This is a genomic window from Streptomyces sp. NPDC020845, assembly GCF_044334165.1.
Classification (GTDB): Bacteria; Actinomycetota; Actinomycetes; order Streptomycetales; family Streptomycetaceae; genus Streptomyces.
Window position 1 is genome coordinate 169,569 of record NZ_JBIRSJ010000002.1, and the last position, 115,343, is coordinate 284,911.

The window sequence follows — 115,343 nt, forward strand, 5'->3', positions numbered from 1 at the left end:
AGATGGGACGCGGGACCCCCTCGTGCCGCGCCTTCACGGGGGAGCCGACTCCCCCACACCCCCCTCGTGAATTGCTGCACAAGCGCCCGCATACGATGGGCGACGTGCCCTCTTCGCTGAACCCCCTTGAGCAGATCGCCCGCCGCTGGCAGCCGTCCGCGCGGTTCGTGGAGCGCGCCGCGCTCGCCGCCGTGGTGATGGCTGTGGTCATCGTCGTGACGGGCGGAGCGGTCCGGCTCACCCAGTCCGGGCTCGGCTGCCCGACCTGGCCGACCTGCACGGAGGACAGCCTGACGCCCACCCACGCGATGGGCATCAACGGCGTCATCGAGTTCGGCAACCGCATGCTGACGTATGTGCTGTGCGCGGTCGTCGGCCTGTTGATCATCGCGGCCCGGGCCCGTACGCCGATGCGCCGCTCCCTCACCAAGCTCGGCTGGGCCCAGTTCTGGATTGTCATGGGCAACGCCGTCGTCGGCGGGATCACGGTGCTCACCGGGCTCAACCCGTACATCGTCAGCTCGCACTTCCTGCTGTCCACGGCGCTGCTCACGGTCGCCGTGCTGACCTGGTGGCGGGCGCGCGAGGGCGACGCCGGGCCCCGCGACCTCGTCGCCCGGCCGGTGCGCCAGCTGTCCTGGCTGCTGGTCGGCGCGACCGGCGCGCTGATCGTGATCGGCACCGTGGTCACCGGGGCCGGGCCGCACGCGGGAGACGCCCAGAAGGTGCACCGCATCCCCCTGGACTGGCAGGAGATCACCCAGTTGCACGTGGACTTCGTCTACATCGTGCTGGGCCTCACCGCCGCCCTGTGGTTCACCCTGCGCGCCGTGAAGGCCCCGGCGGCGCCGCGCCGGCGTGTCCTCGAACTCCTCGCCGTGCTGCTCCTCCAGGGCGTGATCGGCTACGTCCAGTACTTCACGCACCTGCCGGAGATCGTCGTCGGCGTCCACATGTTCGGCTCGTGCCTCGTGTGGATCGCGGTGCAGCGAGTCCTGCTCTCCCAGCGCGAGCGGGCCGAACTCCCCGCGCCGGTCGCCGCCCCCGCGCCCGCCGCTCAGCCCGTGGCCGAGGCCGCCGCGTCCAGCCGGTAGACCCGGCGCGCGGTTCCGGCCGCGACGAGCGCGGCGATGCGCCGCGCCTCGGGCCGGGTGCAGAAGCCATCGGCGACCCACTCGGCCGCCAGCCGCGCCATGGCGCGTACGAACAGCCGGGCGCCGGTCACATACAGCTCGGGCAGCGCCCGTGCCCCGGTCGAGAACAGCAGCTTGCCGAACGGCGCCTCGCCAAGGGTCTCCCCCGGCCGGGGCCCCGCGTCCGCGTATACGTGCGCGAAGGCGGCGGCCAGCTGGGCCGCGCGGCGGTGGTGCGGCCGGCAGGGCAGCAGCACCAGGTCGGTCCCGGCGCCCGCGGTGGCGCGCAGAAAGCCCGCGAGCGGCTGTGGGTCGGCGCAGTGCAGCTGTACGGGCAGTCCGGTCGCGACGGCGCTCCACAGCAGATGCTGGAGCAGCGCCGGATCGGCGGGGCGGGCGCGCGGGGTGCGCCCGCCGAGCCAGCGGTCCGCCGCCCGCCGCACCTCTCGGGGGTCCGGCGGGGTCTCGTCGCAGAAGGTGACGCCCACGGCAAAGGCGGTGACGTGCTGGGCCGCGGCGTACAGGGCCTCCGCGGTGTTGCCGATGAACGAGTCGACCGAGCCCGAGGTGTCCGCGACCTCTTCGGCCAGCGGCTCCAGGCGGATGACCTCGTGGACCGGGCCGTCCGCGGCCGCGGCCAGCTCGTCGGCCGAGGTGAGCTCGCCCGGTGCCCCCGACTCCAGCAGGAAGGCGCCGATGCCCGCGCCGCGCAACAGCAGCCGCCCGGCGCGGTAGGCGCCCAGCTCGCGGCGGCGGGCGAGATAGCGGACGGGGGCGCAGTGGGCCTCCAGGCCGAGCAGCGGTGGGCACCAGCGGCGTACGGCCAGACCGGTCCAGCTGTCGAAGAAGGTGGTGCCCGCCGGGGCGGCGGTGCGGGAGCCCGCGGCGGCGGCGAGATGGGCTTCGAAGGAGCCGAGGCCGAGCTCGCCGTGGAGGGCGCCGTGGCTGTGCTGGTCGATCAGCGGCGGCAGCGCTCTCGCCCAGGCGGAGGGTCTGTCCGCCGTCTCCGGAACGGCCGCCGTGTCCGGAACGGACTCACTGGCGGCGTGGGAGGGGGCCGGGTCGGCCGAAGTGCCCGTCGCCTCGTCCATCGCCGCCGCCTCCTCGCCGTCGGGCATCGAAGGGCTTAACGGGCGAAACGGTTATGAGGTGTCGCCGGGCCCGTCCCGAGCCTGGCCCGCCCCGGCCTCGCTCGGCAAGGGCGCCCCTTGGCCGGCGCGAGGATGGGTGGGACAGGGCGCGGCCCAGCCCCTGGAGGGGATCGGGGCGGCAATCCGCGTCCCTTGCCGGGGCAAAGCTCGAGGCTGGGGCAGGGGACGAGGGGCGGGCCCCGGTCGGGGTCCAGGGGTCCCCCTGGTTCGGGAAGGGGCGGGGTGGGGAGCAAAAGCCGCCGCGGCGCGGGCTACGCGTTGCTCGGGCCGCCGAGTTGGATGCCGGCCATGCGGGTCCACTCGTACGGGCCGGTGCGGACCTTCGCGGCGAGTTCGCCGTCGAAGTCGTCGTGCAGGGTGATCCCCGCGGTCTCCGCGGCGCGGCGGGCGGTCTCGTAGGACGGGGCGACCAGGTTGCCCCAGTCGCCGTTGGCGCCGACGAGGGCGACGCGGACGGTGCCGCGGCCGATGTGGGCGAGCTGGCCCTCGGCGCTGCCGCCGTGGGACTGCGCGAAGGCCGTCATCTGATGCGCGAGCCGCTTGGCCCGCTTCTCGGCCTTGGCCGATGCGGACTTGCTCGACGCGGACTTGCCCGATGCGGACTCGTCCGACGGGCCTTCCGGGGCCATCTGCGTGGTGTCTCCCATGAGGCCGATGCTACCGGCTGGTAATCAGCGCAGGAAGGGGTCCACGGCGACGGCGGCGAACAGCAGCGAGGCATAGGTGATGGACCAGTGGAACAGCCGCATCTCCTTGAGCCGAGCCCCCGTGATCCCGGCCTTGGCGCGCGCCTGGAGCCCGTGCGCCTCCTTGAGCCAGAACGCGCCCAGCACCGCGGCCACCGCGGGGTAGAACCAGCCGGTGTAACCGAGCGGCCAGAGCAGCAGCGAGACGATGACCATGACCCAGCTGTAGAGGACGATCTGCCGGGCGACCGCCTTGTTGCCCGCGACCACGGGCATCATCGGCACGCCCACGCGCGCATAGTCCTCCTTCACCTTCATGGACAGGGGCCAGTAGTGCGGCGGCGTCCAGAAGAAGATGACAAGGAACAGAATCAGCGCGGCCCAGGAGACCGAATTGGTGACGGCGGACCAGCCGATGAACACCGGCATACAGCCGGCGATGCCGCCCCACACGATGTTCTGCGCGGTACGCCGTTTGAGCCACATCGTGTAGACGACGACGTAGAAAACCAACGCGCCGAGCGACAAAATCGCGGACAGCGGATTGACCAGGAACCAGAACCAGGCCGTCGACCCGATCGCGAGCGCGAAGGCGAAGACCAGGCACTCGGCCGGCGAGACCATCCCGGTCACCAGTGGACGCTGCGAGGTGCGGTCCATGAGCGCGTCGATGTCGCGGTCGTAATACATATTGAACGCGCCCGCGCCGCCGGCCGACAGATAGCCGCCGACGCAGGTGGCGAGCACCAGCCATAGATCCGGGACGCCCTCGGCGGCCAGGAACATCACCGGCACCGTCGTCATCAGCAGCAGCTCGATGACACGCGGCTTGGTCAGTGCCACGAAAGCCTTGACGCGGGCACCGAGCGGCCGGTGGCTCCGGCTCGTATCGAGCACCCCCGCAGGACGGGAATCGACGGCCGTCACGCACACCCCTGGTAGAAGCAAGAACCAGCAAGCACCGGACATGAAGAGCCGGTAAAGACTTGCGCGTACCACGCCACTCTAGACGTTGCGGATACGCCGCCCGTCGCCGGGGTCGGCTCGTGTTCGCCGAGCTCACGGCCCTCGGGGGAATGCCGCATCTCCGGCATTCGTTCGCGGGATGTCGGGTACTCGCTCGAAAAGATGAGCGTTCTTCCAGGGGTAGGCTCGACAACGCCGGTGTGCGCATCGTCGCCGGGTATGGACATTGTGGAGAGGAGCCCTGACTCAGGGTGAGCACGAAGCCGACTACCACAGACCTCGAGTGGACCGATATGGACCAGCGTGCCGTGGACACGGCGCGTGTCCTGGCCGCGGATGCCGTGCAGAAGGTCGGCAACGGCCACCCCGGCACCGCGATGAGCCTGGCCCCCGCCGCGTATCTGTTCTTCCAGAAGCTGATGCGGCATGACCCCTCCGACGCCGGATGGGTGGGCCGCGACCGGTTCGTGCTCTCCCCCGGCCACACCTCGCTGACCCTCTACGTCCAGCTGTACCTGGGCGGGTTCGGCCTGGAGCTGGAGGACCTGAAGTCGTTCCGCACCTGGGGCTCGCTGACCCCGGGCCACCCGGAGCACGGTCACACGGTCGGTGTCGAGACCACCACCGGCCCACTGGGCCAGGGCATCGCCAACGCGGTCGGCATGGCGATGGCCGCCCGTTACGAGCGCGGTCTGTTCGACCCGGAGGCGCCCGAGGGCACCTCCCCCTTCGACCACACCATCTGGGCGATCGTCTCCGACGGCGACCTGGAGGAGGGCATCTCCGCGGAGGCCTCCTCGCTGGCCGGCCACCAGAAGCTCGGCAATCTGATCGCGCTGTACGACGACAACCACATCTCGATCGAGGGCGACACCGCGACCGCCTTCTCCGAGGATGTGCTGAAGCGCTACGAGGCGTACGGCTGGCACGTCCAGCGCATCGAGCAGGCGGAGAACGGCGACTTCGACATCCACGCGCTGTACGCGGCGCTCAAGGCGGCGCAGGCCGAGACCGAGCGCCCCTCGATCATCGCCGCGCGCACCATCATCGCCTGGCCCGCGCCGAACGCGCAGAACACCGAGGCCGCCCACGGCTCGGCGCTCGGCGCCGACGAGGTCGCCGCGACCAAGCGCGTCATGGGCTTCGACCCCGAGAAGGACTTCGAGGTCGAGGAAGCGGTCATCGCCCACACCCGCTCCCTGGCCGACCGCGGCCGCGAGGCCCGCGCCGCCTGGGACAAGAAGCTCCAGGACTGGCGGAACAACAACCCCGAGCGCGCCGCCGAGTTCGACCGGATCTCCGCCGGTGAGCTGCCCGAGGGCTGGGACAAGGCGATCCCGGTCTTCGAGCCGGGCAAGGACGTGGCCACCCGTAAGGCCTCCGGCCAGGTCCTCAAGGCGCTCGGCGGGGTGCTCCCCGAGCTGTGGGGCGGCTCCGCCGACCTCGCGGGCTCGAACAACACCACCATTGACGCGTCCTCGTCCTTCCTCCCCAAGGACAACCCGCTTCCCGAGGCCGACCCGTACGGCCGCACGGTGCACTTCGGTATCCGCGAGCACGCCATGGGCTCGACCATGAACGGTGTGGCGCTGCACGGCAACACCCGTATCTACGGCGGCACCTTCCTGGTCTTCTCCGACTACATGCGCCCCGCCGTCCGGCTCGCCGCGCTGATGAAGCTCCCCGTCACCTATGTGTGGACGCACGACTCCATCGGCCTGGGCGAGGACGGCCCGACCCACCAGCCGGTCGAGCACCTGTCCGTGCTGCGCGCCATCCCGGGCCTGAACATCGTCCGCCCGGCCGACGCCAACGAGACCGCCATCGCCTGGCGTGAGATCACCCGCCGCCACAGCGACAGGCCGGCCCCGCACGGCATCGCGCTGACCCGGCAGAACGTGCCGACGTACGAGCCCAATGAGGACGCGGCCAAGGGCGGCTACGTCCTGGCGGAGGCCGAAGGGCCCGAAGGGCAGAGCGCTGCCCCGCAGGTGATCCTCATCGGCACCGGGTCCGAGGTGCAGCTCGCCGTCGAGGCGCGCGAGCAGCTGCAGACCGCCGGGATCCCGACCCGCGTGGTCTCGATGCCCTCGGTCGAGTGGTTCGAGGAGCAGGACCAGGCGTACCGGGACAGCGTGCTGCCGCCGTCGGTGAAGGCCCGGGTGGCGGTCGAGGCGGGCATCGGCCTGACCTGGCACCGCTTTGTGGGCGAGGCCGGCCGCATCGTCTCCCTCGAGCACTTCGGCGCCTCCGCCGACTACAAGGTGCTCTACCGGGAGTTCGGCCTGACCGCGGACGCCGTCGCCGCCGCCGCCCGCGAGTCGCTTGAGACCGCCGGGCGCTGACGCCGTATACGACCTTGTAGCGACGAGTAGGAGATGCAACCCGATGACAGACGCACTCAAGCGGCTGGCCGACGCAGGCGTCGCGGTCTGGCTCGACGACCTTTCGCGCAAGCGCATCACATCCGGCAACCTCGCCGAGCTGATCGACGAGAGCCATGTGGTGGGCGTGACCACCAACCCGTCGATCTTCCAGAAGGCGATCGCCGGCGCTGACGGCTACCAGCAGCAGGTGGCCGATCTCGCCACCCGCAAGGTCACCGTCGACGAGGCCGTTCGCATGATCACCACGGCGGACGTCCGGGACGCCGCCGACATCCTGCGCCCGGTCTACGACGCGACCGGCGGCCAGGACGGCCGGGTCTCCATCGAGGTGGACCCGCGCCTGGCGCACAACACGGCGGCCACCATCGCCGAGGCCAAGCAGCTGGCCTGGCTGGTGGACCGGCCCAACACCTTCATCAAGATCCCGGCCACCAGGGCGGGCCTGCCCGCGATCACCGAGGTGATCGGGCTCGGCATCAGCGTCAACGTCACGCTGATCTTCTCGCTGGAGCGCTACCGCGAGGTCATGGACGCCTTCCTGGCCGGTCTGGAGAAGGCCAAGGCCGCGGGGCTCGACCTGCAGAAGATCCACTCCGTGGCGTCCTTCTTCGTGTCCCGCGTGGACACCGAGATCGACAAGCGCCTCGACAAGCTGGGCACCGACGAGGCCAAGGCGCTGCGCGGCAAGGCCGCGCTGGCCAACGCCCGCCTCGCCTACCAGGCGTACGAGGAGGTGTTCGGCTCGCACGACAAGTCGACGCCGCCGTCGGAGCGCTGGGCCGCCCTGGACCGGGCCAACGCCAACAAGCAGCGTCCGCTGTGGGCCTCCACCGGCGTCAAGGACCCGGCCTACAAGGACACCCTCTACGTGGACGACCTGGTCGCCCCGGGCACGGTCAACACCATGCCGGAGGCCACCCTGGAGGCCGTCGCCGACCACGGCCAGATCACCGGTGACACGGTGCACGGTACATACGAGCAGGCCAGGGCCGAGCTTGACGCGCTCGCCGGGGTCGGAATCTCGTACGATGACGTTGTACAGCTCCTCGAGGACGAGGGCGTCGAGAAGTTCGAGACGTCCTGGAACGACCTGCTGAAGTCCACTGAGGCGGAGCTGGGCCGCCTCGCTCCTTCGGAGGCGTGAGAGACCTTGTCACTTTCCACGAGCGGAGCCAATCCGCTGCGTGACCCCCGGGACCGGCGGCTTCCGCGCATCGCGGGGCCGTCCGGCCTGGTCATCTTCGGCGTCACGGGCGACTTGTCCCGCAAGAAGCTGATGCCGGCCGTCTACGACCTGGCCAATCGCGGCCTGCTGCCGCCGGGCTTCTCGCTCGTCGGCTTCGCCCGCCGCGACTGGGAGAACGAGGACTTCGCCCAGGTCGTGCACGAGGCGGTCAAGGAACACGCCAGGACCCCCTTCCGCGAGGAGGTCTGGCAGCAGCTCGCCGAGGGCTTCCGCTTCGTGCCCGGCGAGTTCTCCGACGACGAGGCATTCGAGAAGCTGCGGGAGACGGTCGACGAGCTGGACAAGGCGCGCGGCACGGGGGGCAACTTCGCCTTCTATCTGTCGGTCCCGCCGAAGTTCTTCCCCTCCGTCGTCCAGCAGCTCAAGAAGCACGGCCTGTCCTCCGGGCCCGGTGACTCCTGGCGGCGCGCCGTCATCGAGAAGCCCTTCGGCCACGACCTGACCAGCGCCCAGGAGCTCAACCAGGTCGTCCACGAGGTCTTCCGGCCGAGCGACGTCTTCCGGATCGACCACTACCTGGGCAAGGAGACGGTCCAGAACATCCTGGCGCTGCGCTTCGCCAACACCATGTTCGAGCCGCTGTGGAACCGGTCGTACGTCGACCACGTACAGATCACCATGGCCGAGGACATCGGCATCGGCGGCCGGGCCGGCTACTACGACGGCATCGGCGCCGCGCGCGACGTCATCCAGAACCACCTGCTGCAGCTCCTCGCGCTGACCGCCATGGAGGAGCCCTCCTCCTTCGACGCCACCGCGCTGGTCACCGAGAAGCTCAAGGCGCTCAAGGCCGTCAAGCTGCCGAGGGAGCTGGGCAAGCACACCGTGCGCGGCCAGTACGCCCATGGCTGGCAGGGCGGCGAAGAGGTGCTGGGCTATCTGGAGGAGGAGGGCATCGACCCCGACTCCAAGACCGACACCTATGCCGCGATCAAGCTGGAGATCGACAACCGCCGCTGGGCGGGCGTCCCCTTCTACCTGCGCGCGGGCAAGCGGCTCGGGCGGCGGGTGACCGAGATCGCGGTGGTCTTCCAGCGCGCCCCGCACTCTCCCTTCGACGCCACCGACACCCAGGAGCTCGGGGAGAACGCCCTGGTCATCCGGGTGCAGCCGGACGAGGGCATCACCATCAGGTTCGGCTCCAAGGTGCCCGGCACCTCCATGGAGATCCGGGACGTGACGATGGACTTCGCCTACGGCGAGTCCTTCACCGAGTCCAGCCCCGAGGCCTATGAGCGGCTGCTGCTCGACGTCCTGCTCGGCGACGCCAACCTCTTCCCCCGTCACCAGGAGGTGGAGGAGTCCTGGCGGATCCTCGACCCCGTCGAGGCCTACTGGGACGGGCACGGCAAGCCCGAGCAGTACACGGCGGGCACCTGGGGGCCGAAGGCGGCGGACGAGATGCTCGCACGAGACGGACGGAGCTGGCGTCGGCCATGAACATCGATCTCACCGACACCACGTCCAGCCAGATCAACGCTGCTCTGGTGCAGGCGCGGAGGGCGGCGGGGATACCGGCCGTGGGCATGGTGCTCACCCTTGTCATCGTCACCGACGAGGGAAACCACTACGACGCGCTGAAGGCCGCGAGCGAGGCGTCCAAGGAACATCCCTCGCGCATCCTGGTCGTCATCAAGCGGCCAGGGCGCTCGCCGCGCGACCGCAAGACGGCCCGGCTGGACGCGGAGGTGCGGATCGCCGGCGAGAGCGGCACCGGCGAGACGGTGCTGCTGCGGCTGCACGGCGAGCTCGCGGGCCACGCCCAGTCGGTGGTGCTGCCGCTGCTGCTGCCGGACGCCCCGGTGGTGCTGTGGTGGCCGGACGACGCGCCGGAGCACCCCAGCGAGGACCTGCTGGGCCGGCTGGCCGCCCGCCGGATCACCGACGCCCAGGCCACCGAGGACCCGGTGGCCACGCTCGCGCTGCGGGCCAGGACGTACACCCCGGGCGACACCGACCTGGCCTGGACCCGCGTCACGCCGTGGCGCAGTGTGCTGGCCGCGGCGCTCGACCAGAAGCACTCGGCGATCACCTCCGCGGTGGTCGAGGGTGAGGCGTACAACCCCAGCGGCGAGCTGCTGGCCCTGTGGCTGGCTGAGCGGCTGCGGGTCCCGGTGCAGCGACAGGTCTCGGAGGGCCCGGGGCTGACCGCGGTGCGGCTGGAGACGGCCGACGGCACGATCTGCCTGGACCGGGCGAACGGATCGCTGGCCGAACTGGCGATGCCGGGGCAGCCGGACCGGCATGTCGCACTGCAGCGGCGGGACAAGTCGGAGCTGATCGCGGAGGAGCTGCGGCGTCTGGACCCGGACGAGATGTACGCCTCGGCGGTGAAGTTCGGGGTGAGCAGGCTCGGCAAGGGCATCAGCGGCGCGGCCGAACAGCCCGCGGCGCGGGCCGGTGCCGCGGGCGGCGCTGCTGCGAGCGGGAGTAGCGGTAAGGCCGGTGGCGGGGCCCGTCCGGAGCCTGCGCACAAGGCGGCCGGGGCCCCGGCGCATCCGGCCGGCGGCGCCGGTGACGCGGGGACGGGCGGCACGGTCGGCAAGGCGGCGTCGTGACTGCTGCGCAGGTCGTGGTCCACCGCGACAAGGAACTGATGGCACAGGCCGCGGCGGCCCGGCTGATCACAAAGATCGTGGACGCCCAGTCCGCCCGCGGCTCGGCCTCGGTCGTGCTGACCGGCGGGCGCAATGGCAACGGCCTGCTGGCCGCGCTCGCCGAGGCGCCCGCCCGGGACGCCGTGGACTGGTCGCGGCTCGATCTGTGGTGGGGCGACGAGCGGTTCCTGCCGGAGGGCCACCCGGACCGCAATGTCACCCAGGCGCGGGAGGCACTGCTGGACGCGGTGGGTCTGGACCCGGCCCGGGTACACCCGATGCCGGCCTCCGACGGCCCGTGGGGCAGCGAGGTGGAGGCCGCCGCGGAGGCGTACGCCGAGGAGCTGGACCGGGCCGCGCGGCCGGAGAACCACGGCGCGGTGCCGTCCTTCGACGTGCTGCTGCTGGGCGTCGGCCCGGACACCCATGTGGCCTCGCTCTTCCCGGAGCTGCCCGCCGTACGGGAGGCCGAGCGGACGGTGGTGGCGGTGCGCGGTGCGCCCAAGCCCCCGCCCACCCGGGTCTCTCTGACCCTGCCCGCGATCCGCGCGGCGCAGGAGGTCTGGCTGCTGGCGGCGGGCGAGGACAAGGCCAAGGCGGTGACGATCGCGCTGTCGGGGGCCGGGGAGATCCAGGCCCCGGCCGCGGGCGCGTACGGCCGCCGCCGCACGCTGTGGCTGCTGGACCGGGCCGCCGCGTCGGGGCTGCCGCGCGAGCTGTATCCCCCGGCGTCGCCCTGACGGGGCGCGAGACACAGCCGGACGGGCCGACTGGGCGGAAACCCAGTCGGCCCGTCCGGCGTCTTATGGGGCCTCAGCGACCGCGCAGCGAGCGGTACGTGGCGACCAGCCGCGCCGTGGAGGCGTCGAGCCCCGGCACCTCGGCGCCCTCGGTGAGGGCGGGCTCGACGCGCTTGGCGAGGACCTTGCCGAGCTCGACCCCCCACTGGTCGAACGAGTCGATGTTCCAGACGGCGCCCTGGACGAACACCTTGTGCTCGTAGAGCGCGATCAGCTGGCCGAGCACCGAAGGAGTCAGCTCGGCGGCCAGGATCGTGGTCGTGGGGCGGTTGCCGGGGAAGGTCTTGTGCGGCACCAGCTCCGGCGCCACCCCCTCGGCGGCCACCTCCTCCGCCGTCTTGCCGAACGCCAGCGCCTGGCCCTGGGCGAAGAGGTTGGCCATCAGCAGGTCATGGTGGCCGGCGAGGATCGGGGACAGGTCGGCCACCGGGTTGGCGAAGCCGATCAGATCGGCCGGGATCATCTTGGTGCCCTGGTGGAGCAGCTGGTAGTAGGCGTGCTGACCGTTGGTGCCGGGGGTGCCCCAGACCACCGGGCCGGTCTGCCAGTCGACCGGATTGCCCTCGCGGTCCACCGACTTGCCGTTGGACTCCATGTCCAGCTGCTGCAGATACGCGGTGAACTTCGACAGATAGTGGCTGTACGGCAGCACCGCATGCGCCTGCGCGTCGAAGAACTGCCCGTACCAGATGCCCAGCAGCCCGAGCAGCAACGGCGCGTTCTCCTCGGGCGGGGCGCAGCGGAAGTGCTCGTCGACGAGGTGGAAGCCGGCCAGCATCTCGCGGAAGTGCTCCTGGCCGATGGCGATCATCAGGGACAGGCCGATGGCCGAGTCGAAGGAGTAGCGCCCGCCGACCCAGTCCCAGAACTCGAACATGTTGTCGGTGTTGATACCGAACTCGGCGACTTTCTCCGCGTTGGTCGACAGCGCCACGAAGTGCTTGGCGACCGCCTCCTGGCCCGCCTCGAGCCCCCTCAGCAGCCAGCGGCGGGCGGAGGTGGCGTTGGTGATGGTCTCGATGGTGGTGAAGGTCTTGGAGGCGACGATGAACAGCGTCTCGGCCGGGTCGAGCCCGCGCAGCGCCTCATGCAGATCCGCCCCGTCGACATTGGAGACGAAGCGGAACTCCAACTCGCGGTGGGTGTAGGCGCGCAGCGCCTCGAAGGCCATCGCCGGGCCCAGGTCGGAGCCGCCGATGCCGATGTTGACGATGTTCTTGATGCGCTTGCCGGTGTGGCCGGTCCACTCCCCCGAGTGGATCCGGTCGACGAACGGGCCCATCTTGGTGAGCACCGCGTGCACTTCGGGGATGACGTCCTTGCCGTCGGCCTCGATGACCGCGGAGTGGGGCGCGCGCAGGGCGATATGGAGCACCGACCGGTCCTCGGTGGTGTTGATCTTCTCGCCCCGGAACATGGCGTCCCGCAGCTCGGCCACCCCGGTCGCCTGGGCCAGCTCCCGCAGCAGGCGCAGGGTCTCGTCGGTCACCAGGTGCTTGGAGTAGTCCAGGTGAAGGTCGCCGACCTGAACGGTGAACCGCTCCGCGCGCTCGGGGTCCTGGGCGAACAGCTCGCGCAGCTGCGCATCACCCAGCTCCTGGCGGTGTGCGGCCAGTGCGTTCCACTCCGGCAGCTGGTCGAGCCTGCTGCGGCCATCTGCGTTCATCTCGGAATCAGCCCACTTCTCGTCGGTGCCTGGCCCCCGTGGCCCCCAACCTAGTTGATCGGGGAGCGCATACCGGGGACGAGGGCCACCAGTCCGCCGGCGAAGAGCGCGGCGGCCGCCAGCGCCGGTGTGTTCAGCCCCCATGCGCCGGCTATGACCCCGCCGAGCAGGGCGCCGAGCGGGGCGCCGACGGTCGACAGCGTACGGAAGGCGGCGCTGACCCGGCCCAGCATCTCGGCCGGGCTGCGCTGCTGCATCATCGTCACCTCCGTGACGTTCCAGATGATCCCGGCGAAGCCGAAGACGCCGAAGGCGGCAGCGGCGGCCGGCAGCTCGCGGATGGTGCCCAGGGCGAGGAGGGCGGCTATCTGCGCGATACCGCACACCACGATCGTGGGACCGCGCCCCAGCCGCTCCGCCACCCGCGCGGCCACCAGCCCGCCGGCCACGCTGCCGATCCCGTAGACCGTGATGACGGCCGCATAGCCCGCGTCCCCGGCGCCCAGCCATCCGGTGACATGCAGCACCAGCGTGGCGATGAGGGCGCCGATGCCCACATTGCACAGCATGGTGGACACACACAGCGCCCGCAGCAGCCGGTCCCGCCACAGCACCCCGATGCCCTCGGCCATATCCCGCCGTATCGTGCTCCCCGGCGCCCGGGGCTCCCGCCGCGGCGCCCGCGCCCGCCCGCCCAGCGAGGCGACCAGCGCGGCGGCGGCGAGATAGGTGGCCGCGTCGGCCGCGTACGGCACGGCGGCGCCAAGGCCCAGGGCCACCGGCACCAGCGGCGCGCCCACGAACCGGCCCATGACCTCCTGCCCGGTCATCAGGCGTGCGTTGGCCCGGCTCAGGGCCTCCGGCGCCACCACGGACGGCAGCAGGGCCGTGGCGGCGTTGTCGAAGAGGGTCTGCAGGGTGGTGAGCGCGAAGGCGAGGGCGAGCAGCAGGCCGATCGTGGCATGTCCCAGCCATACGGCGACGGCGAAGGCGGCCATCAGCACGCCCCGCGCCACATCCACCGCCCACATCGCCCGCCGCTGGTCCACCCGGTCGGCGATGGTCCCGCCGAGCAGCCCGAACAGCAGCCACGGCAGAAAGCCGCACGCGGTCACCAGCGAGACCAGCACCGGGGAGTCGGTCAGCGAGACGGCCAGCAGCGGAAGCGCCGCCCCGCGCAGCGCGTCCCCGAACCGGGACACCACCGCGGCCCCCCACAGCCGCCCGAAACCGCCCCGCCACGCGAGCGACACGGCCCGCTCAGCACCTTGCTCACCGGCCTCCACCGTGGCCATGACGCCCCCTCCCGAACCGCACGGCACCCCACATCACGACCGTAGCCCCCACCACTGACAACGGCCCGGCCGCGCACCCCCGTCAGAGGTGCCCGGCCGGGCCGTCGTACTGTGCGTCGTCCCGCCTGCCGCTCAGATCTCGCCGCGGAGCTTGGCGAGAGCCTCGGCGAGGATCGCCTCGCCGTCGGCGTCGCTCCGCCGCTCCCGCACATACGCCAGATGCGTCTTGTACGGCTCGGTGCGCGGCGGGTCCGGCGGGTTGTCCCGGTCCTTGCCGGCCGGGAAGCCACAGCGGGGGCAGTCCCAAGTGTCCGGGATCTGCGCGTCGCTGGCGAAGCTCGGCACGGTCTCGTGCCCGTTCGAGCACCAGAAGGAAATACGCAGGCGAGGCGCCGATTCGCCTCGCTCCGCTTCTCCCATCGGCCCCGCTCCGACCCGACTTCCACGGATCGCGTTGCCACTTGCCACGGTCGTAACTCCCTGCGTGATGGTGCCGCGAAGCATTGGTAGGCAGCTCCGCTGCCGGGCGCCCCAGTCTACGTAAGGCCCAACGCGCGTCCAGTGAGAGGAGTTACACCCTCCCCCGGCCTTCGGCCGGGAGGTACCCCCGAGGACGCAAGCCCATGATAAGCCGCGCTCGCGACGGTGCGTCAGCTATCGGCTCAATCGAGCTTGATCAGCAGGCCGAGCACCACGATGCAGACGAACCACAGCAGGCCGATGACGACGGTGATCCGGTCCAGGTTGCGCTCGGCGACCGAGGAGCCGCCCACGGAGGACTGCATACCGCCACCGAACATGTCGGACAGACCTCCGCCCTTCCCCTTGTGCATGAGCACCAGCATCATCAGCAGAACGCTGAAAATAATGAGGGCGATCGAGAACCCCATGACCACGGCTGGAACCAACTCTCTCGGGCTTGGACGGGACGGTAAAGAACGGTAAGGAGCGGGGGCCGGGCAGTGCCTTCCGCACCACCTCGACCCCCGCCAGGGTACGACGAGTGACCTGCTACGGCCTACTCACCGGTCTGCTCACTGGTCTCGGAACCGGACGATCTTGACGAAGTCGTCCGCGTCCAGGCAGGCACCGCCGACCAGCGCGCCGTCCACGTCGGGCTGCGCCATGATCGCGGCGACGTTCCCGGGCTTCACCGAGCCGCCGTACTGGATCCTGACCTTGTCGGCCAGCTCCTGGCCGTACAGCTCGGCCAGGCGGCCCCGGATGGCCCCGCAGACCTCCTGGGCGTCCTCGGGGGTGGCCACCTCACCGGTGCCGATGGCCCAGACCGGCTCGTACGCGATCACGATCCGCTCGGCCTGCTCGGCCGGGACGTCCTTCAGGCCCCCGTCGAGCTGCGCGAGCGTGTGCGCGACCTGGTTGCCCGCCTTGCGCACCTCCAGGCCCTCGCCGACGCACAGGATGGGGGTGACGTCGTTCTTGAAGGCGGCCTTGACCTTGGCGTTGCACAGCTCGTCGGTCTCGCCGTGGTACTGGCGCCGCTCGGAGTGGCCGACCGCCACATAGGAGCACCGCAGCTTGGCGAGCATCGCGCCGGAGATCTCCCCGGTGTACGCGCCGGAGTCGTGCGCCGAGATGTCCTGGGCGCCGTACTTGAGCTTCAGCTTGTCGTGCTCGACCAGGGTCTGCAGCGTCCGGAGGTCCGTGAACGGCGGCAGGACCGCGACCTCGACGGCCTCGTAGTCCTTGTCGGTGAGCGAAAAAGTGATCTTCTGGACATGGGCGATGGCCTCGAGGTGGTTGAGGTTCATCTTCCAGTTGCCCGCGATCAGCGGGGTGCGGTCACTCACGGTGTTCAGTCCTCCAGTGCGGCAAGGCCGGGGAGCGTCTTGCCCTCGAGGTATTCGAGGCTCGCTCCGCCGCCGGTCGAGATGTGGCCGAAAGCATTCTCGTCGAAGCCCAGGATCCGTACGGCGGCGGCGGAGTCTCCGCCGCCCACCACGGTGAAGGCCGGGCTCTCGACCAGCGCCTGGGCGACGGCCCTGGTGCCCTCGGCGAAGTCGGGGTGCTCGAAGACGCCCATCGGGCCGTTCCAGAAGACGGTGGCGGCGTCGGCCAGCTTCGAGGCGTACAGCTCGCAGGTCTCCGGGCCGATGTCCAGACCCATCTGGTCGGCCGGGATCTGCGCGACGGAGACGGCCTGCGGGTGGGCCGGGGCCTTCGTCTTCAGGTCCGGGAACTCGGGGCCCACCAGGACGTCGACGGGGAGCACGAACTCCACGCCGCGCTCCTTGGCGCGCGCCAGGTACTCCTGGACGGCCTCGATCTGGTCGTCCTGGAGCAGCGAGGTGCCGATCTCGTGGCCCTGGGCCTTGAGGAAGGTGTACGCCATGCCGCCGCCGATCAGGATGCGGTCGGCCCGCTCCAGGAGGTGGTCGATGACGCCGAGCTTGTCGGACACCTTGGCGCCGCCGAGGACCACCGCGTACGGGCGCTTCACGTCCTCGGTGAGCTGCCTGAGGACGTGCAGCTCGGCGGCGATCAGATCGCCCGCGGCGTGCGGCAGCCGCGCCGGGAGGTCGTACACGGAGGCGTGCTTGCGGTGCACCGCGCCGAAGCCGTCGCCCACGTACAGGTCCGCGAGGCCGGCGAGCTGATCGGCGAAGGCGCCGCGCTCGGCGTCGTCCTTGCTGGTCTCACCGGCGTTGAAGCGCAGGTTCTCCAGCAGCACCACATCGCCCTCGCCGAGCCCGGCCACCGCCTCGCGGGCGCTCTCCCCGACCGTGTCGGTCGCGAACGCGACCTGCTTGCCGAGGAGTTCGCCGAGCCGCCGGGCGACCGGGGCGAGCGAGAAGCGGGGCTCGGGCGCGCCCTTGGGCCGGCCCAGGTGGGAGGCGACGATCACCTTGGCGCCCGACTCGGTGAGCTTGGCGATGGTCGGCACGGCGGCGCGGATACGGCCGTCGTCGGTGATCGTCTCGCCGTCGAGCGGAACGTTCAGATCGGCGCGGACGAAGACCCGCTTCCCGGCGACCTGAAGATCGTCAATCGTCTTCACAGAGGACTCCTAGTTCATGGGACAGGGCCCGTACGACAGCGTCGTACCGGGCCCTGTCCTGGCTCATCTCGGCAGCGGTCAGAGCTGGTTGCCGACGAAGACGGTCAGGTCGACGAGGCGGTTGGAGTAGCCCCACTCGTTGTCGTACCAACCGATGACCTTGACCTGCTTGCCCTGGGCCATGGTCAGCGAGGAGTCGAAGGTGCAGGAGGCCGGCCAGTTGACGATGTCCGAGGAGACGATCTCGTCCTCGGTGTACTCGAGGATGCCCTTGAGCTGGCCCTCGGCGGCCTTCTGGAAGGCGGTGTTGACCTCGTCCCTGGTGACCTCGCGGTCCAGCTCGACGACCAGGTCGGTGACCGAGCCGGTGGGCACCGGGACGCGCATGGCGATGCCGTCCAGCTTGCCCTTGAGCTGCGGGAGCACCAGGGCGGTGGCCTTCGCCGCGCCGGTCGAGGTCGGGATGATGTTCTCCGCGGCGGCCCGCGCGCGGCGCAGGTCCTTGTGCGGGAAGTCCAGGATGCGCTGGTCGTTGGTGTACGCGTGCACCGTGGTCATCAGACCCTTGGTGATACCGAAGGCCTCGTCGAGGACCTTGGCCATCGGGGCGACACAGTTGGTGGTGCAGGACGCGTTGGAGATGACGTGGTGGTTGGCGGCGTCGTACTTGTCCTGGTTGACGCCCATGACGATGGTGATGTCCTCGCCCTTGGCGGGCGCGGAGATCAGGACCTTCTTGGCACCGGCGGCCAGGTGCTTCGCGGCGTCGTCGCGCTTGGTGAAGATGCCCGTCGACTCGATGACGATGTCGGCGCCGAGCTCGGCCCAGGGCAGCTTGGCCGGGTCCCGCTCGGCGAACGTCTTGAACGTCTGGTTGCCGACGGTGATGGTGTCGTCGGTGTGGCTGACCGCCTGCTTCAGCCGACCCAGGATGGTGTCGTACTTGAGCAGGTGGACCAGAGTGGCGTTGTCGGTCAGGTCGTTGACACCGACGATCTCGATGTCCGCACCCTGGTCCAGGAGCGCGCGGAAGTAGTTGCGGCCGATGCGGCCGAAGCCGTTGATGCCTACGCGGATCGTCACGAACCGATCTCCTCGTTGGTGTGCCGGTATGGACGCCGGCGAGCCTTATTGGATGTCCCCGACCGCATCCGACCCTACCGCTATCACGGGACGTACGTGACATTGGCGCCGTCGGCCCGCGACCACTGAAAAGTGGTACGGACCGACGGCCTCGGTTTACCCATCAGTCACTTTCTGTCACGAATGGTCAACGTCGCAGCGCACGCAGCGCGGCCCCCACGAGTCGCGTCCGTTCGGCGGCGCCGGGGATGTGTTCCAGGCCGAAGCCGAGGAGCACGGTGTCCCGGGTGGTGACCGCGGCCGAGGTGTGGAACAGCTCCCGCGACCGGGTCCAGTCGGCGGAGTTCGCCGGGCTGCCGGCCGGCGCGCCGGGCACCGCCCAGGGGCCGAGCGCCGTCTCGAAGCCCTCCCGGTCCCGCTCGGCGCCACCGACGACGAGCGCGGTGCTGTCGGCCAGGACGCCGAGCCCGCCCGTACCGGAGTCGGTCACATACGAGATGGAGAGCTCGACCTTTTTGCCCGCGTAGCCGCTCAGGTCCACGGAGACGGGCCGCCAGCCCTCCGAGGAGCCGTTGAAGGCGTTCCACTTGCCCGTGGTCCCGCCCGCCTCACAGGCGTTCGCGCCACGGGTCAGGTAGTGCGCCAGGAACGGGTGCAGGGTCAGATAGCAGTCGTCCGGGGCGGTGGTGGAGGTGGCGCCATTGGTGTCGGGCAGGGTGGTCCAGTCGTCCTGGCCCACGGTGTGCGCCTCGACAATCGCATAGTCGTAACCGGGTTCGGTGTCATAGCTGAGCCGGAACCGCAGACTCGGCTTGTCGGCCGCGGTGTCCCCGGTCAGATCGACGGTGCGGGACAGCCGCATCCAGGAGCGGTCCCGGTGCAGCGCCGCCGCCATCCACTCGCCGTCGTACGGCTGGAACGGGCTGCGCGCGCCCGGGTAGTCGCCCGCGGCCGCGCTGCGGAACTGCGGGAACTGCTCCGGCGGCAGCGCGTCGGAGGTGACGGTGTACCCGCCCGCCGCGTCCAGGGGGTTGTCCGCGGCGTCGGCGAGGGTGGCACCCGTGCCCGCGAGGGCGCCGGCGCCCCGGAAGCTCGGCGGGGACGTCAGCGACAGACGGCGGTCGGCGCCCAGGTAGTACTGGCTGAAGTCATCGGTGTCGGCCGGGCCGACCACGGAGCTGCCGCCCGCCCGCTCTCCGCTGGTGATGAGCTTGCCGCCCTCGTTGAGGAAGTCGCGCACCGCGAGCAGGGTCGCGCCGCCGGGCCGCTGGGCGCCGGTGTACCAGTACACGGTCTTGAAGTGGCTCAACACCCCCAGTGCGTGCGGCGCTCCCTGGGTGGCGACGTCCCATACGGCGGACTTGCGGCCGTTGTCGGCGAGCGCCTTGGTGTACTCGGCGGTGTGCCGGGCCGCGGTGGTGCCGCCCTCGTCGGCGATCACCAGGGTGTCGGCGCGCGGCCGCTCGGCGACGCGGTAGGTGAAGGGTTTGCTCGCGGTCGGCTCGCCCTTGGCGGTGCGGCCGGTGAACCAGACCTCCACCTTGTCGCCGGCGTCCGCGCCCTTGACCGTGGCGCGGTACTGGTCGAAGCGGATGTTGTCCTCGCCGCCGTAGGTCTCGCCGCCCTTCCAGGGCCCCAGCTGGGCGGTGCGGGTGCGGCCGCCGTCGATGCGGTAGTTGAGCTGCTTGCCGCGCACGCTCTTGCGGGCGGTCACCGAGACCTCCTGGCCGGCGCCGCGGGCGTAGGAGGTGGTGAAGGCGTCCGGGGTGAAGTCGGGGGCGTCGATGCCGACCGGGGAGTTGGGCCGGTCGGGGTGTTCGGCGGTCTCGGCGACGGCGAGCGCGAACGGGATGTTCTTGGCGAACTCTTCCTGGATGAGCTTTTTGTCATCCGGGAAGGTGAAGACGGATTCGCAGTCGCCGGGCAGCCAGGCGTCGTCGGGGTCGACGGCGGAGGCCGTCTGACAGGTCGACATCTCGGGGGTGAACATCATCATCCCGTTGACGTTGGCCGCATGGCCGTCGGCCTCGCCGTTGGTGGTGTAGAGCTCGGAGGAGACCTGCGGGTGGTAGCCGGGGATCGCGGACTTCTCCGGGGTGCCGGCGAGGGACTTGTAGAGGATGTCGTCGGGGGTGGGGGTGGAGACCTGCCAGCCGACGCCGTAGAGCAGCAGTTCGGCGGCCGAGTGGTAGTTGATGCCGTACTCGAAGCCGATGCGTTTCTCGAAGGCGTCCAGCGCCTTGGTCTCCGGCTCGGAGCCGGGGCTCGGGCCTCGGTAGACCTCCTCGGCCGGGTCGGGGGACGAACCCTCGTTGTCGTAGCCCCACTTGTAGCGGAAGTTGCGGTTGAGGTCGACGCCGTCGCCCGTGGTGATCTTGCCGTCGCCGTCGTTGTCGCGCAGATTCTTGCGCCACTGCCGGTTCTCGGGGCTCTGGTGGGTGAAGTCGTAGCCGTCCGGGTTGGCGGAGAGGACGAACCACAGCTCCGTACGGTCCACGATCCTGGTGACGCGGTCGTCCTTGCCGTAGTTGTCGAGGTAGTAGTGCATCAGCCGCCGGGTCATCTCCGGGGTGATCCACTCGCGGGCGTGCTGATTCGACATATAGAGCACCGAGGGCTTGGTGCCGTCGGGGGTGCGGTCGGCGCCCTTGCTGAGCTTGAGGGCGAGGATGTCATTGCCTCGTACGGTCTTGCCGATGCTGACGACCTTGGTCAGCCCGGGGTGCGCCTGGCCGGTCTCGACGATCTCCTGCTTGAGGCCGCCCTCGCCGCTGTACGGGCGGAAGACGCCGTCACCCGCGGCCTTGACCCGGTTCACGGCCTTCTGGGAGATCTCCTTGCGGATGAGGCGGACGCCCTGCCCGCGCAGCGCCTCCGCCTGCTTGCCGGTGAGGTAGAGCTCGACCTGCCCGGTCCCCTTCTGCGGCAGCCGCTCGCCCAGTTCATGCCCGTCGGCTCCGGCCTTGAGCAGCAGCGGCACCTGGGCCCGGGTCACCTGGGCGGTCCATACCGACAGCCCCTCGTCGGCGGCTTGAGGCCGCGGCCGGGCCTGTGCCGTGGAGGTCGCCGCCACCCCTCCCAGCAGCAGCGAGGCCACCGCGATGATCGATCTGGCCTTGTGTCTTGTCATGAGCCCCCCTTGTCGCATCGGTCTCGTCCCATCGGTGCGCAGGCGCCTAAGACTTGTCACACCCCATGATCATGTCAATGCCATCGCAAGACCGTCATACGACACGAAAAGGGCAGCGAAAAACCCCCGGCTTCGCGGCGGAAGCCGGGGGCGGGAGAGGTCAGTCGTGCGGTCCTTCCGTACGGTCCTTCCGTACGGAAGGACCGCCTGACCGGTGTGGCTGTGCGGCTGGTGCAACCGGCGTGGCTGGTGCAACCGGTGCGGTCAGCCGACCATGCCCTCAGCCATCTCCTCCGTCAGGCTGGACTCCGTACCGGGGATCCCGAGGTCCTGGGCGCGCTTGTCCGCCATGGCCAGCAGGCGGCGGATACGGCCCGCGACGGCGTCCTTGGTCAGCGGCGGGTCGGCGAGCGCGCCCAACTCCTCCAGGGACGCCTGCTTGTGCTCCATGCGCAGCCGGCCGGCCGCGGCCAGGTGCTCGGGCACCTCCTCGCCCAGGATCTCCAGCGCGCGCTGCACCCGGGCCCCGGCGGCGACGGCGGCCCGGGCCGAGCGGCGCAGATTGGCGTCGTCGAAGTTGGCGAGCCGGTTGGCGGTGGCGCGGACCTCGCGGCGCATCCGGCGCTCCTCCCACGCGAGCACCGACTCATGGGCGCCGAGCCGCGTCAACAGCGCGCCGATGGCATCACCGTCACGGACGACAACGCGGTCAACACTGCGCACCTCCCGCGCCTTGGCGGCGATCTGCAGCCGGCGCGCCGCGCCGACCAGCGCGAGCGCGGCCTCGGGGCCGGGGCAGGTCACCTCGAGCGAGGAGGAGCGGCCGGGCTCGGTGAGCGAGCCATGGGCGAGGAAGGCCCCGCGCCAGGCGGCCTCGGCGTCACAGGTGGCACCCGAGACGACCTGCGGCGGCAGCCCGCGGATCGGCCGGCCGCGGCCGTCGACCAGCCCGGTCTGCCGGGCCAGCTGGTCACCGCCCGCCACCACCCGCACCACATAGCGGCTGCCGCGGCGCAGCCCACCGGGGGCCATCACCACCAGATCCGAGGAATGCCCGAAGATCTCCAGGATGTCTTTGCGCACTCTTCGGGCCGCGATGCCCGTATCCAGCTCCGCCTCGATCACGATGCGCCCGCTGACCAGGTGCAGCCCGCCCGCGAACCGCAGGATCGCCGAGACCTCCGCTTTCCGGCAGCAGGTGCGGGTGACGGGGAGCCGGGAGATTTCGTCCTTCACCGCTGCCGTCATCGCCATGGGCCGATCCTTCCATGCATCCGAAAAATACGGTCGTACGCGGCCGCCAAAAGCTCCGGGTCGTGTTTCGGGGAGCCGTCGGGCCTGGCCACCGGCGCCAGCTCGACCGTGCCGCCCAGCCGCTTCGCGGCGTCGCACAGACTGCCCTGGTCGGGGACGGCGGCCTGGTCGGCCAGCACCACGTCGAAGGCGAGTTTAGGGGCGTGTCGGGCCAAAACCTCCAAATGACGCTGCGGGGAGAAGCCGTCGGTTTCACCGGGCTGGGGGGCCAGGTTCAGTGACAGGACCCTCCGGGCCTTGGTGTCGGTGAGCGCTTCCAGCAGCTCGGGGACCAGCAGATGCGGAATCACGGAGGAGAACCAGGAGCCGGGGCCCAGCACCACCCAGTCGGCGTCCAGGACCGCCTCGACGGCCTCGGGGACCGCCGGCGGATCATTGGGCACCAGATGGACCGACTGCACCTCGCCAGGGGTGAGCGCGACGGTGGCCTGCCCGCGCACCGTGGTGACCTCGTCCGGGCGGCCCGGGTCATGGCCGCGGACGAACGCCTGGAGCTCCAGCGGGACCGCCGACATGGGCAGCACCCGGCCGTGCGCGCCCAGCAGCTTGCCGACCAGGTCCAGGGCCTTGACGTGGTCGCCCAGCTGCTCCCAGAGGGCGACGATCAGGAGATTGCCGACCGCGTGGCCGTGCAGCTCGCCCTCGCTGGCGAAGCGGTGCTGGATGACCCGGGCCCAGGTCTGGCCCCAGTCGTCGTCGCCGCACAGCGCGGCCAGCGCCTTGCGCAGATCGCCGGGCGGCAGCACACCGAGCTCATCGCGCAGCCGCCCGCTGGAGCCCCCGTCGTCGGCGACGGTGACGACGGCGGTCAGATCGCCGGTGATCCGGCGCAGGGCGGCGAGCGAGGCGGACAGCCCCATCCCGCCGCCGAGCGCGACCACCTTGGGCTGCGCTCCTCTGCTGGTACGGGATCCGACCAGCCGCCGCAGCCGTCTGGTCCTGATCGTCACTCGCGCCCCATGTCACGGTGGACGATGACGGTCTCGACTCCCTCGGCGGCGAGCCGGGCGGCCAGCCGCTCGGACATCGCGACGCTGCGGTGCTTGCCGCCCGTACAGCCGACGGCGATGGTCACATAGCGCTTGCCCTCGCGGCGGTAGCCGGCCGCGATCAGCTGCAGCAGCTCGGCGTAGCGGTCCAGGAACTCCTTGGCGCCGGGCTGGTTGAAGACATAGCCGGCGACCTCCTCGTTGAGCCCGGTGAAGGGGCGCAGCTCCGAAACCCAGTGCGGGTTCGGCAGGAAGCGGCAGTCCACCACCAGGTCGGCGTCGACCGGCAGGCCGTACTTGTAGCCGAAGGACATGACCGTGGCGCGCAGCTCCGGCTCCTCCTCGCCGGCGAACTGGGCGTCCATCTTGGCGCGCAGCTCGTGCACATTGAGGCTGGAGGTGTCGATCACCAGATCGGCGTCGCCGCGCAGCTCGCGCAGCAGGTCCCGCTCGGCCGCGATGCCGTCCACGATCCGGCCGTCGCCCTGGAGCGGATGCGGGCGGCGCACCGACTCGAAGCGGCGCACCAGGGCCTCGTCGGACGCCTCCAGGAACAGGACGCGGCGCTTGACGTTCTTGGCGGCCAGGTCCGCCAGGGACTCGCGCAGATTGTCGAAGAAGCGACGGCCGCGGACGTCGACGACCACCGCGATACGGGCCACATTGCCCTGGGAGCGGGCGCCGAGGTCCACCATGGTGGGGATCAGCGCGGGCGGCAGGTTGTCCACCACGAACCAGCCGAGGTCCTCCAGACACTTGGCGGCGGTGCTGCGGCCCGCCCCCGACATGCCGGAGATGATCACCAGCTCGGGGATGGCCGTCGCCTCGGCGGCAGCGTCTCCGGGGGTGCCCGTATTCACCTGCGCTCCGTCTCCATGGTTCTCATGCTCATTCATCTGTCCGTCCCCCGCGTCGCTGATGACGCCACGCTTGTGGCCTCATCCTCAATGATCTCTCCTGTGGCGGTGTTCACCGCCGGGGCGGCCGGGGCCGCCGTGGCGAGGGCGGCCGCGACAGTCTCGGCCGTCTTACGGCCCACCCCCGGCACCTCGCATATCTGCTCGACCGTCGCGGCGCGCAGCCGCTTGAGCGAGCCGAAGTGCTTCAGGAGCGCCTGCCGACGGCTCTCGCCGAGCCCGGGCACGGTGTCCAGCGGGCCGGCCTTCATCGACTTGGCCCGCTTGCCGCGCTGGTAGGTGATGGCGAAGCGGTGCGCCTCGTCGCGCACGCGCTGCAGCAGATACAGCCCCTCGCTGCTGCGGGGCAGCACCACCGGGTCCTCGTCGTCGGGCAGCCAGACCTCCTCCAGCCGCTTGGCGAGGCCGCAGACCGCCACATCGTCGATCCCGAGCTCGTCCAGCGCCCGCTTGGCGGCGGCGACCTGCGGCCGGCCGCCGTCCACGACGACGAGCTGCGGCGGGTAGGCGAATCGCTTCGGCTTACCGCTCTCGTCGATGGGCCCGGCGGGCGCCTCGGGGTGTCCGTCCTGGGCCTCCTCGGGGTGCCCGTTCGGGGCCGCCTCGCCGTCGGGCGCCGGGCCCCACTCGCCGGTGTCCGTCTTCTCCTGCAGATAGCGGCGGAACCGGCGGCCGACGACCTCGTGCATCGCGCGGACGTCGTCCTGGCCCGCGAAGCTCTTGATCTGGAAGCGGCGGTACTCGCTCTTGCGCGCCAGGCCGTCCTCGAAGACCACCATGGATGCCACCACGTCCTCCCCCTGCAGATGCGAGATGTCGAAGCACTCGATGCGCAGCGGGGCCGAGTCCAGCTCCAGGGCCTCCGCGATCTCCTCCAGGGCACGCGAGCGCGTGGTCAGATCGGAGGCGCGCTTGGTCTTGTGCAGCGCCAGCGCCTGCTGCGCGTTGCGCGCGACGGTCGCCATCAGGTCCTTCTTGTCGCCGCGCTGCGGGATGCGCAGATCGACCCGGGAGCCGCGGCGGTCGCTCAGCCACTGGGCGACCGACTCGGCGAGCTCGGGCAGGGCGGGGACCAGGACCTCCTTGGGGACCGCGTCGCCCTTCTCCTCCCCGTACAGCTGCTGCAGCGCATGCTCGACCAGCCCGGCCGTGTCCACGGCCTCCACCTTGTCGGTGACCCAGCCGCGCTGGCCGCGGACCCGGCCGCCGCGCACATGGAAGATCTGGACGGCGGCCTCCAGCTCGTCCTCGGCGATCGCTATCAGGTCGGCGTCGGTGGCGTCGGCGAGCACGACCGCGTTCTTCTCCATGGCGCGCTTGAGCGCCCCGATGTCGTCGCGGAGCCGGGCCGCCTTCTCGTACTCCATCTCCTCGGCGGCCTCCTGCATCTGCTGCTCCAGGCGGCGCAGATAGGCGCCGGTGCGCCCGGCCATGAAGTCGCAGAACTCCTCGGCCAGCCGCCGGTGCTCCTCGGCGGTCACCCGGCCCACACAGGGGGCGGAGCACTTGCCGATATAGCCGAGCAGACAGGGGCGGCCGATCTGGGCCGAGCGCTTGAACACCCCGGCCGAGCAGGTACGCACCGGGAAGACCCGCAGCATCAGATCGACGGTCTCGCGGATGGCCCAGGCGTGGCCGTACGGACCGAAGTAGCGCACGCCCTTCTTCTTGGGGCCGCGCATGACCTGGACCCGGGGGAATTCCTCGTTGAGCGTGACGGCGAGGGACGGATAGCTCTTGTCGTCGCGGTACTTGACGTTGAACCGGGGGTCGAACTCCTTGATCCAGGAGTACTCGAGCTGCAGCGCCTCGACCTCCGTGCTCACCACGGTCCACTCCACGGAGGCGGCGGTGGTGACCATGGTGCGGGTGCGCGGATGGAGATTCGCCAGGTCCTGGAAGTAGGAGGAGAGCCGCGGGCGCAGGCTCTTCGCCTTTCCGACGTAGATCACCCGGCCGTGCTCGTCTCGGAACTTGTAGACCCCCGGCGACTCGGGGATCTGTCCCGGCTTGGGGCGGTAGCTGCTCGGGTCGGCCATGGTCACCACCCTACTGGCGGGGAGTGACAGTCCGGAGCGGTCGGGCCGGGTGCGCCGCACGGGATGTCGCCGCGTGCGCGTAAACGCTTGCGCAAGCGTTTACGCAGCGCCTGGAATGAGGTACGTTCCTGCCTCGACCCGGTCCGGGGCGACTGGCGGACGGTGAGGGGACAGTCACAGATGGCGACGATGGCTGATGTGGCCCGGCGCGCGGGCGTGTCCGTGGCGACGGTGTCGCATGTGCTCAACGAGACCCGTCCCGTGCTCCCGGGCACCCGCCAGGCCGTGCTCGACGCCATCGACGCCCTGGGCTACACCCACAACACGCTCGCCCGCTCCCTGGTCACCGCGCGCACCCGCTCGATCGGCCTGGCGGTCTCGGCGATCAGCAATCCGTACTTCACCGAAATCCTCCAAGGCGTCGAGGCCGGCGCCCTGGAGCACGGCTACGGGCTGCTCATCGCCGATCCGCACGACGACCCCGAGCAGGAGCGCAAGGCCGTCCAGCTCCTCCATGAGCGGCGGGTGGACGGAGTGATCGTCGCCGCCTCCGCCGAACCCCGCGCGATGCTCGACTACCTGACCCGCCACCAGGTCCCCGCCGTCTTCCTCGACCGGCTGGTCACGGACGCCCACGACCAGGTGAGCGCGGAGAACGCCCAGCACGTCGAAGAGCTCGTCCGCCACCTCGCCGACCTCGGCCACACCCGCATCGGCCTGGTCGCGGGCGCGCCGGGGCTGAGCACCACCGCCGAGCGGACGGCCGGCTACCGGGCCGGGCTGCGCCTGCGAGGGCTTCCGTTCGACCCCGAGCTGCTGGCCGGCGGCGACTCCGAGGCGGATGGCGCGCGGGAAGCCACCCACCGGCTGCTGTCGGCCGCCCGGCCGCCCACCGCGATCGTCACCGCCAACAACGCGATGACCATCGGCGCGCTGCGCGCCCTGCGCGAGGCGGGCCTCGGCGTGCCGGACGACATCGCGCTGGTCTGCTTCGACGACTTCTCCTGGGCCGATGTGTTCTCGCCCCGGCTCACCGCGATCTCGCAGCCCAGCCGCCAGATCGGCGCCACCGCGGTCAGACTGCTGCTCGACCGGCTGGCGGACCCCTCCCGGCCGCCGCGAACCGTCCGGCTGCCCTGCGCCTTTGTGCACCGCACCTCGTGCGGCTGCGAGGAAGCCGCAAGTGAAGCGCCCGGCGGGGCCGTCCGCCAGCCGGCGAGCAGCAGCCGGCCCCGGGACCCCCATCCACCCACAACGTGAGGAACCGCCTCGTGATTGTCGTCGCCGGAGAAGCCCTGATCGACCTGGTGCCCGACCGCCCGGCCACGGCCGGCCCCGCGGCTGACCCGGCCCTGCCGGCGCTGCTGCCGCGGCGCGGCGGCGGCCCGTACAACACTGCGGTGGCGCTGGGCCGGCTGGGCTCGCCGACCGCCTTCTGCTCCCGGATCTCGACCGACGGCTTCGGCGGGGCGCTGATGGCGGGGTTGCACGAGGACGGCGTGGACACCGCGCTGGTGCAGCGCGGCGCGGAGCCGACCACGCTCGCGGTGGCCTCGATAGCCCCCGATGGATCGGCGGGCTACGGCTTCTACGTCGAGGGCACCGCGGACCGTCTCTTCGAGCTGCCCGAGGCCCTTCCCGACTCGGTCGCGGCGCTGTCCTTCGGCACCTGCTCGCTGGTGCTGGAGCCGGGCGCGAGCGCGTACGAGGCGCTGCTGCGGCGCGAGGCGGCGCGCGGCGTCTTCACCGCGCTCGACCCCAACATCCGCACCGGTCTGATCCCCGACGCCGACGCCTACCGGGCGCGGTTCCGCGGCTGGCTGCCGCATGTCGGGCTGCTCAAGCTGTCGATGGAGGACGCCGCCTGGCTGGCCGGCGCCCAGGACCCGGCGGCGGCCGCCCGGGAGTGGCTGGCGGCGGGCCCGGCGGCCGTGGTCCTCACGCACGGCCGGGACGGCATCAGCGTCCTCACCCGGGGCGGGGGCGGCTGCGCCGTCCCCGGCGTACAGATCGAGGTCGTGGACACCATCGGGGCGGGCGACACGGTGAACGCCGCGCTGCTGCACCGGCTGGCGGCGCATGAGGCGCTGTCGGTGGACGCGGTGGCGAAGCTGGACGAGGCGGCCTGGCGGGATGTGCTCGGCTTCGCGGCGCGGGCCGCCGCCGTCACCTGCTCCCGGCCGGGCGCCCAGCCGCCCTACGCGGCCGAGCTCTGACCGCTGGGGCCCCCGGGAGCCTCGGGGGCCCACAGAGCGGCCCCGCTAGGCGCTACGAGGCGCTGTGGGGCGCCGTGGAGGCATCGCGAGGCGCGTCCCCGCGCAGTCGCCGTTGCCCGCCCCGGCCGTACCCGCCCGGCCTGTGCGCCGCGGCCGCGCGGCCGGATGGCCCCCCGCGCCCGCAGGCCCCGGCGCCGAGTCTCCGGTCCGCAGTCCCCAGTTGCTGGGGCGCGGCGCAGTCGCCCGCGACCCGGGCCCGGGAGGGCCGGCGACTTGGGGCCCGGAGGTGCGGTCCGGCGCCCGGTTGGCCGCCCCGAGATGGCCGGGCACATGGCGGCGGCGCAGGCCGCTCGCGCGGCGGGTGCGGAGCGCGCCGTGCCCAAGCAGGGGCGCGGCACGCTCCGGCGTATAGCCACGGCGCCTTCGGCACGCGCTACTTCGCCGCCGCGCGCCGTCCGGAGACCGTCGTCTTCGCCCCCGTCTTCTTGGCCGCGGTCGTCTTGGCAGCGGTCTTCTTGGCCGCCGCCTTCTTCGCCGGAGCCTTGGCCGGGGCCTTGGCCGGAGCCTTCGCGGGGGCCTTCTTCGCGCCCTTCCGGCCGACCGGCGCCACCGCGTCGCTCACCAGGTCCCCCAGCATCTCCCTGAGGAACTTGCCGGTGTGGCTGGCCGGGACCGAGGCCACCTCCTCGGGGGTGCCCTCGGCGACGACCAGGCCGCCGCCGCTACCGCCCTCCGGGCCCATGTCCACGACCCAGTCGGCCGTCTTGATCACATCGAGGTTGTGCTCGATGACGATCACCGTATTGCCCTTGTCGACCAGTCCGGACAGCACCTTGATCAGCTTGCTGATGTCCTCGAAGTGCAGCCCGGTCGTGGGCTCGTCCAGGACGTAGACCGTGCGCCCCGTCGACCGCTTCTGCAGCTCGCTCGCGAGCTTGACGCGCTGCGCCTCGCCGCCGGAGAGGGTCGGCGCGGGCTGCCCGAGCCGGACGTAGCCGAGCCCGACCTCGTTGAGCGTGCGCAGATGGCGGGAGATCGTCGGCACCGCCTCGAAGAAGTCGAGCGCCTCCTCGATGGGCATGTCCAGCACCTCGGCGATGGACTTGCCCTTGTAGTGCACCTCCAGCGTCTCCCGGTTGTAGCGGGCGCCGTGGCAGACCTCGCACGGCACATACACATCCGGCAGGAAGTTCATCTCGATCTTGATGGTGCCGTCGCCGGAGCAGTTCTCACAGCGGCCGCCCTTGACGTTGAAGGAGAAGCGCCCGGGCAGATACCCGCGGACCTTGGCCTCCATCGTCTCCGCGAACAGCTTGCGCACATGGTCGAAGACGCCGGTGTACGTCGCCGGGTTGGAGCGCGGGGTGCGGCCGATGGGCGACTGGTCGACGTGCACCACCTTGTCGACGAGGTCGTCGCCGGCGACCCGGGTGTGCCGGCCCGGGACGGCCCGCGCCCCGTTCAGCTCGCGCGCCAGGTGGGTGTACAGGATGTCGTTGACCAGGGTGGACTTTCCCGATCCGGAGACGCCGGTGACGGCGGTGAGCACACCGAGCGGGAAGGACACATCGATGTCCTGGAGGTTGTTCTCCCGGGCGCCGTGGACCGTCAGCTGCCGCTCCGGGTCCATGGGCCGGCGCATCCCCGGCAGCTCGATGGACTTCTTCCCGGCCAGATACTGGCCGGTCATCGACTCCTCGTTGGCCAGCAGCTCGGCGAGCGGCCCACTGTGGACGACCTTGCCGCCGTGCTCGCCCGCGCCCGGGCCGATGTCCACCACCCAGTCCGAGGTCTTGATGGTGTCCTCGTCGTGCTCGACGACGATCAGAGTGTTGCCCAGGTCGCGCAGCCGCACCAGCGTCTCGATCAGCCGGTGGTTGTCGCGCTGGTGCAGCCCGATCGACGGCTCGTCCAGTACGTACAACACGCCGACCAGGCCGGAGCCGATCTGGGTGGCCAGCCGGATGCGCTGTGCCTCGCCGCCGGAGAGCGTGCCCGCCGCGCGGTTGAGCGAGAGATAGTCCAGGCCGACGTCGACCAGGAACCGCAGCCGCTCGTTGACCTCCTTGAGCACCCGCTGGGCGATGGTCTTGTCGCGGGCGCTCAGCTTCATGTCGCGCAGGAACTCGGCGCACTCGCTGATCGACATCGCGGAGACCTCGGCGATGGAGCGGCCCTCCACCGTGACGGCCAGGATGAGCGGCTTGAGCCGGGTGCCCTCACAGGTGGGGCAGGGCACCTCGCGCATATAGCCCTCGAAGCGCTCGCGGCTGGAATCGCTCTCCGCCTCCGTGTACCGCCGCCGGACGAAGGGCACCGCGCCCTCGAAGGACGTGACGTAGGCGCGCTCCCGCCCGTAGCGATTGCGGTAGCGGACCTCGATCTGTGTCTTGTGCCCGTAGAGCAGCGCCTTCTTGGCGCGCTGCGGAAGCCCGGCCCAGGGGATGTCCGTACGGAACCCGAGCGCCTCGGCCAGCCCGCCGTACAGCCGGGCGAAGTAGTCCTTGGTGTGGCCGTGGGACCAGGGGTGGATGGCGCCCTCGTCGAGCGACTTCTCCTCGTCCGGGATGATCAGCTCGGGGTCGACCTCCATACGGGTGCCGATGCCGGTGCACTCCGGGCAGGCGCCGAAGGGCGAGTTGAAGGAGAAGGAGCGCGGCTCCAGCTCCTCGAACGACAGGTCGTCGTACGGGCAGTAGAGGTGCTCGGAGAACATCCGCTCGCGCTGCGGGTCGTCCTCGTCGAGGTCCACGAAGTCGAGGATCACCATGCCGCCGGAGAGCCCGAGCGCGGTCTCGATGGAGTCGGTCAGCCGCCGCTTGGCGCTGTCCTTGACCGTCAGGCGGTCGATGACCACCTCGATGGTGTGCTTCTCCTGCTTCTTCAGCTTCGGCGGGTCGGTCAGCTGGATGGTCGTGCCGTCCACCCGCGCCCGGCTGTAGCCCTTGGTCTGCAGATCGGCGAAGAGGTCGACGAACTCCCCCTTGCGCTCGCGCACCAGCGGCGACAGCACCTGGAAGCGGCTGCCCTCGGGCAGCTCGAGCACCTTGTCGACGATCGCCTGCGGCGACTGGCGGGAGATCGGGCGGCCGCATTCGGGGCAGTGCGGCTTGCCGATCCTGGCGAACAGCAGCCGGAGGTAGTCATAGACCTCCGTGATGGTGCCGACCGTGGAGCGGGGGTTGCGCGAGGTGGACTTCTGGTCGATGGACACCGCCGGGGACAGGCCCTCGATGAAGTCCACGTCGGGCTTGTCCATCTGCCCCAGGAACTGGCGCGCGTACGAGGAGAGGGACTCGACGTAACGGCGCTGGCCCTCCGCGAAGATCGTGTCGAACGCGAGGGAGGACTTGCCCGACCCGGAGAGCCCGGTGAAGACGATGAGGGAGTCGCGAGGTAGGTCGAGCGAGACGTTCTTGAGGTTGTGCTCGCGAGCGCCACGGACGATGAGACGGTCGGCCACGCCGGTCGGCACCTTTCTTGAGAGAGGTGTGGGGTCCGCGGGCCCCGCTTCCGTGGAGGCTCTGCCGGTGCGCAGAACCGGAGCGAGGCGAAGCCCCCCGACCCAGGGTAGGGGGCGCTGCGGCGATGTCTTTAAGGATGCAGCACACGAGCCTATAGCACGCACATTCGATTTGCGGGCCGAGGACGACAGCTTCACCCGAACGTGTGGTGCGGACTACCGTCAGAGCATGACCGATTACGCGCGGGACGCGGCCGCGGTGCGGGGCGCGACCGACCGGCTGATGACTTCGGTGTCCAGGCTGGACGAGACGGCCGTGACCGAACCCTCGCTGCTCCCGGGCTGGACCCGGGGCCATGTACTGGCGCATCTGGCACGCAACGCGGACGCCCTGGTGAATCTCCTCACATGGGCGCGCACCGGGGAGCCGACCCCCATGTACGCGAGCGAGGACGCGCGCGACCGGGAGATCGAGGACGCGGCGGCCCGTCTGCTCCCCATCCACCTCGACGATCTGCGCACCAGCGCGTTCCGCTTCAACGCGGCGGCCGCGGCGCTCCCCGCGCACCGGCGGCCCTTCGAGGTCACCATGCGGCGCGGCGTCGTCGAGCAGGCCGGCCGGCTGCCCTTCCGCAGGCTGGTCGAGGTCGAGCTGCACCATGTGGACCTCGGGATCGGCTACACCCTGGCGGACCTGCCCGCCGCTTTCGTCGAGCAGGAGCTCGACTTCCTGGCCGAGGGCAGGTTCGCGGGCCACCCCGACGTGCCCCCGCTGCGGCTGGTGTCGGCTGACGGCGGCCGGGCCCGGCACACCGGCCGGGCGGGCGCCGAGCCGCCGCTGACCGTCGAGGGCTCCCCCGCCGCCCTGTTGGGGTGGCTGAGCGGGCGCACGGACGGCGCGGATCTGTCCTGTCGGGACGCGCCCCTGCCGTCCCTCCCGCCGCTAGGCTGAGGCCATGACGTACAGCGGAGCGGTGAAGGTCGGCGGGCCGGCGGATGTGCATGAACTGCCCGATCTGATGATCTCGAAGGTCGCGGTCGGTCCGGGAAGCAACAACGCCTATCTGCTGCGCTGCCGCGCCACCGACGAGCAGCTGCTCATCGACGCCGCGGCCGAGCCGCACACCCTGCTCTCGTTCATCGGGAGCAGCGGTATCGCGTCCGTCGTCACCACCCACCGCCACCCCGACCACTGGGGCGCGCTGCGCGAGGTGGTGGAGGCCACCGGCGCCCGCACCTACGCGGGCCGCTACGACGCCGAGGGCATCCCGGTCCCCACCGACGTCCCGGTCGAGGACGGGGACACGCTGCGCGTCGGCCGGGTCGAGCTGACCGCCCGCCGCCTGGTGGGGCACACACCGGGCAGCATCGCGCTGGTCTACGACGACCCGCACGGCCATCCGCATGTGTTCACCGGCGACTGCCTCTTCCCGGGCGGGGTCGGCAACACCTGGAAGGATGCGAAGGCGTTCGCGAGCCTGATCGACGACGTCGAGAGCAAGCTCTTCGATCAGCTGCCGGACGAGACCTGGGTGTACCCCGGCCACGGCGACGACACCACCCTGGGCGCGGAGCGCCCGCACCTGGGCGAGTGGCGCGAGCGCGGCTGGTGAACGAGGCGTGGTGAGCGACGCGCGGCGCATGAGGGAAGCGCGCGGCGCGGCGTGAAAGCGACGCGCGGCGCCGCGTGAGAGCGGCCCGCGCGGCGCCCGGGAGGGCGCGCGCCGCGCCCTCGCGCCGTGCGCCCTCGCAGACACCGCACGCCCCGTAACCGCGGGCGCACGGCGGCGGTTGGCGCTTCATGCACGACGACCGCTCCCCGTCCATGGTCCGGCTCGCCGCCGCGTCCCTGGTCGGCACCGCCATCGAGTTCTACGACTTCTTCGTCTACGGCACCGCGGCCGCGCTCGTCCTCGGCCCGCTCTTCTTCCCCACCGTCTCCCCGCTCGCCGGGACCTTCGCCGCCTTCGGCACCTTCGCCGTCGGCTTTCTCTCCCGGCCCCTGGGCTCGGCGCTCTTCGGCCCTCTCGGCGACCGGTACGGCAGACGGCCGGTCCTGGTGTTCTCGCTGCTGCTCACCGGGGTCGCGACGGTCGCGGTCGGCTTCGTGCCCACGTATGACTCGATCGGCGCCGCGGCCCCCGTACTGCTGCTGACGCTGCGCTTTCTGCAGGGCCTCGGGCTCGGCGGCGAATGGGGCGGCGCGGTGCTGCTGACCGCCGAGCACGCGCCCGAGCGGCGGCGCGGGCTGTGGGCGGGCATTCCGCAGATCGGCCCGTCCGTCGGATTTCTGCTCGCCAACGGCGTCATGCTGGCCCTGTCGGCAACGCTGAGCGAGGCCGATTTCCGGTCCTGGGGCTGGCGGGTGCCGTTCTGGGCGGCGGCCGTGCTGGTGGCGGCCGGGCTGCTGCTGCGCGCCCAGCTCACCGAGTCCCCGCAGTTCCGGGAACTGGCCGAGCGCGACGAACGCGCCGCCACTCCGCTCGCCGAGGTGGTGCGCGGCCACTGGCGGCTGGTGCTGCTCACCGCGGGCGGCCTCGCGGTGGGCTACGCGGTCTTCTACACCGTGACGACCTGGTCGCTGGCGTACGGGACGGAGCGGCTGGGGGTGGACCGCACAGTCATGCTCGGCTGTGTCATGGCGGCGGTGGCGGCCCTGGGCGCGGTGACGCCGCTGGCCGCGCATCTGGGCGACCGCTTCGGGCGGCGGAGCATGTGTCTGGCGGGCTGCGCCGGCACGGTGCTGTGGATGTTCCCGATGGTGGCGCTGCTGGGCACCGGGCGGGCCCCGCTGATGTTCCTCGGCTTCCTGGGCGCGCTGCTGGCCTTTGTCGCGATGTTCGCCGTCACGGCGGCCTATCTGCCCGAGCTGTACGAGCCGCGGGTGCGCTGCACGGGCGCGGCCCTCGGCTACAACCTCGGGGGCGTGCTCGGCGGCGGGCTCACCCCGCTGGTGGCGACCGCCCTGTCGCGCGGCGATGGTCCGCCGTGGGGCGTCGCCGCGTATCTGACCGGCGTCGCGCTGCTCAGCCTGGGCTGCTTCGCACTGCTGCCGGAGACCCGACCGGCGGACGGCACGGACCGCCCCCTCCCACGGCCGATGGAGGCCGGGGAGGCGGCGGTCTAGGGCCCGCTCCGGGGTCAGGGCAGCCCGGGGCGAGTCGGGAGCGGGAGCCGGCGGGTGCGGCCGCCGGCTCCCTGGTCGGGGTGGTGCTTCGAGGCTGCCGCCGTCGCCGTGGTCAGGGCCGGGCGTCGACGCTGTCCCGCTCGTCCGCCGCGGCGTCCTCGGCCCGCTCCCGCTCGGCCTGCTTCTTCGAGGCGTAGAGGCTGGTGACCGTGGTGATGGCGAGCACCGCGCAGATGACCGCGAGCGAGACCGGGATGCTGATCTCGGGGACATGCACCCCGGACTCGTGCAGCGCGTGGAGCACCAGCTTCACGCCGATGAAGCCGAGGATCACCGACAGCCCGTACGACAGGTGGACCAGCTTCTTCAGCAGCCCGCCGATCAGGAAGTACAGCTGGCGCAGGCCCATCAGCGCGAAGGCGTTGGCCGTGAAGACGATGTACGGGTCCTGGGTGAGGCCGAAGATCGCGGGTATCGAGTCGAGCGCGAACAGGACGTCCGTGGTGCCGATCGCCAGCATGACGATGAGCATCGGGGTCATCAGGCGCTTGCCGTTCTCGACGATGAACAGCTTGGTGCCGTGGTACTTGTCGGTGGACGGGAAGCGCTTCTCGACCGCCTTCAGCAGGCGGTTCTCCTCGAACTCCTCTTCCTCCTCACCGGCCCGCGCCTCCTGGATGAGCTTCCAGGCGGTCCAGATGAGGAACGCGCCGAAGAGGTAGAAGACCCAGGAGAAGTTCGAGATGATCGCGGCGCCCGCGCCGATGAAGACCGCCCGCAGCACCAGCGCTATGAGCACACCCACCATCAGCACCCGCTGCTGGTAGATCGTCGGCACCGCGAACTTCGCCATGATCAGCACAAAGACGAAGAGGTTGTCGACGCTCAGCGACTTCTCGGTGATGAACCCGGCGAAGAACTCGCCCGAGGGCTGCCCGCCCGCGAAGACGAGCAGCCCGAGCCCGAACAGTCCGGCGAGGGCGATCCAGACGGCCGTCCAGATGCCCGCTTCCTTGAGCGAGACCTCATGCGGTTTACGGCCGCCGATGAAGAAATCGACGGCGATCAGGGCACACAGACCGGCAATGGTCAGCACCCACAGGGACCAGGAGACGTCCAACGATTCCTCCGGCATTCGTACGGCAAGTTCAGCGTCGTCGCTGCCGGAGGTCTCTTCCGCCCGGGCTCGCACCACGGGCCGACGCCCCGGGTTCGCATCCGGCCCGACCAGGCACCGGACGCGATCCGTACTGACGGGAACGCCGCGACAGGAGTACTCCCCTCCGCACAAAGAAGAGTACAGGAATAACCAAGGAAGAGTAAAGAGATGGGTAAATCCGCTGGTCAGTAGTCCTTTACCTAGTAATGACCGAGCATCAGGAGTCAGCGGCCGTACGACTGCCGGGCCCTGACCACCTGCGTCAGCACCTGCTCCACCACCTGACTGCCGGCCGGCACCAGCGACGGCTCGTACGTCCAGGCGTGGCCCACCCAGGGGTCGGCCAGGTGGTCGTCCGGGACCGGGGTGACCCTCAGCAGCGAGCGCCACAGCGGGTCGAGCACCGGACCGTACGCCTGGGCGTCCTGCCGGTCGGCCACCATCATCAGATGCACGCCCACCGAGGGCCCCTCGTCCGCGAGATAGCGCAGCTGGGTGACGGCCCGGTCGTCGAAACCGTGCGGGAAGTCATTGACGATCAGCAGCTGTTCGGCGATGTCCAGGTCCGGCGGCAGCGCGTCCGTGGCGCCGCTGCGCACCGCCATCTGCACCAGGTCGACCCGGCGCGTCAGCCCGGCGAGCATCGCGCTCACCCCCTGGGCGCCGGAGGCGGGCGGCTCGCGCAGCACGCCGGAGCTCAGCAGCGGGGCCAAGGACCCGGCCGCCGACCCCGCCGGGTCGATCACATGGACCGTGAACTCGCCCGCCGGATAGACCGCCAGCAGCCGCGCGGCATGCGCGACCGCCGTGTCCGCGGCCAGCCGGCGCAGCTCACCGGAGTCCACCATCGCCGCGTCGGACAGTGCGTCCCGCCCGCTGTCGATCCACAGCCCGCGCTCCAGCGGCAGCCGCACCAGCATCGGGATGCGCAGATCACTCCGCTCCGGGAGATACAGCTCCCCCAGGCGCAGGGCCATGGGGATCTCCATGGGCACCTGATAGGCCTGCCAGACCGGGCTGTCCCAGCGCGCGAACGCCGGGGGCAGCGCGGGCTCGACCACCTCGGCCTCGGCGGCGAGTTGGGCCAGATCCCGGTCGAGGGCCGCGCGGGCCTGCTCGACCAGGGCGGTGTGCTTGGTACGGGCCTCCGCGCGGGCCGCGTCGGCGGCCGGGCCGAAGCGGGTGCGCGGGTCGGACAGGACCCCGTCCAGCTCCTTCTCCATACGGGAGTCGGCGAAGTCGACGGCGCTGCGGTACGCCGCGGTCGTCCGCGCCAGGTCCTCGAACATGCCCCAGACCTGGTTGTAGAGCCGCTCGTCCATGGTCCAGCCGGAGGCGTCGCCCGCGACGGGCTGGGCGGGCTGTCCCGGCTGGGCGGGCGGGGCGGCCGGAGGGGGCGTGGGCGGCGCGGACGTACGGCGGCTGGGGTGCTGGTAGTTGACCGATCCACCCGAGGCCGATCCGCCCGAACCCGGCCCGCCCGAACCGGGCGCGGCTCCGGCGGCGGTGCCCGCGGGGGCCTGCTGCGGCGCGGCGGCGGACTCGCCCATCGGGCCGCTGCCGCCGACCGTGGCCGTGCGCACCCGCCCCTCGCCCTCCGGGCGGGGCGGCGGCGGCGGGGCGACCGAGCGGGCCATGCCCTGGGCGATCGCGTCATTGATCCGCGCGGCGAGCTCGACGGCCTCCGACAGCCCCTGGTCCTGGAGCATCGCGGCCAGCCCGCCCGCGTACCCCTGGCCGACGGCGCGCACCTTCCAGGCGCCCTGCCTGCGGTACAGCTCCAGGGCGACCACCGCGGACTCCGAGTCCAGGTCGGTGATGGTGTAGCTGGCGACCTCGGTGCCGTCCAGGCCGGTGGCGGCGATGAACGGCGCGGGCATGGCGCCGAAGCGGGTGGGGCCGCCGACGCCCGTCGGCAGGGCCAGCAGAACATTGACCCGGTGGACGTCCTCGGGCATCGCGCCGAGGTCCACGGCGAGCCGGTGATCCGCCGCGGCCTGCTTGGGCACATCGATGCCCGGAAGCTGCGGCGCGGCGGGATGGGCGACCCATTCGGTCCCCCGTACTGTGCCCTGCTCGTCGCCGAGGGTCACCCCGGCCACGATCGGATGGCCCGCCGAGACCCGGATCTCCAAACGGGTCTGGGGCAGTGGATGGTTCTGCCCTCGGACCAGCTCGGCCGTCATGGGTGCGTCCCCTCGTTGTGTTTCGCCGTATTGAAATATGCGTTGAGTGCTTGTACGTGCGATCAAGTGCTTGTGCGTGTGTGCTCGGTGCCTATGGCGCCGGGAGCACGTCGGCCCGGTGGGCGGATGCGCCTACCGGGCCGACGGATTCAGCTGCTCACAGGTGCGGCAGGAGGTGCGGCATCAGGTCCTGGAAGGTGCGGCCGTTGGCCGGCTCGCCGACGGCCTTCATCTGCCAGCCGGAGCCGGCGCGCTGCACCTTGGCCATGATCTGCGCGGTGTACTGCCCGCCACCGGTGAGGGTGTAACGGGCCAGCTCCTGGCCGTTGGTCTCGTCCACCAGCCGGCAGAACGCGTTCTGCACCTCGGCGAAGGTCTGGCCGGTGAAGGAGTTCACCGTGAAGACGATCTGGTCGATGTGCACCGGCACCCGCTGCAGATCGACCAGGATGGCCTCGTCGTCGCCGCCTTGGCCGGCGCCGCCCACCAGGTTGTCGCCGGTGTGGCGCACCGAGCCGTCGTCGCTGACCAGGTGGCGGAAGAAGACGACGTCCACCGGCTGCTTGTCGGCGAACAGGACAGCCGAGGCATCGAGGTCGATCTCCCGTGTGCGGGAACCGAACAGCCCGCGGCGGGGCGCCGCCTGCCAGCCAAGTCCCATCCGCACCGCGGTCAGGGTGCCCCCGTCGGCCTTCTGCAGACTGATGGCCTGTCCCTTGGACATGTTGACCGTCACGCGCTGTCCCTACTCTCGTTTCTCGATATCCCCGCGGCCGCCCGGTCCGCACGGCCTGTTTGAACCCTATGCACTGGGACAAGCCCCCCAACCGCCCCCACCGGCTTTTGTGTCGGTCTTGCAACACACCGGGCGGCACGGACCGGGCACCGCACACCTCAGGGGTCACTCAGGGGTCAGGACAGGCCGGCCTCCCTCATCTGACGCAGCTCTTTCTTCAACTCCCCCACCTCGTCGCGCAGCCGGGCCGCGATCTCGAACTGCAGCTCGGCGGCCGCGGCCCGCATCCGGTCGGTCATCTCCTCGATCAGCTCGGCGAGTTCGGCGGCCGGACGGTCCGTCAGCTGCCCGTCCTTGGCCCCCTTGGCGCCCTTGGCAGCTTTGCCGGTGTTCCCCGCCCGCTGCCCGGCGAGAGCGGGCACCGGGGCCTTCGCCTGCCCCTTGGCGCCCTTGCCATCGGTCTTGCGGTAGCCGGTGCCCAGCAGCTCCTTGGTGTCGATCTCCTCGCGGGCGATGGTCGCCACGATGTCGCCGATCTTCTTACGGAGCGGCTGCGGGTCGATCCCATTGGCCTTGTTGAAGGCGACCTGCTTCTCCCGGCGCCGGTTGGTCTCATCGATGGCCTTCTCCATCGCCGGAGTGATCTTGTCGGCGTACATATGCACCTGGCCGGAGACGTTACGAGCGGCGCGGCCGATGGTCTGGATCAGCGAGGTGCCGGAGCGCAGGAACCCCTCCTTGTCGGCGTCGAGGATCGCGACCAGCGAGACCTCCGGCAGGTCCAGGCCCTCACGCAGCAGGTTGATGCCCACCAGGACGTCGTATTCGCCCGCGCGCAGCTCGCGCAGCAGCTCCACGCGGCGCAGGGTGTCCACGTCGCTGTGCAGATAGCGGACCTGGATGCCCAGCTCCAGCATGTAGTCGGTGAGGTCCTCGGCCATCTTCTTGGTGAGGGTGGTGACCAGGACGCGCTCGTCCTTCTCCGTACGCGTGCGGATCTCGTGGATCAGGTCGTCGATCTGCCCCTCGGTGGGCTTGACGACGACCTCGGGGTCGACCAGGCCGGTCGGGCGGATGATCTGCTCCACAAAGCCGTCGCCGCGCGAGAGCTCGTACGGCCCGGGGGTCGCGGAGAGATAGACGGTCTGGCCGGTGCGCTCCAGGAACTCCTCCCACTTGAGCGGGCGGTTGTCGAGCGCGGACGGCAGCCGGAAGCCGTGCTCGATCAGCGTCCGCTTACGGGAGGCGTCGCCCTCGTACATCGCGCCGATCTGCGGGACGGTGACATGGGACTCGTCGATGACCAGGAGGAAGTCCTCCGGGAAGTAGTCCAGCAGGGTGTGCGGCGGGGATCCGGTCTCACGGCCGTCGATGTGCAGGGAGTAGTTCTCGATGCCGGAGCAGGTGCCGATCTGGCGCATCATCTCGATGTCGTACGTCGTCCGCATCCGCAGCCGCTGGGCCTCCAGCAGCTTGCCCTGCTTCTCCAGCCTGGCCAGGGTCTGCTCCAGCTCGGACTCGATCCCGGCGATGGCCCGCTCCATGCGCTCGGGTCCGGCCACATAGTGGGTGGCCGGGAACACATAAAGCTCTTCGTCGTCGCTGATGACCTCGCCGGTGAGGGGGTGGAGCGTGGACAGCGCCTCGATCTCGTCGCCGAACATCTCGATCCGGACGGCCAGCTCCTCATAGACCGGGAAGATCTCGATGGTGTCGCCGCGCACCCGGAAGGTGCCGCGGGTGAACGCCACATCGTTGCGCGCGTACTGGATGTCGACGAAGCGGCGCAGCAGCTGATCGCGGTCGATCTCCTCGCCGACCTTCAGCGGCACCATGCGGTCCACGTACTCCTGCGGGGTGCCCAGGCCGTAGATACACGAGACGGATGCCACCACGACCACGTCACGCCGGGTGAGCAGCGAGTTTGTCGCGGAGTGGCGCAGCCGCTCGACCTCCTCGTTGATCGAGGAGTCCTTCTCGATGTATGTGTCCGACTGCGGGACATACGCCTCTGGCTGGTAGTAGTCGTAGTACGACACAAAGTACTCAACCGCATTGTTCGGCAGGAGCTCGCGGAACTCATTGGCGAGCTGGGCGGCGAGGGTCTTGTTGGGCGCCATGACGAGGGTCGGGCGCTGGAGCTTCTCGATCATCCACGCAGTGGTCGCCGACTTTCCGGTGCCGGTCGCGCCGAGCAGCACAACATCGCTCTCACCAGCGCGGATGCGCCGCTCCAGGTCGGCGATCGCCGTCGGCTGGTCGCCGCTGGGCTGGTACGGGCTGACGACCTCGAAAGGCGCCACCTTGCGTTCGATCTGAGATACGGGCCGCATGACACCCACCGTACGACCCGCCACTGACAACGGCCGACCGGCCGAACCCGGAGCCGTGGAGGGGTGACCCCTTTCGCGTCACGGCGGGGCGCCCGGCGGGACCGTGCTTCACTCTGTCCAACCACCACCTATCCTCCGGGACGGCACGACTGGGACCCTCTGCCCGTCCGCGATTCACGCGAGTCAGACGACGCGAGGAGTCCGTATGCGCATCCGCCCCGCCGCCGCCCTCACCGGCGCGCTCATCGGTATGTCCGCGCTCTTCCTCTCACCGGCGGCCGCCCGGGCCGAACAAGCCGACCACGTCGATCGAGTCGATCACCTCGACCACGCCAATGACGCCGATCAAGTCACCGACCAGTCGCGCCACACCGTCACCGTCGCCCACCGGGGCGCCTCCGCCTACGCCCCGGAGAACACGCTCGCCGCCGTCGACGCGGCCGACGACCTCGGCATCACCTGGGTGGAGAACGACGTCCAGCGGACCAAGGACGGCGAGCTGATCGTCATGCACGACACCACGCTGAACCGGACCACGGACGTCGAGGAAGTCTTTCCGGACCGCGCCCCCTGGAAGATCTCCGACTTCACCCTCGACGAGATCCAGCAACTCGACGCGGGCAGCTGGTTCAGCCCCAAGTTCGCGGGCGAGGGGGTGCCGACCCTCGAGGACTACCTCGATCGGGTGGAACACAACCACCAGAAGCTCCTCCTGGAGCTCAAGGCCCCCGAGCTGTATCCGGACATCGAGCGCCAGACGCTGCGCGAGCTGCGCAGAGCGGGCTGGCTGGACCGCCGCCATGTCCAGCACAAGCTGATCGTCCAGAGTTTCGGCGCGGACGCCGTGAAACAGGTCCACGACCTGCGACCGGACGTCAAGACCGGCTTCCTCGGCACACCCGCCGTCGAGGACCTGGAGACCTACGCGGAATTCGCCGACCAGATCAATCCGAGCTACAAGACCATCGACGCCGACTATGTCGACGCGGTCCACGAGGTGGACGGCGCGCACGGCCGTCCGTTCGAGGTCTACGCCTGGACTGTGAACGACGCGCAGACGGCGGTCGACGTCGCGCATATGGGCGTGAACGGGATCATCACCAACAACCCGGATGTAGTGCGGGACGCGCTGGAGGACGCGGGCTACGAGGTGCCGGGCGCCCCGGCGGCGGTCTCGTAGCGGCGGCGTAGCGGCCGTCACAGCCCGGCGCGGCGGCGTAGCGGCGTCGCGGCCTGGGCGCGGGGAGGCGTTGTCGGTCCCCGCGCCTAGGCTGGACCCGTGACGATCTCAGAAGGGCCGGGGCCGGCGATCCCGGCGGAGCAGGACGGGCCGACGGAGCGGCGCGAGACCCGCGCATGGTGCTGGAGCGTGCTCGACTCCCCCATCGGCCCGTTGCTGCTCGCGACGACGGATCAGGGCCTGGCCCAGGTCGTCTTCCACGCCGACGGCGCGACGGCTGCCAAGGCCGTCTCCCGGCTCACCGCCCGGCTCGGCACGGCCCCGGAGCCCGACCCTGCCTTCGGGGCGGGCTCACCGGCCGACTCCGCGGCCGGGGCCGTACCGGACCGCGTCGCCCACCTCGGGTCGGCCGTGCGCCAGCTGGAGAGCTACTTCGCCGACGGGCTGCGCGAGTTCACCGTCCCCCTGGACTGGTCCCTCACCACCGGTTTCAACCGCCGCGTCCTGCGCGAGCTCGCCGACCACATCCCGTACGGCACGGTCGTCGGCTACGGGGAGCTCGCCGACCGCGTCGGCGACCCGGGCGCCGCGCGGGCGGTAGGGGTGGCCATGGGCAGCAATCCGCTGCCGGTCGTGGTGCCCTGCCATCGCGTCGTCGAAAGCGGCGGCGGCATAGGTGGTTTCGGCGGCGGCCTGGAGACCAAGCGCACGCTGCTGGCCCTGGAAGGGATCCTTCCGCAGCCACTCTTCTGAACCGGGCTCAGAGCCGGGATCCGTGCACGGCTCTGAGCTGGGGTCTGAACTGGGGTCTGAGCTGGGGTCTGAGCTGGGCCCTGTGTCCGGCTCTGTGCCTGGATGCCGCCTGGGAAATATCTTGTTCCGGAAAACTCCACCCGTCTTGTCGTGGACACGTTTCGCTCCTATCTTTAGATCGCTCCCAATGCGCACTGACCACGCGCATGACACTGCGAGCGCGCTCCTTTCTTGAAGGCTGCACCGCTTTCCCCACACAGCGGTTAAGGCCCTCCCGGAAATACCGTGAAGAACCGCGGACGACCGCATATGCCCGCGGCCACTACCGGACATCCGGACATCCAAACATCCGACGAAATCGCGCCGAAAGCGCGCGTCGGCATGCGCCACACCCCTGGCACCACACCCCTGGCAACACACGTCCCCACGGCTTCACCCACCGCTTGATCGACCTTCGATAGGAGAACCATGTCTTTTGGCCTGCTCGCCGGCGGCGCGGTCGCCGCGTTATTCGCAGCGGGTATTTCCCCGCAGGGCGCGTCGGTCACCGATGTGCCGACCGAGAAGATCCAGGTCACCATCAACACCGTGAACGGATCGGGCTGCCCCAAAGGGACCGCCGCCGTCGCCGTCTCCAGCGACAACACGGCCTTCACAGTGACCTACAGCGACTATCTCGCCCAGGTCGGCGCGGGTGCGGACCCGACCGACATCCGTAAGAACTGCCAGCTCAACCTGGGCGTCCACGTACCGCAGGGCTTCACGTACGCCATCGCCAGCGTCGACTACCGCGGCTACGCCTACCTGGAGAAGGGAGCGAAAGGCACCGAGAAGGCGAGTTATTACTTCCAGGGTTCGGCGGACACGGCATCGCGGACCCATGACTTCAACGGTCCGTACAGCGACAACTGGCAGACCCGCGACTCCACCGATTACAGCGCCCTGGTCTGGGCGCCCTGCGGCGTGGAACGCAACTTCAACATCAACACCGAGCTGCGGGTGAACGCGGGTACCTCGACGGCGGGCAGCACCAGCTTCATGGCCATGGACTCGACCGACGGCAGCAACAACACGATTTACCACATCGCCTGGAAGGAATGTCCTTCCGTCCGGTAAGGCGCGAAACTCCACCAGCCAGGGCGGCGTCGGAGCCTGCCCGGCTTTCCGTCGTCGTCCACAGACGATCGAATGGAGAATCATGCCCGGTGCAATGTTCGCAGGAGGCGTGGCCGCGGCTTTGTTCGCCACGGCACTCGTTTCCTCTCAGCCCGCGTCCGCGCAATCGCCGTTCGACGACCCGCCGCCCGACAAAATCGTGATCACGGTCGCGACGGTCAACGGTTCGGGCTGTCCGGCGGGCACCGCGGCGGTGGCCGTATCGCCCGACAACACGGCGTTCACGGTCACCTACAGCGACTATCTCGCCCAAGTGGGCAAGGGCGCCAAGCCGACCGACTTCAGAAAGAACTGCCAGCTCAACCTTGTCGTGCATGTGCCGCAGGGCTTCACGTACGCGATCGCCAGCGTGGACTACCGCGGCTACGCGCACCTGGAGAAGGGCGCGACCAGCGTCGAGAAGGCCTCGTACTACTTCCAGGGATCGTCGAATACGGCGGCGAAATCCCATGAGTTCACGGGCGTCTTCGACGACAACTGGCAGGCGACCGACGTCTCCGACATCGCCACCGTGGAATGGGCCCCCTGCGGTGCGCTGCGGAACTTCAACATCAACACCGAGCTGCGGGTCAATGCCGGTACCTCGGACACGACCAACACGACGAGCTTCATGACCATGGACTCGACGGACGGCAGCGTGAGCACCACGTACCACTTCGCGTGGAAGGAGTGCCCGCCGGCGTAGCCACCCCCCGCCGGACCTCACACTCCTGGCGCCGTGCGCCTCGCCCCCACAGGGGCGCGGCGCACGGCGTTCACGCGCCCGGTCCGCTCCAGGCAGGATGGCGCGGATCGTCCGCGCGGACCACCACATCCGCGGTCTCCGCGGGCCGCGCCTCCTCCTCGTAACGCGCGAAGGCGGGCAGCGTCCACTGTTCGTCCTCGTCCGTGCGGCGGGCGAGCGCGGCCGGGGACAGCCGCAGATGCACCGACAGGTCGAACGGGAACCAGCGCCCCAGCAGCAGCGCGCCATGGAGCAGCAGCACTCCGCCCGGCGGCAGTTCGACATACGGGGAGCGGGTGGCCCGGTCGGTCACCGGATCCCACAGATCGGGGAGCACCCGCCCCGTGCCGCGCGGCTCGGGCTCCAGCGGGTCGAAGACCTCACGCCACAGGGCGCCCGTGTCCAGCCACATGTCGTAGTACGCGTCGGCGTCCCGCCGCCCGTACTCGTAGCGCAGCGACGCCGCGCGCAGAAAGCCGCCCGCCGCGACCACCAGCGCCGGCCGCCCCCGCACCCGCAGCGCCTCGGCCAGCCCCTCCGCCAGCTCCCCGGTACGCGCCGCCGGCGCCCCGTCGACCGCCACCCTCAGCCAAGGGCTGCCGTCCGCCGCCGTCAGATCCGCGACGCGGTCGGCGAGCACGCCGGTCAGCCGTTCCCAGGAGATCGCTTCGAGCCGCACAGCCCCCATCATGCAGGTACCTCGTCGCAGAACGCGGACCTCCGTGTCCCGAAGGAGTCACGCCACTGGACGCGAGCGTAGGATCCGCTCATCCCATCCGGAGGAGTCCCCGCCATGTCGTCCCAGATCGCGCTGTTGCGCGGCATCAATGTCAGCGGCCACAACAAGTTCCCGATGGCCCGGCAGCGCGAGCTGATGCGGGACCTGGGGTTCGACGACGTCACCGTCCACCTCCAGACCGGCAACATCGTCTTCGCCGAGCCCGGCACCCCGCCCGAGCAGACGGCCCGTACGATCGCCGACCGCATCACCGCCGACCTCGGACTGACGGTGCCGGTGGTCATACGTACCCGCGACGAACTCGCCGCGATCGTCGAGGCGAACCCCTACCCCGAGGCCACGGCCGAGCCCAAGACTCTGCACGTGGTGTTCCTGTCGGCCGCCCCGGCCGACACGGCCCCGCTGGACGCCCTGGACCTGGCCTCGTACGCCCCGGGGGAATTCCGCCTGGCCGGCCGGGAGATCTATCTGCGCACCCCGGACGGCTCCGGCCGCTCCAAGCTGGCGGCGAAGGTCACGCAGGCGCCGCTCGGCGTCACGATGACGGCCCGCAACTGGAACACGGTCACCAAGCTGCTGGCGCTGGCCGACGGCTGACCCGCCGCAAACCGGAGGCTCCGCGCTCAGCTCCAGCCGTACCGCTGCCTCAGCCGGGCCACGACCCGGTCGAAGCGCGGCCGGTCCAGGGCGCAGGCCTCCCGGCGCATGCCCTCGGGGTGCACCCGGAGCACCCGGTCGAGGTCCACCCACGAGTCGCGTCCGGCCCGGTCCCAGGGCCCGGCCCCGATGGCCACCCACTCGCGGTCGCCGTCGTGCCGCTTGCTCGACAGCTGTACGGCGAGCAGGGTCCCGCCGCGCTCCCGGGCGACGACGAGCACCGGCCGGTCCTTGCCGCGGCCGTCCATCTCCTCGTACGGCACCCAGGTCCAGACGATCTCCCCGGGGTCCGGGTCGCCGTCCGGGTCCGGCGCGTACTGCGTGCGCACCCGGCCGACCTGGCGCGGTTGGGCCTCCACCGTGGCCGTGGGGCCGGAGCTGCCCGGCAGCGGGGCGGCGTCGCCGTGTTCGTTGAATGGCGTGATCACGGCCCACACGTTAGCCCGTCCGTGGTTTCGCGTGGCGTGTGAGGGTCCGCTCAGGTGGCAAGCCGTCGTACTGATGCCTGTGTGACTTCTGATGCGGGAAGGGGCAAAAGGTGCCAGATGTTCTCGACCCGGTGGCGGACCTCGTCAAGCGGCGGAAGGACCCAGTCGTCGTACAGACGCTGCGTTCGACGGCCGCGGCGACCATCGCGTACGTCGTCGCCCTGAAGCTGAGCAGTGAACCGGCACCGCTCACCGCCCCGCTCACCGCACTGCTGGTGGTGCAGGTCACCCTCTACGCCACCATCACCACCGGCATCCGCCGCGTGAACTCCGTGGTCGTAGGCGTGATCATCGCGAGCGGGTTCAGCGCGCTGGTGGGGCTGACCTGGTGGAGCCTGGGGCTGATCATCCTGGTCGCGTTGACCGTCGGCCATTTCGTACGGGTCAGCGAGTTCGTCGCCGAGGTGGCGATCAGCGCGATGCTGGTCCTCGGTGTGGCCCGGGTCGCGAACACGGCCTGGGACCGGGTGCTGGAGACGCTGATCGGCGCCGGGGTGGGCCTGGCCTTCAACCTCCTGTTCGCCCCGCCGGTGTGGGTCGAGACCGCCGGCGCGTCCATCGAGGACCTGGCCCGCCGCATGCGCCGGCTGCTGCTGCACATCGGCGAGGAGCTGGGCGGCCACACCCCCGTCGAACGCGCCGCCGCCCGGCTCCACGAGGCCCGCCGCCTCGACCAGGACATCGCCCAGGTGGACGCCGCCCTCCGACAGGCGGAGGACAGCGTGCGGCTCAACCCCCGCGTCAAGGAGGGGCTGCTCTACCGCGTCGTGCTGCGTACCGGCCTGGACACCCTGGAAATCTGCATGGTCGTGCTGCGCGTCCTGGCCCGCACCCTCACCGACCTCGCCAAGAAGCGGACCGACGAACCCCTCTTCCCGCCCGATGTGGCAGCCGCCCTGGAAGACCTCTTCGTCCACCTCGCCTCGGCCGTCGAGAGCTTCGCGGTCCTGGTCACCACCCAGGTCAGCGCCAACGCCGAGGAGGCCGAGACGCGGCTGGCCAACGAGCTCGCCAAGGCCCACTCGAGCCGCGACGAGGCCGCCGAGGCACTGCTCCAGCGCGTCCAGCAGCATCCGCGCCAGTGGCAGCTCCATGGGGCCCTGCTCGCCGAGATCGACCGGATCCTCGACGAGTTGGACATGGAGCAGCGCTCCATGCGTCTGATGGAAGAGCTCGACCGCAGCGCCCGCGAGCAGCGCGAGCGCTACCCCTTCCTGCGCAAGATCCAGCGCTGGATCCGCGGGGACCGCATGGAGAACCAACGCACGGCCTGACCACCTCCCACAGCCCCGACCCCGCCGCCGCTAATTCGGTGGCCACTGTGCTCGTCAGCCCCCCACAGTGGTGGCACACCACTGAACGAGGGACGGGGGGTCCCAAGCATGTCGACGCTGCGTGTCACCGCTGAGCGGCTGACCATTCATGAACACCCGAACGCCGACGCACTGGAACTGGCGCAGGTGGGGCTGTACCGGGCCGTGGTGGCCAAGGGGGCCTTCCGGTCCGGTGAGTTCGCCGTATATGTGCCGGAGCAGGCCGTACTGCCCGATGAGCTGATCGCCGAGCTGGGACTGACGGGGAGGCTGGCGGGGGCCGCGCACAACCGGGTCAAGGCGATCCGGCTGCGCGGGGAGCTGTCACAGGGGCTGGTGTGCCGACCGCGGGCGCTGGCCGGGGTGGACCTGGAGCGGGCGGCGCGGGAGGGCGAGGACTTCGCCGAGCGGCTCGGGATCGTCAAGTGGGTGCCGCCGGTGCCGATCGCGATGAGCGGACAGGTGGAGCCCGCGCCGGATCTGATGCCCTGGATCGACATCGAGAACCTCAAGCGCTACCCGGACGTGTTCGAGGACGGGGAGCCCGTCGCGGTCACCGAGAAGCTGCACGGTACGGCCTGCTGTCTGACGTACGTCGCGGACGGCGGGGATGTGCGGGTGACGTCGAAGGGGCTGGGGGCGCAGCGGCTGGCGCTGGTGGAGGACGAGAAGAACCTGTACTGGCGGGCCGTACGCGGCCACGGCGTGCCCGCGGTGGCGGCCCGGGTGGCCGCCGAGCTGGGTGCGGCCCGGGTCGGGATCTTCGGCGAGGTGTACGGGGGCGGGGTGCAGGACCTCGGGTACGGGGCCGACAGCCGGCGCGGGGTGCCCGGCTACGCGGTGTTCGACATCGCGGTGGACGTCGACGGGCGGTCGCGCTGGCTGGATCCGGAGGAGCTGGCGAAGGTGCTGGACGGCGGACTGCCGGTGGTGCCGACGCTGTACACCGGGCCGTACGACGCCGGGCGGGTGCTGGAGCTGGCCGAGGGGCGCGAGACCGTCTCCGGAAGCGGGGTGCACATCCGGGAGGGGGTGGTGGTCCGGGCGGTGAGCGAGCGGCACAGCTCCGTGCTCGGCGGACGGGCCATCGCCAAGGTGGTCAGTGGTGCGTATCTGACCCGCAAGGGCGGCACGGAATACGAGTAGGGGTTGGGGCAGGGGTGGGGCCGAGGTCGACCGGGGCGCCGGGGCCTCGGCCTCCGCCGTAGTGTTCGGATACGGCGTCGGCTTGGTTGGGAACGGCCCGCCCATGCGGAGCGGGCCCGGGGGCGTAGCCTGCCCCCGAGCCCCGTGATGCCGCCCAATTGCGCACGCCGACTCGGTTGAGAGCACAGGTCAGTCTCATGCCGTCGTGTTCTACCTTTGAACTACCGCGCATCGAAGCTGCACGGGCCGGACTTGAACCGGCATCCGACGACTGGGGCCCGGGCCCGGTCGATCCGGCGATCGGCGGCGAATGCTGAGTCTGGAGCGAGAGTCTGAGATTGATGCGGTCTGCCTCTGCCTGACTTGGGCTATCCCGGCCCGTGGGTGAGCGCCGGGAGGAGGATTTGAACCTCCACTGACAACCGCGCCGTCACGACAAGCTTCAGCTTCAGCTTGCGCTCCTCGCGCACCCCGCCCGCGCTCGGGCGGACGGGGAGTTCATCACGCTACCCGAAGAGGTAGCCGAAGACCACGTCGCCGACGCGCTGGTCGACGGCCTCCGCGCCGTTCGCCTCCTCACGGGCGAACTTGACCGCCTGCTGGAGCTTTTCCACGCGGTCCAGCAGCTCATTGACGCGACGGGCAGGCAGGGCGCCGGAGAACTTGACGGTGGTCCAGTAGCCGACCGGGATGTCCTCGTAGTAGACCTCGACCTGGGCCGGGTGCTTGTCCGTGGCCTCCGCCTTGACGTGGTTGCGGGGCACCTTCTTGGTGCGGACGGTGCGGACCGGGTCGGTCTTCCAGGAGTCCGTGGAGGGGTCCAGCGACCAGGACTCGGCGGCGTCGAGCACCGGGAGCTTGCGGACGAGGGCGTTGAGGTCGGTCAGCTGCTTCTCGAGGAAGAGGAGATAGGAGACCGGGACGTCACGCAGAAGGGTGCGGCCCTCGACCGTCACATCCGCCCTCGCCGTGCAGTTCGACCAGTCCTTGGTGGCGGTGACGTCGAAGAGCCGGGTGAGGATGGCCGCGGTGTCGCGGAGCACGTCCTCGGCCTTGACCTGCACCCGGGTCGACTCCGGCGGCAGCTGCTCGCCTTCCTCGTCCTTGGGCTGGTACGTACGGGATATACCGGCCAGCAGGACCGGCTTCTGCAGACCGTGGTGGGCGGCCGTCAGGTCCTGCTGCGACTTGGACTTGACGCCCTTCTCCACGGCGATGATCTGATTGAGTTTCGCCACACCCGCACGCTAACAGGCGGGTGTGACAGCGATCGAACGAATTGTTCGGCGACTCAGTAGAACTCAGCCTGATCTTGCGAGGGACCCCGGTCGTTCACGACCGGGAGGAATCGCATCCCGTGATGGCGACGTGGAGCGTCGGTGCGGGTGACTGGCGTACGGAACTGAAATGTTTGTACGCCTAACCACGTAGAGTCGCGGCCATGAAGCTGGTGGTCCAAGTGAAGCTCCTGCCGACGCCCGAGCAGGCGTCGGCTCTGGAGGCGACCCTGACCGCCTGCAACGAGGCGGCCAGCTGGGCCCAGTTCGATCGCCTACGAAGGCGGCGTCAGCCGGAACTTCGCACTTCGCAGACTCACCTATACGCAGATCCGTGCCCGGTGGGGGCTCGGGGCGCAGGCCGCCCAGCATGTCGTAAAGAAGACATGCGATGCGTACGCCACCTTGAAGGCGAACTTGAGGGCCGGGAACCTCGGCGGGCCGGGCTCGAAGCGCTACCGCAAGGCCACCGGGAAGCCCATCGCCTTCCGCCCGGAGGGTGCGCAGCCGTATGACGACCGGATGCTGTCCTGGCAGATCGCCCAGCGGCGGGTCTCGATCTGGACACTGACCGGCCGCATCAAGGACGTGAGATTCACCGCCTCCGTGGAACAGCTGGCCACCCTGGCCCTGCACCGCCGGGGCGAATCGGACCTGGTGCGCCGGGACGGCATGTGGTTCCTCATAGCCACCTGCGAAGTGCCCGAGGCGCCGCTGAACACCGAGCCGGCGGACTTCCTGGGCATCGACCTGGGCATCGTCAACATCGCCACCACCTCGGACGGCGAGATCCTGACGGGGCGCCGTCTCAACCGCATCCGGGCCCGCGAGCGGACGCTGCGCTCCAAGCTGCAGCGGAAGAACGCCCCATCGGCCAGGCGCCGGTTGAAGAAGCGGCGCCGCAAGGAGGCCCGGCGGGCCAGAGACATCAACCATAAGATCGCGAAGCATGTGGTGGCCGAGGCAGAACGCACCGGTCGCGGGATCGCCCTGGAAGACCTTACGGGCATCCGCGAACGGGTACGGCTCCGTAAGCCCCAACGGGCCACCGTGCACTCCTGGGCCTTCGCCCAGCTGGGCAGCTTCATCGCATACAAGGCCCGCAAGGCCGGGGTGCCGGTAGTGCACGTCGATCCGGCGTACACCTCCCGCACCTGCGCCGAATGCGGCCACATCGACAAGGCGAACCGGGTCTCCCAGGCTTGGTTCGCGTGCCGGAACTGCGGATTCGTTGATCACGCGGACCGGAACGGCTCCCGCAACATCCGCGCCCGCGCGGAAGAGTTGTGGCGACGCGGGGTGCAGTCAATCACCCCTGCCCCGCCCCCGAAAACTGGGAGCGGGGCTGGACGCAAGCGCAGCGCCACAGCCAGTGGCGTCCGCTGCGCAAGCCCTTCGCGTGAGCGAAGGGTAGTTGACTAGAGGGGGTAACGGGAGCGCGGGAAGACCATGCCGTCGAACTCGTACATCTCGATCGACTGGTGGAACACGGAGGAGAAGTCGTCGGCGAGTTCGGCGATGGTGCCCCGGCCCTCGATCTGCGTCAGCCACATCGGGGGCAGACGGAGGTCGCCGTAGTGGGCGCCGAGCAGATTGCCGCAGATGGAGCCCGTCGAATCGCTGTCGCCCGAGTGGTTGACGGACAGCAGCATGGCCTTCTGGAAGGGGGTGCGCCGCCACTTGGGGTCGTAGCCGATCCCGCCGCCCTTGCTGTAGAGGGAGCGCCGCGGCGCCGTATGGGCCAGGGCGCAGTAGACCGCGATGGCCAGGGCCTCCTCGGCGACCCAGCCGCCGCCGAGCGATTCGGTCTTCTCCGGGGTGGGCTCGCCCTGTGCGGCCAGGTCGACGGCCTTGCGCAGCGCGGCGCTCGTCTCCTCGTGCCCCGGGTAGCGGCTGAGCAGTTCCAGGGTGCGGAGGACGGCGCCCTCCAGGGAATCGCCGTCGAGGATGAGGGCGATGATCGCGGCCAGGGCGCCGGCGGCGTAGTAGCCGGTGGGGTGGCCATGGGTGATCTGGGCGCAGCGGGCGGCGAATTCGAATGACTCGCGGGCGCCCGTGCCGATGAGGCCGAAGGGGGCGGAGCGCATCACCGTGCCGCAGCCTTTGGAGTTGGTGTTCACCGGGCCGGGGGTGCCGTCGAGCGGGTCGGAGGACGAGGGGATGTGCTCCTGGGTGAGGCCGGACAGGCAGGCGCCGCCGGGAGCGCGGCGGGCGTACAGCCACTGCTGCTCCCGCAGCCAGCCGGAGCGGACCAGGTCCTGGTCCTGCCGCGGGGGCGGCGGCGCGGGGTGGTTCTGGGTGTCGAGCCAGCGCAGATAGGAGTGGCGCACGATGGCGACCTCGGCGCCGCCGATGCCCTTGGCTGTGGACCTGGCGCAGGCCCGTATCATCCCCTCGGCGGTGAACATGGTCATCTGGGTGTCGTCGGTGATCCGGCCGATGACGCCCTCCGAGTCCGGGACGAGAGCGGTGATCCCCTCCGGCCCGTAGGTCTCGCGGATCCTGTGCAGCGACAGGAACTCGATCGGGTTGCCCAGGGCGTCGCCGATCGCGCCCCCGAGGAAGCAGCCGCGGATACGGGCCCGCCTGGCGGCCGTTTCGTCCCATGACTCGCGGATCATCGCGCGGCTCCTCATCGCCCGGGGTGTCGCCCGAGGTCTGCGCTGATCGATGTGCTCAGGTGCTCAGATGCTCGGGTGCTCAGATGCTCAGGTGTTCGGGCCATGATCCCAGATCCCAGATCGCGGATCCGATGCGGATCCGGGATCGCGCGGGGAGTACGGCGTTAGATTCGTAGTGGTAGGTAGTGGGAGGTGGTGCGCCATGCCGAGCCGACTGATCCGTACGGGCGACGAGCCGCTGCATGCACGCAGCCCGCTGCGTATGCGGTGTGCGCTGGCCCTGTGGGGGCTGGCCTGGACCGTCGCGGGCACGGTGGCCTTCTGGCTGGTCCACCGGCCCGGCTGGGCGGCCGTCTGCGGGGTGCTGGCCGCCGTCACCCTCACCGATCTGGTCCTGGTCGTCCGGCACATCCGGCAGGGGCCGCACTACCAGCCCGGCCGGGATGTGCCGCCGTACGCGCCGGTGCGCGGCCCGTATCCCGCGGGCCCGCGGGGGCCGAGGCTCAGCCGTTTTCGCCGAAGCGCGCGGCCTTGACGAAGTCCGGGCGCGGGTCGAGGGCCGCCGCCAGGCGGAAGTGGCGGGTGGCCTCGGCGGGGCGGTTGGCGCGCTGCAGGGTGCGGCCGAGGGCGAAGTGGGCGAACGCGTTGTCCGGTTCGCGCTCCAGGACGAGCTGGAACTCCAGCTCCGCCGCTCGCAGCTGCGCCGCGCCGAAGAAGGCGCGCGCCCGCAGCAGCCGGGCCGCGGTGTTCTCGGGGTGGGCGGTGATGACCGAGTCGAGCAGCTTCACCGCGCCGCGCGGGTCGCGGGCGGCCAGCAGCTGCTCGGCAGCGCGGTAGTCGATGACATGGGTCTCGGGCGTGGGCTCGGGCACAACCGTTTCCTTCCCGGAGCGCGCTGACGATCACCGTCGGCGCGCGCTGGTCGTCGGACGAGTCGTCGTCGTACGAGTTGTCGTCGGTACGGGCAGTCGTCGGCACGGGTGATCGTTGGTACGCGCTACACAACAATGGCGCCATACGGCGCATTCCCGCCAGAGCCCGGGCGCGACCGCACCGCGGTGTCGGTCAGCCCTCGATCAGCCCTCGGTCCGCGCGCCGCCCGCCGCGCGCTCGACCAGATCCGCCCAGACCTTTCTGACCTGCGGCTCCAGCGCCTCCAGCGGACCGTCGTTGTCGATCACCACATCGGCCACGGCCAGCCGCTCCTCGCGCGTCGCCTGGGCCGCCATCCGGGCCCGCGCCTCGTCCTCCGTCATACCGCGCAGCCGCACCAGCCGGTCGAGCTGGGTCCCGGGCGCCGCGTCGACGACCATCACCATGTCGTACAGGGGCGCAAGACCGTTCTCGGCGAGGAGGGGGACGTCGTGGACGACGATGGCGTCCGGCCCGGCGGCCGCCTCCAGCTCGGCGGAGCGGGCGCGGACCAGGGGGTGCACGATCGCGTTCAGCGCGCGCAGCCGCTCCGGGTCGCCGAAGACGATGCCGCCGAGCTTCGGGCGGTCCAGGGCGCCGTCGGGAGTGAGGAGGCCGGGCCCGAACTCGGCGACCACGGCCGTCAGTCCGGGTGTCCCCGGCTCGACCACCTCGCGGGCGATCCGATCGGAGTCGATCAGCACCGCTCCATACGAGGACAGCATGCGCGACACTTCGCTCTTGCCCGCGCCGATTCCGCCCGTGAGTCCCAGCCTCAGCATGGGGTCAGCCTATGCGGTCCATGCCGGGCGCGGTCCAGGCGCTACGCGGTCCATACCGGGGCCCGGTCCAGGCCGTACGCGGGGCCTGTACGCGGGGCCGTACGCGGTCTAGGCCGTCCCATCGCCCTCCCGCTCGGCCAGGAAGCGCTCGAACTCGGCCCCCAGCTCATCCGCGGAGGGCAGCTCGACCGGCTCGGCGACCAGGCTGCCGCGGCTCTCCGCCCCGGCCACCGCGTCGTACTGGTGCTCAAGGCCGCGGACCAGCGCGACCAGGTCCTCGTCCCCTTCCGAGATCTGCCGCTCGATCTCCTCCTGGGTCTTCAGCGCCTCGTTGCGCAGCGCATGGGCCGCGCCGGGCAGCACCAGGCCGGTGGCCGCGGTGATCGCCTCCAGTGCGGTGAGCGCCGCGTCGGGGTAGGCGGAGCGGGCCAGGTAGTGCGGGACGTGGGCGGCGACGCCGAGCACATCGAGGCCGGCCTCCGCGAGCCGGTACTCGATGAGGGATTCGGCGCTGCCGGGCACCTGCGCCTCGTCGAAGTAGCCCCGGTGCCCGGGCATCAGGTCGGTGCGGTTGCCGTGGGGGGTGATGCCGACGGGACGGGTGTGCGGCACGCCCATGGGGATGCCGTGGAAATTCACCGACAGCCGCACCCCCAGCCGCTCGATCAGCTGGCGCACGGCCGCCGCGAACCGCTCCCACTCCACATCCGGCTCGGGCCCGGAGAGCAGCAGGAAGGGGGCCGCGGTCGCGTCACGCATCAGGTGCAGCTCGATCGCGGGGGTCTCGTAGTCGGTCCAGCGGTCGCGCTTGAAGGTGAGCAGGGGGCGGCGCGCCCGGTAGTCGACGAGCCGGTCGTGGTCGAAGCGGGCGACGACCTGGTGCGGCAGGCCGTCGAGCAGCCGCTGCACGATCTGGTCGCCGGTCTCGCCGGCGTCGATGTAGCCGTCGAAGTGGTAGAGCAGCACCAGCCCGGCCGAGTCCCGGGAGGTTATCGCGTCGACTTCCGCGAGTCCGCTCGGCTCCCATGCGTACAAATCCTGCGGATCTAGCACTGTGACCGCTCCTCCTTGTGTTCCGTTTCCAGAACGTCGGGCGGCGGCGCGGCATTCCCGGCCTCCGCCCTCGACTTCGCGCCATCCGCACAACCGACTGGATCAAGACAGTACGCGGCGGCGCTCAGCGATGGCGGCATTCGGGGCGAAGGAGGCGACGCCATGCCGCGCGGGAGTCGGCGCAGTTGGGGAAGTCGCCCGCGAAATAGGCATGATCGCTGGCCTGTTGGGGACAGTGGGGTCCGGGGCCGCGCCGGGCGACGCGACGGCGGTCCGCCCGACACCCTTTCGTGCATCGTGCATACTTCTCGCCGCGGGTCGAATACCGGTCACAGGGCGTCATGAAGGGGTTGACGCGCCCAGGTGACACCCCTAGCTTCGCGACCCGTCAGAGGTTCACGTTGTCGTCTCATGTTCAGCCACAAGAACATTTACGCGTCACGAAGGTGCCACCCCTGACCACGGCAGGAAGGCGGAACCCCCCATGCACTCCCGCACCCCCACCCGCACGCGTGCTCTCGTCGCCGCGCCCGCCGCCGGGATCCTCGCCATGGGCGGGCTGGTCGCCGCCGGAACGGCCGCGGAGGACGGCCGTGAGCACTCCGTCCGGCCGATCCCCGTCTCGGACGCGGCCCAGCTCAAGGACGCGCTCGCGGCGGCCAGGCCCGGCGACACCATCGAGCTCGCCGACGGCACCTACCGCGGCGGCTTCGTGATCACCGCCTCCGGGACCTCCGGCTCCCGGATCACACTCACCGGCTCCCCGAAGGCGGTGCTCACGGCGAGCGACGGCTACGGGTTCGGGCTGCACCTGGACGGCGCCTCGTACTGGACGGTCCGGGGCATCACGATCACCGGCGGCCGCCAGGGCATCATGATCGAGAGGGCGGAGAGCGTCACGGTCGACTCCGTGACGGTACAGGGCGGCGCCTAGCCGTCCATGGGCCGTTCATGGGCCGTTTGTGGGCCGTTTGTGGGCCGTTTGTGGGTCTGGACGCGCGCCCCTGGGCATGCGTAAGGCCCGCTCTCCAGGAGAGCGGGCCTTACGTCGGTCAGCGACCGTTCAGCCGGTCAGCCGAGCTCAGCTCTGGCCGCCGGCCAGCTTCTCGCGGAGCGCGGCCAGCGCCTCGTCCGACGCCAGGGCGCCGGAGTTGTCGGCCGACTCCGAGGAGTACGAACCGCCGGACGCCTGGCCACCCTGCGCCGGGGCAGCGCCGCCCGCCTCGGCAGCGGCCTGCTCGTCCGCCTCGCGCGACTTGATGACCTGCGCCTGGTGCTGCTCGAAGCGCTGCTGCGCCTCGGCGTACTGGGTCTCCCAGGCCTCGCGCTGGGTCTCGAAGCCCTCGAGCCAGTCGTTGGTCTCGGGGTCGAAGCCCTCGGGGTAGATGTAGTTGCCCTGGTCGTCGTAGGACGCGGCCATGCCGTACAGGGTCGGGTCGAACTCGACCACGGACGGGTCGGCACCGAAGGCCTCGTTGGCCTGCTTCAGCGAGAGGCTGATGCGGCGGCGCTCGAGGTCGATGTCGATGACCTTGACGAAGATCTCGTCGTTGACCTGGACGACCTGCTCCGGGATCTCCACGTGGCGCTCGGCCAGCTCGGAGATGTGGACCAGGCCCTCGATGCCCTCGTCCACGCGGACGAACGCACCGAACGGCACCAGCTTGGTGACCTTACCCGGGACGACCTGGCCGATCTGGTGGGTCCGGGCGAACTGCTGCCACGGGTCTTCCTGGGTCGCCTTGAGCGACAGGGACACGCGCTCGCGGTCCATGTCGACGTCCAGGACCTCGACCGTGACCTCCTGGCCGACCTCGACGACCTCGGACGGGTGGTCGATGTGCTTCCAGGAGAGCTCGGAGACGTGGACCAGACCGTCGACGCCACCCAGGTCCACGAAGGCACCGAAGTTGACGATGGACGAGACGACGCCGGAGCGCACCTGGCCCTTCTGGAGGGTGGTGAGGAAGGTCTGGCGGACCTCGCTCTGGGTCTGCTCCAGCCAGGCACGGCGGGACAGGACCACGTTGTTGCGGTTCTTGTCCAGCTCGATGATCTTGGCCTCGAGCTCCTTGCCCACGTAGGGCTGAAGGTCGCGGACGCGGCGCATCTCCACCAGGGAGGCGGGGAGGAAGCCACGGAGGCCGATGTCGAGGATGAGACCACCCTTGACGACCTCGATGACGGTACCGGTGACGATGCCGTCCTCTTCCTTGATCTTCTCGATCGTGCCCCAGGCACGCTCGTACTGAGCGCGCTTCTTGGACAGGATGAGGCGGCCTTCCTTGTCCTCCTTCTGGAGGACAAGGGCCTCGATCTCGTCGCCGACCGCCACGACCTCGTTCGGGTCGACGTCGTGCTTAATCGAAAGCTCGCGAGAAGGGATGACGCCTTCGGTCTTGTAACCGATGTCGAGCAGGACCTCGTCCCGGTCGACCTTCACGATGACGCCGTCGACGATGTCGCCGTCGTTGAAGTACTTGATCGTCTCGTCGATCGCGGCGAGGAAGGCTTCCTCGGAACCGATGTCGTTTACCGCCACCTGCGGGGTGGTGCGGGTTGCCTCGGTGCTGCTCGTCATGTGGGAAAGGGCTCCGGTTACGGACATGAAGTCGTAGGTACTGCTACGCCGGGGACCCGTTATCGCACTGCAGAAGCCGGACAGCCTCGGAGGCGTTGATCTCTTCCCGAGGGATCGAAAAGCGCCTCGGTGACCGAGGGACATACAACAGATGCGAGCGCGACCTGCTCCGTCTGAGGCGCGCAGGCCCGCAGCGCAACTTGTAGCATACGGGGGCAGCCGGGCATGGTCAATGCACGAAGAGCACACGCGGGACATTTCGCCCCAAGCCCGGCAAGTCGCACGGTCCGTGCTGCGACGCGGAGTCCAGCCGTTCCCCACAGCCACAGGTCGATACAGAGAGTACGACGACGCGCCCGATGGTCCAAGAACACATGCCCCGTGCAACCGACGAGCCCGGTGCGCCTGGCGCCACCGGAGATCTCCCGACTCCCCTAGCCGGCGAGCCCGAGGAGGAGCCCACAGCCACCCGGCGGATCGCCGACGACGCGGAGTCCAGCCGGGCCAGCCGCGGCTGGTGGGACCGCAACGCGGACGAGTACCAGGAGGAGCACGGCGGCTTCCTGGGCGACGACCGCTTCATCTGGGGCCCCGAAGGGCTCGACGAGGCCGAGGCCGGGCTGCTCGGTCCGGCTGACGGCCTCAAGGGGCTGGACGTCCTGGAGGTCGGGGCGGGCGCGGCACAGTGCTCGCGCTGGCTGGCGGCCCAGGGGGCGCGGCCGGTGGCGCTCGACATCTCGCATCGCCAGCTGCGGCATGCGCTGAGGATCGATACCGAAGCGCGTACGACCGGCCTGGGGCCGATCGCGCTCGTCCAGGCCGACGCCACGGCGCTCCCCTTCCGGGACGCCTCCTTCGACCTCGCCTGCTCGGCGTACGGGGCGATCCCCTTCGTCGCCGACCCGGTGCGGGTGATGCGCGAGGTCCACCGGGTGCTGCGGCCGGGTGCGCGGTGGGTGTTCTCGGTGACGCACCCCATACGGTGGGCGTTCCCGGACGAGCCCGGCCCCGAGGGGCTGAGCGTCGCCGCCTCCTACTTCGACCGCACGCCGTACGTCGAGCAGGACGAGACGGGGCGTGCCGTCTATGTGGAGCACCACCGGACGCTGAGCGACCGGGTGCGGGACGTGGTGGCGGGGGGCTTCAGGCTGCTCGACCTCGTCGAGCCGGAATGGCCCGACTGGAACGACCAGGAATGGGGCGGCTGGTCACCGCTGCGCGGGAATCTGATCCCGGGGACGGCGATCTTCGTGTGCGAGCGGGGCTGAGGGACGGAGCAGAGGGCGCGCGGCGGGCCGCGCCCCCTCTGCTCCGCTCCGTTCCCCTCCGCTCCGGCTCCCCTCCGGCTGACAGGATGACCAGATGACCGTCCGCCGTACGCCCCGCACCGACGCGCTCGAAGCGCTTCCCGTACGCGACGCCGTGCCCGCCCTGCGGCGCGCGCTCGACGACCGGGGCGCGGCGGTGCTGTGCGCCCCGCCCGGGACCGGCAAGACGACGCTGGTGCCCCTGGCGCTCGCCGGGGCGGCGGACGGCGGGCCCGCCCGGCGGGTGCTGGTCGCCGAGCCGCGGCGGATCGCGGCGCGGGCCGCCGCGCGGCGGATGGCGTGGCTGCTGGGCGAGGACGCGACGGGCGGCCGGGTCGGATTCACGGTGCGCGGGGAGCGGCGGGTGAGCCGCGAGACCGTCGTGGAGGTGGTCACCACGGGTGTGCTGCTGCAGCGGCTGCAGCGCGACCCCGAGCTCGCCGGGGTCGACGCGGTGGTGCTCGACGAATGCCACGAACGGCACCTGGACGCCGATACGGCCGCAGCCTTCCTGCTGGACGTACGGGCCACCCTGCGGCCCGACCTCTGGCTGATCGCCGCGTCCGCGACCACGGACGCGGAGGGCTGGGCCCGGCTGCTGGGCGCGGACGGCGAGCCGGCGCCGGTCGTGTCCGCCGAGGGCGTGTCCCATCCGGTGGAGGTGGTGTGGGCGCCGCCCGCGCGCCCCATCCGCCCGCCGCACGGGATGCGGGTGGACCTCGCCCTCCTCGACCACGTCGCGGGAGTGGTGCGGCGGGCACTGCGCGAGCGGGAGGGGGACGTGCTGTGCTTCCTGCCGGGCGTCGGGGAGATCGCGCGGGTCGCGGGGCTGCTCGGCGGCGCCGACGCGGAGGTGCTGCAGGTGCACGGGCGCGCCCCGGCGGCCGCGCAGGACGCGGTGCTCGCGGGCGCGGGGCCGACGGGGCGACGGCGGCGGGTGGTCCTGGCGACCTCGGTCGCCGAGTCGAGCCTGACCGTCCCGGGCGTACGGATCGTCGTGGACTGCGGGCTGGCGCGCGAGCCGCGGATGGACCATGCGCGTGGCCTGAGCGCGCTGACGACCGTACGCGCCTCACGGGCCGCGGCCCGGCAGCGGGCCGGCCGGGCCGGGCGCGAGGCGCCGGGCACCGTCTACCGCTGCTGGCCGGAGGCCGAGGACGCCCGGCTGCCGCGCTTCCCGTCCCCGGAGATCAGCGTCGCGGACCTGACGGCGTTCGCGCTGCAGGCGGCGTGCTGGGGAGACCCCGACGCCTCCGGCCTCGCGCTGCTCGACCCGCCGCCGGGCGGCGCGCTGACCGCGGCGCGCGAGGTGCTGACCGCCATCGGCGCCGTGGACGGCGCCGGGCGGGCCACGGACCGGGGCACCCGCATGGCCCGGCTGGGCCTCCATCCCCGGCTCGCACGGGCCCTCCTGGACGGCGCACCAGAGGTCGGCGCGCGCCGCGCGGCGGAGGCCGTGGCCCTGCTCAGCGAGGAGCCGCCCAGGGAGTACGGCGACGACCTGGCAGCCGCCTGGCGCACCGCCCGGCGCGGCACGGACGCTTACGCCGCCCGCTGGCGCCAGGAGGCCCGACGCCTCGAGAGCGCGCTACGGTCCGCCGGGCGCCCGGCGGGCGGGACGGCCGAGGCGGGGGCCGGGGCCGGGGCCCGGACCGAAGCCCAGGCCGGGGCTGAGGCGGCTGGGGGTGCGGCACCGGCGCATACGGGCGTCCCCAGCGCTGGAACGCGGAAGGACGCCGTGCCGGGCGCCGACGCGCGGGGCGCGAACGGCCATCAACGCGCTCAGGCCCCGCACGCCACCACGGCGGACACCCCCATACAGGGCACAGCCACACCGCACCCCGGGACAGGCGGTGCCACCTCCCCGGCTCCGCCAACACCGTCGGCGCCCGGGGCGGGCGGCCACACTGCCGCAGCGGCGGCAGAGCCCGGCCCCGCGAACACCGCGAGCGAGGCCACGACGGCCCACACCGACCACCCCAAGAGCCCGGCGCACGCCGCGCCGTCGAGCGCCGCGCCGGACGCTGGAGCGCCTGGCGTCGCCATGCCGGAGGCGGCCCCGCAGGCCCCTGCTGCGCCCGGCCCGGGAGGGCACCCCGCCGCCGCGGCGGAGGCCCTTTCCAGGCAGCGGACAGCCGAGCGCGATCGGGCATACGCCGCGGCGCCGGGGGCGGTCGGCGACAGCTCAGCCCGACGGTCGGCGTCCGCCCCCGCCACGCCGGGCGCCGCGGCATCGAGCGCGGCCCGGCGCGCGGCCGGTGCGGGAGCGCCACGCGGCACCGCGCCGGATTCTGACGATCACCCCGCCACCGCACCAGCAGCAGCCGCACAGGGGCCGGCACGGGCCAGTGCCGCCGACCACGCCACCACGCCGGGCACCCTCACCGCCGGGGCGGTGGGCGATGACGCCGTTGTGGGGCTGGTAGCCGCGTTGGCGTTTCCGGAGCGGGTGGGACGGCGGCGGGGGGAGCGGGCGTATTTGATGGCGTCCGGTACCGGTGCGGAGCTCGGGGAGGGGTCTCGGCTGCGGGATGCGCCGTGGCTGGCCGTGGCCGTCGCGGACCGGCCGGTCTCGGCGGCGTCGGCGCGGGTGCGGCTCGCGGCCGTCGTGGACGAGGAGACGGCTCGTATCGCGGCGTCGGCCCTGTACGAGCGGCGGGAAGAGGTGGGCTGGTCCGGCGGGGACGTCGTGGCGCGGCGGGTGGAGCGGCTGGGGGCGGTGGAGCTGGCGGCGCGGCCGCTGGCCGCGCCCGATCCGCGGCTGGTGCACGCCGCGCTGCGGGACGGGCTGCGCGGTGAGGGGCTGGGGCTGCTGCGCTGGTCCGCCGAAGCCGTCGCCCTGCGGCAGCGGCTGGCCTTCCTCCACCGCGAGCTGGGCGCCCCCTGGCCGGATGTGTCCGACCCGGCGCTGCTGGCGGAGCTGGACGCCTGGCTGGGCCCGGAGCTCGACCGGGCGCGGCGGCGGGCCGATCTGGGGCGCGTGGACGCGGGCCAAGCACTCGCCCGGTTGCTGCCCTGGGCGACCGGGGACGCGGTGCGCTTCGACGAGTTGGCCCCCGAGCGGGTACGGGTCCCCAGCGGCTCGCGGGTGCGGGTGGACTACGGCCAGGAGCAGCCCGTACTGGCGGTCAAGCTGCAGGAGCTGTTCGGGTGGCAGGAGACGCCCCGGATCGCGGGCGGGCGGGTGCCGCTGCTCGTACACCTGCTGTCACCGGCCGGGCGCCCCGCCGCGGTCACGGCCGATCTGGCGTCCTTCTGGCGGGAGGGGTACCGGTCCGTGCGCGCCGAGCTGCGCGGCCGGTATCCCAAGCACCCCTGGCCGGAGGACCCGGCGACGGCCGAGCCGACGCGGCGTACCAACTCCCGTCGCTGAGCCGCCGAGGCGCCGAGCCGCCGAGGTCCCAAAGCCCCGTCAGCACTCGATGAGGCCGCCGAAGTCGCCCGCCCCGGGAAACGGGCGCCCGGCCGGATACGGGGCGATCCAGACGAGCGACTGCTCGAAGGTCATATACGAGCCGCTGTCCGTGCACTGGCCGACCACCAGCGCGTTCCCCCCGCAGCGCCACGCCGCGTAGTTCCACGGCGACTCGCCCTCCTCGTCGCGCACGGTGATCTCCGGCTCCCCCAGCCGCTGGGTGAACAGGGCCACGGCGGCCCGCCACTGCGCGTCGAAGTGGGCGCGGCCGGTGTCGCGTTCGAAGTGCCACTCGGGGTCGTCGGCGTGGTGCTTTTTCAGCCAGTCGATATTGCCGCTGAGCCCGCCCGTGGCCAGCTCCTCGTCGAAGTCGTCGGCCTCGTAGTAGTAGCAGAACGGCAGATGGCACTCTTCGTCCTCGACCTGTTCCTCCGGCGGCGCGGCGAACCATTCGGGGACGACGTAGTGCCCGGTGTTGGTGGCGAAGGCGGCCGTCCAGGCGCCGTCGTCCACCGGCGTCCAGCCGAAGCGTTCGGCGGCGGCCTCGGTGGCGCCGGGCTTCCATTCCAGGCGCGCCAGTTCGACGAGCTGGTCGGCGAGTTCGGGGCTGGGCAGGCAGGTGGTGGTAGGCATGGGCGTACGGTACGGGCGCCCACTGACAACCGGACAGCGCTGACAGACCCGGCAGTCCTAGCAGTCCCGGCAGTCCCGGCAGCGCCGCCGACAACCCCGACAGCACCGCTCACCCGGTTACACCGGGGCGGGTACCGGCTGTGGGGCCGGGGACTCGTCGTGGGCCTCGGTGCCGCTGCCCGGGCGGCGGCTGCGGGCCTCCAGTACGAGGGACAGCGTCAGCAGCCCGGCGCCGAGGGCGAGGAAGCCCCAGGGCAGATAGCTGGTGAGCAGCAGGACCAGCTGCCGCTGGGACTTGACCATCTTCACGGTGTGCTCGATGTAGTCCTCGCGCATCTTCACATGGCCGGAGAAGACGGTCACCTTGTCGCGGCCGCCGAGCAGCGTGCCGCCGCGCAGCTCCTCCCGGTGGATCTCCTCCCCGTTGACGGGGGCGCCGGTGGTGGGGTCGACCCAGAACATGCGCTTGGTGGAGTACCAGCGGGTGGTGCCGGCCTTGCGGACGGTCTCGGGGGTGATTCCCTCGACCGGCATGGTCTTCGGCAGCTTCACCTTCGTCCAGGGGATCGTCTGCTCGAAGTAGTAGACCTTCAGGCCGCGGAAGTTCTGGGTGCCCTCGTAGTGGATGGGCGCTGAGGTCCTGGTCTGGGCGTCGAAGTAGGTGTAGTCGCGCTTCTCGGTGAGGAAGGGCCACTTGTACTCGATGCCTTCCCGGCGGACCGCGTCCCCGTCGACATGTTCGCCGCCCTGGTGCACGGGGTCCTGGGAGTGGGCGTCGAAGACATAGCGCTCGGGGATCTTGGAGACCATCTTGCCGTCGGGCCCGGCGATATACGACAGGGCGTCCCAGACGACGACATCGCGTCCGGCCGCCTTTCCGGCCTTCTTCGCCGCCTCGACGTTTCCGCGGAGCGTCTGCACGATGCTGACCTTGGCGACCTTTTTGGGCTGCATGGTGCCGTAGTCGAGCAGGACGGCGGGCTTGGCTTCGAGGACGGCGGTCTGGTACTCGCTGGGCGGGATCTTGGCCAGCCGGGGGAAGGCGTACCAGCGCAGCAGCGGCGAGAGGGCGGCGAAGAAGACGGCGAAGGCGAGCAGCACCAGGCTGGCTTTGCGGCGCATGGCGGTATGTCCCTCCCTCGGGGCTCAGGGATGCTCGGGGTGCAGGGGTGCTCGGGGCTCAGGGGTGCTCGGGGACGGTGGTGAGCAGCGGTTTGGGGGAGGTCTTGCCGCTGGGGACGCCGATGGCCGTCACCGTGAAGACGAGGGCGAGGGCGGCGACCAGTCCGATCGCGGCGGCGGCGAGGGCGCGCATGTCTCAGCCTCCGGTTGCTGCGGCGGCGTACGGGCGCTCTGACGGTGCGTCAAGGCTGGGGCACCGTAGCAACGGGGGCCGAAGATGTGAACGCGCAGGAGCAAGAGCGCGTAAGCAGACGCCGCACCGCCCCTGGGCCCGATGGGGGCGCAGGGGCGGTGCGGGGCAGTGCGTGGTGGTGCTCGGTGGCCTCGGCCGGTTACTGGGCCGTGGGCGCAGATGTGGGCTCGGCTGTGGGCTGGTCGGTGGGCTCCGCCGAGGGCTCGTCAGTGGGCTGGGCCGCGGGCTCGGTGACGGTCAGCTCGATGGTCAGGGTCGTGCCGTCGGCGGTGGTGAGGCGGAGCAGGAAGGTGCCCGCGTGGTCGTCGGTGTAGATCTTGGGGAGGACCAACTTCCCCGTAGCGTCCGTCTTCAGGGTGGTCAGGGTGCGGACGGCCTTGCCCTTGGCGTCCTTGAAGTAGGGGCCCTTGTCGTTCTCGGTGGGCTTGTCCGTCGCCTTCGCCGCATCGTCGACGATCATGGTGGCGGTCACCGGCACACCGGCCGCGGCCTTGCCCTTGTAGCTGGCCTTGACGCCTACCGCGTCGGCGAAGGAGCCGCCGGTCTCGGCCTTGAGGTCCTTGTCGTCGGTGCGGGCCAGCGCGTCGGCCTGCGGTACGGGGCGGGCCTTGACGGTGGCGGCGATGTCGGTGGTGGTCGCGGTGCGGCCGACGACCGTGACCCGGACCGTGAAGGACCCGGTGGTCTCGCCCGCGCGCAGCACCGGGGCGGTGGCGGTGCCGTCGCTGCCGGTCATGCGGCTGACGCGGGTCGCGTTCCAGGGGAAGCGGGCGTCGGTCTCGCCGCGGATCTCGTACTGCACCCACACGCCCGCGACCGGCTTGCCGGCCGCGGTCTCGGCGCGGACCCGGGGCTTGTCGGCGAACTGCTCGCCCGCCGTGGCGGTCAGCTCCGCGGCGCCGACGGCCTTGAGCCGGGCGACGGTGGCCGGGGCGGGCGTCTCCGGGGAGGGCGTCTCCGGGGAGGGTGTCTCGGGGGCAGGCGTCTCGATCCCGCCGTCGCCGGTCGTGGGAGGCTCGGGGGTGGGGCTGTGGTCGCCGCCGGGCTTGGTCGGGTCGGGCAGCGGCCTGGGGCTCTCCGAGCCACCGCCACCGTCGCCGCCGCCGTCCGAGCCGCCGCTGTTCTTGTCCGGGTCGGGCAGCACGCCGGTGCCGTCGGGCACCTCGTGGGTGCCCTTCTTGTAGTACTCGAACCAGGACAGGACGGTGGCCAGATACTCCCGCGAGCGGTTGTACCCGAGGATCGCCTCGTCCAGATCGGCCTTGACCGACAGATCACGGCCGCCCGCGCACAGATACGCGCCGGCCGCGAGCGCGGCGTCGTAGATGTTGTTCGGGTTCTTCTCGCCGTCGCCGTTGCCGTCCCGGCCCCAGGTGGCCCATGTGGACGGGATGAACTGCATGGGCCCGACCGCCCGGTCGTGGGTGGTGTCCCCGTCGTACGCGCCGCCGTCGGTGTCGGTGATCCGGGCGAAGCCGTTGCCGTTGAGCACCGGGCCCAGGATGGGCTTGTACGTCGTGCCCTCGGCGTCGACCCGGCCGCCGCCCGCCTGGCCGGACTCGACCTTGCCGATGGCGGCGAGCAGCTGCCAGGGCAGGTTGCAGCCGGGCTTGGACTCCTTGAGGGCCGACTCGGCCTTCTTGTACGCGTCGAGCACGGTCGCGGGGATGCCCGCCTCGGCGGCCGCGGCGTCGTCCGGCAGCCCCGGCAGGTCGATCGAGGTGCCAGGCTTGCCGGGCTTCTGCAGGGGCGGCAGATCGGTGTGGTACGACGAGCCGCCGTCGATGGGGGTGTCGGCGGACGGCGGGGCCGGCGTCTCACCGGCGGCGCTGTCGTGGTGCCGGTCCCGGGCCGTACTGGCGAGCCCAGGGGCCTGTGAGGCGGTGAGAGCGGCCATCACGACCGCCGCCACCGCCGTCGTGGCCGCCCCCTTGCGCAGTCGTCGGCCGATGTGCGGTGCCATCCGTATGTCCCTCCCTGTCGAGCAGTGAGCGCGCTCCCCCGCGCCAACCCTCGTGACACTACGACAACTTGCCGCGCCGCAGCTACCGGGCGTACCGCCCGTATCGCCCCTCGCGGCCAGCCTCTCGGGCCTGGAAACAGCCCCTAATGCGCCGCCGATTCCCAGTCCGTTCCGGCCCCGACGGACACGTCGAGCGGGGCCCGGAGGTGGAAGGCTCCGGCCATTTCCCGGCGCACCAGGGCCTCCACCTGCTCCCGCTCCCCCGGGGCGACTTCCACCACGATTTCGTCGTGCACCTGGAGCAGCATCCGCGACGACAATTTCTCCTTTGTCAACGCCTCGTCCACCCGAAGCATCGCGATCTTCACGATGTCGGCGGCGGTGCCCTGAATCGGCGCGTTGAGCGCCATGCGCTCGGCCATCTCGCGGCGCTGGCGGTTGTCGCTGTTGAGGTCGGGGAGATAGCGGCGGCGGCCGAGCATGGTCTCCGTGTAGCCGGTGGCCCGGGCCTCGTCGACGACCCGCTGGAGATAGTCGCGCACCCCGCCGAACCGCTCGAAGAAGGTGTCCATCAGCTTGCGGGCCTCGTCCGGGGTGATGCCCAGCTGCTGGGACAGGCCGAACGCCGACAGCCCGTACGCCAGCCCGTACGACATCGCCTTGATCTTGCGGCGCATCTCCGGGTCGACCTCGGACTTGGCCACGCCGAACACCTGGGAGGCGACTGTGGTGTGCAGGTCCTCACCGGAGGTGAACGCCTCGATCAGGCCCTCGTCCTCGGACAGATGGGCCATGACGCGCAGCTCGATCTGGCTGTAGTCGGCGGTCAGCAGCGACTCGAAGCCCTCGCCGACGACGAAGCCGCGCCGGATGGCCCGGCCCTCGTCCGTGCGCACCGGAATGTTCTGCAGATTGGGGTCGGTGGAGGAGAGCCGGCCGGTGGCCGCCACGGTCTGGTTGAAGGTGGTGTGGATACGGCCGCCGGGGGCGATGGTCTTGATCAGGCCCTCGACGGTGGAGCGGAGCCGGGCCTGCTCGCGGTGGCGCAGCATGATCACGGGCAGTTCGTGGTCGGTCTGCGTGGCGAGCCAGGCCAGCGCGTCCGCATCGGTCGTGTACCCGGTCTTGGTCTTCTTGGTCTTGGGCAGGCCGAGCTCGCCGAAGAACACCTCCTGGAGCTGCTTGGGCGAGCCGAGGTTGAACTCATGGCCCACCGCGGCGTGTGCCTCCTTGACGGCCTGCTGCACGGCCGCGGCGAACTGCTGCTCCATGCGGTCCAGCCACTCCCGGTCCGATGCGATACCGGCCTTCTCCATGCGGGCCAGCAGCGCGGAGATGGGCAGCTCGACATCGCGCAGCAGCTCCACCGCGCCGACCTCCGCGAGCCGGTGGCCGAACGCCTCGCCGAGGTCCAGGATCGTCCGGGCCTGGATCATCAGCGCGTCCTGCTCGGCCTGCTCGTCGGCGCCGAAGGCCAGCTGCCCGCTCTCCGCGGCGGCGGCCGGGGACAGCTCGCGGCCCAGGTACTCGACGGACAGGGCGTCCAGCGCGAAGGAGCGGCGGCCGGGCTTGACCAGATAGGCGGCGAGCGCGGTGTCCATGGTGACCCCGGCCACGGTCCAGCCGTGCTCCTCGAAGACCCGCATCACGCGCTTGGCGTCGTGCATCACCTTCGGCCGGTCCGGGTCCGCGATCCAGCCGGCGAAGGCCCGCTCGTCGGGCTCGTCCACCGCCGACGGGTCGAAGCAGACGGCCGGTCCCGAGGCGGCGGCCAGGGCGATCTGGCTGACGCTGCCGCTGCCCAGCGCCCAGGTGTCGACGGTGGCCAGGCCCAGCGGCCCGGCGCCGTGCCGCTCCAGCCAGGGGGCCAGCTCGCCCGGGCCGACCACCACGCCGTCCACCTCGACGCCGGGGGCCGCGGCCGCGGGCTCCTCCTCGGCGGCGCCGGGGTCGACGGCCAGGACGCGGTCCCGGAAGTTCTGGTGGCGGAACTCCAGCGCGTCCATGATCACCGACAGCGCCTGCCGGTCGTACGGAATGCGCTTGAGGCCGTCGGGGCCGGCGGGCAGCTCGACATCCCGCACCAGCTCGGTCAGCCGGCGGTTGAGCTTGACGGACTCCAGGTGCTCGCGGAGCTTGTCCCCGACCTTGCCCTTGACCTCCGCGACCCGCTCCACCAGCTCGGCGAAGGAGCCGAACTGGTTGATCCACTTCGCGGCGGTCTTCTCCCCGACGCCGGGGATGCCGGGGAGGTTGTCCGACGGGTCGCCGCGCAGCGCGGCGAAGTCCGGGTACTGCCGCGGGGTGAGGCCGTACTTCTCCTCCACCTTGGCGGGGGTGAAACGCGTCAGCTCGGAGACGCCCTTCGTCGGGTAGAGGACCGTGACATGGTCGCTGACCAGCTGGAACGAGTCGCGGTCGCCCGTGACGATCAGCACCTCGAAGCCCTCGGCCTCGGCCTGGGTGGCGAGGGTGGCGATGATGTCGTCGGCCTCGAAGCCGTCCACCGCGAAGCGGGTGATGCTCATCGCGTCGAGCATTTCGCCGATCAGCTCGACCTGGCCCTTGAACTCGTCGGGAGCCTTGGAGCGGTTCGCCTTGTACTCGGTGAACTGCTCGGAGCGCCAGGTCTTGCGCGAGACGTCGAACGCCACGGCCAGATGCGTGGGCTGCTCATCACGGAGCGTGTTCACCAGCATCGAGGTGAAGCCGTAGATCGCGTTGGTGGTCTGGCCGGTGGTCGTGTTGAAGTTCTCCGCCGGCAGCGCGAAGAATGCCCGATATGCCAGGGAGTGCCCATCCAGTAGGAGCAGCCGGGGGCGGTCTCCCGCACGGTCGGCGGTCGCGGGCGCTGCGGTCTTCTTCGATGCTTTCTCTGCCACGCCCCCGATCCTGCCACGCCCCACCGACAACGCTCCCCGCCTCCCGTCCGAGAACCAGGTGCGCCATGAAAGGATCGGTTGCTCCGTGAAAGGGTCGGAGTGAAGTCCGAGCGCGTCATCCGAGCGCGTAGGGCGCGTAAGACACGTAGCGCGCGCAGAGCACGAAGGGAGAGCGACATGGCAGCCAAGCCGCCCGCGGGCGATCCCGTGCAGGACGCACCCGAGGTAGCCGCCCCACAGCACGCCGCCGCCGGGCTGCCCGCCATCGGCCATACGCTGCGCATAGCCCAGCAGCAGATGGGCGTGCGCCGCACCGCGCTCACCCTCCTCAAGGTCAACCAGAAGAACGGCTTCGACTGCCCCGGCTGCGCCTGGCCCGAGGGGGACAAGCGCCACAAGGCCGAGTTCTGCGAGAACGGCGCCAAGGCCGTCGCCGAGGAGGCGACGCTGCGCCGCGTCACCCCCGACTTCTTCGCCGCCCACCCCGTCGCCGACCTCGCCACCCGCAGTGGCTACTGGCTCGGCCAGCAGGGCCGCCTCACCCAGCCGATGTATCTGCCCGAGGGCGCCGAGTCGTACGAGCCGGTGACCTGGGAGCGCGCCTTCGACATCATCGCCGGGGAACTGACCGCCCTCGCCTCCCCCGACGAGGCCGTCTTCTACACCTCGGGGCGCACCAGCAACGAAGCCGCCTTCCTCTACCAGCTCTTCGCCCGTGAATTCGGCACCAACAACCTGCCCGACTGCTCGAACATGTGCCATGAGTCCTCCGGCTCGGCGCTGACCGAAACCCTCGGCGTGGGCAAGGGCAGCGTGCTGCTGGACGACCTCCACCAGGCCGATCTGATCATCGTGGCCGGCCAGAACCCGGGCACCAACCACCCTCGGATGCTCTCCGCCCTGGAGCGGGCCAAGGCCGGCGGCGCGAAGATCATCAGCATCAACCCGCTGCCCGAGGCGGGCCTGGAGCGGTTCAAGAACCCGCAGACCCCGCGCGGCCTGGTGGGCGGCGGCACCGCGCTCACCGACCTCTTCCTGCAGATCCGGCTGGGCGGCGACCAGGCCCTCTTCCGCGCCCTGAACCGGCTGATCCTGGAGGCCGCCGAGACCACCCCCGGCGCGGGCGCGGGCGCGGTCGACGAGGAGTTCGTCCGCGAGCACACCCACGGTTTCGAGGAGTTCGCCGCCGCGGCGCGCGCCGCCGACTGGGACGAGACCCTGCGCGCCACCGGCCTGGAGCGGGCCGAGATCGACCGGGCGCTCGCGATGGTCCTCGCCTCCAAACGCACCATCGTGTGCTGGGCCATGGGCCTGACCCAGCACAAGCACTCCGTGCCCACCATCCGGGAGGTCGTCAACTTCCTGCTGCTGCGGGGCAATGTGGGCCGTCCCGGCGCCGGGGTCTGCCCGGTGCGCGGGCACAGCAATGTGCAGGGCGACCGCACCATGGGCATCTTCGAGCGCCCCGCCCCGGCCTTCCTGGACGCCCTGGAGCGGGAGTTCGGCTTCGCCCCGCCCCGCGAGCACGGCTTCGACGTCGTACGGGCCATCCGGGCGCTGCGCGACGGCCAGGCCAAGGTCTTCTTCGCCATGGGCGGCAACTTCGTCTCCGCCTCCCCCGACACCGAGGTGACCGAGGCCGCGATGCGCCGCGCCCGGCTCACCGTCCATGTGTCCACCAAGCTGAACCGGTCCCATGTGGTCACCGGCGCGCGGGCGCTCATCCTGCCCACCCTCGGCCGCACCGAGCGCGATCTGCAGGGCGGCGGCGAGCAGTTCATCACCGTCGAGGACTCCATGGGCATGGTGCACGCCTCGCGCGGCAGCCTTACGCCCGCGAGCCCCGGGCTGCTCTCGGAGCCCGCCATCGTCGCCCGGCTGGCCCGGCGGGTGCTGGGCGCCGAAAGCCGCACCCCCTGGGAGGAGTTCGAGAAGGACTACGGCACGATCCGCGACCGCATCGCGGCCGTGATCCCCGGCTTCGACGACTTCAACGCCCGGGTTGCCAGGCCCGGCGGCTTCGCGCTGCCGCACGCCCCGCGCGACTCCCGCAGCTTCCCCACGGCCACCGGCAAGGCCAACTTCACCGCCGCGCCGGTCGAGTATCCGCGGGTGCCCGAGGGCCGGCTGCTGCTGCAGACCCTCCGCTCGCACGACCAGTACAACACCACCATCTACGGCCTGGACGACCGCTACCGGGGCATCAAGAACGGCCGGCGCGTGGTGCTGGTCCACCCCGACGACGCGCGTGAGCTCGGCCTCGCCGACGGCTCGTACACGGACCTGGTCAGCGAGTGGACGGACGGCAGCGAGCGCCGCGCGCCCGGCTTCCGGGTCGTCCACTACCCGACCGCGCGCGGCTGCGCCGCCTCCTACTACCCGGAGACCAACGTCCTGGTCCCGCTGGACTCGACGGCCGACACCAGCAACACCCCCGCCAGCAAGTCCGTGGTGGTCCGCCTGGAACAAGCCCACCCCGCCTAAGCGTTTGCTCAGTGGCCTGACAGGATTCGGCCATCGACACAACGACGGCAGGACACCCGAGCGAAATGGAGCAGGACCCCATGGGCGAGCAGACCGGTGCGACCTTCCCGCAAGAGGTCATCGACGAGTACGCGGCGCTCGGCGTGGACCTCCCCGCGCTGTTCTCCGCCGGGCACCTCGGCACCCGCATGGGCGTGCAGATCCTCGAGGCCTCCGCCGACCGCGTGGTGGGCACGATGCCGGTCGAGGGCAACACCCAGCCGTACGGGCTGCTGCACGGCGGCGCCTCGGCGGTACTGGCCGAAACCCTCGGCTCGGTCGGCTCGATGCTCCACGGCGGCAGCGCCAAGATCGCCGTCGGTGTGGACCTCAACTGCACCCACCACCGCGGGGTCCGCTCCGGCCTGGTGACCGGCGTCGCCACGCCCGTCCACCGGGGGCGCTCCACCGCCACGTACGAGATCGTCATCACCGACGAACAGGACCGGCGCGTCTGCACGGCCCGGCTGACGTGCATGCTGCGCGAGGTGAATTCATCCGGAATGTTCGAGGCACTGACCAACCTACCCGAGGACGGCTCGGCGCGCTGAGGGCACTGACGGCCGCCGGGCGGGCCGACCACCCCACCGGCCATCTCGCCGGACCCGCCCGGCCCCGACCCCACACACAGCCCCCGCACGCCCCCGCCCCGCGGCCCGAACGGCCCCCGCGCGCAAGGCCGTTGCCCGCCCGCCGGAGCGGCTCTACCGTTTCCCCATGGGGGCATCGACCAGCCGATCGACCCGTACACGCATCCGCCCCGCCGCCGCCTGCGCCCTCGCGCTGACGCTCGCCGCGGCCGCGACCGCATGCGCCGAGCCGGAGTCCCACCCGGCGCCGGCCCCGCACACCTCGGCCAACGCCCCCACCGCCCCGGCGACTTCGCCGGTCCGGCTGTGCTTCAACCTCATCTCGTACTGGGCCGAGCAGGACCTGCTGGGCAGCAGATGGGCCGGGCTCGACTGGGAGCAGAAGGGGATGTCCAACCAGCAGTACGAGATCTACGACGACATCGTGCACGCAGCGCGCGCGGAGCGCGGGCGGCGCGGCACCGCCGCCGCCAAAGAGCTGATCAGGCGGGAGTCCCTGCGGCGCTGCACGGACGAGCGCGGCGCGACCCACAGTTCGGAGAACTGGCGCCCGCCGTCATGACCGACGGGCGTAACACTCCGTAACATTCATGCAATGCAAGACTAGGTATTGACTTAGACGGAGACCTGTAGTGTCGATCTTTTCGTGTACATGATCGCACGTCGGTCCGCACATTCATCGCCAGCCCCCCACACTGCTTAGCGGAACTGCAGATTCTCAGTATCCGGACCGCATAGATTACTGCCATATGCCCGATTCATCCCTTACGTTCCGCTACACGAACACGCCCCGGTGACTTGTGGCATAACAAGACAGTCACATCATGGCCTGCACCTCTGCCACCCGCTGCGTGACGCGCTTAGAGTCACAGCCAGTCACCACGTCGTCGGGTGTTAACCCAGCATCCGACGGCCGTTTCAGACCTCCGGCGAGGACACGGCACCCAGAAGTAGGGGGCCGGCCAGGGAAAGGATTCCTCGTGCGACACCGTTCCTTGCTCATCATCACGACCGCGATCACCGCGGGCGCACTCACCCTCAGCGCCTGCGGGTCGCGCGACAAGAGCGACAGCAGCGACGGCGACAACAAGAAGACCACCGTCGTCATCGGTGTCGACGCCCCGCTGACCGGCTCCCTGTCCGCCCTCGGCCAGGGCATCAAGAACTCGGTCGACCTCGCCACCAAGGTGGCCAACAAGAACAACGAGGTGCCCGGCGTCACCTTCAAGATCAAAGAATTCGACGACCAGGCCGTGCCCTCGTCCGGAAAGACGAACGCCACCTCGATGGTCGACGACGACGAGATCCTGGGCATGGTCGGCCCGCTGAACTCCGGAGTCGCCCAGTCCATGCAGGGCGTGTTCGCCAAGGCCGACCTGGCTCAGGTCTCCCCCGCGAACACCAACCCGGCCCTCAGCCAGGGCGACGACTGGGCCTCCGGCAAGAAGGCCCGGCCGTTCAAGACCTACTTCCGCACCGCGACCACCGACGTCATCCAGGGCCGCTTCGCCGCGCAGTACTACTACAACGACGCCAAGAAGCGGAAGGTCTTCGTCGTCGACGACAAGCAGACCTACGGCGCCGGCCTCGCCAAGATCTTCGCCCAGGAGTTCCAGCGCCTCGGCGGCAAGGTCGTCGGCACCGACCACCTGACCGTCAAGGAGACCGACTTCTCCGGCATCGCCGGCAAGGTCAAGTCCTCCGGCGCCGACTCCGTCTACTTCGGCGGCCAGTACCCCGAGGGCGGCCTCCTGTCCGACCAGGTCAAGCAGGCCGGGGCGGACGTCCCGATCATGGGCGGCGACGGCATCTACGACCCCGCCTTCATCAAGGCCTCGGGCACCAGCAACGACGGCGACTACGCCACCTCCGTCGGCTACCCCGTCGAGAAGCTGGCCTCCGCCAAGGCCTTCGTCAAGGACTACGCGGCCCAGGGCTACAAGGACCCCTACGCGGCCTACGGCGGCTACTCCTACGACGCCGGCTGGGCGATCATCCAGGCCGTCAAGGCCGTGGTGAACGACAATGACGGCAAGCTGCCCGACGACGCCCGCGCCAAGATCACCGAAGCCCTGAACAAGGTCTCCTTCGACGGTGTGACCGGCAAGGTCTCCTTCGACGAGTACGGCGACACCACCAACAAGCAGCTCACGGTCTACAAGGTCGTCAAGGGCGCCTGGACGGACGCGACGAGCCGGACCTTCAAGGACTGACCCCCAGGACTGCCTCGCAAGCACCAACCCCCAGCCGCGCGGAGGCGCAACAGCGCCCCCGCGCGGTGTCATATCCGACACGCTCATCGGAGGCCCTGCGGTGCACGAACTGCCGCAAACGCTGGTCAACGGCCTGACCCTTGGCGCCCTCTACGGCTTGATCGCCATCGGGTACACCATGGTCTACGGCATCGTCCAGCTCATCAACTTCGCCCATGGCGAGATCTTCATGATCGGTGGCTTCGGAGCCCTCACCATCTACATCTGGCTCCCCAGCGGCACCGCGCTCTCCCTGGCCCTGCCCCTCATGCTCATCGGCGGAGTCGTCGCCTCGGTGGCCATCGCCACCGCCGCAGAGCGCTTCGCATACCGGCCACTGCGCGGCGGGCCCAGGCTCGCCCCCCTGATCACCGCCATCGGCCTGTCCATCGCGCTGCAGCAGGCCGTGTGGGCCTTCTACCCGGACGCCAAGAAGCCGCGCAGCTTCCCCCAGTTCGAGGGCAAGTCCCTGGAGATCTTCAGCAATCTGCACATCCAGCGCGGCGATGTCTTCCTCCTCATAGCCGCCCCGCTGTGCATGCTCGCCCTGGGCCTGTTCGTCTCCAAGAGCCGCGCCGGACGCGCCATGCAGGCCACCGCGCAGGACCCCGACACCGCCAAGCTGATGGGCATCAACACCGACCGCATCATCGTGATGGCCTTCGCCATCGGCGGTGCGTTCGCCGCCGTCGCCGCGCTGGCCCACGGGCTGAAGTACGGCCAGATCAACTTCGAGATGGGCTTCATCGCCGGCCTCAAGGCCTTCACCGCCGCCGTCCTCGGCGGCATCGGCAACATCTACGGCGCCATGCTCGGCGGAGTCGTGCTCGGTATCGCCGAGGCACTGGCCATCAAGTACATCCAGGACATCCCCGGCATGGAACAGCTCGGCGGCGGCGCCTGGAAGGACGTCTGGGCCTTCACCCTGCTCATCGTCGTTCTGCTGGTCAGGCCACAGGGCCTGCTCGGCGAACGCGTGGCGGACCGGGCGTGAGGAGGGACCACACATGAGCACCGACACCAGCAAGACCACGGGTGAGAACACCCCCACGGACGGACGCGCCACCATGCTGCGCGCGATCACCGCCGTCGGCGGCCTCGCCACCTTCGTCTCCACCTTCCTCGCCTGGACCTGGACCGACGAGTTCCCCGGCGACCTCACCTTCAACGGCTACCCCGGCGGCCTGCAGATCCTCACCCTGGTGCTGGGCCTGCTCACCACCGTCTTCGCGCTCGCCTCCATGGACCTGCGCGGACTGCGCTGGCTCACCCCCGCCGGCTCCACCCAGGCCCTGCGGCTGATGGCCCTCGGCGCCTTCGCCACCACCTGGTTCACCGTCATCGCCATCGCAGTCGACCTCGGCGGCCTGGCCAACTGGGAACCCGGCGCCTGGGTCGCCGCCATCGGCAGCGCGATCCCCCTCGCGGCCCTCCTGATCCCGAACGACACCCGGCCGCTCAAGCGCCCGGCGGAGCTGCCCTCCTGGGCCGAGATCCTGATCATCGCCGCCGTCTTCGCGATCGGGCTCTACGTCGTCAACTACGGCATCCAGACCGACCCGGACCACCCCGAGCCGTTCCTCGGCTATCTGATCGCCGTGGGATTCGCCGCCGCCGCCCTCTTCAAGGCCGGGATCGTCGCCCGCATGGGCGCGCTCACCGCGAAGTACCGTTCCGTCACCCTCCTCGCGGCCCTGGTGACCGCGGTGGCCTTCCCGTTCACCCAGGACAAGGCCAGCTACACCGAGCTCGGCGTCAACATCCTCATCTTCGCGACCGTCGCCCTCGGCCTGAACATCGTGGTCGGCCTGGCCGGCCTCCTCGACCTCGGCTATGTCGCCTTCCTCGGCGTCGGCGCGTACACCGCCGCCCTGGTCTCCGGAGCCACCTCCTCCACCATCGACGTCCACTTCCCCTTCTGGGCCGCCGTCATCGCGGGCGCCGTCGTCTCCCTGATCTTCGGCGTCGTCATCGGCGCGCCCACCCTGCGGCTGCGCGGCGACTACCTCGCCATCGTGACCCTCGGGTTCGGAGAGATCTTCCGCATCGCCATGATGAACCTCGACGGAACCTCCGGCCCCTCCGTCACCAACGGCCCCAACGGCATCCCCAACATCCCGCCGCTGGAGATCTTCGGCTTCAACTTCGACGAAGACCACACCGTCCTCGGCCGCACGCTCGACTCCAACGCCAACTACTTCCTGCTGATGCTGCTGGTGACGGTCGTCGTCGTGCTCGTCTTCAGCCGCGCCGGCAACTCCCGCATCGGCCGCGCCTGGGTCGCCATCCGCGAGGACGAGACCGCCGCCACCGCCATGGGCATCAACGGCTTCCGCGTCAAGCTCATCGCCTTCGCCCTCGGCGCCACCCTCGCCGGTATCGCCGGCACCGTCTGGGCACACGTCCAGACCACCGTGGTGCCCGAGCAGTACGTCTTCGCCGGACCCGTGCCCCCCAACTCCACCTTCCTGCTCGCCGCGGTCATCCTCGGCGGCATGGGCACGATCGGCGGCCCCCTCCTCGGCGCCACGCTCCTGTTCCTGATCCCCAAGAAGCTGGAATTCCTCCAGGACTACCAGCTCCTCGCCTTCGGCATCGCGCTCATCCTCCTGATGCGCTTCCGCCCCGAAGGGATCATCCCCAACCGGCGTCAGCAGCTCGAATACCACGAGACGGGCCAGCTCGACGTCCCCGACCAGCCCCAGCTCTCCGGCAACGCCGTCGGCGTCACCAAGGCGGAGGCGTGACAGACATGACGACCACCACCTCTCCCGTGCTCAGCGCCAGCGGCGTGACCATGCGCTTCGGCGGACTGACCGCCGTACGCTCCGTCGACCTCACCGTCAACTCCGGTGAGATCGTCGGCCTCATCGGCCCCAACGGCGCCGGCAAGACCACCTTCTTCAACTGCCTGACCGGGCTGTACGTCCCCACCGAGGGCAGCGTCACCTACAAGGGCGGCGTCCTGCCGCCCAAGCCCCACCTGGTCACCCAGGCCGGCGTCGCCCGCACCTTCCAGAACATCCGGCTCTTCGCCAACATGACCGTCCTGGAGAACGTGCTCGTCGGCCGCCACACCCGCACCAAGGAGGGCCTGTGGTCGGCCCTTCTGCGCGGCCCCGGTTTCAAACGCGCCGAAGCCGCCTCCAAGGAACGCGCCATGGAGCTGCTGGAGTTCACCGGCCTCGCCGACAAGGCCGACCACCTCTCCCGCAACCTCCCCTACGGCGAACAGCGCAAGCTGGAGATCGCCCGGGCCCTGGCCAGCGACCCCGGCCTGCTCCTCCTCGACGAGCCCACCGCCGGTATGAACCCGCAGGAGACCCGGGCCACCGAGGAACTGGTCTTCGCCATCCGGGACCAGGGCACCGCCGTCCTCGTCATCGAGCACGACATGCGCTTCATCTTCAACCTCTGCGACCGGGTCGCCGTGCTCGTCCAGGGCCAGAAGCTCATCGAGGGCACCCCCGACGTCGTCCAGAGCGACGAGCGCGTCATCGCCGCCTACATCGGCACCCCCTTCGAGGGCGAGCCGGGCGGCGACGAGGTCGCCGAGGTCGAGGCGGCCGAGGCGCAGCAGGGCACCGGGCCGAGCGGGACCCCGAAGAGCACCACAGCACGTACGGAGGACGGACAGTGACCGCACTGCTCGAGGTCGAGGACCTGCGCGTCGCCTACGGCAAGATCGAGGCCGTCAAGGGCATCTCGTTCACCGTCGAGGCCGGCCAGGTCGTCACCCTCATCGGCACCAACGGAGCGGGCAAGACCACCACCCTGCGCACCCTGTCGGGCCTCCTCCAGCCGCTCGGCGGCTCCATCCGCTTCGAGGGCAAGCCGCTGAACGGGGTGCCCGCCCACAAGATCGTCGCCCTGGGCCTGGCCCACTCCCCCGAGGGCCGGCACATCTTCCCGCGCCTGACCATCGCCGAGAACCTTCAACTCGGCGCGTTCCTGCGCAAGGACGCCGACGGCATCGCCGCCGACGTACAGAAGGCGTACGACCTCTTCCCCATCCTCGGCGAGCGCCGCTCCCAGGCCGCGGGCACCCTGTCCGGCGGTGAGCAGCAGATGCTCGCCATGGGCCGCGCCCTGATGTCCCGCCCCAAGCTGCTCATGCTCGACGAGCCCTCCATGGGCCTCTCCCCGATCATGATGCAGAAGATCATGCAGACCATCGCCGAACTGAAGGCCCAGGGCACCACGATCCTGCTCGTGGAGCAGAACGCCCAGGCCGCCCTGTCCCTCGCGGACCAGGGTCATGTGATGGAGATCGGCAATATCGTGCTGTCGGGGACCGGCTCGGAGCTGTTGCACGACGAGTCGGTGCGCAAGGCATACCTGGGCGAGGACTGACGCCCGCGCCCGCCAGACGCGACGAGGGCCTGTCCGTACCGTGACGGTACGGACAGGCCCTCGTCTCATCCTGAAGAGCCAACAGCCCTTGGCTCAGGCCACACCGACCACCCGATACAGCGCGTAGAGGATCGTCGGCAGCACCCCGACGAACACCCCGAGCGCGCTGATCACCCCGGGCAGCCGCTGCGCCGTCCGCAGCACCCTGGCCACATAGCCGACCAGTACGAAGAAGGCCAGGATCACCACGACCCCGGCCAGCAACCACACAAGGGAATCCGGATACACCGCAGCACACGCTCCTTCGACTCTGCCTAGTCCAGCTCTCGGCACACGGACGCGAAGGACTCCACGCAGGCTCTTGGTAGGAGAGCCCGGAATCACGCACGACACGCGGCGAGTTGGACACGACGGTAGCCGAAGTAACCCCCGTTAGGCCAGAGTTACCTGGAAGCACAACAAGACAGGGCACCCCGGGCTACCACCCCCGGAGGCCCTGCCTGAGCGCACGCTGGACTAGGCATGTCGCAAGCGCACTGCTCAATCAGAGTGCCCGCCGCCAATAATCGATTGATGAACGTCCCGATGAGGCAGCTTCCTTGGCAGTTCCCCCGTACGCCACCATTTTCCGCTCTGCGTCTGCTCTCTACTCACTTAACGCCCACTAAGCGTACTGCTAGGCTGGCTTTCATCGATCGCCAATCACGGGAGGAGTGAGGGCGATATCCCTCCGATTCGGGCTTCTCGGGCCCGTACAGGCCGCCCACGACGGCGAGGACATCGGCATCGGCCCCCCACAGCGGCGGGCGGTGCTCGCCATCCTGCTGCTCTCGCCGGGACAGGCCGTCACCATCGCCACGCTGCGTGAGCGCATCTGGGCGGGTCCGCCTCCCGCCTCGGCCACCCAGGCGATCCACGTCCACATCCACCATCTGCGCCAGCTGCTGCGGCAGTTCGCTGATGGGACGACCGACGGTCCCCGCCTGGTCACCCACCCCGGACACGCCCCCGACCAGGTGAGCTACGTCCTGCACACCGCCCCGGCGACCGTCGATGTGCTCGTCTTCCGCCGCCTCCTGGAGGACGGCGAGGCCGCCCAGGGCGACGGCGACAACGAGATCGCCCTCGACCGCTACGACACCGCGCTGAACCTGTGGCGCGGCGAGCCGGTCTCCGACCTCCAGCCCTCCGCCTACGTCCGCAGCGTCCGCCTCAGCCTCGCCGAAATCCGCCTCGACCTCGGCAAGCGCCGCGCCGCCGCGCTGCTCGCCCTCGGCGCCGCCGCCCGCGCCACGGCCGAACTGCAGGACCTCCACACCCACCACCCCGGCGACGAAAGCATCGTCGTCCTGCTCGCCCGCGCCCTGCACGCCACCGGAGCCCACACCCGCGCCCTGCGGCTGGTGACCGATGAGCTGGAGCGCTGGGAGCGCGAATACGGCCTGCGAGCCCCCGCGCTCCTCGAACAGCGCGACAGCCTCGTCCACGGCGTCGGCGTCGCCCACGGCGTCGGCCCCGCCGGAGCCGCCCCATGAGAACCGAAGCGCGGCTCCTCGGCCCCGTCGAACTTCTCGTGAACGACACCGACGTCACCCCCACCTCGATACGCGCCCGCACCTTCCTCGTCTCCCTGCTGCTCCGCAGCGGACAGCCCGTCCCCGTGGAAACGCTCACCGAAGAGCTGTGGGGCGACTCCCCGCCGGCCACCGCCCGAGCCCAAGTGCACACCTACGCCAGCCGGCTGCGCCGGGACTTCTCCCGAGCGGGCGAGACCGGACAGGGCCTGCTGGCCACCCACCCCATCGGCTACACCCTCCTGATCGACCCCCAGCACGTGGACCTGTTCCGGTTCACCGCGCTGCTCGACGACGCCAGAACCCAGCTGACCGAGGCCCGTTACGAACGCGCCCACGACCTGCTGACCACCGCCGTGAAGATGTGGCGCGGCCCCGCCCTCGCCGGCGTCACCGCCAACTCCCGCCTCGCCGTGCCCGCACGGCGGCTGGAAGCCGAGCGCCTGGAGGCGCTGTCCCTGCGCATCGAGGCCGACCTTCGGCTCGGCCGACCCGGCCGGGTCATCCCCGAACTGCGCGCACTCGCCGACGAACACCCCCACCACGAACCGTTCCGCACCCAACTGGCCCAGGCCCTCCACGAGGCGAGCCGTACGACGGAGGCGCTGGACGTCCTGCGCGCGCTGGCCCCCGCCGCGAAGGGCCGGCCCACACCCGCGCCCCAGACCCCGCCCGAGCCCCCCTCCCCGGCACCCGCTCCCCCAGCCCCCCAGCCGCCCGCCCCACTTCCGCCCGCCATCGCGCTCCGCGGACCGGGCCACTCCGAACAGCTGCGCTTCTCCGTGCTCGGACCGGTCCGGGTCCGGCGAGGCGAGGAGCCGGTCAACACCGGCTCACCACAGCAGCGGGCGCTGCTCGCCGCGCTGCTGCTGCGCGGCGGCCGGACAGCGACCGCGCCCGAGTTGATCGACGCCCTCTGGGGCGAGGAACCGCCCCACGCAGCCGTCGCCGCACTGCGGACCTACGCCTCACGGCTGCGAAAGGCGCTGGGGCCGGACGTCGTGGTCAGCACATCGGGCGGATATGCCATCCGCGTCGAGGCCGGGGCGCTGGACGTCGACGTGGCCACCGAACTGGCCCCCGAGGCGGAGCGGGCGCGGCACGCCGGGGACATCACCCGCGCCCGCGACCTGCTCAACCAGGCGCTGGCCCTGTGGGACGGCGAACCGCTGGCCGGGTTGCCGGGTCCGTACGCGGACAACCAGCGCATCCGCCTCGAGGAATGGCGCCTCTCGCTCCTCGAAACGCGGCTCGACCTCGACCTGGAGCTGGGCCTCCACGCAGAGGCGGTCTCCGAACTGACCGCGCTGACCGCCGCGCACCCGCTTCGCGAGCGGCTGCGCGAGTTGCTGATGCTGGCGCTCTACCGCAGCGGACGGCAGGCCGAGGCGCTGGCCGTCTACGCGGACACCCGGCGGCTGTTGGCCGAAGAACTGGGCGTGGACCCATCAGCGGACCTCAGCGATCTGCAACAGCGCATCCTCCAGGCCGATTCGGCCCTCGCGGCCCCCGCGGAACACAGCCCGGCTCCCGGGCCGCCGGTTCCGGCGCAACTCCCCGCGACCGTCCCGGACTTCACCGGGCGCGCCGCCTTCGTCCACGAGCTCAGCGAACAGCTCGCCACGGCCGATGGCAGGATCATGGCCATCTCGGCCGTCGCCGGGATCGGCGGCGTCGGCAAGACCACACTCGCCGTCCACCTGGCGCACGCCGTGCGCCAGCAGTTCCCCGACGGACAGCTGTACGTCGACCTCCAGGGCGGCAGCCCCACCCCCGCCGCCCCCGAGACCGTGCTGGCCTCCTTCCTGCGCGCCCTGGGCACCCCCGACCCCGACATCCCTGACGGCATCGAGGACCGCGCCGCCCTCTACCGCTCCCTCCTCGGCGGCCGACGTGTCCTGGTCCTCCTCGACAACGCCCACGACGCCGCCCAGGTACGACCACTGCTGCCGGGCACGGAGGGCTGCGCCGCCATCATCACCAGCCGCGTCCGCATGGTCGACCTGGCGTTCGCCCACCTGGTCGACCTGGACGTCATGAGCCCCGAGGAAGCACTCGCCCTCTTCACCCGCATCGTCGGCGAGGAACGGGTGCGCGCAGAGCGCGAGGCCGCCCTGGACGTGGTGGCCGCCTGCGGGTTTCTGCCCCTGGCCATTCGCATCGCCGCCTCCCGGCTCGCCGCGCGCCGCACCTGGACCGTGTCCGTCCTGGCAGCCAAGCTCGCCGACGAACGGCGGCGGCTCGACGAACTGCGGGCGGGCGACCTGGCAGTCACGGCCACCTTCCAGCTGGGCTACGGACAGTTGCAGCCGTACCAGGCCCGCGCGTTCCGGCTGCTCGGGCTCGCGGACGGCTCGGACATCTCCCTCCCGGCGGCAGCCGCCCTGCTCGACATGGACGTGCACAACACCGAGGACGCGCTGGAGTCCCTTGTCGACACCTCGCTGCTGGACTCCGCCGCCCCCGGCCGCTACCGCTACCACCACCTCGTACGCCTCTTCGCACGGGCCTGCGCCGAACGCGACGAACAGCCGCCGGAGGACCGGGAGGCGGCCCTCTCCCGGCTCCTCGACTTCTACCTCGCGACCGCCGCCCGGGCCTACGCCCAAGAGCGGCCCGGCGACCGCCTCGTCGACCACCTGACGCCCACCGACCACCCCGGCCTCGACTTCCTGGACCGGACCGCCGCACTCGACTGGCTCTACGGCGAAGCCGACTGCCTGCTCGCCTGCGTCGCCCAGACCGCGGCCGCCCCCGCCTCCGACACGGCGCTGCGCCGCGCGGCCGATCTCCTGCTGACCACCTCCGACCTCGCCGAGTCCGGAGCCCACACCCGACAGTACGAAGCCGTGGCCGTCGCGCTCGGCGAGGCCGCAGTGGCCGCCGGGGACCTCCAGGCCGAGGGCCGCGTCCGGACCGCGCTGTCCCGGGCGCTGAGCCTGCGCGGAGACTACGAGCAGGCAGACGAGCAGGCGCGGCACGCCATGGCCGCCGGCCTGGCGGCAAAGGACCTCGGTATCGCCGGCCACCTCCTGAACCAGCGCGGCACCACCGCGCTCAGCCTGGGGCTGGTCAGGGAGGCGGAGGCCCATCTGAGCCAGGCCATCGAGGCCTTCCAGGCCGCCGACGACCGGCCGGGCGAAGCGGGGACGCTGGTCAACCTGTCGCGTGTCCACCTGACGCTGGGCCGTATGGCCAGCGCAGTCGAGCTGGCTCGGCAGGGAGTCGCGCTATACGAGAGCCTGGGACTCACCTCGCGCCTCGCGGGCGGAAAGTACGCCCTGGGAGTCGCACTGACAGCGGCGGGGCACGACCCGGAAGCGGTCGGGCAACTCACGCACGCGCTCGGCCACTTCCGCGACAGCCGTCAGCGCCTCTGGGAGGGCACCACCCACTACCGGCTGGCGGAGGCCCACCTGGCCATGCGCCGCCCGGCGCAGGCCGCCGCGCACGCCGAGCAGGCACTTACGACGGGCGTCATCGGCGGCGAATGGCGCCGCGCCACCGTCCTGACCGTCCTCGGCAGGGCTCTGACGGAGCTCGGCCACGCCGACCGCGCCCATGCGTGCTGGCGCGAAGCGCTCGCCATCCACGAGCGGCTGGGGGCGGCGGAGGCCGAGGACGTACGAGCGCTCCTCGGCGAGCTCGCCCCTGCCGCTGCTACTACTGCTGCTGCTTCTTCTCCGCCGCGTCCTCGATGACCGCCTCGGCCACCTGCTGCATGGACAGCCGGCGGTCCATCGAGGTCTTCTGAATCCAGCGGAACGCGGCGGGCTCCGTCAGCCCGTACTGCGTCTGCAGAATGCTCTTGGCGCGGTCCACCAGCTTGCGGGTCTCCAGGCGCTGGGCGAGGTCGGCGACCTCCTTCTCCAGCGTCTTCAGCTCCGTGAAGCGGGAGACGGCCATCTCGATCGCCGGGACCACATCGCTCTTGCTGAACGGCTTCACGAGGTAAGCCATCGCCCCCGCGTCCCGGGCCCGCTCGACGAGTTCGCGCTGCGAGAACGCGGTGAGCATGAGGACCGGGGCGATACGGTCGGCGGCGATCCGCTCGGCGGCGGAGATCCCGTCGAGGACCGGCATTTTCACATCGAGAATCACCAGGTCAGGACGGTGCTCCTGAGCGAGCGCGACGGCCGTCTCGCCGTCGCCCGCCTCGCCGACGACGGAGTACCCCTCCTCCTCGAGCATCTCCTTGAGATCGAGGCGGATCAGGGCCTCGTCCTCGGCGATGACCACGCGGGTGGTGTGCGGGGGGACGTGCGACTGCGCGTCGGGGGCGTCAGTGGTGCTCAATGTGCTCCTCGCTCCTTAACAGGTGGGGCACCACGAGCCTACCTAGCTGCGGTAGGGTGGATGCGCAGCGGGTCGTTGGTGACCTTCGAACCGCAAGCCCCGGTAGCCCAATTGGCAGCAGGCAATGGATTCAAAACCCATACAGTGTCGGTTCGAGTCCGACCCGGGGCACTTTTCCTTCGATTCCAAGGTCACCACCGGATCGTCACTCCTTCACTCGATAACGTGAACGTTCTTTCGAACGGGCGTCTGGCGGGCGAACGCCAGCCAGGCTCGTCAGTGTGTACGATCTTGAAACGCGCAAGCACGCTCTCGCTCTCGTCGCCCAGGGACGCAGCCTCAACTCCGTAAGCAGGCAGACCGGGATATCGCGATCCGCGATCCGTCGGTGGCAGATCAACATTGAACCTGTTTCGCGCAATGCAGAATGCCCTAGATGCTCGCCTGAGGGGCATCTGTCGGACGTTGCCGCCGCATACGTATACCTGCTCGGCCTGTACCTCGGCGATGGCCATATCATCCATTACCGCAAGCATCGGGCTCCCAGCCTTTCCATCGCGTGCAGCAACTCATGGCCCGGACTCATCGACGCCGCCGAGATATTGGACGACGCAGCGTGTCGGTGGCGCACAGAAGCGCTACGAATACCCCAGATACTTCTTTACGAACGCGTCCGATGACATCATCAAGCTCTTCACCGACGCGCTCGACACGGTCGGGGTCGAGTGGAAACCCACACACCAGAACCGCACGGTAAAGAACATCTCCGTCGCCAAGCGCGCCTCCGTCGCCCTCATGGACACCCGCATCGGGCCGAAGTACTGAAGCGCACCCAGCACTCCGTACCCCGGCCCAAATCAGCCCCCTACCTCAAGTCCGCCTCGCCGATGTGGTGCACCCGCACCAGGTTGGTCGAGCCGGAGACGCCGGGCGGGGAGCCGGCGGTGATGATGACGAGGTCGCCCTTCTGGCAGCGGCCGATCCGTAGCAGCTCCTCGTCGACCTGGGCGACCATCTCGTCCGTGGAGTCGACCATCGGACCGAGGAAGGTCTCCACGCCCCAGGTGAGGTTCAGCTGGGAGCGGGTCGCCGGCTCGGGGGTGAAGGCGAGGAGGGGGATGGGTGAGCGGTAGCGGGAGAGGCGGCGGACGGTGTCGCCGCTCTGGGTGAAGGCGACCAGGAACTTCGCGCCGAGGAAGTCGCCGATCTCGGCGGCCGCGCGGGCGACCGCGCCGCCCTGGGTGCGGGGCTTGTTGCGCTCGGTGAGCGGGGGGAGGCCCTTGGTGAGGAGGTCCTCTTCGGCGGCGGCGACGATGCGGTCCATGGTCTTGACCGTCGCGATCGGGTATTTGCCGACGCTGGTCTCGCCGGAGAGCATCACCGCGTCCGTGCCGTCGATGACCGCGTTGGCGACATCCGATGCCTCGGCGCGGGTCGGGCGGGAGTTCTCGATCATGGAGTCGAGCATCTGGGTCGCGACGATGACCGGCTTCGCGTTCCGCTTGGCGAGCTTGATCGCGCGCTTCTGGACGATCGGCACCTGCTCCAGCGGCATCTCCACGCCCAGGTCGCCGCGGGCGACCATGATGCCGTCGAAGGCGTCGACGATCCCTTCCAGGTTCTCGACCGCCTGCGGCTTCTCGACCTTGGCGATGACCGGGAGCCGGATGCCCTCTTCCTTCATGACGCGGTGCACGTCGACGACGTCGTTGCCGTTGCGGACGAAGGACAGGGCGATGATGTCGGCGCCGGTGCGCAGCGCCCAGCGGAGGTCTTCGATGTCCTTGTCGGAGAGCGCCGGGACGGAGACGGCGACTCCGGGGAGGTTGAGGCCCTTGTGGTCGGAGACCATGCCGCCTTCGATGACGATGGTGTGCACCCGGGGGCCCTCGACGTCCACAACTTCAAGGGTGACCCGGCCGTCGTCGACGAGGATGCGCTCGCCCCGGCTGACGTCGGTGGCCAGGCCCTTGTAGGTGGTACCGCAGCGCAGGCGGTCGCCCTCGATGGGTTCGACGGTGATGGTGAACTCGTCGCCGCGTTCAAGGAGTACGGGGCCTTCGTGGAAGCGGCCGAGACGGATCTTCGGACCTTGAAGGTCGGCGAGGATGCCGACGCTGCGACCGGTTTCGAGCGAGGCCTTCCGGACTCGCCGGTAACGCTCCTCGTGCTCGGCGTAGGTGCCGTGGCTGAGGTTGAAGCGGGCCACGTCCATTCCGGCTTCGACGAGTGCCTTGATCTGCTCGTACGAGTCGGTTGCTGGCCCCAAAGTACAGACGATTTTTGCTCGGCGCATGCGGCGAGCCTATGACTTACCGGCGGGTAAAGAACCGGGAACCAGCCACTCCCCCATGGCCTTTAGGTGGCCGGTCGTCGACAACTAATGAAACGTGCGCGGGCGTGCTCCGATGAGCGGTTTATATGACCCGCGCACGTCCATGCGCGGGTCGCTCAAAGTTGCGGGGGCGACATCGTAAAGCGGGCGTTGACCTGCGCGTATACGGTCTGGCGCTGGGGTTCGAGGTCCAGGGCGGGGGCGGCCTGGGGCGCGCCGCCGTAGCCGGCGGAGCGCGAGGCCGCCGCGTAGGCGACGGGGTAGGGCTGGTTGGCGTTCTCCGAGTCGAGGTCGGCGAGCTCGACGAGGGCGGTGAGCCGGGCGTCCAGCGCGCCCGCGTATTCGCGGGCGCGCTGGACCGCCTCCCGTACGGCCTGGCGGCGCGCCTCGGCGTGGGCGGGCGAGTCGGGGCGCAGGGCCCAGGAGGGGCCGATGACCTGGGTGAGTTCCAGGTCGGCTAGGCGGGTGCTGAGCTCGCCGAGCGCGGTGAAGTCGGCGATGGTGACGGAGAGGTGGACGCGGCCGTGGTAGGCGTGTATGCGCTCGTGACGGCCCTTGGCGGTGAGCTGCGGGGTGATGGCGAAAGCGCCGGTCTCCAGCTTCTCGACCGCCTGGCCGTAGGACTTCACGAGGTCGAGGACCTGGGCGTTGCGGCGGGTGAGGTCTTCGAGGGCGGTGCGGCGGTCGCTGCCGCGCGCGCTGACGGTGATGCCGAGGTGGGCGATCTCGGGGTCGACTTCGAGGCGGGCCTCGCCGCGGACCGCGACGCGCGGGGTTTCGGGGGTGCCGTAGGGCAGGGCGGTCGTGGGCTGCGGGGAGGCGTGGTCCATGGGTGGCTGCTCCTTGCGGGCGGGTGAGAGGTGTGGTTCTTGGGGTGGTGGTGCGGTTCTTGGGATGGTTGTTGCCGTGGGCCTGTTGTTCAGCCCGGTGTCCGTGAGCCGGTCGCAGCCGCCTCGTCAGGCCGGCGTCTGGACCCTGCCCTGGGCGGGCCGTGTCCGGTGCAGCGACAGGGCGATGTCCACGAGCGGGACCCGGGGCAGCTCGGCGACGCGGTCGAGTTCGATCCAGGCGGCCTGGTCGGTGGAGCCATTGATCTCGTTGCGCAGCTGCCCGCCGACGATATGCGCGGTGTAGACGACGCGCAGGCCGTGGAAGTCCGCGTCGCGGCCGCGGCGGCGGGCGTAGCGGTGGTGGACGGAGTCGATGCCGAGGAGGTCGTCTATCTCGACGGTGTAGCCGGTCTCCTCCTCGACCTCGCGGATGGCGGCGTCGTACGGGTCTTCGCCGTGCTGGATGCCGCCGCCGGGCATCGTCCACAGTTTGCTGTCGGGGCCCACCCATCGGGCGAGGAGGATTCTGCCGTCCTGGATGCAGACGGCGTAGGCGGCGACTCGGAGTTGTCTGTTGGCCATCACCCAAGGATGGCCCGGGTGTCGGATGATCGAAAGCTGTCGCGCTGTTCGGGGAGGTGTCCGGCGGCGCTGCCGGGGTGGGTGGGCTGGAGGCCGAAGGTGGTGAAGGCGGTGCGGGGCGGGAGGGGGTAGACGGGTTCGGTGGTCAGTGAGTTGAGGATGACGGCGGAGCGCCAGGCGGCGAGGCCGAGGTCGGGGGCGCCGACGCCGTGGGCGTGGCGCTGCGCGTTCTGGACGTAGATGGGGCCCTTGACGATGGGGTCGAGGACGATGCGGTGGTGTTCGTCGACGCGGGGGCGCTCGCGGGAGTCGCGGCGGATGTAGGGGTCGAGGGCGGCGATGATGGTGTCGATGCGCCGTTCGCGGTAGCCGGTGGCGAGGACGACGGCTTCGGTGATGTGGCGGCTGCGGGCGCCCTGTTGGGCGTGTTCGAGGTGGAGTTCGAGGCGGGCGGCGGCGGTGCGGCCGGCGGTGCGGACGGTGACGCCGGGGGTGAGGACGGTGTCGGGCCAGCCGCCGTGCCGGGTGCGGCGGTAGAGCTCGTCGTGGATGTCCGTCATGGTGTCGTGGGCGATGCCCTTGTAGAGCTGCCATTGGCGGGGCACCAGTTGGTCGCGTACGCATTCGGGCAGGGCGTGGAAGTAGCGGGCGTAGTCGGGGGTGAAGTGTTCGAGGCCGAGCTTGCTGTATTCCATGGGGGCGAAGGCGGGGGTGCGGGTGAGCCAGTGGAGTCCTTCGGCGCCCGGGGGCCGGTTGCGGAGCAGGTCGAGGAAGACCTCGGCGCCGGACTGGCCGGAGCCCACGACGGTGACATGGCCGGTGGCCAGCAGCGCTTCGCGGTGTTCGAGGTAGTCGGCGGAGTGGATGACGGGGACGCCGGGGGTGTCGACGAGGGGACACAGGGGCGCGGGGACGTGGGGTTCGGTGCCGACGCCGAGGACCAGGGCGCGGGCGTAGCTGCGGCCCATGTGGCGGGCCTCGCCGGTGGCGTCGAGTTCGGTGAAGTCCAGTTCGAAGAGCAGGTGGTCGTGGTTCCAGCGGACGGCGTCGATCTGGTGGCCGAAGTGGAGGCCGGGGAGGTGGCGGCTGACCCAGCGGCAGTAGGCGTCGTATTCGGCGCGTTCGATGTGGAAGCGCTCGGCGTTGTAGAAGGGGAAGAGCCGTTCGTGGGCCTTGAGGTAGTTCAGGAAGGTCCAGGGGCTGGTGGGGTTGGCGAGGGTGACGAGGTCGGCGAGGAAGGGGACCTGGACCTTGGCGCCGTCGATGAGCAGGCCGGGGTGCCAGTGGAAGGCGGGGCGCTGTTCGTAGAAGGCGGTGCGCAGGCAGGGGATGCCCTGGGCGAGGGCGGCCAGGGAGAGGTTGAACGGTCCGATGCCGATGCCGGCGAGGTCCAGGGGCTGTTCGGGTCCGGCGGCGGGGGTGGGGGGTTGGGCGGTGCTCATGGGGTGCTGCCTTCCACGAGTGCGACCAGCGCCCGCAGGTCGCTGGGCTGGGTGTGCGGGTTGAGGACGGTGGCCTTGAGCCAGAGCCCTTCGTATGTGGTGGCGCGGCCGAGGACGGCCCGGCCCTCGCGCAGGAGGCGGCGTCGTACGGCGGCGACGGCGGCCGGGTCGGCTCCGGCGGGCCGGAAGAGGACGGTGCTGATGGCGGGGCGGGCGTAGAGGTCGAGGCCGGGGCGGGAGTCGATGAGGTCGGCGAGGTGCTGGGCGGCGGCGCAGGCTCGTTCGACCAGGTCGCCGAGGCCGCGGCGGCCGAGGGCGCGCAGGGTGACGGCGATTTTGAGGATGTCGGGGCGGCGGGTGGTGCGCAGGGAGCGGCCGAGGAGGTCGGGGATGCCTGCGGCGGTGTCGTCGTGGGCGTTGAGGTAGTCGGCGCGGTGGGCGAGCGGGGCGAGGACGGCGCTGTCGGGGACGGCGAGGAGGCCGGCCGCGGCGGGCTGCCAGCCGAGTTTGTGCAGGTCGAGGGCGGTGGTGCGGGCCCGGTCGAGGCCGTGGAGCCGGGTGCGGAGGGTGTCGCTGAACAGGAGCGGCCCGCCGTAGGCGGCGTCGATGTGGAGGGTGGCCGCATGGCGGTCGCAGAGGTCGGCGATGGGTGGCAGGGGGTCGATGGCGCCGGTGTCGGTGGTGCCCGCGGTGGCGACGACGAGTACGGGGTTTGGCGGGCCGGGCAGTTCGGCGAGGGTGTCGTGGAGGCGGGCCGGGTCGAGGACGCCGGTGGGGGTGGGGATGGTGAGGGGCGCGGGGAGGTTGAGGAGCCAGGCGGCGCGGTGGACGCTGTGGTGGGCGTTGGCTCCGCAGACGATCCGCAGGGGGGCGGTGGCGCCCGCGGTGCGGGCGGCCTCGCGGGCGAGCAGCAGGGCGAGTTGGTTGGCCTCGGTGCCGCCGGTGGTGGCGAGGGCGTCGGGGTTCGGGCGGTGGGGGTGGACGAGCCGGGCGAGGGCGCGGCAGGTGAGCGTTTCGAGTTCGCCGGCGGCGGGGGCCTGGTCCCAGGAGTCGAGGGAGGGGTTGAGGGCGCTGGCGGCGAGGTCGGCGGCGGCCGCGACGGCGAGGGGCGGGCAGTGCAGATGGGCGGTGCAGTGTGGTTCGGCGGGGTCGGCGGCGCCCGCGGCGAGGGCCCGGACGAGGGTGTGCAGGGCCTGGTGGGCGCCGGTGCCGACGGTGGGGAGGACGGGTTCGGCCGCGGCCTGTACGCGACGGGCGACGGCCCTCGGGCCGCCGGGCGGGAGCGGGCCGCCGCGGTCGGCGGCGCCGGTGGCGAGGGCATCGAGGACGGTGTCGAGCATCGGGCGGAGCGCGCGCGGGCCTTCGGTACCACCGGCCAGGAGGCGGGCGGTCGCGGAAGCGGGCACAGGCATGGGTGTGCCCCTCGTCTCGAGGTCGGGCAGGGGAGCGGTCCTGGCGATGTCTCAAAAGCGGCGCCGGGCCGCCCGGGGGGCGGGTCCCACGGCCTCGGTGAGCGGACCGGGCGCGCGGGACAGGCGAAACATCTGGACTCGGGGCCTAAAGTACTTTGCGCACAAGCGGTTCGGCCTGTCGTCGCGACAGATCCACTCGTACGTGGTAGTGCCGGTGCGTGAATTGATCGCAGCGGCCGGCCCACACGGCGAGGTGGCGTGATGAAGCGCGGGCCCGGCTTCCGTAAGATGCCCGGGCACAGAAACGTCGAGCGGACCAGGGGGCGACGTGGACCGGCAGCCGGACGACAGCGGCCTGGCCGAAGAGCTCATCACCTCGATGCTGGCCACGACGCGGCTGCTGGTGGCGATCTCCGCGCGGGCGCTCGCCTCGATCGACGAGACGCTGACGGCGACGCAGCTGCGCGCCCTGGTGGTGCTGGACAGCTGTGGCCCCGCGAAGCTGGCGGCGCTGGCGTCGGGGCTTGGGGTCAACCCGTCCACCGCCCTGCGGACGGTGGACCGGCTGGAGTCCCTGGGCCTGGTGGACCGGCGGGTCAATCCGGACAGCCGCCGGGAGGTGGTGCTGCGGGTGACCGACCGGGGCGCGGAGGTGGTGGCGCGGGTGGTGGAGTACCGGCGCGCCGAGATCTCCGTCCTGGTGGACCGGCTGCCCGCCGAGGTGCGGGCCGGTCTTGCGCGTGGTCTGCGGGCGCTGAACGCGGTGGCGGATGAGCCGGATCTGCGTGCGGCGGGCCCGTCCGGGGCCGGGCCCGCCCGGGTCAGTGATGTGCTCGCCGCCGCTTCCGGGGAGGTGCGTCCGCGCCGTCCGGCCCGGTGAGCGCCGGGTGGCGGTACGGCCGGGCCGGGGTGCGGGAGCGGTAGACCACGTACGGCCTGACCAGGTAGCCGAGGGGGGCGGCGAAGGCGTGGACGAGCCGGCTGAAGGGCCATAGCGCGAACAGCGCCAGGCCCAGCAGGGCGTGCAGCCGGTAGACGACGGGCGCGTGGGACATGGCCGGGACATTGGGGTCGAGGGTGAACAGGCTGCGGAACCAGACGGATACGCCCTCCCGGTAGTCGTAGGCGTCGTCGCCCACGCCCGTGGCGGTCGCGGTGAGCCCGGCCAGCAGGACGGCGGCGAGCACGGGGTAGACGGCCCGGTCGCTTCGGCTGGTCGCCGCCCGTACGGCGGGCACCCGCAGCCGCCGGTAGAGCAGCAGCCCCAGGCCGGCGACGGTGGCCAGACCCGCGGTGCCGCCGACGAGCAGCGCGTTGGCGTGGTAGAGCCCTTCGCTGACGCGCAGCCGCTCGGTCAGCGATTCGGGGACGATCAGGCCGACGACATGGCCCGCGGCGACGAACAGCAGCCCGAAGTGGAAGAGCGGGCCGCCGATGCTCAGCAGACGGTGTTCGTGCAGCTGGCTGGAGCGGGTGGTGAAGCCGAAGCGGTCGTAGTGGTAGCGCCAGGCGGCGCCCGCGACGAAGAGGACGAGCACGAGGTAGGGCAGCACGCCCCACAGGGCGATGTTGAGGTGGTTCATCGGCCGGTTCCTCCCGGAAGGTGGCCGGCGCGCTCGGGGGCGGCGGCGAAGGGGGCCAGGCCGACCGCTTCGGCGGGCGGTCCGCTGCGGGCGAGCGCCAGGGCCGTGGCGCGGTCGGCGGGCGAGGCGCCGGGCAGGGTGTCGCAGACCGCGCGCAGCACATCGGCGTAGGGGCTGTCGTGGTCGGCCAGGGCCATCCTCAGCAGCTCGATCGCGGGGCGGTGTTCGCTCAGCAGCCGCGTCCCCGGGGCGGGGCAGCGGGCGGCGAACTCCAGGGCCAGGGGCAGATGGTCGGGCAGTTCGTCCTCGGGGGGCTCCCAGCCGTGGGCGCGGTAGCGGGCCTTCCACTCGGCGAGCGAGCCGCCGCGGCGCCGGGTGTCGCCGTCGGTGTAGTAGGTGAGGTGCAGGGTGCGCCGCCGGCTGCGGTCGAAGGTGACGACGTAGCGGGCGGCCAGGTCGAGTACGGGGATGTCCCGTACGGCGGCGCAGAACCGCAGCAGCGGTGCGGTGCCTGGGCCGGTCACCTCGCCGAGGGCGTCGTGTACCAGGGTCAGGCGGGCGGGCCAGTTCCGGTCGGGGTAGCCCAGGAGGAGGGCGGCGGCCTGGTGCACGGCGGGGGTCGCCGGGCTCAGCGGGGTCAGCGGGCGCGGCGGCTGCGGCGGCTTCACTGGGGTCACCGCTGCTCCTCGGCGCGGCTCGGGAACAGTCCGCTGGGGCGTCCGCGGCCGTTCCAGTTGAGCAGGTTCAACCGGCCGGCGAGCCCCGACCCGGCACCGGCACCGGCGGGGGCGGGCACCGGCGGGGCGTGGAAGTCGTCGGCGCCGGGGAAGCCGTCCGGCATCATGCCGGGCAGCCCGTCCACGTCCAGGCTGCAGGTGTCGGTGGGCCCGTCGTGGCCCGAGCCCGCGGCGTAGCCGGTGGGGATGACGTACCGCTCGTCGTACTTGGCCAGGGCGAGCAGCCGGTACATGGCCTCGATGGTCTCCTGGTCCATACCGACCGCGCGGGCGATCGCGGGGTCCTGTTCCTCGCCGAGGTTGTTCCGCCGCATATGGCTGCGCATGGCGGCGAGCCGGCACAGGGCGGCCTCGACCGGTTCCGGGTCGCCTGCGGTGAACAGTTCGGCGAGGTACGAGACGGGGATGCGCAGGGCGTCGATGGCGCCGAAGAGGTTGGCGGGCTCCTCGCCGTCGTGGCCGGTGGCGGTGAGCGCGTCGACGACCGGGGAGAGCGGGGGGATGTACCAGACCATGGGCATGGTGCGGTATTCGGGGTGCAGCGGCAGCGCCACCTTGTACCGGGTGATCAGCGCGTGGACCGGGGAGCGGCGGGCGGCCTCGATCCAGTCGTGCGGGATGCCGGACTCCTCGGCGGCGCGGACCACTTCCGGGTCGTCGGGGTCGAGGAAGCAGCCGAGTTGGGCCTCGTACAGGTCCTTCTCGTCGAGGACTGAGGCGGCCTCGCCGACCTTGTCCGGGTCGTAGAGCAGTACGCCGAGGTAGCGCAGCCGGCCCACGCAGGTCTCGGAGCAGACGGTGGGCTCGCCGGCCTCGATCCGCGGGTAGCAGAAGGTGCACTTCTCGGCCTTGCCGCTGCGGTGGTTGAAGTAGACCTTCTTGTACGGGCAGCCGCTGACGCACATCCGCCAGCCGCGGCAGCGGTCCTGGTCGACGAGGACGATGCCGTCCTCGACCCGCTTGTACATCGCGCCGGAGGGGCAGACGGCGACGCAGGAGGGGTTGAGGCAGTGTTCGCAGATGCGCGGCAGGTAGAACATGAACGCCTGCTCGTACTCCAGCCGCACCTTCTCGGTCATCTTGGCGAGGACCGGGTCGCCGGCGAGGTGTTCGGGGCCGCCGCCGAGGTCGTCGTCCCAGTTGGGGCCCCAGGTGACGGCGGTGGGGCGGCCGTCGATGAGGGAGCGGGGCGGGGCGGTGGGCAGGTCCTCGCCGAGGGGGGCGGTGGTGAGGTTGTCGTAGTCGTACGTCCAGGGCTGGTAGTAGTCGTCGAGGGAGGGGAGTTCGGGGTTGGCGAACAGGCGGGCGAGGCGGCGGGCGCGGCCGCCGGTGCGCGGCACGAGCCGGCCGCCCTTGAGCTGCCAGCCGCCCTTCCACTTGTCCTGGTCCTCGTAGCCGCGGGGATACCCCTGGCCGGGGCGGGTTTCGACGTTGTTGAACCAGACGTATTCGGTGCCGGACCGGTTGGTCCAGGTCTGTTTGCAGGTGACCGAGCAGGTGTGGCAGCCGATGCACTTGTCGAGGTTCATGACCATGGCGACCTGGGCCATCACCCTGGGGCGGGACGGCTGGCGGCGGGGCATGTCAGTACTCCACGTTCTGGGACCGGCGCCGGATGACGGTGATCGCGTCGCGCTGGTTGCCGGTCGGTCCGTAGTAGTTGGGCGCGAAGGAGAGCTGCGCGTAGCCGCCGATGAGGTGGGTGGGCTTGATGAGCAGCTTGGTGAGGGCGTTGTGGGTGCCGCCCCGGCCGCCGGTGGTCTCGGACCTGGGCACGTTCACCAGGCGTTCCTGTACGTGGTACATGAACACGGTGCCTTCGGGCATGCGGTGGGAGACCACGGCCCGGGCGACGACGACGCCGTTGGCGTTGACCGCCTCGATCCAGTCGTTGTCGGCCACGCCGATGGCCTGGGCGTCGGGCACGCTGAGCCAGATGACGGGGCCGCCGCGGGCCAGCGTCTGCATGATCAGGTTTTCCTGGTACTCGGAGTGGATGGACCACTTGGAGTGCGGGGTGACATAGCGGACGGTCACCGAGCGGCCGGTATCCCCGCTGTCGGTGCCGGGTGGCGGGGCCTCGCCGAGAGCGGCCATGTCCAGCGGGGGCCGGTAGACGGGCAGTTGCTCGCCGAGTTCGGCCATCCAGTCGTGGTCCAGGTAGAAGTGCTGGCGGCCGGTGAGGGTGTGCCAGGGCTTGCGGTGCTCGGTGTTGATGGTGAACGGCGCGTAGCGGCGGTCGGCGGCCTCCTTGCCCGACCATTCGAAGCTGGCGCCGACCTGCACGGGGCGGGTCTGGGTGTCGGAGAACACCACGCGGCGCTCGGCCACCGAGGCGCCCAGTTCGGTGAGGCCCGAGGCAGGGCCGCAGCGCTCCGCGAGCTGCCGGAACCCTTCGGCGGCGAGGCGTCCGTTGGTGGTGCCGGAGAGGGCGAGGATCGCCTCGCACATCTTGGTGTCGGTGTCCAGCAGCGGCCGTCCCTCGGCCGCGCCGCGTACGGCGGTGCCGCAGCGGTGCGCCAGCCAGGCGGCCTCCGGCGCAGGGTCGACGCCCACGCCCTTGACCCGCATGCCCTGCCGTTCGGCGAGCGGGCCGAAGGCGGCGAGCTGGTCGGCGACGGCGGTGTAGTCGCGTTCGACGAGGGCGAAGTCCGGCAGATTACGGCCGGGCACGGCGCCGGTCACGGTGCCGGTCGCCGCGTCGCGCCAGTCCGGTACGGTGCCGCCGGGCTGGGCGGTCTCGCCGGGGGTGTCGTGCATCAGGGCACAGGCCACCAGGTCGTGGGCGGTCTCCAGGCGTCCGGCGGCGAGTTCGCTGAGTTTGCGGGCGAGGCCGTGGAAGATCTCGAAGTCGGTACGGGCCTGCCAGGGCGGGATGATCGCCGGGGTGAAGGCGTGGACGTACGGGTGCATGTCCGTGCTGGACAGGTCGTGCTTCTCGTACCACGTGGCGGCGGGCAGCACGAGGTCGGCGAAGAGCGTGGTGGAGGTCATCCGGAAGTCCAGCGCCAGCAGCAGGTCGAGCTTTCCGCGCGGCGCCGTATCGCGCCAGGTCACGTCCGCCGGGCGGTTGCCGGGCGGGGCCTCCTCGGCGGTGGCGTTGTCGCGGGCGCCGAGCAGATGGCGCAGGAAGTACTCGTTCCCCTTGGCGGAGGACCCGATGAGGTTGGCCCGCCAGACGGTCAGCACACGGGGCCAGTTCTCCGGCGCGTCCGGGTCCTCGCAGGCGAAGTCCAGTTTCCCGGTGGCCAGTTGCCCGGCGATCCACTCCCCCGCCGGCTGCCCGCTCTCCTTGGCCCGGCGGCCCAGGTCGAGGGGGTTGGCGGCGAAGGTGGGGTACGAGGGCATCCAGCCAAGACGCATGGACTGGGCTACCAGGTCGGCGGTGTGGCGGCCGGCGAACAGGCCGCGGCCGGTGGGGGACGCCAGCGCGTCGGCGCCGTACCGTTCGTAGCGCCACTGGTCGGTGTGCAGATACCAGTACGGGGTGCCGGCCATCTGCCGGGAGGGCCGTACCCAGTCGGCGGCGGTGGCCAGCTGCTGCCATCCGGTGAAGGGCCGCACCTTCTCCTGGCCCACGTAGTGCGCCCAGCCTCCGCCGTTGACGCCCTGGCAGCCGGTGAGGAGCAGCAGGGTGAGGAACGAGCGGTAGATGGTGTCGGAGTGGAACCAGTGGTTGGTGCCGGCGCCCATCACGATCATGCAGCGCCCGTTGCTCTTCTCGGCGGTGCCCGCGAACTCGCGGGCCGCGCGGATCACGGCGGCGGCCGGTACGGAGGTGATGGCCTCCTGCCAGGCGGGGGTGCCGGGCACCGTGGCGTCGTCGTAGCCGGTCGGCCACTGTCCCGTAAGGCCGGGGCGGCCCACCGCGTACTGGGCCATGAGCAGGTCGAAGACCGTGGTGACCAGCCGTCCGCCGAGCCGCCGTACGGGGACGGAGCGCCGTACGGTGGCGCCCGGCGTATCGAAGCGGGGCAGCTCGACCTCGACCGTCTCGACAGTCCCGGCGGCCTGATGGAGGGTCAGCCGGGGGGTGATGTCGCCCAGGTCCAGGTTCCAGCGGCCCTCGCCGCCCTTGCTCCACCGGTCGCCCAGGGTGCCGCCGGGGACGACCGGGCGGTCGGTCAGGGTGTCGTAGAGCACCGGCATCCAGCGCCGGGCCGCCTCGTCGGCGTGGGCGGCCAGGCCCGGGTCGGTCTCCTCCAGGTCGGCGGCGGTGAGGAACTTGCCGGGGACGCGGTGTCCGGACGGCTCCCGCTCGACCAAGTCGACCAGGAAGGGCAGATCGGTGAAGCGCCTGACGTAGTCGGTGAAGTAGGGGACCTCCCGCTCGGCGAAGAACTCCTTGAGGATGACGTGGCCCATCGCCATGGCGACCGCGCCGTCGGTTCCGGGGTGGGGGTGCAGCCACTCGTCGGCGAACTTGGTGGCGTCCGCATAGTCCGGCGAGACCACCACCACCTTCTGGCCCCGGTAGCGGGCCTCGGCCATCCAGTGGGCGTCGGGGGTGCGGGTGACGGGGACGTTGGAGCCCCACAGCATCAGATAGGCGGCGTCCCACCAGTCGCCCGACTCGGGGACGTCGGTCTGGTCGCCGAACACCTGGGGGGAGGCGATGGGCAGATCCGCGTACCAGTCGTAGAAGGAGATCATCGGCGCGCCGATCAGCGACATGAAGCGGGCGCCGACGGCGTGCGAGGCCATGGACATGGCGGGGATCGGGGAGAAGCCGGCGATCCGGTCCGGGCCGTATGCCTTCAGCGTGTGCACATGGGCGGCGGCCGCGATCTCCAGCGCCTCGTCCCAGGTGATGCGGACCAGCCCGCCCTTGCCGCGGGCCGACTGGTAGCGGTGGCGCTTGTCCGGGTCGCCGGTGATCTCCGCCCAGGCGGCCACCGGGTCGCCGAGCCGCGCCTTGGCCTCCCGGTAGAGCTCGACCAGTACGCCGCGGGCGTGCGGATAGCGCACCCGGGTGGGCGAGTAGGTGTACCAGGAGAAGGCGGCGCCGCGCGGGCAGCCGCGGGGCTCGTACTCCGGCCGGTCCGGGCCGACCGAGGGGTAGTCGGTCTGCTGGGTCTCCCAGGTGATCAGCCCGTCCTTGACGTACACCTTCCAGGAGCAGGAGCCGGTGCAGTTCACGCCGTGCGTGGAGCGCACCACCTTGTCGTGGGCCCAGCGCTCCCGGTACGGGGAGTCCTCCACCGCCTGGTCGGTCCGGTACACGGCCCGCAGGTCCCGGGTGGTCGGGGTGCGCCTGAGGGACGCCCCGGCCCGCAGGAGGCGCTCGGTCACCGCTGACGCGGCTGACTCGGCCGCCGATCGTGTTGTGCGACGCGCCACGGACCAACAACTCCTCTGGGTGGGGGGCCAGGCCCCGTGCCGCTTCCCCCGGCAGCGGCATGTGACCTGCTTGGGTTCGCGCCACAGCATCGCCCGCGTATCAGCCACACCGTCTGACCGCTTTCGGCCATTTGGCATCACCTGAATCTGTTTTTTCTTGCACTTTGCAATGCTTGTCTCAGGCGTATGACTTGCCCACCAGGCAAAAATGGATGGAAGTTGACGAGGCATCAAACTGGCCTGGTGATCGGTACGGCCTGGTCCTCCTCATCGCCCGGGCGGTGCCGGATGGGAGGCGTTGCCATTTCTTGACCTCTTTTTCTGGCCAGATCCTCGGCCGGCCAACGCACCGAACATGACCATGGCCCATGCCCCAGAGGCAGCCCAGGCCATCGCATGCCCCACGGCCACCAGTCGGTGCGGCCCCTCGGCGGTGCCCAGGGCGGCCGTGGACACGGCGTACATGCCCAGCGGGAAGACGATCGTCCACCACGTCGGCTCATAGCCGAGCGAGACCCGGTGCACCCCGTGCCGCCAGACCCCGGCGGCCAGCAGCACCGGCAGCAGACAGCTCATCCAGACCCATATGACCAGGAGAAACCCCGCGACGACGTCCCCAGGGGGCGAGGAGTCGAGCCCCTGCGGAACGAGCCGGGCGCCGGCCAGCAGGCTGATCGCGCAGGCGCCCATCGTGATCCAGTACGGCGGCGACAGCTCCTGCGGCCGTACGCCGAGGCGCACCAGCCGGCTCGCCACCGCCACGGCCACCACGACATAGAGCGCCAGCCCGAGGGCCCAGCCGGTCTCCTTCGCGGCCAGGGCCCGGTGGGGATCCAGCGCGGCGCCGGCCAGCACCACGGATTGGAGGCCCACCACGCACAGAAACCAGCTGCCGTCGACATGCCGCAGCACGCCGCCGGGCCCGAGCGCGCGCACCACCCGCGCCGCGCACCACATCAGCGCCAGCCATACGGGCAGGGCCACGGCCAGCAGAATCGCCGCGACCGGCCGCCACGGACCGGCCGCCAGCCGGGTGGCAAGCACATCGGAGCCCGCGACGAAGGTGAAGAACCCGAACACCTTCGCCGGGTCCCTCAGCTGCGCCGCCACCTCCCGCCGGTGTCCGGTCACCCGCCGCGCCCAGGCCACCAGCAGCAGTCCGTACATCGCGAGGGCCACCGCGAGCAGCCCGTCCGACGCCCATCGCGCCCCCGCGGCGCGGACCCCCTGCGAGACGATGCCGGTCGCCATCACCGGCGCGAAACCGCCGGGCCGCAGCTCCCGGTCGGCCCGCACGCGTGTCATCCACATCACGCCAGGAGGCTGCCACCGGCCCGGCGCGCCGACGCGGCGGTTCGGCCGGGCGGGATCTCGACGGGGGTGTGTTCGGCCAAGGACATCCCATGATCTGGCCACGCCGTCTTGGTGATTGCTTGGCGCTACGCAGAGATACGCGATACCCGCCGGGGCATCAGGCCGCACCGGGCGACGCGAACGGGTGTCGCGAACAGGGCCGCGAACAGGTGAACGCCCCCTTGGAAGGGGGCGCGGGGTGGCGGAAGGGAGCGTGCGGCCGGGGGCGGCGCGCCGTCGGGGACGGCGCCCCGGCGACCGCAGCGCCCCGGCCGCCGCCGGGGGCGGCGTGCGGCCGGGGGCCGGGGCGCCATCACTCCGGCGCCCGGCGGCGCGACGCCTCGTCGGCCGGGGCCGCGCCAGTCGGCTACGCCTCGACCGCGAGGCCGCACGAGGTCCACTACCTCCGCGCCGCCCCGCCGGGGGGCCGCATACACTCCGCTCGCCCCGGCGGCGGGCAGGGGGCGGCGGCCGGGGCCCGTCCCTCCGGCGTGCCGCAGCCGGGGCCGCGCCCCGGCTCCGCTACGCCTTGTCGGCCGGGGCGCGCCAGTCGGCCACGCCTCAACCGCGCCGCCCCGCCCCGTGTGCTACGCCTCGCCCGCAAAGCGGCGCGAGGTCCACTACCTCCGCGCCCGCAGGGCCCGCGCGCGACCCCGCCACCGGGGCCGCTACGCCCCACCCTCCGTGGCTGCCGCCTCCTCCTGGGCCCGCTGGACGTGCAGCGCCCGGCGCAGATCGTCGAGCTCGTCGGCGAAGCGGCGGCGCAGCGTCGGGGACACGGACGGGTCGTCGGCGCTCAGGCACTCCTCCCCCAGCCGCAGGGTCGTCTCGTCCACCGTCGTCGGGAAGCCCCAGCGGGCGACCGAGTCGGCGATGGCCGGGCCGCGGCGGACGGCCAGGTCGACGGCGGCCGGGAAGTAGCCGTGGACGTACTCGGCGAGGAGGGCGTGCTGCTCGGGCTGCCAGAAGCCCAGGGCTGTCGCCGTGACGAGGTAGTTGGACAGCTCGGGGCCGTCGGCCTCGAAGAGCGCGGCCCAGGCGGCGCGCTTGGCCTCGGCGTCGGGGAGCGCGGCGCGGCAGCGGGCCGCGCCCTCCTGGCCGGTGGCGCTGGAGTCCCGGGCGAGCTCGGCGTCGATATCGGCCGGGGTGACGGCGCCGAGGACGGCGAGGCGCCGGAGGACCTGCCAGCGCAGCTCGGGGTCGAGGTCCGGGCCGCCGGGGACGGTGTCGCGGCCGAGCCAGTCGCTCAGCTCGGCGGCCGAGGTGGCGCTGTCGACGAAGGTGCGCACGGCGGCGAGCCGCAGCCCGGGGCCCGAGCCGTCCTCGGTGCGGCGCAGCAGATCGCGGCAGGTGGCGGAGATGGTGGCGAGGGCGGCGGCGCGCTTGTGGGCGGGGAGGTAGCGGTCGGCGATCTGGGTGCGGGCGAAGGCGAGGACGCCCTGGACGATCGCTATGTCGGTCTCGTGCGGGAGATGGGCGCGGGCGGCGTCGAGGTAGGCGCCGGGCGGCAGTTCACCGTCGCGCACCATGTCGCGCGCGGCGTTCCAGACGACGGCGCGGCTGAGCGCGTCGGGGAGGCCGGACAGGGAGCGCAGGGCGGTCTTCCAGGAGCCGGGGTCCAGCCGGATCTTGGCGTAGGTGAGGTCGCTGTCGTTGAGGAGCAGCAGGTCGGGGCGGGGGCCGGTGAACGGGAGGGTCAGCGGGGAGCCGTCGGTCAGCTCGGCCTCGACCCGGTCGCGCAGCACGAGCTTGTGGGGGGCGGCGGGCTCGTGGTCGTACAGGCCGATGGCGATGCGGTGCGGGCGGCTGATGCCGCCATCGCCGGCTTCGCTGCTTCCGCCGTGGCTTCCCTTGTGGTGGATCTCGGCCGTCCACCGGCCGCCGCTCGTGGTGATCACCGGCGTGAGGGTGTCCACGCCGTCGGTGCGCAGCCAGCGGTCGGCCCAGGCGTGCACATCCCGGCCGGATGCCTCGGCGAGGGAGTCGATGAAGTCGGCGAGGGTGGCGTTGCCGAAGCGGTGCCGGGTGAAGTGGTTGTTGATGCCGTCGAGGAAGTTCTTCTCGCCGAGCCAGGCGACGAGTTGGCGCAGCGCGGAGGCGCCCTTGGCGTAGGAGATGCCGTCGAAGTTGAGGCGGGCGGCGGCGGTGTCGGGCACCTGCTCGGGGGTGGGGGCCACGGGGTGGGTGGAGGGGCGCTGGTCGGCGTCGTAGCCCCAGTTCTTGCGGCGGACGCCGAAGTCGGCCCAGATGTCGGTGTAGCGGGTGGTCTCGGTGAGGGTCTGATAGCCCATGTACTCGGCGAAGGACTCATTCAGCCAGATGTCGTCCCACCACTCCATGGTGACCAGGTCGCCGAACCACATATGGGCCATCTCGTGGGCGATGACCATCGCGCGGGTCTGCCGTTCGGCGTCGGTGACGGCCGAGCGGTAGATGAATTCGTCGCGGAAGGTGACGAGGCCGGGGTTCTCCATGGCGCCGGAGTTGAACTCCGGGACGAACGCCTGGTCGTAGGAGTCGAAGGGGTACGGCTCGTCGAAGATCTCGTGGTAGTGGTCGAAGCAGCGACGGGTGATGTCGAAGAGCTCGTCGGCGTCGGCCTCCAGGTACGGCGCGAGGGAGCGGCGTACGTGCAGGCCGAAGGGCAGACCGGCGTGCTCGGTGCGCACCGAGTGGTACGGCCCGGCGGCCAGCGCGAGCAGGTAGGTGCTGATGGGCGGGGTGGGCGCGAGCTGCCAGCGGCCCTCGTGCGGTTCGCCGACGCGGGTGGCGATGCCGTTGCCGAGGACGGTCCACTCGGGCGGGGCGGTGACGTGCACCTCGAAGACGGCCTTGAGGTCGGGCTGGTCGAAGCCGACGAAGACGTCGTTGGCGTCGGACATACAGCACATGGTGTAGAGGTACGTCTCGCCGTCGGCGGGGTCGGTGAAGCGGTGCATGCCCTCGCCGGTGCGGGAGTAGCGCATGTCCGTCTCGACGCGCAGCTCGTGCTCGCCCTCGGCGAGCCCGGTGAGCGGCAGGCGCCCGTCGGCGATCACCTCGTCGGCATTGTCGAGGGGGAGCTCCTGGCCGTCGAGCACGATGCGGTGCAGGGCGGCAGGCATGAGCTCGGCGAAGGTGTCCACGTCCGGCTGGCGCGCGCTGAAGCGAATGGTGGTGGTGGAACCGAAGATCTCATCGCCACGGGTCAGGTCGAGGTCGAGGGTGTAGTGATGGACCTCGATGAGGCGAGCTCGGGTCTGCGCTTCGTCGCGCGTCAGTACGGACATGGAGACATGCTGCCCTACTGCCTGCGGGCGTCACACGCCCGGGAAGAGGTTGCGCGGCGCGGTGCGGTTCTGTGTGGATTTGGGGGTGGTGCGCCGGGGGGTGCGGCCTTCCCCTCCGCCCGGCGCCCCGGACCGCGCCCCCTTTGACGGCAGGCCCTGGGCAGTCCTCAGGAGCGCGCGATCGTCTCGTGGTGGCGGATGACCTCCGCGATGATGAAGTTGAGCAGCTTCTCCGCGAAGGCCGGGTCGAGCTTGGCGCTCTCCGCGAGGTCGCGGAGCCGCTTGATCTGGCGGGCCTCGCGGGCCGGGTCGGCCGGGGGGAGCTTGTGCTCGGCCTTGAGGTAGCCGACCTGCTGGGTGGCCTTGAAGCGCTCGGCCAGCATATGGACCACGGCCGCGTCGATGTTGTCGATGGAGTCGCGCAGCCGGGTCAGCTCGGCGCGGACGGACTCGTCGATCTCGTCGTTGGTGCTCATGGTGGCGGCCCCGTCGGTCCCCTCGGTCTCGGTTTGCGTCATGACAAGTGACCCTATGCGGCCCCGGGCGCCGCTGTGACCAAGGGACCAGTGGGTGGACCGGGACGAGGTCCGGGGCGGGGGTCCGGCGTGTGGTCCGGGGCGGGGTCGCGGAGACCGCCCCCGGCCCCTGTGGGGGGTTGGGGAGGGGCCGAAGGCGGTCGTTCCCCTTGGAGTGCTCTCCCCGGTCGAGCGCCTCCACCGTGGAGGAGTGGGTTTATGGACCCAGAGGTTCCATCTGTGTTCGGTTTTCTGGGGGTGCCTCGGCCTATCGTCGGGAGCATGATTGCGAAGCTCCAGTGCACCGTCATCGACTGCCCCGACCCCGTAGCGCTGGCCGGTTTCTATGCCGAGATCCTGGGCTGGCGGGTGGACGCGGACGATCCGGAGTGGGTGTGGCTCATCTCTCCGGACGGCCAGCGGTTCGCCTTCCAGGCGGTCCCCGACCACAAGCCGCCGCGCTGGCCGGACCCGGACCATCCGCAACAGTTCCATCTGGACTTCGACGTGGACACGATCGAGGACGTGGAGCGAGCGCAGCGGGAGGTGATCGCTCTGGGCGCGACCTTCCTGCACGACAGCGGCGGCGAGCGGTCGGGGTTCCGGGTCTTCAGCGACCCCGCCGGGCACCCTTTCTGTCTCTGTTACAGGCAGAGCTGAGCGGCGGCGGCGCGCAGCGCAGCGCCCCTGGCGGACACGCTAGGGGCGAACGCCGGGGCCGGCGGGGAGCCGGCCCCGGGGCGGTGGGTCAGCCGCCGAGCTGGGTGGCGCCCGCCTTGATGTCCTTCGCGAAGGTGCTCACCTCGGTGTAGACGCCGGGCTTGCCGGGGCGGGCGCAGCCGTCGCCCCAGCTGACGATGCCGACCTGGATCCACGCACCGGAGTCGTCCTTGCGGAACATCGGGCCGCCGGAGTCGCCCTGGCAGGTGTCGACGCCGCCGGTGTCCATGAACCCGGCGCAGATCTCCTCGCCGGCGACGAGGTCGCTGTACGCCCGCTTGCAGGTGGTGTCGTCGACGAACGGCACGGTGGCCTTGAGCAGGTAACGCTGCTGGCCGCCGCCCTCGACGGCGGCGCCCCAGCCCGCGACCGTGAAGTCGCCCTTGTTGTAGGCGGTGGTCTCGGCGATCTTCAGGGTGGGCTGGTTGATGGGCTGGGCGAGCTTGATCAGGGCCCAGTCCTTGCCGGTGCCGTTGTAGCCCGGGGCCTGCAGCACCCGGGTGGACTTGACCTTGACGGCACTGGAGCTCTGCAGGTCCACCACGCCGGCGGTGGCGGTGATGGAGGTGTTGGCGCCGCTGCCGTCCACGCAGTGGGCGGCGGTGAGCACGATGTCCTGGGTGTAGAGTGCGCCGCCGCAGCCCATGGACAGCCGCACCATGAAGGGGAATTCACCCTGGGCGGCCCGGGTGCCGCCGACGACGGACGGGCCGGGCTCGGCGCTCTTGGCCTGGGCCAGGGAGGTGCCGGGCATCAGGCTGAACGCGGCGAGCGCGACCGCTCCGACGGCGGCTGATCTCTTCACGGGCTTCCGGAGATTCCGCAACGGAGTTCCTTTCGTGGGGGGTTGAGCTACTTGCCAGGCTCATGCCAAGCAGCGTTGCGATTATCTGGACGCACCGATCGGCCTGACAAGGGTCGCTTTCCGGCCACACCCGTCGGCCACACCGACCGGCCCGGCCTGCGGCGCGACCGGGTCCGCCGCCCGTAGAGTTGAATCAGGGGGCACGGCGGACAACGGCTACGGGGTGACGGCGTGGCGGCACCGGGCAGCGACATCGAGCACGGATTCCCGCACCTGGACACGGTCCGGGCCGCGCTCACCGCGCTCTACAAGCGGCTGTCGTACGACGGGGTGCGGACCTACGAGCTCAGCGTGGCCCCCGGCGATGTGGCCTTCTGCGACCAGGACGATCTCTACCTCGGCGTCCAGCGCGTCGCCCGGGTCATGGTGCGGCAGCTGCGCCTCCCGGACGCGCGCATGATCGTCAGCTTCCGCGAGATGCGGCACGCGGGAAACATCGAGCTGGCCGCCGGACCGGAGTACTTCATCGAGCTCAACTCCCGCTTCAAGACCCACCGCCGGGACATCGGCGCGGCCCTCGCCCATGAGGTCACCCACGTCTATCTGCACCGGCTCGACCTGTCGTTCCCCGGCACCCGCGCCAACGAGATCCTCACCGACACCACCGCCGCCTACCTCGGCGCGGGCTGGCTGCTGCTCGACGCGTACCGCCAGGACTCCGTCTCCAGCCAGAAGCTCGGCTATCTGACCCCGGAGGAGTTCGGATACGTGCTGGCCAAACGGGCGCTGGCGTTCGGCGAGGACCCCGCCATCTGGTTCACCAGCCCGCAGGCGTACGAGGCGTACGTCAAGGGCCTGGACGTGGCGCGCGGCGACGAGCGGCAGCCGCCGCTGGCCGCGAGCGGCTGGGCGGGCCGCCGCCGCTATGCGCGGGACCGCCGGTTCGCGCAAGGCCACCCCGAGGCGCCGCCGCCGGTCGGCCCGGCCGGATACGCCTTCGAAAGCGGCTCCCCGCTGCGCGTCTCCTTCCCCTGCCCGACCTGCCGGCAGCGCATCCGGGTCCCGGCGCGCGGCCGGATGCGGGCCCGCTGCGGGCTGTGCCGCACGGTGCTGGAGTGCGACACCTGACCGGTGCATGCCGCACCGCGCGCCCGACGCCGTAGGCTCGGCCGCATGAGCCCCTCCATCGCCACCAACACCCGGGTCGGCCGCGACGAACTGCTGGAATTCGTACGGCCGCGCCACCGCGCCATCCTGATGACCCGCCGGGCCGACGGCTCGCCGCAGGCCTCGCCGCTGACGTGCGGCGTCGACGACGCGGGGCGCGTCGTCGTGTCGACCTACCCCGAGCGCGCCAAGGTCCGCAACGTACGGCGCGAGGCGGCCGTCAGCATCATCGTGCTCTCCGACGAGTGGAACGGACCGTGGGTGCAGATCGACGGCACCGCCGAGGTGATCGACACCCCCGAGTCCGTGGAGCCGCTGGTCGAGTACTACCGCAATATCGCGGGCGAGCACCCGGACTGGGACGAGTACCGGGCCGCCATGGTCAAGCAGGGCAAGTCGCTGATCCGGATCACCCCGGAGCGCTGGGGCCCGATCGCCACCGGCGGCTTCCCCGCCCGCCTGGTCGAGGACGAGAAGTAGGGGTCTGGGCGCGGCAGGGCCCGCCTTCGAAGGCGGGCCCTGTCCCCCGTGACCTGCCGCGCCCGGGTCAGCAGGCGCCGGGGCGGGCGTAGAGGACGACCACCATCCCCCGGACCTCCCGCTCGGCGCAGCGGCGGAAGGAGCGGTCGAGGACTTCGCGCTTCATCCGCTCCTGCGGGGTGTCGTCCAGTGGCCGGCCGGGCGGGTCCATCACCACGGCGATCCGCTGGACGGTCAGCATGCGGGCGCGGATACGGGGCGCGGGCAGCTCGATGCCGTGCAGGGTGCCGGAGGGCACCGCGTGCCGGGCCAGGGCCAGTTCCTTCAGGCCGCGGAACTCCCCCGGGCTCGACAGGATGGGCTCGCGCCGCCGCGCGGGCATGAACAGCACCCCGTCCCCGGGCCGGGTCAGGTCCCGTACAGCGCGCGCCGCGGCCATCGGGTCGTCCAGGCGGCTCTGCGGCGTCCGCAGCTGGATCGAGTACGGCAGCAGGGCGGCCACCGCGACGACGGCCAGCACCGCGGCCGCGGCCTTCGGATACGGGACGGCGCGCAGCGCGGCCTCAAGCCCGGCGCCCGCCAGCAGGGCGAATCCGGCGTAGGAGTAGAGGACGTAGCGGTCGACGTAGATGGGGTGGATGAAGGAGACCGCCAGCAGCGCCGCCCCCGGCAGGATCAGCAGCGGCGGCGCGAGCGCGCGCAGCGGGACCGGACCGGCCGCGGCCGAGGGGACCATGGCACAGCCGAGCCCCACCAGTGCCGGTATCGCGAAGCCCAGCAGTTCGGGCCGGCCCGGGTCGCCGATCCACCCCACGAGCGACGCCTGCTGCTGGCTGACGATCGCCAGCGGCGCCAGCACGACGGCCACGGCGGAGGCCGCCCGGGCCCAGGCCCAGCGGAGCGGCGCGGGAAGGCGGGCCGACAGCAGCGCGACGCCGTGGGCGAGCACCGCCAGGACCGCGAACTCGTGCAGCAGACAGGTCGCCGACGCGGCGGCGGCATACCCGGCCCAGATCCGCTTGCGGGGATGCGCGACGGCGGAGAGCAGCAGATGGGTGCACCCTACGACCGCGGCGCAGACCAGGGCGTACGAGCGCCCCTCCTGCGCGTAGCGCTGCACCGCCGGGGCGAGCGCGAAGACGACTCCGGCGGCCAGCCCGGCCCGGGGCCCCGCGAGCCGGTGCCCGAGCAGCGCCACGCCCGCGGCCGCGGCGGCCATGGCCAGCGCCGAGGGGAGCCGCAGCGCGAGCAGCCCGCCGTCCCAGAGGGTGAAGACACCGTGCATGAGCAGGTAGTACAGGCCATGGGCGACATCGGCTTCGCCGAGCAGATGCCAGAGGTCGGCGACGGAGCGGTGGGCGACCTGATACGTCGTCGACTCGTCCCGCCACATGCTGTTCTGACGGCGGATCCCCCACAGGCCGAGCGCCAGCGTCAGCCCGGCCGGGACGAGCGCGACGGCGGAGCGCCGCCCGCGGCGGCGGGACGCCGGGGACTCGGGCGCGGGGCGGACGCGGGGAACGGCTCGGGCGGCGGCGTCGAGGGCGGGCGAGGGGACCATGGCGAAGGGACTCCGATCGAAGCGGAAGTTCGGAGCGGGAGGTGACGGGAACGGTCGGGCGGTGGCCGGTCAGGCCCGTCTGCGCCTGATCCACCACACGCAGAAGGCGGCGAGCGCGGCGGCCGCGGCCAGACAGATCCCGGCCTGGATCCACTGCATCGGCCAGAAGTGGCTCATGGGGTGGTAGTCCGCATACTGCTCGACCACGTGGTGGCGGTCGAAACAGCGCATACGGGACCGCGCGGTGTCGAGTGTGTTGCAGGTCGATTCGTCGAGCCTGTCGCCGGACCGGGTGAGATAACCCCAGCGGAGCCGCCATGCGTCGTCCGGCGTCTCCGCGTAGGTGCCGAGGTTCACGGTCGTGGTGAGCGGAGGCACCAGATGGGGGCGCAACTGGCGAAGGCCGTACATGGCGCCGATGGTGAGGGCGAGGGTGCAGGCCATGGCGGGTACGGTCCGCCGCAGCAGCAGGCCGAAGGCCGTGCCGAGGACCAGGGACAGCAGGGACAGCGCCACGGGGGCCGGGCCCGCCACCTCGAAGGGCACGGTGGTGACCCAGCTGACCTCGTCGAACACCATGCCGCGCACGGGCCACCACCACCAGGTGAACAGCGCGGCCAGCAGCGAGGTGGCGGCCAGGGTGGCAGCGGCGGGGACGGCGAGGGTGGCCAGGAGCCAGCGCGTCCGGCCGGCCGACTGGGACCAGACGACTTTGGCGGTGCCGCTTTCGAGTTCGCGCGCGACGAGTGGGGCGCCGATGAAGGTTCCGATGAGCGCCGGGATCGCGAGCAGCAGCCGTCCGGTGTAGAGCAGCGCCGTACGGTACGAGTCGAGCTCACCGAACGCCCGCCCCAGCGGGGTGGGACGGCCGTCGTCGGACGACAGTCGCATCCCGTGGCACTCGGGATACCACAGCCGGCAGCCGGCCAGGTTCCGGTCACGGATCAGGTCGACCATGCCGGCGCGCTGGTAGGCGATGTATCCGGCGAGGGCCAGGATCAGCACCCCGCCCAACAGCAGGGCGGTCCGCTGGCGGCGCCAGGCCAGCCAGAGCGGGCCGCGCGGGCTCAGGCGGGCGAGGCCCGGACGCGAGAGGGTTCCCGTACTCATGCCCCGCCCTCCCGCTCAGTCTCGGCGCGCTTCCACGCGCGGGCTTCCCTCGTCACTGCTCGCTCCTCCGTCGCTTCGCGGCTCCTCAGTCCAGCCCGCACAGCGCACCAAGACACGTTCACACTGGCTCCTTCACAGCGGGCCGGCGCCGGATCCACCACACGCACAGCGCGGCGAGCGCGGCGGCCGCGGCCAGACAGATCCCGGCCTGGATCCACTGCATCGGCCAGTAGTGGCCGGCCGGGTGCAGCTCCTCGTACTGCCGCTTGGTGGCACCGAGCCGGGCGAGGCAGCGGTTCCAGCCGTCGTCACCGACGGCGGACGCGCAGCGGTCCGAGGGGACCTTCTCCCCGGAGCGGGTCAGAAAGCCCTCGGTGAAGCCGCGCCACGAGGTGTGGAAGAGTTCACTGGGGGTGCGCGCGAATTCGCCGGTGGCGTCGGAGACGATGGTCCGTGGGGTCATCAGGTGGGGGCGCAGGGCGCCGAGCCCGTACTGGACGCCGACGGTGACCCCCAGCGTGGCCACCATGGCGGGCAGGGTCCGGCGCAGCAGCAGTCCGGCCGCCGCGCCGAGGAAGAAGGAGAGCGGGGCGAGGGCTACCGCGGCCGGGCCGGTCGCGTCGAAGGGCACGGCGGTACCCCAGGCGATGTCCGAGAACTGGGCCCGGGCCGCCCGCCACCACCAGGTGTAGAGGACCGCGAGGACCGTGGTGCCGGCCAGTACGGCGGCGAGCGGGAGCGCGAGCTTGGCGACGAGCCAGCGGGTCCTGCTGACGGACTGGGTCCACACCACCTGATGGGTGCCCGCCTCCAGCTCCCGGGCGAACAGCGGCGCGCCGATGAATACGCCGATCAGCGCGGGCAGCGCGATGAGCAGCCGTCCGGTGTTGAGCAGCGGCGTCCGGTAGGCGGCGCTGAGATGCATGAGCGCGCCGGTCATCGGGTCGCTGCGGTTGCCGTGGCAGTACGTCTGCCAGTCCGAGCAGCCCTCGATGCCGTGCGTCCGCATATAGCCGACCATCTGGGTGCGCTGCCACACGATGTACGCGGCGACCGCCACGACCAGGGCCAGGCCCGCCCGGAGCGCGGCCCGGTGCTGCCGCCACACCAGCCACACCAGTCCTCGGGTGCGCGGCCTCACGCCCCTCCTCCCCGCTCAGTCTTGGCGCGCTTCAACGCGCGGGCTTCCCTCGTCGCTGCTCGCTCCTCCGTCGCTGCGCGGCTCCTCAGTCCAGCCCGCGCAGCGCACCAAGACACGCTCACGCTGGCACCTCCGCACCGGGCGGGCGGGCGCCTGCGGTGATCAGCGGCGGGGCGTCGGGGGCGCCCAGATAGCCGAGCAGGACCTCTTCCAGGGACGGTTCCCTGACGATCCAACCGTCCTCGGTCACCGCGGCCGACGGGCGTATCAGCGCGGTGAGCTGACGGCCCGTCGCCCGGGTCCCGACCACGGTGTGGCGGGCGACCTCCTGCGGTGTGCCCCCGTCGGTTCCGCGCGGTCCGGTGATCAGGCGGTGGGCGGCCTGGACGGCGTCGGTGTCGCCCGCCAGGCGGAGCCGGCCGCCGCCGATCAGCAGCAGAAAGTCACAGACGCCGTCGAGTTCGGCGAGCACATGGGTGGAGATGACCACGCTGGTGCCGCGCTCGGCGGCCTCCGCCATCAGGGCGCCCATCATCCGGTGCCGCCGCAGCGGGTCCTGATCGGCCATCGGCTCGTCGAGCAGCAGCAGGTCGGCGCGTTTGCCGAGGGCGAGGGCCAGGGCCACGCAGGTGCGCTGGCCGCCGGAGAGGGAGCCGACCCGGGCGGTCAGCGGAACCTCGGCCTCGGCCATGATGCGCTCGGCGGCCGACTGGTCCCAGCCGGGGTTGAGTTCGCGGCCCAGGCGCAGGGTCTCGGCGACGGTGAAGCGCGGGTAGAGCGGTTTGTCCTGGGCGACGAAGGCGATACGCCGCCGCGCCTCGGCGGACCGCGGATCGGCGCCGAAGACCCGTACGGTCCCGGTGGTCGGCGCGAGCAGATCGGCGGCCAGGGACAGCAGGGTGCTCTTGCCCGAGCCGTTGGGGCCGACCAGGGCGCAGATGCGCCCGGCGGGCAGCCGGAACGTGAGGTCCCGCAGGGCCCAGCCGCGCCGGTACTTCTTGCCAAGACCGGTGGCTTCCAGGGCGGTGGAGGGTTCGTATCGGTCGGTCACCCGTGCTCCCTGTTCAGGGCTGTGCCCTCGCCGGTGTCGGTGGTCGGGGCGGTCGGGGCGTCGGCGAAGCGCTCGTCGAGGACCGAGGCGATCAGCGCCGCGACGTCCTCGCGCTCGAGCCCGGCGGCGCGCGCACGGTCTGCCCACGCGGCCAGTTCGGCGCGCAGCGGCGAGTCGGCGGCGGCGCCGGGCCGGGCGAGGGAGCGCCGTACGAAGGTGCCGAGGCCGGGCCGCGGCTCGACCAGGCCCTCCCGCTCCAGTTCGCGGTAGGCCTTCAGGACGGTGTTGGGGTTGATCGCGGTGGCCGCGACGACCTCCTTGGCCGTGGGCAGCCGGTCCCCCGGCTGCAGCAGACCCAGGCGGAGCGCCTGCTTGGTCTGCTGGACGATCTGCAGATAGGTGGCGATGCCGCTGCGGCGGTCGATGCGGTACTCCATCAGCCACCACCACCCTTTCACTAATCAGTTAGTGGAATGATGGTGTGACGGTCCCCGGGCAAAGTCAAGACGAGCAGGTGGCGGCAGGTGCGTAAAACCACACGGCGCCCGCCCCCGGTCGGGAAGGGGGCGGGCGCCGTGCGCCGGTCCGTACGCCGTTGTACGGGCGGAGTCCAGGTGGTGCCTGGAGGTGCGGAAGAGGTGTGGAAGGGGTCAGACGGCCAGTGCGCGGTCCGTCGGGCGGATCGGGGCGGGCAGGGCGCTGGTCCCGGCCAGGAAGCGGTCCACTCCGCGGGCGGCCGAGCGGCCCTCGGCGATGGCCCAGACGATCAGCGACTGGCCGCGGCCCGCGTCGCCGGCCACGAAGACGCCGTCCACGTTGGTGGCGAAGTCCGCGTCGCGGGCGATGTTGCCGCGGGCGTCCAGCTCCAGGCCGAACTGCTGGACCAGGCCGTTCTCCTGGTCCGTGCCGGTGAAGCCCATGGCCAGGGTGACCAGCTGGGCCGGGATCTTCCGCTCAGTGCCCGGCTTCTGCTCCAGCTTGCCGCCCTTGAACTCCACCTCGATCAGGTGGAGCCACTGCACATTGCCGTCCTCATCGCCCTCGAAGTGGGTGGTGGAGACGGAGTAGACCCGCTCACCGCCCTCCTCGTGCGCGGAGGTGACCTTGTAGAGCATCGGGAAGGTCGGCCAGGGATGCGCCGCGGAGCGCTCGTCGCCCGGCCGCGGCATGATCTCCAGCTGGGTGACCGAGGCGGCGCCCTGGCGGTGGGCGGTGCCGACGCAGTCCGCGCCGGTGTCGCCGCCGCCGATCACCACGACGTGCTTGCCCTCGGCGCTGATCGGGGTGGTGACGTAGTCGCCCTCCTGCACCTTGTTGGCCAGCGGCAGGTACTCCATGGCCTGGTACACGCCCGTGAGCTCGCGCCCGGGCACCGGCAGGTCGCGGGCGGTGGTGGCGCCGGCCGCGATGACCACGGCGTCGTAGCGCTTGCGCAGCTTGGCGGCGTCGATGTCGCGGCCGATCTCCACACCGGTGCGGAACTTGGTGCCCTCCGCGCGCATCTGCTCGATCCGCCGGTTGATGTGGCGCTTTTCCATCTTGAACTCGGGGATGCCGTAGCGCAGCAGCCCGCCGATGCGGTCGGCGCGCTCGTACACCGCGACCGTGTGGCCGGCCCGGGTCAGCTGCTGGGCGGCGGCCAGGCCGGCCGGCCCGGAGCCGATGACGGCGACGGTCTTGCCGGACAGCCGCTCGGGCGGCTGCGGG

Annotated in this window: 91 protein-coding genes, 1 tRNA gene and 2 pseudogenes (2 of these 94 cut by a window edge); 40 read left to right on the top strand and 54 right to left on the bottom strand. The window is 71.2% G+C overall.

Going from position 1 to position 115,343, the window contains the following annotated elements; all coding sequences use genetic code 11:
* Positions 1-2: a 2-nt sliver of an ABC transporter permease gene (locus tag ACH4U7_RS04700; RefSeq protein WP_398526583.1), read on the top strand. It extends 772 nt beyond the left edge of the window; a 2-nt sliver of its 774-nt coding sequence is all that appears in the window; its start codon lies beyond the left edge, outside the window; its stop codon straddles the left edge of the window (only 2 of its three bases are visible, at positions 1-2).
* A gap of 102 nt (positions 3-104) precedes the next feature.
* Positions 105-1,094, top strand: a complete 990-nt coding sequence (locus tag ACH4U7_RS04705; protein WP_398526584.1) for a heme A synthase — start codon at positions 105-107, stop codon at positions 1,092-1,094.
* Here the strand turns inward: ACH4U7_RS04705 and ACH4U7_RS04710 are convergent.
* The 3 genes from ACH4U7_RS04710 to ACH4U7_RS04720 all read right to left on the bottom strand — a co-directional run bounded on the left by ACH4U7_RS04710 (position 1,058) and on the right by ACH4U7_RS04720 (position 3,813).
* Positions 1,058-2,251, bottom strand: coding sequence for an amidohydrolase (locus ACH4U7_RS04710; protein WP_398526585.1), 1,194 nt, complete (start codon positions 2,249-2,251; stop codon positions 1,058-1,060). The two genes, ACH4U7_RS04705 and ACH4U7_RS04710, sit on opposite strands and share 37 nt — an antisense overlap.
* Before the next feature lie 284 nt (positions 2,252-2,535).
* Positions 2,536-2,931 carry a hypothetical protein gene (locus ACH4U7_RS04715; protein ID WP_398526586.1) on the bottom strand — a complete coding sequence of 132 codons (396 nt, stop codon included), beginning with the start codon at positions 2,929-2,931 and terminating at the stop codon, positions 2,536-2,538.
* A gap of 24 nt (positions 2,932-2,955) precedes the next feature.
* Complete coding sequence (locus tag ACH4U7_RS04720; protein ID WP_398526587.1) at positions 2,956-3,813, bottom strand: heme o synthase; 858 nt, start codon at positions 3,811-3,813, stop codon at positions 2,956-2,958.
* 374 nt (positions 3,814-4,187) lie between these two features.
* Here ACH4U7_RS04720 and tkt point away from each other — a divergent pair, with 374 nt between their 5' ends.
* The 5 genes from tkt to pgl are packed head-to-tail and all read left to right on the top strand — an operon-like array spanning position 4,188 to position 10,906.
* Complete coding sequence (gene tkt, locus ACH4U7_RS04725; RefSeq protein WP_398526588.1) at positions 4,188-6,281, top strand: transketolase; 2,094 nt, start codon at positions 4,188-4,190, stop codon at positions 6,279-6,281.
* Positions 6,282-6,324: 43 nt separating this feature from the next.
* Positions 6,325-7,467 (top strand): transaldolase, encoded by a 1,143-nt coding sequence (gene tal, locus ACH4U7_RS04730; RefSeq protein ID WP_398526589.1) that lies wholly within the window; start codon positions 6,325-6,327, stop codon positions 7,465-7,467.
* A 6-nt stretch (positions 7,468-7,473) separates the two neighbouring features.
* Complete coding sequence (gene zwf, locus ACH4U7_RS04735) at positions 7,474-9,009, top strand: glucose-6-phosphate dehydrogenase (protein ID WP_398526590.1); 1,536 nt, start codon at positions 7,474-7,476, stop codon at positions 9,007-9,009.
* Positions 9,006-10,127: a glucose-6-phosphate dehydrogenase assembly protein OpcA gene (gene opcA / locus ACH4U7_RS04740; RefSeq protein ID WP_398526591.1), complete on the top strand. Its 1,122-nt coding sequence runs from the start codon at positions 9,006-9,008 to the stop codon at positions 10,125-10,127. The genes zwf and opcA overlap by 4 nt, the downstream gene beginning before the upstream one ends.
* A 38-nt stretch (positions 10,128-10,165) precedes the next feature.
* Positions 10,166-10,906 (top strand): 6-phosphogluconolactonase, encoded by a 741-nt coding sequence (pgl, locus tag ACH4U7_RS04745; RefSeq protein ID WP_398526992.1) that lies wholly within the window; start codon positions 10,166-10,168, stop codon positions 10,904-10,906.
* Positions 10,907-10,979: 73 nt separating this feature from the next.
* On the opposite strand, the gene pgi is transcribed toward pgl, so the two are convergent.
* From pgi to uvrC, 12 genes are all read right to left on the bottom strand, one after another.
* Positions 10,980-12,632, bottom strand: a complete 1,653-nt coding sequence (gene pgi / locus ACH4U7_RS04750) for a glucose-6-phosphate isomerase (protein WP_398526592.1) — start codon at positions 12,630-12,632, stop codon at positions 10,980-10,982.
* A 50-nt stretch (positions 12,633-12,682) separates the two neighbouring features.
* Complete coding sequence (locus ACH4U7_RS04755) at positions 12,683-13,927, bottom strand: MFS transporter (protein ID WP_398526593.1); 1,245 nt, start codon at positions 13,925-13,927, stop codon at positions 12,683-12,685.
* 132 nt (positions 13,928-14,059) lie between these two features.
* Positions 14,060-14,395 carry an RNA polymerase-binding protein RbpA gene (locus ACH4U7_RS04760; RefSeq protein ID WP_009718803.1) on the bottom strand — a complete coding sequence of 112 codons (336 nt, stop codon included), beginning with the start codon at positions 14,393-14,395 and terminating at the stop codon, positions 14,060-14,062.
* A 194-nt stretch (positions 14,396-14,589) separates the two neighbouring features.
* The gene (gene secG, locus ACH4U7_RS04765; protein WP_014180602.1) at positions 14,590-14,817 is read right to left on the bottom strand and encodes a preprotein translocase subunit SecG; all 228 of its coding nucleotides are present in this window, start codon (positions 14,815-14,817) and stop codon (positions 14,590-14,592) included.
* Between the two features lie 144 nt (positions 14,818-14,961).
* A complete protein-coding gene (tpiA, locus tag ACH4U7_RS04770) occupies positions 14,962-15,738 on the bottom strand; it encodes a triose-phosphate isomerase (RefSeq protein ID WP_398526594.1) in 777 nt (258 codons plus the stop codon).
* Positions 15,739-15,743: 5 nt separating this feature from the next.
* Complete coding sequence (locus tag ACH4U7_RS04775; RefSeq protein WP_398526595.1) at positions 15,744-16,946, bottom strand: phosphoglycerate kinase; 1,203 nt, start codon at positions 16,944-16,946, stop codon at positions 15,744-15,746.
* Positions 16,947-17,024: 78 nt separating this feature from the next.
* On the bottom strand, positions 17,025-18,029 hold the full coding sequence (gap, locus tag ACH4U7_RS04780) for a type I glyceraldehyde-3-phosphate dehydrogenase (RefSeq protein WP_089511329.1): 1,005 nt from the start codon (positions 18,027-18,029) through the stop codon (positions 17,025-17,027).
* A gap of 187 nt (positions 18,030-18,216) precedes the next feature.
* Positions 18,217-21,159 (bottom strand): M14 family zinc carboxypeptidase, encoded by a 2,943-nt coding sequence (locus ACH4U7_RS04785; RefSeq protein ID WP_398526596.1) that lies wholly within the window; start codon positions 21,157-21,159, stop codon positions 18,217-18,219.
* Between the two features lie 264 nt (positions 21,160-21,423).
* Complete coding sequence (gene whiA, locus ACH4U7_RS04790; RefSeq protein WP_089511332.1) at positions 21,424-22,413, bottom strand: DNA-binding protein WhiA; 990 nt, start codon at positions 22,411-22,413, stop codon at positions 21,424-21,426.
* Entirely contained in the window at positions 22,404-23,423 is a 1,020-nt protein-coding gene (gene yvcK / locus ACH4U7_RS04795; protein WP_398526597.1) for a uridine diphosphate-N-acetylglucosamine-binding protein YvcK, read from the bottom strand. Before yvcK ends, whiA begins: the two co-directional genes overlap by 10 nt.
* On the bottom strand, positions 23,420-24,358 hold the full coding sequence (rapZ, locus tag ACH4U7_RS04800) for an RNase adapter RapZ (protein ID WP_398526598.1): 939 nt from the start codon (positions 24,356-24,358) through the stop codon (positions 23,420-23,422). The genes yvcK and rapZ overlap by 4 nt, the downstream gene beginning before the upstream one ends.
* On the bottom strand, positions 24,355-26,418 hold the full coding sequence (gene uvrC / locus ACH4U7_RS04805) for an excinuclease ABC subunit UvrC (RefSeq protein ID WP_398526599.1): 2,064 nt from the start codon (positions 26,416-26,418) through the stop codon (positions 24,355-24,357). The genes rapZ and uvrC overlap by 4 nt, the downstream gene beginning before the upstream one ends.
* Before the next feature lie 180 nt (positions 26,419-26,598).
* Between uvrC and ACH4U7_RS04810 the strand changes: the two genes are divergently transcribed.
* Together ACH4U7_RS04810 and ACH4U7_RS04815 are read left to right on the top strand one after the other, a co-directional pair.
* Positions 26,599-27,678 (top strand): LacI family DNA-binding transcriptional regulator, encoded by a 1,080-nt coding sequence (locus tag ACH4U7_RS04810; protein ID WP_398526600.1) that lies wholly within the window; start codon positions 26,599-26,601, stop codon positions 27,676-27,678.
* An 11-nt stretch (positions 27,679-27,689) separates the two neighbouring features.
* Positions 27,690-28,634: a carbohydrate kinase gene (locus ACH4U7_RS04815; protein WP_398526601.1), complete on the top strand. Its 945-nt coding sequence runs from the start codon at positions 27,690-27,692 to the stop codon at positions 28,632-28,634.
* 433 nt (positions 28,635-29,067) lie between these two features.
* On the opposite strand, the gene uvrA is transcribed toward ACH4U7_RS04815, so the two are convergent.
* On the bottom strand, positions 29,068-32,097 hold the full coding sequence (gene uvrA, locus ACH4U7_RS04820) for an excinuclease ABC subunit UvrA (RefSeq protein WP_398526602.1): 3,030 nt from the start codon (positions 32,095-32,097) through the stop codon (positions 29,068-29,070).
* A gap of 229 nt (positions 32,098-32,326) precedes the next feature.
* On the opposite strand from uvrA, the gene ACH4U7_RS04825 reads away from it, so the two are divergent.
* From ACH4U7_RS04825 to ACH4U7_RS04835, 3 genes are all read left to right on the top strand, one after another.
* Entirely contained in the window at positions 32,327-33,049 is a 723-nt protein-coding gene (locus tag ACH4U7_RS04825; protein WP_398526603.1) for a maleylpyruvate isomerase family mycothiol-dependent enzyme, read from the top strand.
* Positions 33,050-33,053: 4 nt separating this feature from the next.
* A complete protein-coding gene (locus tag ACH4U7_RS04830) occupies positions 33,054-33,710 on the top strand; it encodes an MBL fold metallo-hydrolase (RefSeq protein WP_398526604.1) in 657 nt (218 codons plus the stop codon).
* Between the two features lie 188 nt (positions 33,711-33,898).
* Entirely contained in the window at positions 33,899-35,224 is a 1,326-nt protein-coding gene (locus tag ACH4U7_RS04835) for an MFS transporter (protein ID WP_398526605.1), read from the top strand.
* Positions 35,225-35,336: 112 nt separating this feature from the next.
* Here the strand turns inward: ACH4U7_RS04835 and ACH4U7_RS04840 are convergent, their stop codons facing one another.
* The 4 genes from ACH4U7_RS04840 to uvrB all read right to left on the bottom strand — a co-directional run bounded on the left by ACH4U7_RS04840 (position 35,337) and on the right by uvrB (position 41,638).
* Positions 35,337-36,344, bottom strand: a complete 1,008-nt coding sequence (locus ACH4U7_RS04840; RefSeq protein ID WP_398526606.1) for a TerC family protein — start codon at positions 36,342-36,344, stop codon at positions 35,337-35,339.
* Positions 36,345-36,607: 263 nt separating this feature from the next.
* Entirely contained in the window at positions 36,608-38,569 is a 1,962-nt protein-coding gene (locus tag ACH4U7_RS04845) for a TerD family protein (protein WP_398526607.1), read from the bottom strand.
* A 157-nt stretch (positions 38,570-38,726) separates the two neighbouring features.
* The gene (locus ACH4U7_RS04850) at positions 38,727-39,305 is read right to left on the bottom strand and encodes a TerD family protein (protein ID WP_358634113.1); all 579 of its coding nucleotides are present in this window, start codon (positions 39,303-39,305) and stop codon (positions 38,727-38,729) included.
* Between the two features lie 176 nt (positions 39,306-39,481).
* Complete coding sequence (gene uvrB / locus ACH4U7_RS04855) at positions 39,482-41,638, bottom strand: excinuclease ABC subunit UvrB (protein WP_398526608.1); 2,157 nt, start codon at positions 41,636-41,638, stop codon at positions 39,482-39,484.
* A 205-nt stretch (positions 41,639-41,843) separates the two neighbouring features.
* On the opposite strand from uvrB, the gene ACH4U7_RS04860 reads away from it, so the two are divergent.
* The 4 genes from ACH4U7_RS04860 to ACH4U7_RS04875 all read left to right on the top strand — a co-directional run bounded on the left by ACH4U7_RS04860 (position 41,844) and on the right by ACH4U7_RS04875 (position 45,432).
* Positions 41,844-42,818 carry a glycerophosphodiester phosphodiesterase gene (locus ACH4U7_RS04860; protein ID WP_398526609.1) on the top strand — a complete coding sequence of 325 codons (975 nt, stop codon included), beginning with the start codon at positions 41,844-41,846 and terminating at the stop codon, positions 42,816-42,818.
* 129 nt (positions 42,819-42,947) lie between these two features.
* A complete protein-coding gene (locus tag ACH4U7_RS04865; RefSeq protein WP_398526993.1) occupies positions 42,948-43,571 on the top strand; it encodes a methylated-DNA--[protein]-cysteine S-methyltransferase in 624 nt (207 codons plus the stop codon).
* A 468-nt stretch (positions 43,572-44,039) separates the two neighbouring features.
* On the top strand, positions 44,040-44,687 hold the full coding sequence (locus tag ACH4U7_RS04870) for a DUF4360 domain-containing protein (RefSeq protein WP_398526610.1): 648 nt from the start codon (positions 44,040-44,042) through the stop codon (positions 44,685-44,687).
* Positions 44,688-44,769: 82 nt separating this feature from the next.
* On the top strand, positions 44,770-45,432 hold the full coding sequence (locus ACH4U7_RS04875; RefSeq protein WP_398526611.1) for a DUF4360 domain-containing protein: 663 nt from the start codon (positions 44,770-44,772) through the stop codon (positions 45,430-45,432).
* Between the two features lie 70 nt (positions 45,433-45,502).
* Here the strand turns inward: ACH4U7_RS04875 and ACH4U7_RS04880 are convergent, their stop codons facing one another.
* Positions 45,503-46,150, bottom strand: a complete 648-nt coding sequence (locus ACH4U7_RS04880) for a uridine kinase (RefSeq protein ID WP_398526612.1) — start codon at positions 46,148-46,150, stop codon at positions 45,503-45,505.
* A gap of 114 nt (positions 46,151-46,264) precedes the next feature.
* On the opposite strand from ACH4U7_RS04880, the gene ACH4U7_RS04885 reads away from it, so the two are divergent.
* The gene (locus tag ACH4U7_RS04885) at positions 46,265-46,807 is read left to right on the top strand and encodes a DUF1697 domain-containing protein (protein WP_398526613.1); all 543 of its coding nucleotides are present in this window, start codon (positions 46,265-46,267) and stop codon (positions 46,805-46,807) included.
* 26 nt (positions 46,808-46,833) lie between these two features.
* Here the strand turns inward: ACH4U7_RS04885 and ACH4U7_RS04890 are convergent, their stop codons facing one another.
* The gene (locus ACH4U7_RS04890; protein ID WP_398526614.1) at positions 46,834-47,304 is read right to left on the bottom strand and encodes a type II toxin-antitoxin system PemK/MazF family toxin; all 471 of its coding nucleotides are present in this window, start codon (positions 47,302-47,304) and stop codon (positions 46,834-46,836) included.
* Positions 47,305-47,405: 101 nt separating this feature from the next.
* On the opposite strand from ACH4U7_RS04890, the gene ACH4U7_RS04895 reads away from it, so the two are divergent.
* Entirely contained in the window at positions 47,406-48,629 is a 1,224-nt protein-coding gene (locus tag ACH4U7_RS04895; RefSeq protein WP_398526615.1) for an aromatic acid exporter family protein, read from the top strand.
* A 108-nt stretch (positions 48,630-48,737) separates the two neighbouring features.
* A complete protein-coding gene (locus tag ACH4U7_RS04900) occupies positions 48,738-49,814 on the top strand; it encodes an RNA ligase (ATP) (protein WP_398526616.1) in 1,077 nt (358 codons plus the stop codon).
* A 506-nt stretch (positions 49,815-50,320) separates the two neighbouring features.
* Here ACH4U7_RS04900 and ACH4U7_RS04905 read toward each other — a convergent pair.
* Positions 50,321-51,052, bottom strand: a complete 732-nt coding sequence (locus tag ACH4U7_RS04905) for a hypothetical protein (RefSeq protein ID WP_398526617.1) — start codon at positions 51,050-51,052, stop codon at positions 50,321-50,323.
* A 203-nt stretch (positions 51,053-51,255) separates the two neighbouring features.
* On the opposite strand from ACH4U7_RS04905, the pseudogene ACH4U7_RS04910 reads away from it, so the two are divergent.
* Positions 51,256-52,513 (top strand): annotated as a pseudogene (locus tag ACH4U7_RS04910) (RNA-guided endonuclease InsQ/TnpB family protein).
* On the opposite strand, the gene ACH4U7_RS04915 reads toward ACH4U7_RS04910, so the two are convergent.
* Positions 52,510-53,712, bottom strand: a complete 1,203-nt coding sequence (locus ACH4U7_RS04915) for an ADP-ribosylglycohydrolase family protein (RefSeq protein WP_398526618.1) — start codon at positions 53,710-53,712, stop codon at positions 52,510-52,512. The pseudogene ACH4U7_RS04910 and the gene ACH4U7_RS04915 overlap by 4 nt on opposite strands.
* Positions 53,713-53,914: 202 nt before the next feature.
* Between ACH4U7_RS04915 and ACH4U7_RS04920 the strand changes: the two genes are divergently transcribed.
* Positions 53,915-54,247, top strand: a complete 333-nt coding sequence (locus tag ACH4U7_RS04920) for a DUF6343 family protein (protein WP_398526619.1) — start codon at positions 53,915-53,917, stop codon at positions 54,245-54,247.
* Here ACH4U7_RS04920 and ACH4U7_RS04925 read toward each other — a convergent pair.
* The 3 genes from ACH4U7_RS04925 to ACH4U7_RS04935 form a co-directional block, all read right to left on the bottom strand.
* On the bottom strand, positions 54,216-54,584 hold the full coding sequence (locus tag ACH4U7_RS04925; protein ID WP_014180562.1) for a tetratricopeptide repeat protein: 369 nt from the start codon (positions 54,582-54,584) through the stop codon (positions 54,216-54,218). The two genes, ACH4U7_RS04920 and ACH4U7_RS04925, sit on opposite strands and share 32 nt — an antisense overlap.
* Before the next feature lie 204 nt (positions 54,585-54,788).
* Positions 54,789-55,406 (bottom strand): dephospho-CoA kinase, encoded by a 618-nt coding sequence (coaE, locus tag ACH4U7_RS04930; protein ID WP_398526620.1) that lies wholly within the window; start codon positions 55,404-55,406, stop codon positions 54,789-54,791.
* Between the two features lie 108 nt (positions 55,407-55,514).
* A complete protein-coding gene (locus tag ACH4U7_RS04935; RefSeq protein ID WP_398526621.1) occupies positions 55,515-56,459 on the bottom strand; it encodes a PAC2 family protein in 945 nt (314 codons plus the stop codon).
* A gap of 484 nt (positions 56,460-56,943) precedes the next feature.
* Between ACH4U7_RS04935 and ACH4U7_RS04940 the strand changes: the two genes are divergently transcribed.
* Positions 56,944-57,393 (top strand): hypothetical protein, encoded by a 450-nt coding sequence (locus ACH4U7_RS04940; RefSeq protein WP_398526622.1) that lies wholly within the window; start codon positions 56,944-56,946, stop codon positions 57,391-57,393.
* Between the two features lie 147 nt (positions 57,394-57,540).
* Here the strand turns inward: ACH4U7_RS04940 and rpsA are convergent, their stop codons facing one another.
* Positions 57,541-59,040, bottom strand: coding sequence for a 30S ribosomal protein S1 (gene rpsA, locus ACH4U7_RS04945; RefSeq protein WP_385615123.1), 1,500 nt, complete (start codon positions 59,038-59,040; stop codon positions 57,541-57,543).
* 359 nt (positions 59,041-59,399) lie between these two features.
* Between rpsA and ACH4U7_RS04950 the strand changes: the two genes are divergently transcribed.
* Complete coding sequence (locus ACH4U7_RS04950) at positions 59,400-60,308, top strand: class I SAM-dependent methyltransferase (RefSeq protein ID WP_398526623.1); 909 nt, start codon at positions 59,400-59,402, stop codon at positions 60,306-60,308.
* Between the two features lie 94 nt (positions 60,309-60,402).
* Entirely contained in the window at positions 60,403-63,720 is a 3,318-nt protein-coding gene (locus tag ACH4U7_RS04955; RefSeq protein WP_398526624.1) for an ATP-dependent helicase C-terminal domain-containing protein, read from the top strand.
* Positions 63,721-63,759: 39 nt separating this feature from the next.
* Here the strand turns inward: ACH4U7_RS04955 and ACH4U7_RS04960 are convergent, their stop codons facing one another.
* From ACH4U7_RS04960 to polA, 5 genes are all read right to left on the bottom strand, one after another.
* Complete coding sequence (locus ACH4U7_RS04960) at positions 63,760-64,395, bottom strand: hypothetical protein (RefSeq protein WP_398526625.1); 636 nt, start codon at positions 64,393-64,395, stop codon at positions 63,760-63,762.
* A gap of 117 nt (positions 64,396-64,512) precedes the next feature.
* The gene (locus ACH4U7_RS04965) at positions 64,513-65,517 is read right to left on the bottom strand and encodes a DUF3068 domain-containing protein (protein WP_398526626.1); all 1,005 of its coding nucleotides are present in this window, start codon (positions 65,515-65,517) and stop codon (positions 64,513-64,515) included.
* A gap of 58 nt (positions 65,518-65,575) precedes the next feature.
* Positions 65,576-65,710, bottom strand: a complete 135-nt coding sequence (locus ACH4U7_RS04970; RefSeq protein WP_385615112.1) for an SPW_0924 family protein — start codon at positions 65,708-65,710, stop codon at positions 65,576-65,578.
* A 199-nt stretch (positions 65,711-65,909) separates the two neighbouring features.
* Positions 65,910-67,733 (bottom strand): lytic transglycosylase, encoded by a 1,824-nt coding sequence (locus ACH4U7_RS04975; RefSeq protein WP_398526627.1) that lies wholly within the window; start codon positions 67,731-67,733, stop codon positions 65,910-65,912.
* A gap of 143 nt (positions 67,734-67,876) precedes the next feature.
* Positions 67,877-70,615, bottom strand: coding sequence for a DNA polymerase I (polA, locus tag ACH4U7_RS04980; RefSeq protein WP_398526628.1), 2,739 nt, complete (start codon positions 70,613-70,615; stop codon positions 67,877-67,879).
* 177 nt (positions 70,616-70,792) lie between these two features.
* On the opposite strand from polA, the gene ACH4U7_RS04985 reads away from it, so the two are divergent.
* The 8 genes from ACH4U7_RS04985 (at position 70,793) to ACH4U7_RS05020 (ending at position 80,333) form a co-directional block, all read left to right on the top strand.
* Complete coding sequence (locus ACH4U7_RS04985) at positions 70,793-73,099, top strand: FdhF/YdeP family oxidoreductase (RefSeq protein ID WP_398526629.1); 2,307 nt, start codon at positions 70,793-70,795, stop codon at positions 73,097-73,099.
* A gap of 80 nt (positions 73,100-73,179) precedes the next feature.
* Positions 73,180-73,689: a hotdog fold thioesterase gene (locus tag ACH4U7_RS04990; RefSeq protein WP_398526630.1), complete on the top strand. Its 510-nt coding sequence runs from the start codon at positions 73,180-73,182 to the stop codon at positions 73,687-73,689.
* A 166-nt stretch (positions 73,690-73,855) separates the two neighbouring features.
* Positions 73,856-74,290, top strand: a complete 435-nt coding sequence (locus ACH4U7_RS04995; protein ID WP_398526631.1) for a hypothetical protein — start codon at positions 73,856-73,858, stop codon at positions 74,288-74,290.
* A gap of 418 nt (positions 74,291-74,708) precedes the next feature.
* Positions 74,709-75,941, top strand: coding sequence for a branched-chain amino acid ABC transporter substrate-binding protein (locus ACH4U7_RS05000; RefSeq protein ID WP_398526632.1), 1,233 nt, complete (start codon positions 74,709-74,711; stop codon positions 75,939-75,941).
* 100 nt (positions 75,942-76,041) lie between these two features.
* Positions 76,042-76,974 (top strand): branched-chain amino acid ABC transporter permease, encoded by a 933-nt coding sequence (locus ACH4U7_RS05005; protein WP_089511365.1) that lies wholly within the window; start codon positions 76,042-76,044, stop codon positions 76,972-76,974.
* Positions 76,975-76,987: 13 nt separating this feature from the next.
* Positions 76,988-78,727, top strand: a complete 1,740-nt coding sequence (locus tag ACH4U7_RS05010) for a branched-chain amino acid ABC transporter permease (RefSeq protein WP_398526633.1) — start codon at positions 76,988-76,990, stop codon at positions 78,725-78,727.
* A gap of 5 nt (positions 78,728-78,732) precedes the next feature.
* Complete coding sequence (locus tag ACH4U7_RS05015; RefSeq protein WP_398526994.1) at positions 78,733-79,620, top strand: ABC transporter ATP-binding protein; 888 nt, start codon at positions 78,733-78,735, stop codon at positions 79,618-79,620.
* Positions 79,617-80,333: an ABC transporter ATP-binding protein gene (locus ACH4U7_RS05020; protein ID WP_398526634.1), complete on the top strand. Its 717-nt coding sequence runs from the start codon at positions 79,617-79,619 to the stop codon at positions 80,331-80,333. Before ACH4U7_RS05015 ends, ACH4U7_RS05020 begins: the two co-directional genes overlap by 4 nt.
* 93 nt (positions 80,334-80,426) lie before the next feature.
* Here ACH4U7_RS05020 and ACH4U7_RS05025 read toward each other — a convergent pair whose 3' ends face one another.
* Positions 80,427-80,621 (bottom strand): hypothetical protein, encoded by a 195-nt coding sequence (locus tag ACH4U7_RS05025; protein ID WP_089511369.1) that lies wholly within the window; start codon positions 80,619-80,621, stop codon positions 80,427-80,429.
* A 425-nt stretch (positions 80,622-81,046) separates the two neighbouring features.
* On the opposite strand from ACH4U7_RS05025, the gene ACH4U7_RS05030 reads away from it, so the two are divergent.
* Complete coding sequence (locus ACH4U7_RS05030) at positions 81,047-81,868, top strand: BTAD domain-containing putative transcriptional regulator (protein WP_398526635.1); 822 nt, start codon at positions 81,047-81,049, stop codon at positions 81,866-81,868.
* A complete protein-coding gene (locus ACH4U7_RS05035; protein ID WP_398526636.1) occupies positions 81,865-85,608 on the top strand; it encodes a BTAD domain-containing putative transcriptional regulator in 3,744 nt (1,247 codons plus the stop codon). The genes ACH4U7_RS05030 and ACH4U7_RS05035 overlap by 4 nt, the downstream gene beginning before the upstream one ends.
* On the opposite strand, the gene ACH4U7_RS05040 is transcribed toward ACH4U7_RS05035, so the two are convergent.
* Positions 85,571-86,203, bottom strand: coding sequence for an ANTAR domain-containing response regulator (locus ACH4U7_RS05040; RefSeq protein ID WP_014180542.1), 633 nt, complete (start codon positions 86,201-86,203; stop codon positions 85,571-85,573). The two genes, ACH4U7_RS05035 and ACH4U7_RS05040, sit on opposite strands and share 38 nt — an antisense overlap.
* Before the next feature lie 96 nt (positions 86,204-86,299).
* Between ACH4U7_RS05040 and ACH4U7_RS05045 the strand changes: the two genes are divergently transcribed.
* Both ACH4U7_RS05045 and ACH4U7_RS05050 read left to right on the top strand, forming a co-directional pair.
* Positions 86,300-86,374 (top strand) — tRNA-Leu (locus ACH4U7_RS05045).
* A 110-nt stretch (positions 86,375-86,484) separates the two neighbouring features.
* A pseudogene (locus ACH4U7_RS05050) lies at positions 86,485-87,028 on the top strand (transcriptional regulator).
* A gap of 40 nt (positions 87,029-87,068) precedes the next feature.
* Here the strand turns inward: ACH4U7_RS05050 and pyk are convergent.
* The 5 genes from pyk to ACH4U7_RS05075 form a co-directional block, all read right to left on the bottom strand.
* Positions 87,069-88,499 carry a pyruvate kinase gene (gene pyk / locus ACH4U7_RS05055; RefSeq protein ID WP_398526637.1) on the bottom strand — a complete coding sequence of 477 codons (1,431 nt, stop codon included), beginning with the start codon at positions 88,497-88,499 and terminating at the stop codon, positions 87,069-87,071.
* Positions 88,500-88,654: 155 nt separating this feature from the next.
* Positions 88,655-89,368, bottom strand: coding sequence for an SIMPL domain-containing protein (locus ACH4U7_RS05060; protein WP_398526638.1), 714 nt, complete (start codon positions 89,366-89,368; stop codon positions 88,655-88,657).
* A gap of 126 nt (positions 89,369-89,494) precedes the next feature.
* Positions 89,495-89,950, bottom strand: coding sequence for an NUDIX hydrolase (locus tag ACH4U7_RS05065; RefSeq protein WP_398526639.1), 456 nt, complete (start codon positions 89,948-89,950; stop codon positions 89,495-89,497).
* Positions 89,950-91,392: a lysine N(6)-hydroxylase/L-ornithine N(5)-oxygenase family protein gene (locus ACH4U7_RS05070; protein WP_398526640.1), complete on the bottom strand. Its 1,443-nt coding sequence runs from the start codon at positions 91,390-91,392 to the stop codon at positions 89,950-89,952. Before ACH4U7_RS05070 ends, ACH4U7_RS05065 begins: the two co-directional genes overlap by 1 nt.
* Positions 91,389-92,804: a pyridoxal phosphate-dependent decarboxylase family protein gene (locus ACH4U7_RS05075; RefSeq protein WP_398526641.1), complete on the bottom strand. Its 1,416-nt coding sequence runs from the start codon at positions 92,802-92,804 to the stop codon at positions 91,389-91,391. Before ACH4U7_RS05075 ends, ACH4U7_RS05070 begins: the two co-directional genes overlap by 4 nt.
* Positions 92,805-93,132: 328 nt before the next feature.
* On the opposite strand from ACH4U7_RS05075, the gene ACH4U7_RS05080 reads away from it, so the two are divergent.
* A complete protein-coding gene (locus tag ACH4U7_RS05080; RefSeq protein ID WP_398526642.1) occupies positions 93,133-93,684 on the top strand; it encodes a MarR family winged helix-turn-helix transcriptional regulator in 552 nt (183 codons plus the stop codon).
* Here ACH4U7_RS05080 and narI read toward each other — a convergent pair.
* The 7 genes from narI to ACH4U7_RS05115 all read right to left on the bottom strand — a co-directional run bounded on the left by narI (position 93,626) and on the right by ACH4U7_RS05115 (position 105,604).
* Entirely contained in the window at positions 93,626-94,387 is a 762-nt protein-coding gene (gene narI / locus ACH4U7_RS05085) for a respiratory nitrate reductase subunit gamma (protein ID WP_398526643.1), read from the bottom strand. The genes ACH4U7_RS05080 and narI overlap by 59 nt on opposite strands.
* Complete coding sequence (narJ, locus tag ACH4U7_RS05090) at positions 94,384-95,055, bottom strand: nitrate reductase molybdenum cofactor assembly chaperone (RefSeq protein WP_398526995.1); 672 nt, start codon at positions 95,053-95,055, stop codon at positions 94,384-94,386. The genes narI and narJ overlap by 4 nt, the downstream gene beginning before the upstream one ends.
* Positions 95,056-95,060: 5 nt before the next feature.
* Positions 95,061-96,707 carry a nitrate reductase subunit beta gene (gene narH, locus ACH4U7_RS05095; RefSeq protein ID WP_398526644.1) on the bottom strand — a complete coding sequence of 549 codons (1,647 nt, stop codon included), beginning with the start codon at positions 96,705-96,707 and terminating at the stop codon, positions 95,061-95,063.
* Position 96,708: 1 nt separating this feature from the next.
* Positions 96,709-100,416, bottom strand: coding sequence for a nitrate reductase subunit alpha (locus ACH4U7_RS05100; RefSeq protein WP_398526645.1), 3,708 nt, complete (start codon positions 100,414-100,416; stop codon positions 96,709-96,711).
* Between the two features lie 315 nt (positions 100,417-100,731).
* A complete protein-coding gene (locus ACH4U7_RS05105) occupies positions 100,732-101,769 on the bottom strand; it encodes a tellurite resistance/C4-dicarboxylate transporter family protein (RefSeq protein WP_398526646.1) in 1,038 nt (345 codons plus the stop codon).
* A 716-nt stretch (positions 101,770-102,485) separates the two neighbouring features.
* Entirely contained in the window at positions 102,486-105,086 is a 2,601-nt protein-coding gene (gene pepN, locus ACH4U7_RS05110; protein WP_398526647.1) for an aminopeptidase N, read from the bottom strand.
* Positions 105,087-105,253: 167 nt separating this feature from the next.
* The gene (locus ACH4U7_RS05115; RefSeq protein WP_370656717.1) at positions 105,254-105,604 is read right to left on the bottom strand and encodes a chorismate mutase; all 351 of its coding nucleotides are present in this window, start codon (positions 105,602-105,604) and stop codon (positions 105,254-105,256) included.
* Between the two features lie 279 nt (positions 105,605-105,883).
* Here ACH4U7_RS05115 and ACH4U7_RS05120 point away from each other — a divergent pair, with 279 nt between their 5' ends.
* Positions 105,884-106,261, top strand: a complete 378-nt coding sequence (locus ACH4U7_RS05120) for a VOC family protein (RefSeq protein WP_398526648.1) — start codon at positions 105,884-105,886, stop codon at positions 106,259-106,261.
* An 88-nt stretch (positions 106,262-106,349) separates the two neighbouring features.
* On the opposite strand, the gene ACH4U7_RS05125 is transcribed toward ACH4U7_RS05120, so the two are convergent.
* Positions 106,350-107,147 carry a S1 family peptidase gene (locus ACH4U7_RS05125; protein WP_398526649.1) on the bottom strand — a complete coding sequence of 266 codons (798 nt, stop codon included), beginning with the start codon at positions 107,145-107,147 and terminating at the stop codon, positions 106,350-106,352.
* A 210-nt stretch (positions 107,148-107,357) separates the two neighbouring features.
* Between ACH4U7_RS05125 and ACH4U7_RS05130 the strand changes: the two genes are divergently transcribed.
* Positions 107,358-108,254, top strand: coding sequence for a hypothetical protein (locus ACH4U7_RS05130; RefSeq protein WP_398526650.1), 897 nt, complete (start codon positions 107,358-107,360; stop codon positions 108,252-108,254).
* 45 nt (positions 108,255-108,299) lie between these two features.
* Positions 108,300-108,773, top strand: coding sequence for a PPOX class F420-dependent oxidoreductase (locus ACH4U7_RS05135; RefSeq protein ID WP_398526651.1), 474 nt, complete (start codon positions 108,300-108,302; stop codon positions 108,771-108,773).
* A gap of 67 nt (positions 108,774-108,840) precedes the next feature.
* Here ACH4U7_RS05135 and ACH4U7_RS05140 read toward each other — a convergent pair whose 3' ends face one another.
* From ACH4U7_RS05140 to ACH4U7_RS05165, 6 genes are all read right to left on the bottom strand, one after another.
* Positions 108,841-110,334 carry a glycosyltransferase family 39 protein gene (locus ACH4U7_RS05140; RefSeq protein ID WP_398526652.1) on the bottom strand — a complete coding sequence of 498 codons (1,494 nt, stop codon included), beginning with the start codon at positions 110,332-110,334 and terminating at the stop codon, positions 108,841-108,843.
* A 69-nt stretch (positions 110,335-110,403) separates the two neighbouring features.
* Entirely contained in the window at positions 110,404-111,444 is a 1,041-nt protein-coding gene (locus ACH4U7_RS05145; protein WP_398526653.1) for a transporter, read from the bottom strand.
* A gap of 118 nt (positions 111,445-111,562) precedes the next feature.
* A complete protein-coding gene (locus tag ACH4U7_RS05150) occupies positions 111,563-112,585 on the bottom strand; it encodes a translation initiation factor IF-2 (protein ID WP_398526654.1) in 1,023 nt (340 codons plus the stop codon).
* 118 nt (positions 112,586-112,703) lie between these two features.
* Positions 112,704-113,636, bottom strand: coding sequence for an ABC transporter ATP-binding protein (locus tag ACH4U7_RS05155; protein WP_398526655.1), 933 nt, complete (start codon positions 113,634-113,636; stop codon positions 112,704-112,706).
* The gene (locus tag ACH4U7_RS05160) at positions 113,633-114,073 is read right to left on the bottom strand and encodes a GntR family transcriptional regulator (protein WP_014180518.1); all 441 of its coding nucleotides are present in this window, start codon (positions 114,071-114,073) and stop codon (positions 113,633-113,635) included. The genes ACH4U7_RS05155 and ACH4U7_RS05160 overlap by 4 nt, the downstream gene beginning before the upstream one ends.
* Positions 114,074-114,286: 213 nt before the next feature.
* Positions 114,287-115,343, bottom strand: the 3' portion of a protein-coding gene (locus ACH4U7_RS05165) for a glutamate synthase subunit beta (RefSeq protein WP_398526656.1). The gene runs 404 nt beyond the window's last position; the window shows 1,057 of its 1,461 coding nt (coding positions 405-1,461); its start codon lies off the right edge, out of view; it ends in the stop codon at positions 114,287-114,289.

Excerpts from the sequence above, each read along its gene's own strand:
- ACH4U7_RS04710 (WP_398526585.1), bottom strand. The coding sequence starts at position 2,251 with ATGCCCGACGGCGAGGAGGCGGCGGCGATGGACGAGGCGACGGGCACT.
- ACH4U7_RS04715 (WP_398526586.1), bottom strand. The coding sequence starts at position 2,931 with ATGGGAGACACCACGCAGATGGCCCCGGAAGGCCCGTCGGACGAGTCC.
- tal (WP_398526589.1), top strand. The coding sequence starts at position 6,325 with ATGACAGACGCACTCAAGCGGCTGGCCGACGCAGGCGTCGCGGTCTGG.
- opcA (WP_398526591.1), top strand. The coding sequence starts at position 9,006 with ATGAACATCGATCTCACCGACACCACGTCCAGCCAGATCAACGCTGCT.
- pgl (WP_398526992.1), top strand. The coding sequence starts at position 10,166 with ATGGCACAGGCCGCGGCGGCCCGGCTGATCACAAAGATCGTGGACGCC.
- pgi (WP_398526592.1), bottom strand. The coding sequence starts at position 12,632 with ATGAACGCAGATGGCCGCAGCAGGCTCGACCAGCTGCCGGAGTGGAAC.
- ACH4U7_RS04755 (WP_398526593.1), bottom strand. The coding sequence starts at position 13,927 with ATGGCCACGGTGGAGGCCGGTGAGCAAGGTGCTGAGCGGGCCGTGTCG.
- secG (WP_014180602.1), bottom strand. The coding sequence starts at position 14,817 with ATGGGGTTCTCGATCGCCCTCATTATTTTCAGCGTTCTGCTGATGATG.
- ACH4U7_RS04785 (WP_398526596.1), bottom strand. The coding sequence starts at position 21,159 with ATGACAAGACACAAGGCCAGATCGATCATCGCGGTGGCCTCGCTGCTG.
- whiA (WP_089511332.1), bottom strand. The coding sequence starts at position 22,413 with ATGGCGATGACGGCAGCGGTGAAGGACGAAATCTCCCGGCTCCCCGTC.
- rapZ (WP_398526598.1), bottom strand. The coding sequence starts at position 24,358 with ATGAATGAGCATGAGAACCATGGAGACGGAGCGCAGGTGAATACGGGC.
- uvrC (WP_398526599.1), bottom strand. The coding sequence starts at position 26,418 with ATGGCCGACCCGAGCAGCTACCGCCCCAAGCCGGGACAGATCCCCGAG.
- ACH4U7_RS04810 (WP_398526600.1), top strand. The coding sequence starts at position 26,599 with ATGGCGACGATGGCTGATGTGGCCCGGCGCGCGGGCGTGTCCGTGGCG.
- ACH4U7_RS04825 (WP_398526603.1), top strand. The coding sequence starts at position 32,327 with ATGACCGATTACGCGCGGGACGCGGCCGCGGTGCGGGGCGCGACCGAC.
- ACH4U7_RS04830 (WP_398526604.1), top strand. The coding sequence starts at position 33,054 with ATGACGTACAGCGGAGCGGTGAAGGTCGGCGGGCCGGCGGATGTGCAT.
- ACH4U7_RS04835 (WP_398526605.1), top strand. The coding sequence starts at position 33,899 with ATGCACGACGACCGCTCCCCGTCCATGGTCCGGCTCGCCGCCGCGTCC.
- ACH4U7_RS04845 (WP_398526607.1), bottom strand. The coding sequence starts at position 38,569 with ATGACGGCCGAGCTGGTCCGAGGGCAGAACCATCCACTGCCCCAGACC.
- uvrB (WP_398526608.1), bottom strand. The coding sequence starts at position 41,638 with ATGCGGCCCGTATCTCAGATCGAACGCAAGGTGGCGCCTTTCGAGGTC.
- ACH4U7_RS04860 (WP_398526609.1), top strand. The coding sequence starts at position 41,844 with ATGCGCATCCGCCCCGCCGCCGCCCTCACCGGCGCGCTCATCGGTATG.
- ACH4U7_RS04870 (WP_398526610.1), top strand. The coding sequence starts at position 44,040 with ATGTCTTTTGGCCTGCTCGCCGGCGGCGCGGTCGCCGCGTTATTCGCA.
- ACH4U7_RS04875 (WP_398526611.1), top strand. The coding sequence starts at position 44,770 with ATGCCCGGTGCAATGTTCGCAGGAGGCGTGGCCGCGGCTTTGTTCGCC.
- ACH4U7_RS04885 (WP_398526613.1), top strand. The coding sequence starts at position 46,265 with ATGTCGTCCCAGATCGCGCTGTTGCGCGGCATCAATGTCAGCGGCCAC.
- ACH4U7_RS04900 (WP_398526616.1), top strand. The coding sequence starts at position 48,738 with ATGTCGACGCTGCGTGTCACCGCTGAGCGGCTGACCATTCATGAACAC.
- ACH4U7_RS04915 (WP_398526618.1), bottom strand. The coding sequence starts at position 53,712 with ATGATCCGCGAGTCATGGGACGAAACGGCCGCCAGGCGGGCCCGTATC.
- ACH4U7_RS04920 (WP_398526619.1), top strand. The coding sequence starts at position 53,915 with ATGCCGAGCCGACTGATCCGTACGGGCGACGAGCCGCTGCATGCACGC.
- coaE (WP_398526620.1), bottom strand. The coding sequence starts at position 55,406 with ATGCTGAGGCTGGGACTCACGGGCGGAATCGGCGCGGGCAAGAGCGAA.
- ACH4U7_RS04940 (WP_398526622.1), top strand. The coding sequence starts at position 56,944 with ATGCACTCCCGCACCCCCACCCGCACGCGTGCTCTCGTCGCCGCGCCC.
- rpsA (WP_385615123.1), bottom strand. The coding sequence starts at position 59,040 with ATGACGAGCAGCACCGAGGCAACCCGCACCACCCCGCAGGTGGCGGTA.
- ACH4U7_RS04950 (WP_398526623.1), top strand. The coding sequence starts at position 59,400 with ATGGTCCAAGAACACATGCCCCGTGCAACCGACGAGCCCGGTGCGCCT.
- ACH4U7_RS04955 (WP_398526624.1), top strand. The coding sequence starts at position 60,403 with ATGACCGTCCGCCGTACGCCCCGCACCGACGCGCTCGAAGCGCTTCCC.
- ACH4U7_RS04960 (WP_398526625.1), bottom strand. The coding sequence starts at position 64,395 with ATGCCTACCACCACCTGCCTGCCCAGCCCCGAACTCGCCGACCAGCTC.
- ACH4U7_RS04965 (WP_398526626.1), bottom strand. The coding sequence starts at position 65,517 with ATGCGCCGCAAAGCCAGCCTGGTGCTGCTCGCCTTCGCCGTCTTCTTC.
- ACH4U7_RS04970 (WP_385615112.1), bottom strand. The coding sequence starts at position 65,710 with ATGCGCGCCCTCGCCGCCGCCGCGATCGGACTGGTCGCCGCCCTCGCC.
- ACH4U7_RS04975 (WP_398526627.1), bottom strand. The coding sequence starts at position 67,733 with ATGGCACCGCACATCGGCCGACGACTGCGCAAGGGGGCGGCCACGACG.
- ACH4U7_RS04985 (WP_398526629.1), top strand. The coding sequence starts at position 70,793 with ATGGCAGCCAAGCCGCCCGCGGGCGATCCCGTGCAGGACGCACCCGAG.
- ACH4U7_RS04990 (WP_398526630.1), top strand. The coding sequence starts at position 73,180 with ATGGGCGAGCAGACCGGTGCGACCTTCCCGCAAGAGGTCATCGACGAG.
- ACH4U7_RS04995 (WP_398526631.1), top strand. The coding sequence starts at position 73,856 with ATGGGGGCATCGACCAGCCGATCGACCCGTACACGCATCCGCCCCGCC.
- ACH4U7_RS05010 (WP_398526633.1), top strand. The coding sequence starts at position 76,988 with ATGAGCACCGACACCAGCAAGACCACGGGTGAGAACACCCCCACGGAC.
- ACH4U7_RS05015 (WP_398526994.1), top strand. The coding sequence starts at position 78,733 with ATGACGACCACCACCTCTCCCGTGCTCAGCGCCAGCGGCGTGACCATG.
- ACH4U7_RS05035 (WP_398526636.1), top strand. The coding sequence starts at position 81,865 with ATGAGAACCGAAGCGCGGCTCCTCGGCCCCGTCGAACTTCTCGTGAAC.
- pyk (WP_398526637.1), bottom strand. The coding sequence starts at position 88,499 with ATGCGCCGAGCAAAAATCGTCTGTACTTTGGGGCCAGCAACCGACTCG.
- ACH4U7_RS05060 (WP_398526638.1), bottom strand. The coding sequence starts at position 89,368 with ATGGACCACGCCTCCCCGCAGCCCACGACCGCCCTGCCCTACGGCACC.
- ACH4U7_RS05065 (WP_398526639.1), bottom strand. The coding sequence starts at position 89,950 with ATGGCCAACAGACAACTCCGAGTCGCCGCCTACGCCGTCTGCATCCAG.
- ACH4U7_RS05070 (WP_398526640.1), bottom strand. The coding sequence starts at position 91,392 with ATGAGCACCGCCCAACCCCCCACCCCCGCCGCCGGACCCGAACAGCCC.
- ACH4U7_RS05075 (WP_398526641.1), bottom strand. The coding sequence starts at position 92,804 with ATGCCTGTGCCCGCTTCCGCGACCGCCCGCCTCCTGGCCGGTGGTACC.
- narI (WP_398526643.1), bottom strand. The coding sequence starts at position 94,387 with ATGAACCACCTCAACATCGCCCTGTGGGGCGTGCTGCCCTACCTCGTG.
- narH (WP_398526644.1), bottom strand. The coding sequence starts at position 96,707 with ATGCCCCGCCGCCAGCCGTCCCGCCCCAGGGTGATGGCCCAGGTCGCC.
- ACH4U7_RS05105 (WP_398526646.1), bottom strand. The coding sequence starts at position 101,769 with ATGACACGCGTGCGGGCCGACCGGGAGCTGCGGCCCGGCGGTTTCGCG.
- pepN (WP_398526647.1), bottom strand. The coding sequence starts at position 105,086 with ATGTCCGTACTGACGCGCGACGAAGCGCAGACCCGAGCTCGCCTCATC.
- ACH4U7_RS05115 (WP_370656717.1), bottom strand. The coding sequence starts at position 105,604 with ATGACGCAAACCGAGACCGAGGGGACCGACGGGGCCGCCACCATGAGC.
- ACH4U7_RS05120 (WP_398526648.1), top strand. The coding sequence starts at position 105,884 with ATGATTGCGAAGCTCCAGTGCACCGTCATCGACTGCCCCGACCCCGTA.
- ACH4U7_RS05135 (WP_398526651.1), top strand. The coding sequence starts at position 108,300 with ATGAGCCCCTCCATCGCCACCAACACCCGGGTCGGCCGCGACGAACTG.
- ACH4U7_RS05140 (WP_398526652.1), bottom strand. The coding sequence starts at position 110,334 with ATGGTCCCCTCGCCCGCCCTCGACGCCGCCGCCCGAGCCGTTCCCCGC.
- ACH4U7_RS05145 (WP_398526653.1), bottom strand. The coding sequence starts at position 111,444 with ATGAGTACGGGAACCCTCTCGCGTCCGGGCCTCGCCCGCCTGAGCCCG.
- ACH4U7_RS05160 (WP_014180518.1), bottom strand. The coding sequence starts at position 114,073 with ATGGAGTACCGCATCGACCGCCGCAGCGGCATCGCCACCTATCTGCAG.